Consider the following 115,343-nt stretch of genomic DNA (forward strand, 5'->3'; position numbering starts at 1 on the left):
CTCTATGTCCCCGACGATTGAAATACATGGACAAAGGGAAAACGAATGCTTGAAAAAGAAGATGGGAGGTATTTATGAAGCGACCGGAATTATCAAGAGCCTTAACACCGGAACAGTTTCAGGAAAACTATTATCTAAAGGAGGAGCTGCAGGCGTTTTTAAAGGCATGCGGTGTATCTGCATCCGGCAGCAAGGCTGATTTAAACGAACGTATCCTTCAGATATTACATGGAAATGCGATATGTTCTGCCGTAAAGCAAAGAAAAGTAAAAAACAACCGCACAGACACGCTGTGTCCCGATTCCATCATTGAGAAAGATCTTGTTTGTTCACAGAAGCACAGAGCATTTTTCAAATCTGTGATTGGCAGTAAGTTTTCCTTCCATGTGGAATTTCAGGACTGGCTGAAAACTCACGCAGGACAGACATATCAGGATGCCGTGGATGCATGGTATGCCATACAGGAACAGAAGAAGCATAAAAAAACTGTTATCAGTCCGCAGTTTGAATACAACACATATATTCGAGCCTTCTTTGCGGATAATCCGGGGCGTTCTTTAAAGGAATCTATCATGTGCTGGAATCATCGAAAAGCCATACCGGGACCGCACGTATATCAAAAAGAGGATCTTCTGGTTTTAAATGAGCAGGAAGATGAAAGATAGCCTAGTTTCATATAAATGCATTTCTGCAATTGCAGTTATGCGTTTTTTCTTTGATGCAGTTATGTTCGACATAAGGCTTACACCCTTTTATTAAATAAGCACATTATTCTCAAAAACTGAAAAATACAGTATATGATACTTATCATAAAAGCATGTAAATTTGATACCAACCTTCTTTATCTCAAAAGACTTTGTATGTAGAATCATGTATATATTAAATTTTCCAAATAAAAAGGATACCTTACGATACCCTATATATACTGATTTTCCTTATGCTACATAGCCGCTATCAGCACCAGCTTATCGATTGATATCCGTAATTTTCACAACACGCGTACCAACACGCTGGGCAAAGCCTTCATCATGTGTAATGATGAGAATCGCCATTTCTTTGCTTAAGTCTTTGATAATGGAGGTCACGGAAGCAATGGATTCCACATCCAGCGCACTGGTTGGTTCATCAAAGCACAGAACAGAGGGCTGCAGCATGCAGGCACGGGCTATCGCCACCCGCTGTTTCTGTCCACCGCTCAGAGTAGAGGGATAGGCATGCAGCTTATCACTGATCTGCAGCCGTTCCAGTAATTTCTCTGCCTTTTGAACCGCATCCTCTTTACTCATCAGCTTATGATAAACGGGTGCCTCAATCAGATTCTGAAGTACATTGCGATGCGGAAACAGCTGGTAGTTCTGAAACACCATGCCGACCTCCTTGCGCAGCGCCTTTTTTGTTTCCTTATCCGCGTAGACACTCCTTCCGTTTTCCTCTTTCAGAAGGTAGCTGTCATTGATGAGAATTTCTCCGCTGTCAGCGGTTTCCAGATCACAGAGACAGCGTAGCAGTGTTGTCTTTCCACTTCCACTCAATCCCATTAAAACAACGATTTCCCTTTCCTTCACATCCAGATCGACATTGCGAAGCACCTGATTATCGTGAAAGGATTTGCATAGATTTTGAATTTGTATACTCATACGGCCACCTCTACTTATAATAGTTCAGCCGTTTTTCCAGATAATTCAATCCGCGGGAAATCGGCATATTCAAGACCAGATAAATCATACCAACATAAATGAAAGGAAGTCCTGTCGCATAGGTACCGGCTGCGATTTTGGCATAACGCAGCAGCTCGTCGATTCCCAGAATGGAAACCAGACAGGTATCCTTCAACAGCGTCAGGCTCTCATTGATAAAGGAAGGAATACAGTTGCGCAGCGCCTGTGGAAGCAGGATATGCAGAAACGTATAGGAGTTGGAATAGCCGAGAAGCTTGGCTGCCTCCTTTTGTCCCTCATCAATGGATTGTATGCCACCACGCAGAATTTCTGTGAAATATGCGGTATAGTTCAGAAGAAATGCCAGTATAGCTGCTGTTGTCCGATCCAGACGGATGCCCAGATAAGGAAGACCGAAATAGACGAACATCAGCTGCAGAAGCAGCGGTGTACCTCTCATGATATAAATATAGAAACGAACGATGGTAGAGACAACCGCATTCCTTGACAGTCTGACATAGACCATGGGAAGTGCCAGAACAAAGGAGCCGACCAGCGTTACCACCCAGAAGAACAGGGTGATCTTCAGCCCTTCTACAAAGGCCGGAAGCAGCTGTATAAAGAAGTCCATAGCTTATTTAAACCAGGTATCCTTGATGTTATCGAAGGTTCCATCGTCCTTTAATTCCTGCATTGCCTTGTTGATATGTTTGCACAGCTCTGTATCATCCTTGCGCATTCCGATTGCATATTCCTCTGTACCGAAGTTTTCATCCAGTACCACATAGTTCACTCCGTTATCCTGCTGCTTCATATAGTAACGCGCCAGAGTCTCATCTACAACGATGGCATCGCTTCTTCCGGATTCCAAATCCATGAAACAGTCATTGTTGGTATCAAACTGGGTCGGCTTGCCATCCTTTAAGCCTGCGACAAAGTCCTTATCCTTCATGACCGCATCATACGCACTGGAATTTTTCTGAACCGACAAGGTTTTATCCTTAATGTCCGCCTTTGTCTTGATTCCCGTCTTATCCGTTGTGATAATTATCTGACGGTTTTCCATATATGGATCAGAGAACAGCACCTGCTTTTTACGCTCCTCCGTGATGGAATATCCGTTCCAGATCAAATCGATATTCCCGGACTCCAGCTCTGTTTCCTTTAAATCCCAGTCAATGTTTTGAAACTCAACCTTCTTACCGATTTTCTTTGAAACGGCTTCTGCCAGCTCCACATCAAAGCCGACCAGCTTCCCATCCTTTTTAAATCCCATTGGCGCAAAGGTATCATCTATACCAATGGTCAGTACCTCCTTGTCATCCCCCTTTGCTGTATCTGATCCACAGGCAGTTAAAGTGAGTGTGCACAGCAGTGCGAGCATTGTTAAAGCTATCCTTTTCATACATTTTTCCTCCTCAATTTCAAGCGTCTGATGAAAAAAAGCTTCCATCCTCCGGATTTTGTCCAGAGGACGAAAGCTGTTGCTTACGTGGTTCCACCTCAATTTATCAGCTCCTTGCGGAAACTGACCTCAGTAAGTGATGATCATGCTCATCGTCATGGAAGCATCACTTTGATCGGTAACGGAATCAACCGGCAGACACTACTGTTGTTTCGCATCTGCAGCTCCAAGACGTGTTCCACAGCCAACTCATGATTCCCTTCTCAGCAAACGGGAACTCTCTTTCATGCCTGGACATGTGTACTATTTCTTTTCATCGCTTGTACTGTAGTTACAGTATACGGGATGAAAAATGAAATGTCAATGCATTTTGTAAGAAAATGTAAGAATGCGGTATCTCAATGAAATACATCAGAAAGTATTGAAAGAAAATGTAAAATTATATATTCTGCGATTCCTGCACCTGCCGCTTATAAATACAGGTCCCCTCCTTCCAGGTTTCCAGCACCTGAATATTTCGTATCTCCTCCACCGGAATTTCCAGCGGATTTTGATCAAGGACGGCAAAGTCCGCCAGCTTACCTGCTTCCAGCGTTCCCTTTTGATCCTCCTCATGGTACTGCCAAGCCGCATACTGCGTGATCGCACGCAGGGCCTCATAAACATCAATACGTTCCTTTTCCCCGAGAAGCACTCCGTTTTTTGTACGGCGAACAGCGGCACACCATACGGATTCCATCAGATTCGGTGCGATAACGGGAGTATCGGTATGCAGGGTGAACACAAGTCCAAGCTGCAACGCATCCCGCAATGGAGAAATCAGCGAAGCCCGCTGTACTCCGAAGTTTTCAATATGCACATCTCCCCAGTGCCATACATGTGCCGCAAAGAAGGAAGGAATCATTTGCAGCGGCTTCATCCGTTCCAGCTGTTCCTTTTGCACTAGCTGTGCGTGAATCATGACAGGACGTAAGGTATCCTTAGCATCCAGCTCTCTTACAACCTTTTCAAACTGTGTCAGATACTGCTCAGCTGCTGCATCACCATTGCAGTGTGCGAGAAGCTGCTGATGCTCCAGCAGACTTTTGCGAATACAGGCAGCCACTTCCTCATCACTCATCGTTCCATATCCGTAATAGTTGGCATCCCCCTGATAAGGTGTTTGCATCCATGCAGTTCGTCCCTGTGGAGAGCCGTCAAGAAACATCTTATATCCACCGATGCGAAAATGCTTATGATACTGCACTCCCTTTGGCTTGCTTTCCTTTCGCAGTGCCTCACTGTCCCGGATTCCCACATAGCCGACCACATCCTGTTTCAATATATTACGAGCTGCGGCCTCTTTCAATATGGCATATACCGCCGCATTCATCATCCCGTCCTGTATGGTGGTAATTCCATAGCTGGCATATAGCTGCAAAGCATCCTCCAGCAGCCGCATCATCTCCTCCATGGATGGCATCGGCACATGATGCAGAAATGATGTAAAGGCATTTTCCTCCATATAGCCGTTCAGCATACCATCCGTATTTCGTCCATATCTGCCGCCATCCGGATCGGGTGCATCAGGGGGGATATTGGCCAGCTGCATTGCTGTATATGATGCAACACCCATATGGGAGGATGCATGAGTAATCACGATTGGCCGCCTGCCGACAGCCTTTAGGACATCGGCATCCGGATGCCGGCGCTCCTTAAGCAGCGTATGATCATAGCCGACACCACTCACCCAGTCCTGCTCCTTCAAATGATGCTGCTGTATGAAATCAGTAAGTATGTGCTGAATATCCGCAAAGCTTCTTGCACTGCTTACATCCGCCTGACGGAATGTATTCGCACAGGATACCAGATGGCTGTGAGCATCTATGATTCCCGGGATGATGACTCTGCCGCCCATATCCACACAATCTGCGGCTTTATATTCTTCCGGTATGTGATCACCGATGTAAACAATGCTCCCCTGTTCGATGCACATACAGGATGCTGTTTGTCTGTCCTTCATAGTGAGTATACGTGCATTTAAGATCTGTATCATAAAAACACCTCCTGCTTATAGTGTACCACACGGTATGGATTTCATGAAATCCGGTTTGCCGGCGTAATTGATTCCCCTATGCAATTTATCCTTGGTTCACAGCACTGCCTGCTTTTTCTTAGTCTGCCCTGCCTAACCAGGAACACCACCAAGTCCTTTTCATGCAACACCAACCACAGAAAGCTTTCTCTGTTAACAGGTCTTTATGCGTCCCCTCCCTTTCCTATCCGTATTGTTTCCATATACCCTACAAATGCAGATAACCTCCACGATATGGAAACAGTCTGAAAGCATATGAACTTTATATTTATCGTTCATCTTCCTGTTTATCAAATTATCTTTCTCAATTCCTATGCCGAGTACACTAGAAAATGGATTGATGCCTATCAGATGAGAAATGAGGAAGGCGAGATGGAAAGTAAGCGAAGCCTGATGAGGAGGATTTACATTTATCTCCTGGAGATAAATGAAATTGTTAAGCGCAAGGGATTCGGGAAGCTGAATGACTTTGAACAATTATGCTAGGTTCTACCCTTCGGGTACCTGTTTAAAAACAATGATGAAGATGGTATATTAAAAACAGAGGAAAGGCTGGTGAAGAAGGTTATACCCAAAAGACACCAAGTGGAAACGTACAGAAAATTTCATGATGCAGAAGATCTCCGGTCGATAGGGATGGCAACGCAGATACAGGAGCAGCGCGAAAAAAATGCTATTTTGGATAGTTTTGAAGATGGTGTTGAACAGGGAATTAAACAAGGCGTTGAACAGAGAAAAAAGAGGTGAAAGATTGCTGTTAAATCGACTAATGAAAAGTAAATATCATCAAGACTGCTCAACATGGCTATGCTCTTTATCAATGGAACAGCTCGATCTTGTATCCAATTTATTATACACCTGTGATACCTTACAGAAACTGAAAAATCAGCTTGCTGTTCACAAATAATACATATAAAGTACACAATAAAACTGTTTCAAATTCAGGTTCCTTCTTACTTCAGGGTGTATGCAACAAGAGACTTCCACTATTGTATTTATCAATAGAAGTTAAAGTCTCCCTGTTTTGAGTTTACCCACATTCGAGAAAGAACCCAAATTCATAAAAACAGTTTTTCGACAGTTGCATATAGAAAATAATTGGTGTCTGCTATTTTTATCAAGGTATAAAGCCTGCATAAATAGAACAGATGTTCGCGGCACTTAATATTCATTTGTTACATGTTCTTTATCAGCATTATTTTCATTTATATTGAAAGAAAATGAAAATAGTTTTGAAAATCTATTGACAAATCATGTAAATCAGCTTTATAATCAAGACTATACATTCGATTGATTCAGGAAGAGTAACAGAACCCTCGGATCCAAAGAGAGCTGATGACGGTGGAAATTCAGCGTGAAGAGATCTTGTGAATGGCCCTGAAGAGAAGCATCGGCGAAAAGTGATGAGTAGCTGATGACGCAATTCCCGCGTTATCTGAGGAAGCAGACATGTTGGTGTTTGTATAAGAGTGTTTTGCATTTGTCTTTTCGCAAAACGTATAGGTGGCTAAACGAAGATCCTTCGTCCTATGATACAGGGCGGAGGTTTTTATTTTTATTCTCACTCTTATACAGTAGCAGGAAAGGAAAATAGAATGGAAAATACAGAAGCAATTCTCTACTGTCACAGCAGACGATGGCGCAGCTTTTAACAGCCGCCTATGCAGAGGACAGGAGGAACCCTATGATCTATCCCGATTTACAAACTGTGCGTATTTACGCAGACACATATACACGAATTCCCGTTTACACAGCACTGGATTATGAAGCAGACGATATGCTTGATCTGTATGCAGCGCTGCGGGGACCCTATTCATTTTTTCTGGAAAGCGGTGTTCTGAACTCGTATGGCCGCTATTCCATCATCGCTTTACCCTGTAGGAAACGCCTGGTAAGCAGAGGTGGAACTACAGCTCTCATTCAATACGATGAAACAATACAGCTGGATGGAAATCCACTGGACATCCTAAAGAAAGAAATGCAGGAATGTGCTCCCATCTATCCGGAGCTGCCGGTATTTACAGGAGGAGCAATCGGTCATTTCAATTATGATATGATTCGCTTATTTGAAGCCATTCAGGATAACCGGCTTCCCTCTCTAAAGCTTCCCCTGATGCAGTTTGCATTTGTGGAAGAGCTGCTGGTGCTTGATCATGAACAGCACCGACTGTATGTCATTGTGAATATGCAGACACAAAACGGATGTCTGGACAACGCCTATGACAAAGCGGTTCAACGTATTTACGAGCTGCGGGCTTTCCTGTCACACAGAAAGCCGTATAGTGGAAAGCCACTTGCAAGGCGAACCGTCACAAGCTCCATGAATAAGCAGCAATTCATGGCTAACGTGGAACAGGCGCAGAAGCACATACAGGAAGGCGATATCTTTCAGGTTGTACTGAGTCAGCGTATGGAGGCTTCGTATACAGAGGATCCATTGGATGCGTATGTTCAGCTTCGTTCACTGGGGAAAAGCCCCTATATGTATTATCTTGATTTTGATGAATATGTCATTGCCGGTGTTTCACCGGAGCTGCTGTTAAAGGGTCGCGGACGTTCCATTATGACGATGCCGATTGCCGGCACCCGTCCCAGAGGAGCTGATGAACAGGAGGATCTGAAAGCAGCACAATCCCTGCTGGAGGATCCCAAGGAGAATGCAGAGCACAGCATGCTCATTGATTTAGGACGGAACGATATCGGCAGGGTATCGGATATCGGCAGTGTTCAGGTTCGGCATATGAAGCAGGTGCAGCGTTATTCCCATGTCATGCATATGACGAGCGAGGTACACGGGCGGCTGAAGGAAAGTTGTGATATCTATGACGCACTCGCCAGTGTCCTACCGGCAGGAACTCTGTCCGGTGCGCCGAAAATCAGTGCAATGAATATCATTGAACAGCTGGAGCCGGTAAAACGGGAAATTTACGGTGGGGCTATCGGCTTCTTAGGCTACAATAAACAATTTGATGCCTGTATCACCATCCGTACCTTTGTCTTTCATAAACATAAGGTCTATTTACAGGCAGGAGCCGGAATCGTAAAGGATTCCGTACCGGAAAAGGAATATGAGGAAACGCTGCATAAAGCTAAAGCCATGCTTCGTGCAGTACACGGTGAGGTGACGGTATGATTGTAATCATCGATAACTATGATTCCTTTACCTACAATCTCTATCAGGCAGTTGCCGTATATGCGCAAGATGTCATCGTATTGCGAAATGATGCTGTTGATGCCTCTATGCTGCAAAAGCTGAAGCCGACTGCTCTCGTGTTTTCACCGGGGGCAGGTCATCCCCATGCTGCCGGAAATATGGAATCTATCATTCAGCAGTGTTACAGGGATATTCCCATGCTGGGAATCTGTCTGGGGCATCAGGCCATAGCTGAGGTATTTTCTTCCAGAATCACCTATGCAAGGGTGATTCGGCACGGTGAGTGCGATGCAATCACGCAAACAGCACCCTGCGCGCTGTTCGATGGTCTTTCCACCACATTTTTGGCAGCCCGCTATCATTCTCTGGTTGTTGAACAGCCGGGTGAGGAGCTCATCGTAACTGCTGAAAGCAGCACAAAGGAAATCATGGCGATTCAGCATCACCGCTATCCTGTATACGGCATTCAGTTTCATCCGGAATCGATTCTGACACCGGACGGTATGCGAATTATTGAGAATTTTATAACGAAAGCGAGGAGCTATGTATGTTAAAGGAATATATTAAAAAGGTCAGTGAACACCATGATCTGACAACAGAGGAAATGAAAACTGCCATGAATATCATTATGGATGGCAGAGCAAGCAGTGAACAGGTCAGCGCATTTCTGATCGCAATGAAGATGAAAAAGGAAAGTCCTGCGGAAATCGCAGCAGCGTCCAGGGTCATGGTAAGCAAGGCGACACCGCTTCCAACCGATGTGAAAGGTATTGTCGATATCGTAGGCACCGGTGGTGACTGTCTGAATACCTTTAATATTTCCACCACCTCCTCCTTTGTATTGTGCGGTGCAGGACTGGCAGTTGCCAAGCATGGAAACCGCGGCGTATCGAGTAAAAGCGGAAGTGCGGATACCCTGGAGGCACTGCATGTCAACATCACCCTTCCGCCAAAGGAAGCAGCCTATCTGCTGGAGAAGGTCGGCATCACCTTTCTGTTTGCCCAGACCTATCATGAAAGCATGCGGCATGTCGGCCCGATCCGCAGACAGCTTGGATTAAAGACAATGTTTAATATTCTCGGACCCCTGACGAATCCGGCACATCCCGATACCTATGTCATCGGTGCCTACAATGAGGAAATGGCAGATGTCATGATTCATGTCTATCAGGAAATGGGTGTTAAACAGGCAGTGGTTGTGCATGGGAACTGCGGTATGGATGAGGTTTCCATGACCGGAGATACCCTTGTACATGAGTTAAAGGACAATCAGATTTGTACGTATACGATTTCTCCGGAGCAATTCGGCAGAAAGCGCTGTCAGCTGCAGGAGCTTGTCGGCGGAGACAGTGTGGAAAACGCCAAAATTCTCATGGATATTTTACAGGGAGAGCACAGTGCCAAACGGGATGCCGTTTTACTGAACAGCGGCCTTGCCCTGTATATCAGTGGACGTGCTGACACCATGGAAGACGGAATCAGGCTGGCTGAGCAGAGTATCGACAGCGGACAGGCGCTGGCGAAATTCAGGATGTTTCAACAGCTGTCACAGGAGGTAGGTGCATGATACTGGATACGATCATAGAAAAGAAAAAAACTACACTGGAGGAGGAGCTGATGCGGATGCTTCCAAGAGAACAGGGTAAGATCGCCAAGCAGATGAAGCTGTATGATTCATTATTCGTTATCGGAGAAATAAAAAAAGCAAGTCCCAGCAAGGGTGTCATTGTAGAGGATTTCAGCGCTGCGCGCTTTGCGAATGCGTATGATGAGGCAGGTATCAATGCCATCTCCATACTGACAGAACGCAATTTCTTTCAGGGCGGCTTGGAAAATATAGAAATTGCCCGTTCCGTGAGCGATCTTCCTATTCTGCGCAAGGATTTCATTATGGATGCCCGCGAGGTTGTGCAGACAAAGCGTATTGGCGCAAACATGATGCTGCTGATTGTGGCTATGCTGGAGGATGCAACCCTGCGTGAATTCTATCAGCTGGCACGCTTTCTCGATCTGGAGTGTATCGTGGAGGTACACAATGAAAAGGAGCTGGAGCGGGCATTGCAGCTGCAGCCGGAAATCATCGGTATCAATAACCGCGACCTGCATACCTTTGCAGTATCTCTGGAAACAACAAAGCGTCTAGCTTCCAGAATTCCTGCGGATATCAGCATCGTTTCCGAAAGTGGAATTTTCACCCATGAGGATATGGAGTATGTAAGAAAAGCAGGTGCAGATGCTGTTTTAATCGGAGAGAGCTTCATGCGCTGTCCGGATATCCGTACCCACCTGCAGGAGCTGAAGTATGGCAGTTGTAAAGCTGTGCGGTATTAAAAGCGAAGAGGATGCGGCACTGATGAATGAGGTGAAGCCGGACTATGTCGGCTTTGTATTCGCTCCCGGAAAGCACCAGATATCCGCAGCCTCCGCCTGCAGGCTTTCAAATATCATCCGATACAGCAGGCTTGTCGGTGTTTTTGTGAATGAACAGCCTGCCGTCATAGCTAAAATTGCCAAGCAGACAGGTCTGGATGTTATTCAGCTGCACGGAGATGAAAGCGATGCGGATATCCGGCAGCTGAAAAAAAGCTGCAATTGTGAAATATGGAAGGCTCTGCGTATCGGTCAAATCAAGGATATGGATGCTGCAGCGTTTCCGCATGCGGATCGTCTGCTTGTGGACAGCTATGTACAGGGCCTGCGCGGAGGAAGCGGAAAGCGGATCGCTATGGAATTGTTACAGAAGCTGGACGTGTCCAGACTCATCATTGCCGGTGGAATCTGCAGGGATAACGTAAAGGAAATTCTGGCATTGCAGCCTTACGGCATTGATGTCTCCAGTGCACTGGAGACCAATGGCAAAAAGGATAAGGAAAAAGTGCGCACGTTTATGAAGCAGCTGAAGGGTTGAACAGAAGCAGACCAAGCACTGTAAAGGAATACTGCAATGGCGTGCATTTTACAAGATAGATGCCCGTAAAAAGCGGGAGATGGGAGGCAGTATGACAAAAGGAATGTATGGAGCGTTTGGCGGACAATATGCGCCGGAAACACTCATGATTGCTCTGGAGGAGCTGGAGAATGCCTATGAGCAGGTAAAGGATGATGCGGATTTCCAGCAGGAGCTTCAGTTTTATTTAAGGGAATATGCGAACCGTCCTTCTCTGCTGTATTATGCAAGGAAGATGAGCGAGGAACTGGGCGGTGCAAAGATATATTTGAAGCGGGAGGATCTGAATCATACCGGTGCGCACAAGATCAATAATGTGCTGGGGCAGGCATTGCTGGCAAAACGAATGGGAAAAACGAAAATCATTGCGGAGACGGGTGCCGGGCAGCATGGGGTTGCCTCCGCAACAGCGGCGGCTCTTTTCGGTATGGAATGTGAGGTGTTCATGGGGGTTGAGGACATGCGCAGACAGTCGCTGAATGTATTCAAGATGGAGCTGCTGGGGGCAACGGTTACCGGGGTATCCAGCGGCACTGGCACCTTGAAGGATGCCTGCAATGAGGCCATGCGTGCATGGGCTTCCCGCTGTGATGATACCTTTTATGTTCTGGGCTCCGCTGTCGGACCTCATCCGTATCCGATGATTGTCCGTGATTTTCAGAAAATCATTTCAGAGGAAATGAAGGAACAGTGTCTGGAAAAGGAAGGTCGTCTGCCGGATGCGGTCATCGCCTGTGTGGGCGGCGGCAGCAATGCTATCGGTACCTTTTATGATTTTCTGAAGGATGAGGATGTTGCCCTGATCGGATGTGAGGCGGCGGGAAAAGGGATCCATACCGAACAGCATGCCGCAACCATTGCACGCGGCAGTGTCGGTGTCCTGCATGGCATGAAATCACTGTTTCTACAGGATGATGACGGTCAGATCATGCCGGTGTATTCCATTTCCGCAGGACTGGATTATCCCGGAATCGGACCGGAGCATGCCGACCTTGCCCAAAGCGGGCGTGTGCAATATGTGCCAGTCACAGATGATGAAGCGGTTGCGGCTTTTCTGTATCTGACAAAAACAGAGGGCATCATACCGGCAATTGAAAGCAGTCATGCGCTGGCCTATGCCATGAAGCTTGCCCCGACCATGTCAAAGGACAGCATACTCGCAGTCACCCTGTCCGGACGTGGTGACAAGGATGTAAAAAGTATTGCGGAATATCTGGAGGTGGACATTCATGAATAGAATCGATGCAGTATTCAAGAGATTGAAGCAGGAACAAAAAACGGCCTTCATCGGCTTTCTGACAGCAGGTGATCCGGATATTCCCACATGTATGGAATGTGTGAAGCAGCTGGAACAAAACGGCTGTGATATCATTGAAATCGGAATCCCCTTTTCCGATCCGATTGCGGAGGGACCTGTCATTCAGGAGGCAAGTCTTCGCGCCTTACAGAATGATATCACAACAGAGACTGTTATGCGTATGGTGTCGAACATTCGCGAGTTCTCCCAGATTCCTCTTGTTTTCCTCCTGTATTACAACCAAATCTTCAAATATGGGGCAAACCGGTTTCTCAGAGAAAGCGAAGCTGCCGGTATTGATGCGCTGATCATTCCCGATCTTCCCATGGAGCACCGTGAGGAATTAAAGCCGCTTGCGGATGCACATCATATACAGCTGATTTCCCTGGTAACACCTGTTTCCAGTGTCCGTAAGAAAAGCATTGCGGAACAAAGTGAAGGCTTTCTGTATTGCGTGACATCCCTTGGTGTAACCGGCGAGCGAACGGAATTTCAGGCGGATTTGAAGGCATTTCTAAACGAGCTTTCCGCTTACAGCGATACGCCAAAGGCACTTGGCTTCGGTATTTCCACTCCACAGCAGATTACCGAGATGAAGTCCTATGCGGACGGTGTGATTGTCGGCAGTGCCATTGTGCGGCAGATCGGGCGACTGGCGAAGCAGGAAATCACGCTGGAAGAGATCGGCAGCTTTGTGAAAACACTTGCGGATGCGGCACATGCCTAGAAAGGGACAATGCGTCCTTTTTTTGTACCGATTGCAACGAACGCTTCACCACTTCTACAGATGTACCTCCTATACCAGCCACCTTCTTCAGCTCACGTAAACCGGCGGCTTCTCTGCCCTGTCGTAATGATTTTTCAGCTAAGCACTAACAGAATACATGCAGAAGCAAAAATGCATCGTTTATTTTCGCTTTATGGCAGTATTCTCTGTGCCTTGGGATAAAAAAAAACCCTTATTTCAAACAATAGATTTGTTTCATCCGACTGCCTGTGAATAAGGGATTTTTTACAGTATGAATTTCATAGTTCCTTTCTCGATTATGGATAAACTCAAAACAGGAGATTCAACATTATTGTATTTGTCAATAGTAGTTGAAATCTCCCTTTTGCATACACCCTAATGTTAGAAAGAACCTTTACATCATGTTATTTGCTTTTTCTTTCATCTTTAAAAACCGTTTTTTCTGCCTGTTCCTTGATAGTTTCCAGATTTGTTTTATACTGCTTGAATTTCTCAAGTGCCATCGCATCCGTCTTTTCATCCTCATAAAGGTAAATTGAATCAACATTTATCATATCAGATTCCTCAGACAGATCCGTTTCCTTTGCAGAGCTGATACCGGTGATCTTCACATCGTAATAATCTGTATTCTTTTCTGTGGAATACTTACTATCCTCTGTAACCTTTGTGCGATAAACATAATGTGCTGTACCGGTATGATCATAGGAACGATATTCATAATACACACCGATCAGCGCGACATGTTCAACAGTTACCTTGGTTGAAGAGAAAAAAGATGTGCTTCTGTCTTTTATATAGGCTTCCAATGCTGCTTTTGCCGCTGCCTCGAATTTATCAGAGCTTGCCTTTGGAATCTCTGCGAAGGTTTTATATACGATTTCCAATCCCTCTACCTTTACCTTCTTCTCTGGATTTTCCACCTTTACTTTACAGCTGTCTGCGGTAGCCTGACTGTATTCAGCTTTCAAAACTGCATCATCGCCGTTTTTCAGTTCGCCATCCTTTTCCACCTTATAGGTAACATCGCTCATAAACATACGGATATCCTCGTTTGTATGATCATAATCCGGATTACAATTGATATCCGCCGTTCCTTCACCGGATACGCCTTCAAAGGTAACGGTACAAGCAGAGGTCAAATCAATCGGTGTCTTCTTTACACTCTGATAAATACTGAATCCAGCAATACAAACGATAACGACTGCCGCCGCAATACCGCCTATGATTGTATTCCGTCTGCCTTTTTCCGTCTTGTAATATGCCTTGCATTTCTCAGAAAGCTTAAGAGCATGATCCTGGGCTGCTGCAGATGCCTTTGATACAGCCTCTCCGGCAGCTTTTGCGCCCTCACTTAAATCCTTCATTGCCTCCTCGGCTTCTACCTGCTCATTCCTTTTCACAAACAGGATATAGATACTGATTCCTGCTGCTGCAATTTGTGCAAGCACCATGATGACGAGCATGATTCCCTTGTTATCCATACTGCCGGAATACGCCATCGCGGCTGTGAAATCACCACTTGCCAAAGCATGTACAGCCCGTATTGCCGAAAAGCAGAAAAGCCCCATCAGCAATGCAGCACCATTGCAGCCAAGCAAAAGCTTTCCCATAAATGAAGCATCCTTCAGATAACCGATTCGAAACGCATATCCTCCAACCAGTATTACAAGGATGACAAAATCGATGTAATACAGCACACACAGACTGCGTAAGGAAGACAATGCACTTGATAATCCGGATAAGCTGTCCAGTCCCTGTCCCGCTGTGAGGTAAATAATCAGCATAATTACTGCCAGAATACCTCCCGCAATACTACCATACATCAGATATTTTCTTGTTGCATACTTTTTTAACAATTCCATTTCATTCCCCTTTCAAACAGCAAAAAAGCTATTCATGTAAATTATTATATCACACAATATCACATTGTTTAAAAAAACATATACATTTTATGAATAACCGCCGCTTATTTTTCAAGATTCAAATCGCTTGACATCTGTATCGGAGAAGTTCATAATGAACGGTGTTCAAGTTGGAGGTGGTTTATGAACAAGGTTGTTACCTCAAAAGAGGAGCTTCTGGATACTGCCAGACAGATTGTATTTCAAGAAGGCATTGATCAGCTCAGTATCCGGGTACTTGCTAAAAAACTGAATATTTCCGTTGGTGCTGTTTACAACTACTTCCCGTCAAAGTCCGACCTGCTGCTTGCCATTGTGGAAAGCTTCTGGAAAGGAATTTTTCACAAGGATATCTGCATTCTCAGTGAAACACTACCCTTTGCGGATTTCTATGAGGTTGTATATCATCGGCTTGCAGAGCATATGGAGGATTTCTTTTCCGTACTGCTGGGTCAGCTGGATATATTACGCAATACTGAAAAAGAGCGTGGAAAGCTGATGGAGGAACGTTATCAGCAGCATATCCGCGAGGGTTTCCTTTATGCCCTGCAGCAGGATTGCGATATCCCTGAGCATATCTGGAATGCTACCTTCACAAAGGCTGCCTTCATCGATTTTCTGATGGAGCATATGATGAATGATTTATCGCACCAAAGAAGGAGCTGTACCTTTACAAAGGAGCTTATCTGCCGGCTGCTTCAGGTAACGCACGGAACAACTACTCACGGCACAAAATAAACCATGTTCATATAATAAGGAGGAAGACACATGCAGGCTGTTATGGAAACTGCTTTTGATATTTTATATTTATGCACCGTATGTATACTGGGAATCACCATGATACGAAAGGCAAGAGGAAACCGTATGCTTTTCTTATTTGGCATCATGGCGGTAACCCTCGGGCTGGGAGACGCCTTTCATCTTATCCCCAGAGCCTATGCATTATGCACTGACGGACTTGCGGCTCACACGGCAGCATTGGGAATCGGAAAATTTATCACATCCATTACAATGACCATTTTCTACCTGCTGCTGTTTCGCATATGGGAGCTGCGTTATAACAGACACCGTCCCCTGCTTCGCACAGGCATGTATCTGCTTGCCTTGCTCCGCATGGCACTCTGCTTCTTTCCGCAGAATGCATGGACAAGTCCGAATGCACCGCTTAGCTGGGGTATCCTTAGAAATGTGCCGTTTGCATTGATGGGACTTTGGATCATCGTGCTGTTTTATCAGCAGGCAAAGCAGAAGGAGGATTTCGTTTTCAAATACATGTGGCTTGCCATCACACTGAGTTTTCTGTTTTACATTCCGGTCGTCTTATGGGCTGATACCCTGCCAATGATTGGAATGCTGATGATTCCCAAGACACTCGCCTATGTATGGGTTGTATGGATGGGATATCAACTGATGAAAAAGGAGCTGAATTATTTATGAAAAAAACAATCAATCTTGCATTTTTATATGCGATTCTCGCCATGATTGGCGGAGTCTTTTATCGAGAATTTACAAAGCTGAGCGGCTTTGATGGACGCACGGCATTATCCTTTGTGCACACCCATTTGTTTCTGCTGGGAATGGTTATGTTTCTGATTGTCACCTTTTGTATCAAGCTGTTTGCCATTCAGGAATCAAAGAAGTACAGGGCGTTTATCATCGTATATAATATCGGTGTTCTTCTGACCTCCCTGATGCTGGCGGTCCGTGGTGTTCTTCAGGTAAATGGCAGCACACTGACTTCTGCGGCAAACGGTATGATTTCCGGCTTTGCAGGTATTGGACACATTCTGGTTGGTATCGGTATGATTCTCCTCTTCCTGATGCTGAAGGAGAAGGTGAAGGAATAATGCACGTAGCGAAGAAATATCTGCTTCTGACAGCAGGCATTGTATGGGCAGCCGCAGGCTTCAATATTGTCAGGATCGGATGGCTGAGTACCAGCTATATGAGCATAGCAACTGCTGCTACCGCGGTTATCACCTTCCTGATTTTCTACCATATGATTTTTAAAAAGCTGATTCATAAGCATACAGAGCGCATTCTTGCCAATACAGAAGATCGTATGCATATCCTGCGCTTCTTTGATGCAAAATCCTATATTATCATGATCTGTATGATGAGCTTTGGTATTGCCCTGCGTGCATCGCATCTTTGGCCGGATGTATGTATCAAGTCCTTCTATACCGGTCTTGGCTGCGCACTGCTTGCGGCCGGAATCGGCTTCATACGACAGTATGTAAAAACCAGTACCTTCCGATTGCATGCGAATTAGTCAAAACGATACAGCCTGTTTTGCACAGCACTACAAAAAAGAAGAGAATTCAAATTTTACGTAAGGTATCTTTGAATTCTCTTTTTCATTTGTAATTTCTTTTTCTGGACAACCAGTTGTTTTATGCTTAACGGCTTTCTATTCCATCTTTTTTATTACACAGGTTTTCTTGTAGAAGGCGATGCCGTACCCGAGAATGTCGGTATAGCCCTTTCTGTGCAGACCCTCGATATACTGCTTTTCTTTTATCTGCTGTATTGCCAGCTCTGCACTCTTTTCCACATCCTCTTCACGCTTTGCCACCTTTAATTCAAACAGCAGTCCTCTGTTCTTGTTATACGCCGGTAGAACTGCAAGGTCGCACCTTCCAAATCCCGATTCCTGATTGGAAACAATGCGATAGCTGCCCTTCCCCTGCAGCATGCCGTTTAGAAATCCATGATAATACACTCATCATAGTCAAAATAGCTCATAGATTGAAATAATACGGTATTCAGAATTTCATTCGCTTCTTCCACATGCTCCTGCAGAAGTGCTTCCAGAAACGATGCCTGGTAGCTTCTGATCTGCTGCTTAAACCATTCTTCAAAAATGGTTGTGTAGATGTACTGTATTTCTTTATTGGGAATCATAAGCTGATAGGTGTTTGTGTCCGTTTTGCTTATAGCCTTCAGATAACCGGTAAACAACAGAAAGCTGTATAGATTGTCTGTATCATCCAGTTCCCGATACGTCAGCTCCGGTTTGATTATTTTTTTAATCATGCCGCCGCTGGACAAGATGTCAAAATCCTGTTTCATTTCCGCATTCCCCTGCTGCATGAAACGATACATCACATCATTACCACTCGTATTTGCCCAGAAGGATTCAGGTTCATCATCCTTCTGAATGATTTTTTTACATACATCAATACACTCCAGGGATTAGGCTCTGCCCACTAGTAGTGTAAATATCCTGATTACCACATCGATAACCATCGCGCCACGGGCGGGCAGCGCCTACCATTCCTTCACAGTACGTTCAAACTTTCTAAGCTCATAGTCATTCAGTAGACACATCACTTCTTCAGGTGTAAAGCCAAAATCTGAACTGGACTGTTTGTCAAAAACAGAATAGACATTAAAATTATTAAGACCTGTAAAAATCGATTCTTTTGCAATCCTCAGACAGCCTGTTAATACCCCTTTTTCCAGGGCATCGTTTGTTTTTAATGCAGCACTGAAAACATTTCTTAAAAATTCCACCATTTGATCATAGTAGCCATGCAGATAGGCACTTTGCAAGGGTACATCGCGCCATGGGCGGGCAGCGCCTACTCATATTCAGTGTCTAACCAAACCGGCGCGGTCTTGTATATAGGACCACCTTTTCCTCCAGAACATTTTTAATAAACATTGTTTTATCCACATAGTAATACTCTTTTTCTATCAGTTCTTTAAAGTCCTCGATTCCTATCGGCAAGCGCTTCATGATCATCAGCTCCTTGTTTTTATTATACCACGTCCCCTGTTTTACACAAAAAGATTTCGCCATGATGCCAGCTAAGGAATGTTTGCGCCTTATTAAGATAGAAGAGTATGAACAAGGGTGCTTATCATACAGCTACTTTTGTCTGGTATGTCCTACTTTATTTACGATATACAAATACATAACAGTTCCAACAAATATAATCCAGCCATACCCCATACTATAGTCATATACAGCATGGAGTAAGATAGGAATCCATAACGTTTTAGATTCCTCAAATACATAGATAAAGCCATATCCGATAAACAAACCAAATCCTATATTCGATATGCAATCTGTCAGAAATACAGACAGATCACCACCAACCACTACCGTTGGATATACGGCATGTGTGATTCCCCAGAATAAACTGCTCAATACAATTGCCAAAGCTGTATTCTCTTTTTTCATTATGGAATACATCACACCCCGATACAAATACTCCTCTGAAAACCCGATGATGATTAAATCCTGTATAAACAGATAGAAGCCAGGCATGTTAAATTGCTGATGTACAACAAAAAAAACACAATACATAATGCATAATAACAATAACAGATACGTATGTCTGATTCTGAAAAGCGAACCTGTATCCTTTCGAAATACAAGTAAGCAGATAATCGGGAGCAGCATCACCGCTATCATTTGTGTAATTACTGATATATGGATAAAACACGCAGATCAACACCTGCCACTTTTGCAATATACAAAACAACATATAGGATCCCTATTTCCAAGCAGCCAATTATAAACGCCGTTCATATGTTTTTCATTATTCACCTCATAACAGTAATTCCTGCTGGTGTTCTCACCTAATGCAGGCTATCATTCTAAAATAATCAAGCAAGCGGGAAAATCGTATGAATGGCCAGCCGATGCGCTTCCTTTTGCGCAAACACGGTACCCTGCATTCCCTCGCACAGCTCCTTTACAATAGCAAGCCCAAGACCTGTATCTCTGCCGCTACCACCATTGTCCTTTGTATAAAAGCGTTCAAAAATCGCCTTTGCATCTACATCATCCACAAGGTCATTCTCAAACACAAGCTCGCATGTGTTGTCTGTTCGTTTTGCAGAGATAACAAAGGTCCCAAAGCCGTGACGCAGTACATTGACACACAGATTATGCAGCATTCGCTTCAGATATACCGGATCACCTGTCAGCATTGTCATAGGATCGACCTCCAGTTGAACCTGCAGCTCCTGCTGTTTGAAATCCTTATAATAATGCAGCAGTACTTCACTCAGCATATCATAGATACGAATCGGCTCCGGATGAAACTCAATGCTGGCACTGCTCAGACGGGTATACAAAAACAGCTCCTCCAGTAAATCCTGCAGATATGTCATACGTGCCCGGATCACCTGAAAGCAATGCTGCCGTTCCTCTTCGCCCTCTGCCGTTTCCAGCATTTGCAGATACCCGCTGATGCTTGTCAGTGGAGTGCGGATATCATGTGATATATTGGTTATCAGATGTTTAAAATTATGGTCCATCCGCATCGCCTTCACACTTTCCTGCATATAATATTCCCGCAGCTTCTGCATTTCCTCGCATAGTGCCTTCATCTGCGGATCCATGGATGCTGAATAAAACCGGAAGGTGCTATGCTCCCGGTTGGTGTAGGTCAGCTGTTCTCTGATACAGCGGACATTTTTATGCTGAAGGAAGAGAAGCAGTAAAAGGAACAGACACAGCAATCCCAATACAAGCACGATAATTTCCAGCATATTGTTCCCTCTCTTCCTTATTTCAAATCTTTTTTCCGCAGCAGTACATAACTGCCTATATTATACAGGATTGCACTGGTAATTGCCACCATAGCAGCCCGGCTGTAGAATACAGCGTCCCAGGAATACGGCAGCTGACCGGATATCGCATACAGAATATAATCCGTATACTCCACCTTCAGTAATGACATAATCCCGGCATGCAGCATAAATACCGTCATACTGCCATAGCCTACAGACACCAGAATAGCAAGCACTTTGCTTCCGGTCGCATGAATGAGCAGATTCAGAAAGGATGCAATTACAGTCAGTATCAGCATCTGCATCAGGGAATAGCATATAAACTGCAGGATGGAGAAGGAGGCAAAGGAATCCTGCTGCCACAGATTTTCCACTACAACCATGACAATGATCACAGCCCAGTATATAAACGCGGTGATAAATGAAAACACAAAGCGTTCCAGCAACAGCAGCTCCTTACGGTGCATCATCGGATAGATATTCTTCACGAAGCCGCTGGCATATTCCTCACAGAAAAACAGAGACAGAAAAATCAGTACCGCTATCTGATAAAAAGAGCTTTTAGGAAAGTAATAAAGAAAATCAACAAGTGTATCCTTCCCCTGATGAAAGGTCGCAAACGGTGTATTGTTCTGCAACCCCACAGCAGTTGTCAGCCATAAATACAACAGCAGCATAACGGTCATCGAAATATAAAAGGACTTCTGCCGCACCATACGATATAAATCCATTTTCAGATTATTCCACATGTTCTTCTCCCTCCTTCAGGAAATAGGCTTCCAAATCCTGATGATGATCCTCCATGCCATAAAGTGCCACATCATGCAGTACCAGCTGTCGTGCGATATGGGAGGGGTCCTCATAATGATCATACAGACGCAGAATCCCCTTTGGCAGCACCTCATAGGTTTGAACAAAGCATGTTTCCTCCAGGATAACACTTGCCTTTTTCACATCATCCACCCGCAGCTGAAAGCAGTCCCTGCAGCGGTCCAGCAATTCCTCTTTTGTGAACTGCTCAATAATTTTACCAGAACGAATCACAACGAAATCCGTAGCAACCTTATCCAGCTCCGCCAGCATATGGGAGCTGATCAGGATACTCATGCCGCGTTCCTCCTGCAGACGCTTCAGCAGATCACGCATATCGCAGATTCCCTGCGGATCGAGGCCGTTTGTCGGCTCATCCAGAATCAGCAGCTCGGGATCCCCCAGCAATGCCATCGCAATTCCCAGACGCTGCTTCATTCCCATTGAGAAATCGCCTGCCTTTTTCTTTCCTGTAGTCGAGAGTGAGCAAAGCTTTAAAAGCTCTGTTATCAGCTCATGGCTGCAGCACCCAAGCATAAGTGCCTTCATTTTCAGATTATCATACGCATTCAACGCCGGATACAGTCCCGCATGTTCTATCAGCGTCCCTACACGCCGGAATACAAACGGATCCTCACCGGGATGCTTGCCAAACAGCTTCAATTCCCCCTGTGTTTCATGCAGCAAACCGCTCATCAGCTTCATAAGCGTGGACTTTCCTGCACCGTTTGGTCCGATCAGACCGGTAATCGATCCTTTTTTCATATGAAAAGATACCTGATCTACTGCTGTGAAATTATGAAATTTCTTTGTCAGGGCCTTCGTTTCTACGATCCATTCCTTCATATTATCATTCCTTCCTTGTACATGAAGATTATAGCAAATGAAGTTTCAGAAACTGTCTGGAAAAGGTTAAGAAAGAATAAAGAAAAGGACCTTAGTCCTTCCATTTGAATCCGATGCCCCATATCGTTTCAATATATTCCTGTTTCGAAACTGCATGCAGCTTGCTTCGGATATTACTGATGTGAACATTGATGGTCTTGTCATCTCCCAGATAATCATCTTCCCATGCATATTCATAGATTTCCTTTTTCGTACGTGCCCGTTTTACATCCCGCATCAGCAGCTCCAGAATCCTGTATTCATGTCTTGTCAGACGAATTTTCATCCCCTGAATTTCCAGATGACAGAAATCCGGCAGAAGAACAACACCGTCTACAGCAATGGCATGCTCCTGCTTCGGCATTCGTTTGCGCAGCTGAACCTGAATTCTGGCCTTCAGCTCCTTTAAATCAAACGGCTTGCACAAATAATCATCGGCACCCTCATTCAGCAGAGCCACGCGGTCGTCGATTCCATCCTTTGCGGATAGCACGATAACCGGAAGCTGCTTTTGCTTCAGCTCTCTGAGAAGCTGTTCTCCACTGACTCCCGGCAGCATCAAATCAAGCAGTACAAGCGATACTTCGGTGTGCTGCAAAATCAGACGTGCCTCTGTTCCGGAATATGCGTCCACACAGATATAGTCCTTTTCCAAATATTCATCGATCATATTGTGGATGGTTTCGTCATCCTCCACAATCAATATATGTTCTTCACTCACAGCTTTGTAAAGTCCTTTAAGGGCAGTGTGTCGGTTATCTTCATGCCAAGGCCCGAAAGCAGCGCAATGCCTTCCTCACGATATGTATCTGTCTCCAGTGCAGCCGGCTCATGGGCATCAACTCCGATGATCGCCGTATTGCCAACCTCTGCCGCAGTCTTCCAGAAATCAATATGCGGATACTGCATGGTATGCATGATGTCATTATAGGCAGCACCTGCCAGATTGTATTCCAGTGGTATATGTAATTCCTTTGCAGCCTGACACAGACGTATCGATTCGCGCTTTGCGACTTCATCAAACACACGACGGCCCCGCATGAACAGATCCGGATGACACAGGTAGGAATATAGATTGGTCTTCATCCCGGCGATGGCTTCATCCACATAGGCGATCAGCCATGCCTCCTCCTCACATGCGGTCCCAAAGTACACGCGTTCCTCATCCGTCTTAAAATAATGATTTCCGAAAATGATATAGTCAAGCTTTTTGTCGATCAGAAACTGCTTCAGCCAATCGATATATTTGGGGAAATATTCGCATTCCAAACCGATTTTAATGGATATGCGATCCTTATATTTCTCTTTTAAAGATGAAACGGAGGCATAGTAGTCATCGAACTTCGACAACGGCATCCGCATATTCGCCACAAAATCGCTGTCATATTTCCATGGGGAATGATCGGAAAATCCAATTTCCTCATAACCGTTTTTTATGGCACTTATTACATATTCCTCATCCCTGCCTGAGGCATGCATACAGCGCCGGGTATGCATGTGATAATTTGTTTTACGCATAGCTGCTCCCTTCTTTTCTCAACAGGTATACTATACCACAAGTTAAGAGGGAATAACAAAAAACCGACTGTATTTTATGCTTTTACATGCAATACATATAGCCGGCTTGCAAGTTTTGAAGTAGGCTGCCGTACAAACAACAGCCTGATTTCTACATTTTTCCTTTGCCCTGTAAAGTGCCTGTTCACTTCGTTCATACACATCATGAAAGCAGACCTGTGCATGTTCAACAAGACAGCAGTCTATGCTTATGGTCAGCGTTTTCTGCAGCTGTGGCAGGCGGATGGTGCGAATACGCTCGAGCAGGGTATCTATAACATGCTGCAGCTGTGCCTCATCCTGTATCCCGTTCAGATATATGCTGAACTCCTCCCCACCGATTCGTCCGGCAATATCACCCGGGCGCAGCACATTTTATATTTCATGCCTAAACTCAAAGCTTGCTGCAGATACCTTTTCCGTGAAGGTATCGTAAAAGCAGTTTCTATTCCGTAAAGATATAGAAAAAAAGGTCAAGCCTATCATTTTTTAAACACGATACCCTCGACCTTTTCATTACACTGTTTTGCTTATATGACCACAGGTAAGACAATTTCCGATAACCACTTAATTAAAGTAAACGAGTTCGTCATCCAGCGGCAGCACCTCGGTCAGCTGTTTTACATATAGAACCGGGACATTTCCCTGATATTCCTCATCAAATTCGACCGCAATCTGCGCCGTAATGCTGACCCAGTCCTTCGGTATCAGATTACTTGCATGCTCATAATGACACAGCAGCCCGATTAGTGAGGTATCATCTGCGCAACAGACCATGGCATAGCGTCCAAAGACAAATGCATTCGGTATTCCATCCACATGCGTTGCGATGACCTTTCCTTTCAGCTCTACGCTTTTTCCCTCATATTTACGGGGATGCTCGAGAGCGTCCATATACCACAGACCGTAATCGCCGTCCGCTATGCGTATTACATCCGCATGTAGATTAAACGGCATTTCGTCATCGCCAAGCTCCACGATCTGCCCATCTCTTGTCTCATAAATCAGCTGCGCACCCTTATTGATTGCTTTTATATTGTTTCTCAGATACAGCTTTTTCGTTGTTTCATCACAACGATTAAAGATAATCGTTTCCGAATGCAGCAGCTGATCGTAAATCAGGGAGCGCATATTATTCAGATAAACTTCAAACGTGGAGGCATCCACAGTAGAAAGAATTTGAACCAGCAGCCAGTCAAAGGGATATTCTACATCCATAAAGCTATTTAAATTCCAGGTTCCGTTAAATTCAATCATCACTCGGTCAGGTTCAATCAGACTGTCACATTTCTTTAAAAACTCATAGCTCATCGCCGCTTCATTATCCACAGTAACCAGTGCGGTATTTGTTTTTGTCAGAAAATCATCATCGTAGTCTTCCATACCTTCTTCACAGGCGAGCAGCAGTGTGCGCTCTCCAGTATTGAATCCTGTATCAAGCAGTGTTTCCTTAATCAGTGTTGTTTTACCGCTTTCCAGAAATCCGGTAAACAGATATACAGGTACTGTCATAGCCTTCTCCTATTCCGCATGAAACAGCTCTTTCAGCTTATCTTCTTCAAGCTTGGAGCCGATGACACAAAATCTTCCGGTATAGGTTGGCTGCCCTTTTCGAATTTCATATTCTTCCGGAACCAGATCAAAATACAGCCATTCCTTACTTTCAGTTTTCAGCATTCCCTTAGCACGCAGGACGATACCGTATTCCTCACTATTGGAGAGTTTCTCCAGAATTTGGCGAAGCTCCTCTTCCCCATAGGTGCGTACGGTTTCCATTCCCCAGCTGGTAAACACCTCATCCGCATGATGATGGTGATGATCATGATGATGCCCACAACTGCAGCTTTCCCCATGCTCGTGATGATGGCCATGGTCGTGACTGCATTCCTCACCATGCTCATGATGGTGGTCATGGTGCTGATGGCATGTCGGACAGATGTCCGCTTCCTCCAGCAACTCCTTTTCCAGTGATTTCTTTTGCTCCATTGCCTCCAGAATCTGTTCTCCGTTCAGCTCATTCCATGGTGTCGTTATCATGGTCGCATGTGCATTATGCCCTCTTATATCATGGGTTACACTTTGCAGCTTTTCCTCACTCAGATTCTGCGTACGGCTTAAAATAATCGTATTGGCATATTCAATTTGATTGTTGAAAAACTCACCGAAGTTTTTCATATACATGCGACATTTCTGTGCATCCGCAACCGTCGTAAAGCTGTTCATACAAATTTCGGCTTCTTCCGCCACTCCCTGTACCGCTTTTATTACATCCGACAGCTTGCCGACACCGCTAGGCTCTATGATGATCCTTTCCGGATGATATTCCGCAAGCACCTTCTTCAATGCCTCGGAAAAATCACCAACCAGAGAACAGCAGATACAACCGGAATTCATTTCCCGGATTTCTATTCCTGCATCCTCCAGAAAACCACCGTCAATACCGATTTCACCAAATTCATTTTCAATCAGAACAATCTTTTCCTTATGTAATACATCCTTGATCAGCTTCTTGATCAGCGTTGTTTTTCCAGCTCCCAGAAAGCCGGAGATAATATCGATTTTCGTCATTCCAATAACCTTCTTTCCTGTTCCTTTGCAGTATTCCCAACGTCTGTTAGTATAACACCAGGATGCGAAACTTTCAAATACAAAACCATCCTCCTCGTAATGCTGAAAGGAAATGCTAACTCCATCTTTGCCCTTCCTTATCATAAAGACCATATTCCATGACAATTGGAACTATACTCTTTATCAGCTGATTCTTATCGGTACAAAAGGCATCCGCGTTCCCAGTCAAAATATTTAATGATGGCTCTGTCATTTTTACTATCCTATTATTTGAAGCAGCATCTTATAGAATTAGCATCACGACCTTTCCTATATATTAAAACCCCTGCATTTGCATACGCAGAAGCAGGGTGTTTCCATGATTTTCTTATGTAAGGAACCTCCAGCTATAAATACCCTCAGGATTCTTTATATTCCTCGTCGATGCCCTCCCAGCATTCCGCATGCCGGATTCCCAGCTTTTGCGGTTCAAACAACGGGTCCTTCCCCTGCTTTTTCTGCTTCGTGTAATCCTTCAAAGCAAGGAAAGCAACATTGCCCAGCAGAAGAATCACCAGGATGTTTTCTATCGCCATAAAGCCCATCAAAACATCGGCCAAATCCCATATGGTGGAAAAATCCGCCTGTGCCCCGAAAAAGATTACGGCAACCGTAAGCAATCGGAATACAAGAAGTGCCTTCTTATCGTTGATGATAAATTTCAAATTGCTTTCCGCATAGCAGTAATTGCCAATCAGGGAGGAAAAGGCAAACAGGATAATGGAAATCGTTATGAAATGAATACCCCAGGTTCCTACCTCTGCGGAAACCGCTGTCTGCACATACGGCATTCCCGTCAGTCCGTCCCGAATACCGAAATTCAGCAGCATGAACGCTGTTGTCGAGCAGATGAGGATCGTATCTATAAAAACGGATATTGTCTGTACAAGCCCCTGTTTAACCGGATGGGACACATCTGCTGTTGCTCCGGCATTTGGTGCAGACCCCATACCCGCTTCATTGGAAAACAGTCCGCGCTTGATGCCATACATAACACAGGAGCCTGCAAAGCCTCCGAAGATAGCCTGCAGATCAAAGGCTTCCTGAAATATCTGTGCAAATATTGCCGGCAGTCCGCTGATATTGGCTATCGTTATGTAAAGTCCCAGCAGAATATACAACACTGCCATGATGGGAACAATCGTAGAGCTGATGATACCGATGCGATGAACACCTCCGAAGATGACCGCTGCGGTAGCACCCGCAAGAACAAGACCTACCAGCATAGAGGCAGTCTGTGTATCCGTTACATAATACTCCAGAGCACTGCTTACATTATATGCCTGCAATCCGTTAAAACCGAAGATGAAGCAGGCAATCAGCAATACCGCAAACAGAATACCGAGCCATCTCTTATGCAATGCCTTCTCTATATAATATGCAGGACCTCCGCGAAACTGATCACCATCACGCTCCTTGTAGATCTGTGCCAGCGTGGATTCCACAAAGGCACTGGCACCTCCAATGAGTGCAATCACCCACATCCAGAAGATAGAGCCTGCTCCTCCTGCAGCTAGAGCGGTTGCGACACCGGCGATATTACCGGTTCCTACACGGGAGGCCGTTGATATCATAAGTGCCTGAAAAGAGGATACACCGTCATGGTGATGTGCCTTCTCCCCAAGCAGACGAAGTGCCTCCCCCAGCATGCGAAACTGTACAAAGCCTGTCCGTATACTGAAATACAGTCCTGCTGCGACCAGCAGAATGATCAATATATTACTGTATAAAAATGTGTTTAGATTTCCTAATAGTTCCTGAATGAAATTCACGCATTCACTTCCTTTCTTCTTATCGTACCCCGCATCCATCGCCTCATTCGCTGAAAAGCCCAAATAAAAACACGTTATCGGCGTGTTTAGAATGGAAATACCCGTACAAGTATACCATACTTATATAAAAATTGAAATCCTAGAATTTTAGTGATATATGATTGTATGTCGCAAAACCTTTTCCATCGTGTTATACTTATACATATAAAATAACATTGTAAAAAAGGAGACACACATGAAATATCCGGTATTGCGAACCAGGTTTTTACCTAATTTATATAAGCATTGTAAAAAAGTACAGGTGCTTCATGTCAGCTATGAGGACCGGGGCTTTCTTTCACAGGATGAACAGCGCGGTATCTGGCTGCAGGATACCAGAGAAAAGCTCTACGAACAGATTGAAGGCAACTTTACGACCTGTCAGGCCACAAGAATATTCTCCCTCCATAAGGAAACCTTTATCATTTTCAAGGATAATCTGACAAAGAAGCTCTTAATAGAATTTCTGGAAAATCTACTCACCGAAATCAGCTATTATTGTGAAGATCAGGTGCAGTTCAGTTATCAGCTTCTCACTGCCGTGTTGTTTCAGGATGGCTGTGAGCCGAGAATGACAATGGCAAACAAGCTTGGCAGGGATATCGAAGACAGCGATGAATTCAAACAAAGCACTGTCCTTCATAAATCTGGCAAGCCGCCAAAAGGCAAGTATTTCAAAAGCTGGAAGGATTATGAAAAGCAGATTGATGAGCGGAAGGCTGTGCACAGTCCTATCGAAAAGACGCAGCCCCAAAAGGAAGCACCCGTCGATACAGGTGATTATATGTATTACATTTAGAAGTCATTCAGTATATGGTGTCCAGAAAAGCGATGAAAGCATCGCTTTTTTACCATTTGATAAACTATCACTTCTGTCACCTTTTCTTATTTATTCTTTCATCGTGCTATAATAGAACAGGAGGTATGTTCTCATGTCTGTATATCTGATTCCCCTGCAGTCAGCACTGCTGCTGTTTCCATTTCTTGCAGCGATTATCACGCTGCCTTATATCATTATCCAATATAGGAAATACGGATCAATACTGCCGATTCGTGTTCTGATTGTGTATTCCTTTATATTTTATTTGCTATGTGCATATTTTCTTGTTGTGCTTCCCCTTCCGCCGATAGAGGAGGTGGCCGGTTATACAAAGCCGATTATGCAGCTGATTCCATTTGCCTCTTTAAAAGAGTTCACCATGAACAGCTCCCTAATCTGGAATGATCCCGCCACCTATCTGACAGCATTGAATGAGCCGAGTCTGTATCTGATCATCTTCAACATTCTGCTTACCGTTCCCTTCGGTGTTTATCTTCGCTACTATTTTCAATGCAGCTGGAAAAAGACTCTGCTGTTTACCTTTCTTCTGACCTTATCCTTCGAATGTCTGCAGCTGAGTGCACTGTTCGGTTACTATCCACGCCCTTACCGTCTGTTTGATGTTGACGATCTGATTACCAATACACTGGGCGGCATGCTGGGATATGCAATCACACCGGTATTTGCTCATTTTCTCGTTTCACGAAGCCGTATGGATGAAAAAGCATATGACCGCGGTAGAAGCGTATCCCCACTGCGCAGAGCACTGGCATTTTTCTTTGATAACCTCATCATCCTGTTGACAACAGCCATCATCACTGCACTGATTCTGTTATTACGTGATGAATTCCTGCTGACAAGCCCTGCCATACGCATCTGTCTTTTATATCTGGCAGTCGTATTTCTGTATCTGTTCATTCTTCCGATACTTATGCATGGCAGAACGCTGGGTAAGGCAGCTGTGAAAATCAAGCTTGTGACCCTGGATGGGCACCCACCGCACTGGTATCAGTATCTGCTTCATTTTATGATTCTTTACGGTCTCATCCTGCCTGCACCGTTTTATATTTTTCATTGTGTGCTGGCCTTTCTAACGCAAAGCGCTGCAGCGTACTGGATGTACGGAGGAGCTGTACTCATTCTGGCTGTCTTATATATGGTGACCATGTATCAGTGTATCCTGTCTTTGTTCGATAAGGATGCCATTCCCTGGTATGACCGATTCCTGCCGATAAAAAATCAATCTGGCATACAAGGGCTTAAAAAGGAGGTGACAGGTTCAGATACTGCCTCAAACACAGAGGATGATACCAGCACAGCAACCAGCTGACTTGCTTCCTTGAGAATTGACCATAGGATCTAGAGGGAGGAATTCGCATTGGCACATATCAGAATGAATTCGTACGGAATTTGTGCACTTTCGCCAATATACAGGGAGATTACCTTAGAATGCATACAAAAAATCCTGCATAGAGACCATACAGATTCTGGTAAAAACATAACACGTAAAAGCAAACAGCGCTGTTTTGACAGATGCTGTTTTTTTCACTGGCTGCCATATGTCTTCGACTTTGCGGCATCCCTATTCTCATGAACAAATTGAAAAATGTCCTCAGCTGTGCATAGGCATTGCAGGATTCTTTGCTTCCATATAAAAACAGGCAGACTACATCCGCTATGCTTCCTTTCATCATAAAAGCACAGCAGCCTTCTACACAACTGTCTGCTTTTGCGCCTCGCGAACAGTTTGTCAGCTTACCGTTGAAAAGATGCAGTCTGCTTCATACATCGACTGCATCCATATAGTGTGTCAGCTTCTGAATAAAGGAATCATAATCCTGACAGGTTACCAGCTCATTGAGAAAGGAGGGCTCACTTAAAATCTCAATCAGATGATCGAATATCTGCGCAAACAGCTTTCTGGAATCATCATGTACCCCCAGCAGTGTGACAATATGAACCTCATGCGTTCCCCATTCCATACCCTGCGGACACAAAACCACACTGATAAAGCTTTTCTTTGCATTGCTTGCCAGTGAATGCGGTACGGCGGCATCCTCAAAAGCTGTCGAAGACATATGCTCACGCGCAAAGACATCCGTTGTAAAAGAAGCATCGGCATAGTCTAGACGGATGGCATCATTGCACAGCGTCTGAATCAGCTGGGTGCGATCCATGTTCATATTTGTATAAAACAGTCTGGGATCAAACAGATTAAATAAAAACTCCTTCAGCTTATTCTTATTTTTTTCAGCCAGCATTTTGGTAATTGTGTTTTCAAGCTGATTCATGTCCTTTTCAATTAAAAAGGGATGAATGATGATGGATGGCTGAGGGAATGGTGTTTCTACAGTCGATATAATCAAATCCGCATGCAGAAGACTTGGCTGATATGAATGGATGGACATCGCATACTTGATCGTCACCTTGTCCTCAAAGCGGCGACTGATCTTTTCCAGCGTGTTTTGATGAAGACTATAGTAATCCGCATAGAGAAACAATACGGTCAGCTTATTTTTTGATTGTACATTATTTTCAAAATAGCTGCCGATATGGAAGGAGATAAAAGCAATTTCATCCTCATTCAAAATGATGTCATACATATCCTTAAACTGCTGTGCGATATAAACGGCAATATCATAGATCAGGGGATAGGTCGATTTTATCTTTGCCGTCAGCGGATTTTTAGCATAGTAATTATGCTCTACGCGATTAAACAGATTCTTGACATGAATCGTAAACTTTGCGATAAATTCCTCATCAAAGGGGTCCAGAAGATAGCATTCCTCCACATTGTGTATAACGGTATGGGCGATATCTATATACCTCTGTTCAATGAAGGAGGAAATGTTGGAGCCGTTAATGAAGGAATAATCGATCATCGTGGTGTTATTCATAATAATCAGGGTAAGATTATATAATTCCGCATCATTGATCTGTATCGCATATGCCTCTTCAATATATTCCCGGATTTCTCTTGCCACCGTATACTGCGGCGTTTCGAAAAACGGTGTGAGGTCCACCTGCTCATGCAGGATACAGCTGCTGCGGATGCGATCGATCATCACAATCAAATGCAGGGCTGTATTGTTCAGCGTATAGTCATTCGCAAACAGATTGTTGCGTGAAAAAATATCGGAAAGATTCTTCCGGAAATCCCAGAAGTGATAATGATAGGTCAGCAGCCGCACTTCATCCTTTAAAACAAAATTATCATAGGAATCACTGGTAATCAGCCGGCTCATCAGCTGGCGCTTTTCTTTTTCACTGCCATCGATAAATAGCATATCCTTTTCCTTGCGAATACCGATCTGATAGGCGGATATCATTTTGCGAATACTGCGGATATCGTTATCCACTGTAGATTCACTGACATAAAGCTCCTGTGCCAGATCAAAGATATCAATGCCGTTCTTGGAGGAAATCAGCTTCTGTATTATCAGATTCTGCCGTGTCTGCGGGGTTTCCAGATTATGCTTTCCGCTCTCCCGATAACGCAGATACTGCTCCGTGCTGCTTAGCTTATAGCCCTTGTTTGTGGAAATGACCAGTGGTTCTTCGACATGCTCTTCATTCAGGATACTGATGTATTTGCGAATCTGGCGGGTGGAAACGTGAAGCAGTTGGGAAAGCTCAGCTGCGGAAATCCAGCTTTCATAGTGATGCCATAAATAATCCAGCAATGTCGATATATTATCTTTCATGTTCAATCACTCTCCTGCCTTATCCCCCTGTAAACAATGATAGTATTACATGATAAGTATACGTGAATTCGAAAATCCGCTCAACTTAAAAAAGTTCCGTGCGCTAGGAACTTTTAAAATTTGTCTGTTTCGGCTGCATTCGTTATACTGAGGGTGTCGATAAGAAAGGAGGGCAGTCACACTGATTGGTATAAGAAAAAGAGACATATCACACGCTGAATCGCTTCAGCCAAGTACGGGAATACTTTGATACATCTCTTCTATATTCTAACACCAATCCAGAAAAATTTCATTCATTATTAAAAAAAGTCCGTAGAATGTTAAGAAGCTTACGGACACAAAGGAGATCATTATGAAAAACATTTTATTAGTTTGCGGTACAGGAGCCAGTAGCGGCTTTATGGCGAAGAACATCCGACAGGCCGCAAAAGCACGCAACATCGAAATCGGAGTAAAGGCACGAAGTGATTCTGTTGTAGAGGACTACATCGAGGATATCGACCTGCTGCTGGTAGGTCCGCATCTGAGCTATATGCTGCAGGATCTGGAGGACATCGCAGAGCCCCATGGCGTAGCTGTACAAATCATACCGAAGGATGCCTACGGCGAGTTAGACGGGGATGCCGTTCTTGATTTCGCATTACCCTTCCTTGAAGACTAATGCATCAAAAGCTTTCGCTTTTAAAGTAACTTAAACAAAATGAAAAAATGAGGAGAAACATATGAAAAAATTCATGGATTGGATGACGAACAAATTTACTCCGAAAATGAACAAGCTTGCGCGTAATCCCTGGATTGCGTCTGTACAGGAAGCGATCCTGACTGCAATGCCAATGATCTTTATCGGATCATTTACAACAATACTAACAGCCTTTGGAGGTCTGATTGACGGGTTCCCGGATTTCAGTCCATTGTCAACCTTCTCTTTGGGTCTGCTGTCCCTGTACCTTGCCTATCTGGTGCCTTACCTGCTTATGGAAAAGAAACGGCACAATAAGACAAAGAAGGAAGCAGGTCTGGCAGGTATCGGTTTTTTCCTGATGCTGGTAGGTCCCACCTTTGATGAAGCGGGTAACATTCTGTTTCAAAGCTCCACGCTTGGTAACGGCGGTATGATTGCGGCCTTAATGGCAGGCTTGTTTGTAGGCTTTGTGATGAACGCATTCTCTACACATTCCTTCTTTAAAGAAGACAGCGCTATTCCGGATTTCATCACAGTCTGGTTTGATACACTGATTCCGATTCTCATTATCCTGTTCGTCGGATGGCTGTTTATCTTCCAGCTGCACATCAATATCTTTGACTGTATCTATACCTTATTCTCTCCGATCTTGAGTGCGGGTGACAGCTTTCTCGGCTTTGTGGTACTGTATTTCTTCGGCTATACGTTTCTGTACACCTTCGGTATTTCCACATGGGTCATCTATCCAATTGAATCAGCTTTGATTTTACAGGGGATTGCCGCAAATCAGGCGGCTGTCGCTGCCGGAAACGCAGCATCTGTCATAAATGCAGACGGAGTTTCCTATTATTTCACCCTCGGCGGAGGCGGCTGTACCTTGGCGCTTGGACTCATGATGCTGTTTATGGCAAAATCAAAGAAATGCAAGGTCATTGGCAAGGCTTCCCTGGTACCGAATTTATGCAATATCAATGAACCCCTTGTATTTGGTGCACCAATCGCATTTAATCCGATTCTAATGGTTCCTATGTGGATAGTCGGATTGCTTGCCCCTGCATTGACCTGGCTTGCCTTATACTTTGATATCCTGCCGAAAATAACGACCTTATTCTCCTTCTGGTATCTGCCTGGACCAATCTGCTCCTATGCAGTTGGCGGCATGATCGGTCTGTTGTTTACCTTCTTCATATTCGTCTTATCCTGGATTATTTATTATCCGTTCTTCAAGGTATATGACAGACAGTGTATGCAAAAGGAAGAAGAGGATGAAAAGAAAAAGGATCAGCTGGCAAAGCGCAAAGCAATGCGTGAGCGTACAGAAGAAGCATAGAAAGGAAGGGTGTTATGAAAAAAACTACGATCGAACAGCTTAACAGTGCCGCTATGCAAATCATCTTACATGCAGGTGATTGTCGCAATCTGTTGAATGAGGCAGTCAATGCCCTCCTGGAAGATAAAAGTGAGGAGGATATAAAGGCTAAAATAACCGCTGCAAAAAAAGAAATAACGAAGGCTCATGTGATTCAGACCGAAATGATACAAAGCTCCATCAATGAGGATGAACTGCAAACAACATTGCTTTTCACACATGCACAGGATACACTGATGACCATCAACAGCGAGGTCAACTTAACACAGAATATGATACGTCTGTATAGAAAGCTGAAGAAATAATATGTGGAAAACAGCAACCGGATTTCCGAAGGGCTTTTTATGGGGTGGTGCTATTGCCGCAAATCAGGCGGAGGGCGCATGGAATATCGATGGAAAAGGGCCGTCCATGGCTGATATTGAAATTCTTCCGGAACACTATGACCGCAAGCATGTCGTTGGATTTACACATACCGCTCAGCAAATCGAAGAAGCACTGCAGGATAAGGATGGCTATTATCCAAGAAGGCACGGCATTGATTTCTATCATACCTATAAGGAAGATCTTGCACTGATGAAGGAAATGGGATTCAGCTGCTTTCGTACATCCTTCAACTGGACCCGCATTTTCCCAAACGGGGATGAGGATCTGCCGAATGAAGAAGGACTGAGATATTACGATGCACTCCTTGATGAAATGTTGAAAAACGGGATTGAGCCTGTCATGACCGTTTCTCATTATGAAATGCCGGTTCATCTTATTACAAAATACAAGGGCTGGTATGCGCCTGAAATGATTGATTTCTTTGTCCGCTTCTGTGAGATACTGTTTAAACGGTATCATAAAAAAGTAAAATACTGGATACTATTGAATCAGATCAATTCCCTTGGCGGCTGGGGAGAATTCGCCAGTCTGGGTATGGTGGAAGACGGATATGAGGATTGGGAGAGCGCAAAATATCAGGCTACGCATCATCAGTTTGTCGCATGTGCAAAAGCCACAAAGCTGGCGCATGAAATCGATGCGGGAATGCAGATTGGTATGATGCTGGGAGATGATGCATTATATCCTGCCACCTGTCGCCCGGAGGATGTTTTTGCTAATACGCAGCGGATGCAGATGAGCATCTATTTCTACAGTGATGTTTTACTGCGCGGGGAATATCCCGGTTATGCTCTTCGTTATTTCAAGGATCATCAGATACAGATCCATGCAAAGGAGGAAGAACTGAAGCTGTTAAAGGAACACCCTGCAGATTTTCTCTCCTTCTCTTATTACTTCACCCGAATCGTAGATGCGTCGCAGCCTCAGCCTAAAGAAAATCCGTATTTGGAAACCTCTATCTGGGGCTGGGCTACCGATCCTCTCGGATTCCGAAACTCTTTGAATCAGTACTGGGACCGTTATCATGTTCCTATCTTCATTGCGGAGAACGGACTTGGTGCGATTGATACGGTCATTGACGGACACATTCATGATGAGTACCGTATTGCTTATCTGCGTGAGCATATCAAGGCCATGAGGGAAGCCATCCTCGACGGGGTTCAGGTATTTGGGTATGCATCCTGGGGACCAATCGATATCGTCAGCTGCTCACAGGGAGAAATGAGCAAGCGCTATGGCTATATTTACGTGGATCGTGATGATCGCGGTAACGGCAGCAATGCACGAATTCGAAAGGATTCCTTTACCTGGTATCAGCATGTAATTCAAACAAACGGTGAAGAACTGTAAAGCAAAAAGGGATGCCGTATGCATCCCTTTATTATAAATGGAAAGGAGAAATTCTGCAAGAAACGCAGAATCAGACAGATATATGAAGCAATTAAAAAAAGGATTTCCAGCAGATTTTTTATGGGGAGGTGCCATTGCAGCGAATCAGGCAGAGGGTGCTTTTCTGGAAGGCGGAAGAGGATGGAGTGTTGCGGATATTCTCAAGGTGCAGGATAAGGGTGATCTTAAAAAGAAATCAAACAAGGAGACATCCATGAAGGATATCGAAGCTGCTCTGCAGGATACAAAAGGTTATTATCCTAAGCGCTATGGACTTGATTTTTATCACACCTACAAGGAAGATCTAAAGCTGCTGGCAGGCATCGGAATGAACTCCTTCCGCACCTCGATCAGCTGGTCAAGAATCTTTCCTAACGGAGATGAGACTATTCCAAACGAAGAAGGTCTACGCTTTTATGATAATCTGATCGATGAAATTATTAAAAACGGCATGGAGCCATTGATTACCTTATCACATTATGAAATGCCGCTGCATCTGGCAACTGCTTATAATGGATGGAATCATCGCAAAACCATCGATTTCTTTGTAAAATATGCTGATACGGTTATGCGAAGATATAAAGATAAGGTAAAGTACTGGATTGTCGTCAATCAGATCAACCTGATTCATCACGAATCCTTCAATCATCTGGGAATCCCCAGTGATCGCGTTTCTAACCTTATGGAAGCGAAATATCAGGGAATACACAATGAATGCACAGCAAGTGCTATCGTAACAAAAATAGGACATGAAATAAATCCGGATTTTCAGATTGGGATGATGGTATACGATGGTCTAAGCGAACCGCTGACATGTAAACCGGAGGATGTATTTGCGAATATGCAGCGTAATCAGCGTGAATATTTCTTCTCTGATCTTCTGCTGCGCGGAGAGTATCCGGGATATATGCTTCGCTATTTTCAGGAGCACGATATACGGCTGGATATCCGGGAGGAGGATGAGCGCATGTTAAAGGAAAACCCTGCAGATTTTCTGGCGATTTCCTATTATTACACGTGTGCATCTTCCAGCGAAAGCAATTCCTGTGCTGATGTAAATGATGATGGGGCGGTATCCAATCCTTATATAGAGGCTAGTGAATGGGGCTGGGGAATCGATCCGCTTGGTCTGCGAACGGTGTTGAATTATTATTATGATCGTTATCAAAAGCCGATTATCATTGCAGAAAATGGATTTGGGACCTTTGATGAAATCAGTTCGGACGGATGCATTCATGATGAGCGTAGAATTGCTTACCTTCGGGAACATATCCGAAACATGAAGGAAGCAATCATGGATGGAGTAGAGGTCATCGGCTATTATCCATGGGGTCCCATAGATATCATCAGCTGTTCCTCCTCCGAGATGAGTAAGCGTTACGGATTCATTTATGTCGATCAGGATGATTATGGAAACGGAACAAAGCGTCGGCTAAAAAAAGACAGCTACGACTGGTATCGAAGTGTGATTGATTCAAATGGTGAAAATCTGTGATAGGTGAAGAAGCATTCGTTCAATACGAGCAGCTGAGCTTAAAATATCGTCCGTTTTTACATGTATAAGGCGTTACGTTCATAGCTTCAGTGTATAAAAGAGACCTCCTGGTATAATATAAGCAAAAAAGAGAATTTAAACTACGAATAACGCGTAGGATTTCATTCTCTTTTCTTATTTTTCTTGCCAAACTCGGCTTAATTGAGGTTATTTAAAATCCGGAAATATCCATGTTAGGATATCTATGATTTTACCTATAACCCTACCTTGCTCATCACATTTCTTCTTTTCATTGGCCACATATGCAATTTGTTCTCGGGTAAAGCCTTCCTTCAGCAGATCTTCTACCTCTTTATCAGTCATCATTTCTTTAATAAGATTCTCCAGCTCTTCTTTCTCAACTAATGGCTTATTTCTATCAGGCACTTGTTTTTTGATTTTATTTCTCACTTACAAGTTAAGCGGAATACATACAATTAAAGTATTTACCACTTGGGGCTAAAACACATTGGTTGCCATTAGAAAGTTTTACAGACTGTAAATTCTGCTGTTCATCTGCATAAGCATCAGTCATGTTGCTGTATTTGTTCCATGCAAACTTAACTTTATTTATTAACTCTGCTTTTATTATTTTGTTTGTAGCCTGTTTTACCACACCACCTGCTGCCATCCATCCTATTAAAATTGGAATACCTTTAGATAAAATCCAAATTTTAATGGTCCAAATGATTCTTCCATTTACATATAATTCACCTTTAATTACTTCAACTTTTTGACCCTCAAAAGGAGTGTCTTTCAATTCCTTCTCTGAGAATACATAATTTGCGTTTTCAAGCTGCTCTTTTTGATTTTGGCTGTATGAGCCTGTTTCTACAATGTACTTTTCCGGTATTTCTTTTGAACTAACAGTATACTTTACATCTCCTAACACTCCAACACAAAGACATAATGATACGATGATAGCTGCTATTTTTTTCATATGATTCGCCTCCTTTAAATAGTACTTCTTTCACCTATATCATATCAAAATAATTTTTAAAATATAGAATTACATCATTCAACTTTTTATGGTATACTATTCTTAATAGCTACAGTATCTAACGGAATAAAGCTAAAATCGGTACTTATTTAAAGAAAGTCTAACCATTCACCTCTTTGATGTCAAATTGTTTGAAAAAAAGCAGGGATAATTTCCTACGAAAAGGGTAACTCATTATCTGTATATGCATAAACCGGCAGCTGTACTGACATATGTGACAGCTCATCATCTTCCTCATTTTCATACCCGTTTTTATAATCTACCTGAACTCTGGATATCCTTGTCTCCCATTCAAACACATGGATATCCAAATCATTTACGCAGTCGCCCAGTTCCCTTCATCCGGTATAAATACAGGCGTGATCTTTTTCCAATGCAATCGTGTTACAGTGTCCCGGATCACTCTGAAAATATACACTTAGTGAAATGCTAATTCTGCGCCAAGGCCCGCTGTCAACGGTCTATAGAATTCCTTGCCATTATTGTTGATAGGGGTATATAAATTACTTTGTACAGGAAACCACTCAAGGGGAAACCCTCGCTCCTACTGCATTCGCCTTTCCTCTTTCCCGACAGACCTGGATAATCCAAACGGCAATGCTCTTCTGTGGTTTCTGATGTATCATAACATCTTTCAAATTTTTGATGAATGTGTCATATTCCATCTCGCAGTGATTCAGTCTTCTCGTCCTGCATAATGATACTTTATATCTGCTTCCTTATTGCGTATTAAGCTGCATCCAAGAGAATCATGATGAAAAGCTTCATTGTATTAACGTACGCTCCTGTAGAAATACATGTGAATTTCTATGGAACACCTCGTGGCTTAGTCGCGAGGTGTTTCCTTTGGTTCCATCACCCTCTGCTATGCACACCGCCTTTCATCAACAGCTCCTCAATGTCACGATCATTTTCCAGATCATAGTCGCCAATCAACTGCCCTGTATGATGATACCGTATCCCCGCCTCTTCATTGCGTTTTAAACAACGCATGATTTCTGCCGGTCCGCTTTTTTGCAGGCATTGATTAAAAACACGCACTCTTCTTTTCTTCAGCATATCCTCATCGCAGGGAAACTCGTCACACACATAACAGCCGTCCATTCCTTTTCTCAGGCAGCAGGCCAAAATACCGCACATATCCTTATGCTCACAGCCCCTCGCATGACAGCCTGGGCAATCTGATTCCGAGCACACACAGCAGGCAAGACCGCAGTATGCCATTCCTCTATCCTCTCTCATAAAGCACCTCATTTCCTGCTTTATCATACCAAAAAAACTACGACAGCACTATGTCATAGTTTCCTGTTTATTTCTCATACTGCTTCAGCATTGCCCTGCAGTCTGCTTTTATGCGTTCCACCAGCTCCTCCGGCTCCAGCACCCGTACAGTATTTCCCATGCCGAGTAAGCTTGCATACCAGAAATGCTCCTGCTTTGGTACCTGCATGCAATACAGAAAGGATGTGTCCGCATATACCTCCATGATTGTTCCCTGAAAATATTCCAGCACTCTGCCTCTGGCCTCCGGTTGACAGTGCAGCTTGATCGTCCAGATAACCTGCGTATCCGTCTCATCCAGCTGCTTCAGAATTTCACGCAGACAGGGATGCTTACGATTTGTATGTTCAGCTTCCTGTAGCTGTTCCATCCGTACCAGCTTATACATCCGATAGGCCTGCTTATCCACATCCCAGCCGACCAGATACCAGGCATACCAGCGAAAAATCAGTGCCACCGCCTCGCAGAAGCGTTTTGTCTGCTTCCCCTGAGCGTCCGTATATTGAAAAGTAACGCTGTGCCTTGCGGCAATCACAGACTGTAATAGCCTGCGCTGTTCGATAGCCGTTTCATTCGCAACGGAAAAATCAAGCTGCACCCCCAAGGTGTCTTCCTCATGCTTTGGAAAAAGCAGCTTCGCGGTTTGTACCTCCTTATGCAGACCGGCACTCTCCATACTGTCCAGGGATGCCGCAATGATAGCGTGATCCTGTTCCTTTACCAGAGCCACAGGCAGCTTGTATCCCTCCTGCAGCTCATAGCCTCCATTCACGCCGCTATACGCAATGATGGGGACACCTGCCATGGACAGGGTATCCATATCCCGCTGAATACAGCGCAGGGACACCTCAAAGGTATCCGCAAGACAGCGTCCGCTTGCCCGTTTGTGATTCAAGAGATACAGGGTTATCGCGTACAGACGATCTGCCTTCATCCTAAGCTATCCTGCACACATCCACCCACGCTGCCTGCGGAAGCAGTGTCTCCAGCTCCGCAATGGTCAGCCTGATTGCGGAATTCGGTGTACCGCAGGCAGGATATACAAAATCAAACCGCTTTAACGAAACATCCAGATATATGCGGGTATCCGCAGGTACACCAAACGGGCATACACCGCCGATGGCATGATTCGTATAGGCTTCCACCTCATCCCCCTTCAGCATTTTCGCCTTACAGCCGAAGGTTTCCTTATATGCATGATTGTCCACCCTGCAATCACCGGCAGCAACCACGATAACGGCATGCTCCCTCACCATAAAGGAAAGCGATTTTGCAATGCGCTCCGGCTGTGTTCCAAGGGCCTGTGCCGCCTGTTCCACGGTCGCACTGGATGCGTTCAGCACCAGGATTTCCTGTTCCTTATGATACTGCTTCAGGTATGCTCTTGCCTGTTCCATTGCCATTTTCTTATCCTCCTGATTTTCTAATACTCCACACCCTTGCGTGCAGCTATGCCTTTTTGATAAGGATGCCTGTGTTCCACCATCTCCGTATGGTAGTCACATATATCCAGCAGCTCCTGCGAGGGATTGCGGCCGGTGAGGATGATTTCCAAATCCCGGTGCTCCTGTAAAAAATGCAGGAGTTCTTCCTCCTTCAGCAGCCCCAGCTGTACAGCATCCAGAACCTCATCAAGAAAGATGCATGTGCATTCCTTTGCCCTGTCCTTTACCCATGCGAACAGCTCCTGTATCCCCTGTCTGGTTTCCAGCTGCTCCTGCTCCTGCATTTGAAAATAAAACCCATGCGGCATTCGTGTCGCACGCACCTTTACGCAGGATAAAGCCTGCAAAGCACGCAGCTCTCCGCTTGTGCCATCCTTTAAAAACTGCGCTACCGCAACACGCCTTTCATATCCCGTCTGACGCAGAACCAGGCCGAAGCCGGCAGTCGTCTTTCCCTTTCCGTTTCCACTGTATATGTGCAGCATACCGTACATCCTCCTTATGCCATCTCATCCGCTATTATACCATAGCTGTGCATATTGTGTAACGGTTTCAGCTATAAATGCAAATTTGTGAAACTTCATGGTAAAAATGTGAAAGTTTTTCATGAAAATATTGATTTTATGTACAAAACAAGGTATCATCATAATATCATATAGAAAAGAGAGGTTAGTCTTATGAAGAAAAAATTATTGGGAGGACTTGCACTGGCACTGCTTCTTGCAGGATGTGGAAACAGTGGCGACAGCGACAAAGAAAAAACGGATGATGGAAAGAAGACATATAAAATCGGCATCATCCAGCAGATGGAGCATCCTGCGCTCGACAGTGCCAGAGAGGGACTGGAGAAATATCTGAAGGGTAAGAGCGATGCGAAGTTTGAGATTACGGTAAAAAATGCACAGGGGGACAACGGAACGGCAGATACGATTGCCAAGCAGTTTGTTTCCGATGATGTGGATCTGATTTATTCCATTGCGACCAACGCATCACAGGCTGCCGTAAATGCGACCGGTGGAACAGATATTCCGGTTGTATTCAATGCAGTAACGGATGGTGTGGAAGCAAAGCTGGTCACCAGCAATGAGAAGCCGGGCGGCAATGTTACCGGCGTCAGCGATGCCGCACCGCTGGAAAAGCAGCTGGAGATGATTCGTGAATTCCTGCCCGAAGCAAAGAAGATCGGTATGATCTACAATATCGGAGAAGTAAACGGTAAGCTTCAGGTGAAACAGGTGGAAAAGCTGGCTTCAAAATATAACTTTAAAATCGTCAAGAAAGGCGTCAGTGCTACTACAGAAATCGCAACCGCTGCAGGACAGCTGGCAGGCGATGTTGATTGTATTTATAATATTACCGACAATATGGTCGTTTCCGCTACTGCCTCCATTACAGATAAGGCAAATGCAAAGAATATTCCGGTATTTGCGGCTGAGGACGGGCAGATGAAGGCCGGGCTGCTGGCAAGTGATTCCATCAGCTATGAAAAGCTTGGAGAGCAGGCAGGCAGTGTTGCCTACGATATTCTTGTCAATGGTAAAAAAGCAGGCGATATCCCTGTGGAAACCGCAAAGGATACCACTCTGTATATCAACAAAAAGGTCGCAGAGCAGCTAGGTATTAAAATCCCGGATTCACTGGCAGAACGTGCAACGTTTGTAGAAGAATAAAGTAAGGTGTGAATACGTATGGATTTTATATTAGACGTTACGGCGCAGGGTCTGGCTTACAGTATCCTCGCCATCGGAGTCCTGCTGACCTATCAGGTTCTGGACTATGCAGATCTGACCGTTGAGGGCAGCTTTCCTCTCGGTGCTGCTGCGGGTGCCATGTGTGTAATGCATGGCATCAATCCGTTTCTTTCACTAATTGTGGCATTTATTGCAGGACTTGCGGCCGGTTATGCGACCGGCTTCCTGCATGTTAAATTCGGTATCTCCAGCCTTTTAAGCGGTATTCTCGTCATGACAGGGCTGTATTCAATCAATCTGATTGTAGCGGGAGATATGAGCAACATTCCATTGTTTACCTATGACACGATTTTCTCCTACGGGGCGCTGCTTGGCAATTCCGCAGGAGGATCACTGGGCACCTGGATCGTGAAGCTGTGGCCGATTTTCATCCTGCTGGTTCTCGTTTTATTCCTGAAGCTGCTGATGGACTGGTTTCTGGATACGAAATACGGCTTTCTTATGCGTATTGCAGGAGACAATCCGCAGTTGATTGCGACACTGGGAAAGGATATCGGACATATCAAAATGAACGGTCTTGCCATCTCCAACGGCTATGCCGCTGTGTCCGGTGCAGTGGTTTCTCAGTTTCTGAAATATTTTGATATCACGCTGGGTACCGGAATGATCGTTATGGGACTGGCTTCTGTCATCATGGGGCTGACGCTGTTCAAACGCTTTACATTCATCGGCTTCACAACAAGTGTAATTCTCGGTGCCATCACCTATCGGCTGACGATTGCGGCTGCCTTAAAGGTGGGTCTGCCGCCAAGCTATCTGAAGCTGATCATGGCTGTCATCTTTATCGCGGTGCTTGTTCTCGGCAATGGTGTGATGGGGAAATTCTTCCATCGCAAGGTTCAGGAATCGTGAGGTGAGAGTATGCTGAAACTAGAACATGTAAAAAAGACCTTCAACAAGGGCAGTGCCAATGAGGTCATCCTGTACAGGGATTTGAATGTGGAAATCCACGACGGTGAATTTGTCACGATTATCGGTTCCAACGGCAGTGGAAAATCAACGTTTTTCAATGTTATCAGCGGAAATATCCGACAGGATGCAGGAAGTGTCTCCTTTAACGGAAAGGATGTTTCCCGTCTTCCTGAGCATAAACGCTCCCAGTTTATAGGACGTGTATTTCAGGACCCGCAGAAGGGAACCTCCCCTTCTCTGACAATATTGCAGAATATGGCAATGGCCTATCATAAGGGAAAAAGCTTTGGTCTTACTAAGGGAGTGGATAAGGCTTTGATTCCACTGTTTGAAAGAGAGCTTGCAGATATGCAGCTGGGGCTGGAAAACAAGCTGCATGTCAGTGTCGGTTCCCTGTCCGGCGGACAAAGGCAGGCATTATCGTTATTGATGGCAACCCTGATTACACCGCAGCTTCTGCTGCTGGATGAGCATACGGCTGCCCTTGATCCGAAAACAAGCGATCTGATTATCCAGCTGACCAAGAAAATTGTGGAAGAAAAGAAAATGACTACCATCATGATCACCCACAACCTGAAGCATGCCATCACCTACGGGGATCGTCTGCTGATGTTTCACAAGGGGGAAATTATTATGGATATACCAAAAGAGGAAAAGAAACAGCTGACAGTGGAAAAGCTGATTGAGAAGTTTAATTCCCTGAATATGCTGGATGCTCTCGATGATGAGCTGGCATTCAGTGCACAATAGAATACGATAGCGATAGACTTTTGCGGGAACGTATCCTGTGGAAGTCTTTTTCCTGTCCGAAGGGGAGAATACCGGCTACAAATGTCACACATAGCCGTGGAATGTGCACATGTTTCACTGCTTGCGCCAAGAAAAGAAAACGTGCAGCCCTATTGACCTCACGTTTTCCCTGCAGTATTCAGCCGTTCTGTATGGAATCAGTTTCCACCTCGTATATCCGCTTTTCGCTCCGGCTTCAGTGATACCTTTTCAAAGATAAAATCTCCGCCGTCTCCCAGCGGGCTCTGCGCCACCAGACCGACCTTTAATTCTTCTTCCATTTCCATGCGTAATATGCGATGCATCCTCCAGTGCAACCCATCCAGAGAATAATGAATCGCAAATATATGATCTTTGCGGCATAGCTGCAGCCATATGGAATCGCTGTCTGTTTCCACTCCATTGCAGTCATCTGAGGTTGTATCCGTTATAACAGATACAACAGCTCTGGTATGCAGATCAGTATACTCAAAGCAGGCCTTCACCCAGCGTGTTTCAGACTCCATTGCCATAAGAGCCGGTGCATCATAGGTGGAAAGAAAGCGCTGGGACACCTTTGCCTGCAGGACAAAATCCCCTTTCACCCGCTGAAACAGAAAGGCTGCACTGGCATGAGCCTTTCCAGTAATCGGACCCACTACAAAGTCGCTTTTCGCGCTGGCATGCAGGATAATCGCTCCATCCTCCTGCCTATAGGATGCATCATTCATTGTTTCAAATGTCATGTTTCCTCTCCTTTATTCGTTTCCATACGCTTCATCCCAGATTCCTCCTTCGCCTTCAGCCGGCATACATGATAGGCACGGTCTCTATGCTCGATATTTTTCTCATAATTCTTCTGGTAGATAACGGAATAAACAAGATCAAGCAGATATTGTGCAGATACATGAGAGGAAAAGGTTGTTATTTTCTGATAGGAGGATTCAAAGCCGCAAAGATACAGACGGCAGGTGGCAAAATAATGCAGTGTCTTATCGTGTCTGCTGGATAACAGCAGGACGGTTACCTTATTCTCATACAGCTGCTTTACACATTCCTGCACATGATCGGAGATTCCCGCGTAGGAAAGGATGATTGCCACATCCCCCTGCTTGGCGGAGGCACAGTACAGACGCTGCTGCAGCAATTCCCCCGCGACATGGATATGCATGCCGATTTCCTCCATCTTGCGTGCAAAATTCTCCGCTGCCTGCAGATTGGTATTCGTCGTAAGAATATAGGTGAAGCGTGCCTGATAAATATGCTCTGCGAACGTTTCCAGCTGTGTGATATCAAGCAGCCGTATGGTTTCATCAATCGAGGTTTTATACAGACTGCCCAGTGTCTGAATCAGCTGTGCGGTGGATTCCTTTTCCGTAAAGGGGTAATCGTAATTCACCTCACTGGGACTGCTCAGCTTCTCGTTCAGCTCACTTGCCAGCTGAATGCGAAAGGCGGAAAAGCCCTCAAAGCCGAGCTTATGGCAGAAGCGATAGACACAGGAGGTACTGACTGCAGCTGCCTGTGCCAGCTGTGTGCCGTTCATACGTATGACCTCTATGCTGTTTTTTAGAATATAATCACACAGGGCCTGCTCGTTCGCACTCCAGCTGCGGGTATTCTGTAAGGTTTCCCGTATATGCATACACATCCGTCCTTTCCTCTTCATTATAGCGGTATGACAAAACTTTGTCATTCCTCTTTCGTGCTTTGACAATTTTTTTTCATATTTTCCGTTTTCCACAGCGAAACCGTGTCAACCTTTTTTCAACCGTTCCCTTGTCTGTTTACAGGATAGGAGTTTCTGCGTTACACTGCATATGTCAAAAGGAGGACAATCTTATGTATAAACTGATCGTCTGCAGTGTCGATGATACACTGCTAACCAACAATCACACACTGAGCGAGGATACAAAGGAAGCACTGCTGCAGGCCCAGCAGGCCGGTGCACGTCTGGCTCTGATCTCACGCCGTTCTCCGCAAAATCTGAAAAAGATCGCAGAAAAGCTGCAGATGAATACGTATAAGGGTTATATCGCCGCCTGTCACGGAGCCTTTCTGCAGGAAATGGGCAGTGAACGCGTACTGCGGAAGAAAGAGGTTTCGCTGAAGCTGGTGGATAGAATCAAGGCACTTGCCGAAGGACAGGATGTCACACTGTCGATTGTGGAAAACGGCTGTCTGTATGCGAGTGGCATTGACCCTTATGTACAGCTGGAGGCTTTACTGAACGATATGCGGCTGTGTCCCTGAGAGGCATTTGAGGACATCAGTGATACGGTATTGAAGCTCTATGTTACCGGAGAAAGCAGCGCCTTAAACGGCTTTATCAGCTGGATGCCGAAAACCCTGGAGGAAGAAATCAAGCTGATTCGCAGCGGCAGAAATATGTGCAGCATTGTCCATGCCGATGTGGATAAGGGAACCGCATTACAGTGTATTATGCAGGATATGGACATTCAGAAGGAGGATGTGCTGTTGATTGCGGACAGTACCAATGACAAGGCGATGGCACCGTATGCAGGCTGTGTAAGCGTTATGGCGAATGCAGAGGATGAGGTGAGAAAGGATGCCGCCTTCCTTACGCACAGCAATGAAGGTGATGGTATCGTACGGACACTGGAGGTACTGACACAGGATGTGGAGGTCATATAACAGCGGCAGTATGTAACAGCAATTGATAACACCAGACATAGAAACGGGAATTCTTTCAAAAGCAGTTGGAAAAGTTCCCGTTTTGTTTTATACTGAAGGAGATGTAACCGTTAACAAGTTATGGAGGAATGCTATGAGCAGATTAACGATTATGACCGCTACCAATGCGCAGCGGGTCATAGAAGATCTCTACAAGGATCTGGAACGAAGAATCATCGCCAGTCCGCCGGGCCTTTGTCCGGTTGATATGGCAAGTGCTTTTCTGAAGCTGTGTCATGCACAGACATGCGGGAAATGCGTACCCTGCCGTGTCGGTCTGGCACAGCTGCAGATGCTGCTGGAGGATGTACTGGAGGGAAGAGCGGAGCTTTCCACTATCGATCTGATTGAAAAGACTGCACAGAATATCTCATGGAGTGCGGACTGTGCAATCGGACAGGAGGCTGCCGACATGGTGCTGAAGGGTGTGCAGGGATTTCGGGATGATTATGAGGAGCATATCCTGCACGGACGCTGTACGGCCAGTCTCAATCAGCCGGTTCCCTGTGTTTCCATGTGTCCGGCCGGTGTGGATATTCCCGGCTATATCGCATTGGTGAAGGAAGGAAGAAATGCCGATGCTGTCCGACTGATACGGAAGGATAATCCCTTCCCTGCCGTCTGTGCCTATATCTGTGAGCATCCGTGTGAAGCGCGATGCAGGAGAAACATGCTGGATGATTCCATCAATATCCGCGGTATCAAGCGCTATGCTGTCGATCATGCCGGCTATGTGCCGCCAGAGCCCTGTGCAAAATCCACCGGAAAGCGGATCGCCATTGTCGGTGGAGGACCCGGTGGTTTAAGCGCTGCATATTATCTGCAGCGAATGGGGCATCAGACAGTAGTTTATGAAAAACGAAAATCCCTGGGAGGCATGCTCCGCTATGGAATCCCCAACTACCGGCTGCCCAGAGCACGCCTGGATGAGGAAATCGAAGTAATAAAAGCCGCAGGTGTGGAAATTCATACCGGTGTGGATATCGGTAAGGATATCGCCATGTGTGATCTGGATAAGGAATTTGATGCTGTTTATCTCGCCATCGGTGCACAGACAGATAAAAAAGTGGGTATTCCGGGAGAGGATGGAGAAAATGTCATTTCAGCGGTTACGATGCTGCGGAAAATCGGTGATGACATCATGCCGGACTTCAAGGGAAAACGCGTGCTCGTCATCGGTGGCGGAAATGTTGCCATGGATGTTGCCAGAAGCAGTAAGCGGCTTGGTGCAGCCTATGTGGGAATCGCCTATCGCAGACGACAGGAGGATATGACTGCCCTGCCGCAGGAGGTTGAGGGTGCACTCGCGGAGGGCTGTGAGCTATTGCCTTTACAGGCACCAACGCGCATTGAACTGGATGAGGAACAGAAGGTCGCGGCTTTATGGGTACAGCCGCAGATGATTTCTTCCTATCGCAAAGGACGTCCTTCACCGAAGCAGGCGGATACAGAGGAAAAACGGATACCCTGTGATATCGTCGTTGTGGCCATCGGTCAGGGTATAGAATCTCAGCATTTTGCGGAAGAGGGTGTCCCGATCCGCCATGGTGCTATCGACGCGCTGGATCATTCCGGTGTGGAAAACATGGAAGGCATATTTGCCGGGGGAGACTGTGTAACCGGTCCGGCTACCGTGATCCGTGCCATTGCGGCAGGTAAGGTCGCGGCTGCCAATATTGATGAGTATCTCGGTTATCATCATGCGATTGAATGCGATGTGATCATTCCTGCGGCGAATTATGCAGATCGTCCAAAATGCGGCCGTATACAGCTGAAGGAGCGACAGACCACCATACGAAATGCTGATTTTGAGCCGATTGAATATGGTATGAGCAGTGAGGAGGCACAGCAGGAATGCGGACGATGCCTGCGCTGCGACCATTACGGCTTCGGTGTATTCAAAGGAGGAAGAACGACAAAATGGTAACGATAACGATTGATCATCAGCAGATTGCCGTCGATGAGCAGCTGACAATTCTAGAAGCCGCAAAAGAGGCACATATCGAAATTCCTCATCTTTGTTATCTCAGGGATATCAATGAAATTGGCGCATGCCGTGTCTGCGTAGTAGAGCTTCAGGGTAAGGATAAGCTGGTCACCGCATGCAACACCGTAGTCCAGGAGGGGATGGTCATTTATACCAATTCCCCAAAGGTACGCTATGCACGCAGATGTAATGTGGAGCTTCTGCTTTCTCAGCATGACTGCGAATGCGCCTACTGTTCACGAAGCGGAAATTGTTCACTGCAGAAGATAAGCAACGACCTGGGTATCACTTCCCTTCCGTATGAAAAAAAGGTGATGTATACCCCATGGAATCAAAGCTTTCCTTTGATTCGGGAAAGCAACAAATGCATCAAGTGCATGCGCTGTATTCAGATATGCGACAAGGTACAGAACCTGCAGGTATGGGATGTGCAGAATACCGGCTCCCGTACAACAGTGAATGTATCCCTGAACCGCAGTATTGAAGAGGCGGAATGCAGCTTATGCGGACAGTGTATCACACATTGTCCGGTGAATGCCCTGCATGTGCGCGAAGACAGCGAGCGTGCCTTTGCGGCATTTAACGATCCGGATAAAATTACCATTGTGCAGATTGCTCCGGCTGTCCGTGCCGCGTGGGGGGAATCGCTCGGGCTGCGTCGGGAAGAGGCAACGATTGAAAAGCTGGGAGATGCCTTTCGCAGAATGGGTGCTGATTATGTTTTCGATACGGATTTTGCAGCGGATCTTACCATCATGGAGGAGGCCAGTGAATTTCTGGAACGACTGCACCATAATAAGGAGCAGGAAATGCCGATGTTCACCTCCTGCTGTCCGGGCTGGGTACGTTTTCTGAAATCGCAGTATCCGGATATGGTTTCCCATTTATCCACATCAAAATCACCGCATCAGATGTTTGGTGCTGTTACGAAAACATGGTTTGCGGAAAAGCTTGGTGTTGATCCATCGAGCATTTATAATATTTCTGTCATGCCATGTGTTGCAAAGAAGCATGAAATTGATATTCCGGTCATGAATGATTCCGGTTACCGTGATGTGGATGTCGTTTTGACAATCCGTGAGGTAGTCCGTATGATCCATGCCGAGCATATCGATGTCGGCTATCTGCAGGATCATCCACTGGATGACCCGCTTGGAACGGCCAGTGGAGCCGGTGTGATTTTCGGAGCTACCGGCGGTGTCATGGAAGCTGCCCTGCGTAGTGCCTATTATTTTGTGACCGGTGAAAATGCAGATGCGGATGCATTTGCGAATGTCCGCGGTATGGATGGCTGGAAGGAATCCACATTTGAAATACAGGGAATCCCGGTACGATGTGCTATCGTCAGCGGACTCGGAAATACCCGCAGACTCATCGAGGCCATGCGCAGGAAGGAAGTAGCCTATGATTTCATCGAGGTTATGGCTTGTCCGGGCGGCTGCAGCGGCGGAGGCGGACAGCCGATCCATGACGGGGAGGAGCTTGCGGCTGAGCGTGCCGATACGCTGTATCATCTGGATCGCAACGCCAAGCTTCGCTATTCGCATGAAAATCCCTCCATTCATGCTTTGTATGATGAATATCTAGGAAAGCCGCTTTCAGAGCTTGCGGAGAAGCTGCTGCATACCGATCATGAAGCCTGGAAGATGCCGCATACAGAACGTTAAATAACAGCTGTCCAAGCAGAAAGAGAAAACAGCCTCTCATTGTGAAGTTCTCTTATAACAGCAGACAAAGCAACGTATAAAGGCATGGAATCCAGTGGATGATTCTGTGCCTTTCCATTTCATACACGTACCTTCGTACAGAGAAAGCTGCCCTGCCAGTAGGTCAATTGCAGGTGGTCATAGAGGAAGCATCATTGAAGTAATCCATCATCCTATGCAAAACCACGCATACTTCTTTCATTTTCCCCAAACCTTACGTATAATAAAGGTAACAAAACGGAGATGATACCATGACAGAAGTTCTTCAAAAGCAAGCAGCAACGCTCTATAAGCTTCCTCGCTTTCGCACTGCATTTCATAATGTTATTCTATACTCACTGCGCAGCAACGGATATTATGACTACCGCTATATCAGCAGAAGCATCACCCGCGCAGATGTTCTGGTTGCGGACACCCCTGCTTCACAGCTGCAATATCTTACCGAGATATCCGATCAGACACTGCTGCACTACACCTTAAAGCACGCGGCGGTGATGGAGAAACGCCATCTGCTGCTGCTGGAGCTGTTGAGACAGGCAGGGTATGAAAAAGACATAGCGGTTAAGGATGCTATTCTATATGAGAAGGATGCTGTGCAGCTAGTAGAAATCACCTCCCTTCCGCAATATATGGAAATCATCCTACTGTATCGTAGGGCGCATGTTTCCTTCTATTTCCGCGGACATCAGAATATGAATTATAAGATGACTCCCTCCCTGTTTCGCAGTCCTGACATGGCGGTGCGGGAGGATGCCATCTATAAGCAGACGCTGATTGAATATCCGATGGATTTTTATAACAGCAGAAGCCATTTTGAAAAGCTGGTGAAAATGCAGCACTATCAGGTGTGCACCCGTTTGCTCGACCTGACAACCAATCCTCTTGTGGCACTGTTTTTCGCCTGTGAGGATGCCACAAGGGATACCGGACAGGTTCTCGTATTTGAGAGCAGGGAAGCCCCGTTGTTTCCGGACAGTGATAAGGTCTGTATGCTTTCCAGTCTGGGCTTTTTGAAAGAGGATGTCCGAAAAGCATTACGTGAGGAAGACGCAGAAGCATTTTCCGGAAGCGTGAGTGCCGCAATGCTCCTGCATGAAATTCAGCGGGAATTACCGGCCTTTCAGCCCTATATAAAGCAGCGTGACCTACGACAGGTTTTGCTTGTGCAGGCAGCCATGGATAACATTCGCATACAGCGCCAAAACGGCTTGTTCTTCCTGTGTGGAAACTATGCCAGTGATGATGAGGAGCTGCAAAGCGTCCTGCGGAATAAGCTGCTGCACCATGAGGGGAAACAGATGGTCTTTTACATCAAAAAGAAGGAACAGCTGCTGGAGGAGCTGAAGCTGGTACGTATGTCACATAAAGACCTGTATGGAAATCTGCAGGAAGCTGCATGGGATATCATGCACAGCGCTCGGTAGAATTGGAGAAATTATGGAAACCTATAAAATTTCACAGATAGCAAAATTGCTTGGATTGAGCAGTGACACGATTCGCTTTTATGAAAAAAAGGGTCTGGTACACCCTTCAGTGAATCCGGACAACCAATATCGGGAATATGATCTGGATAATATTCTGGAGCTGCTGGATATCATATATTACCGGCATCTGGATATATCCTTACAGGATATTCAGTCCATCTGCACCAGCAGAAGCAGGGAAAATATGTATGAGCTGCTGTTGAAAAAGAAACAGGAAACGGAAGAAAAAATACGGTATGAGCAGCAGCTTCTGAAAAAGCTCACCTGCATATCCGAGACGTATCAAAGAGTGGAATCCAATCAGAACATCTGCAGTATCAAAGCCTTTCCGACATCTGTCATTCTATTTGAAAGTGAAAAAACAAGTGATTTTTTCACACAGCAGATTGCCCATCTGACACAGGATCAGTTTGTCTTCTGCTCCCTGTTTAAAACCTATCATATCGATAACTGTGACATACAGCCGAGAAAAACCATCATTGCACTGGAACAGGATATCATGGAGGAGTTGCACATGGACTACCCGCCGGCACAGCTGATAAAAGCGCATAAGCAGCCATGTGTGTTCCTTGTGATCCACATGCTCCACAGTCAGATTCACCCTGAGGATATTGCACCGCTGCTCACCTATGCCGCAAAGCAGAAGCTAACCCTGCAGAATACCCTGTATCTGCGGGAGATACCCCTTACCAGCTATCAGGATGATCAGAATTATTATGCAGAGCTGTATATTCCCATATGTGAGGACTAAATCCTCATTTTTTTATGATTTTTCCTTGACCTTGGAGCTGCTTCAGGGTTTATACTTACATCCGCACGGAGGTGAAGTCAAAATGAAAAAAGATTATATACACAAGCAGTTCTGGAACTATGTGCTTCCTTCCATGTTCACAATGCTGTTAAGCGGCTTCTATGCGATTGTGGATGGGTTGTTTGTAGGGAATGCAGTGGGGGATACTGCTCTGGGGGCTATCAACCTCGCTTATCCGATACAGGTAATATTAAATGCTACAGCAATCGGACTGGGGATTGGAGGATCTGTTGTCATGTCCCGCAGCCGTGGTGATGGAAAAGAGGACAAGGCACGCCATGCCATGGGATCGACACTGGCACTGCTGCTTGTCTGTGGAATCATTTTGTCTGTAGGACTGCTTGCACTGCACCCGATGCTGCTGCGTATGCTGGGAGCGAAGGGAGCCATGTATGCACAGGCCCGCTCCTATATCATAGTTGTACTTATGGGGGGACTGCTCCCTGTTCTTGGCAACGGATTGAATCCACTGCTGCGCAATTACGGGAAAACCTTTCTGGCAACGGCAATCATGAGCAGCGGACTGATGACGAATATCATCCTCGATTATTTATTTGTCTTCCGTTTTCATATGGGACTGGCAGGTGCGGCTTGGGCAACCATCACTGCACAGGGTGTCGTCGCTGTCCTTACGCTGCTCTATATGTATGCCAGAGAACTTAAAAGCTATTCCCGAAAGGATATTGTGCCGGACATACCGCTTGTGCAATCCATCGTCCGCATCGGACTTTCCCCCTTTGGACAGACAATGGCACCTTCTCTTGTTATCGTATTAACCAACTGGATGTGTCTGCGTTATGGCGGTGATGCAGCGGTTACCATTTATTCGGTGGTTTCCTATGTACTGTGCAGTGCACAGCTGCTGCTTCAGGGAATCGGCGACGGTGTACAGCCTTTGATCAGCTTTTATTACGGTGCCAAAAAGGAGGATAAGATTCATATTCTGTATCGAAAAGCCTTTTTTGTAACGATTGCGGTTTCTCTGATTCTCTGCATAGCGGTAGTCCTCTTCCTGAATCCGCTGACCGCTCTGTTTGGAATCAGCGATGCCATCTTTGAAGGAGCGAAGACTGCTATTTTGATCACTACGCTGTCTTTTCCCTTTCTCGGTATTACCAGAGTTACATCAGCCATTTTTTATGCGACAGAAAAAACACGAAATTCCACTTTTCTGGTCTACATGGAGCCCTGCTTACTATTACCCTTAAGTTTGTTTGCTTTATCCTTCCTGTTTCAGCTGAACGGAATCTGGATGGCCTACCCTGCAGCACAGCTGATTCTTTGCGGAATCGCCCTGTTTATGAAAAATCCCCTGCACGCACCTGCCGCACTGCCGCAGACACAGGAACAGACGCTGTGTTAACGCGAACGACCCCAGAATTACAGACGACGGAATGCTATATTTGCGTGCTTTCTGTAATACAATTATTAAGATGCAGCACAATGTAATAAAGCACGGTATGACGCTGTTGTATCTAACTCGTATTACGACATGCAATACACAAATAAAATAGAAGAAGTAAATTCCAATGCGGTTCTTACTCATGGGGAAAATCAAAAAAGGAGAATTCAGCGCTATTATCTTTCATAGATAAGTTTGAATTCTCTTTTTGCAAACGCCCTGAAAATAACATGATGCTGAAGCTTTATTACTTTCCTCATTTTTTCAGGTTTTCCCTTATTTCTTTACTCGATTTTCTCAGGTTTAGCAGCTTCCCTTATTAGGGAAGAATTCAGCTGTGTATATCGGCTTTTTCTTTTATAAAATAATTGTCTCCATATTACGATTAACGCTTGATCGCAGCTATGAGCAGCATCATCGGTCTGCGCATTTCATCCCGCATGCCTTCAATATCCAGCATATGCTCCGGAGGCTGCGGCTCTATGATGTGCTGAAGCTCAAAGCCATTGCACAGCAGTGTATCGAGATAGGTGGTTAGCGTACGATGGTATTTAACCACTCTTTCCCCCAGAAAGTTCGCCTCCCGCTTTCCTTCGTAATAATAATTATCCACAGGAAAATGCAGGATTTCCCCATTCTCAGCATAATACCAGTCCTGCGTACCATAGGCTGTGAAAACCGGATGCTCAACCGAGAAGACAAAGCTTCCTTTCGGTGTCAGCCATGTGGAAATAGCGGCTGCAAGCTGTTTAAAATCCTTTACATAATGAAATGCCAGAGAGCTGATAACCACATCAAAGGATGCCTTGGGGAATTGCAGATCCTCCATTGCGCTGCATTGATAGGTGATAGCGTAATCTCTGCTTTTTTCTTCTGCAACTGCCAGCATTTTTTTTGAAATATCCACACCATGCACGGATGCAGCTTTCTGCTGTGCAGCATATATACAGTGCCAGCCATAGCCGCATCCAAGATCAAGAACGCGTTTTCCTTCAAAATCCGGAAGCAGTTGTTTCAGCTGTGACCATTCACCGGCTCCCTCCAGTCCCTGAACAGAACGGTTCATTTCCTTATATTTATTGAAAAATACATCGTCGTCATATTTATTTTCTTTCATATTCATGTCCTCCCATGCGAATTATGCATTGCTTATCTGATTGGAATTCACATGGGTCTATGCAATCTTCTGTCCAAGGATGCCTTTTCTCACAGGACAACACTCCTTCCTGAAACCATATATTTCTGTATTAAGTATAGCATACGGCATCAAATCCTGCCATCCTGTAAACGCTGTATTTCCATAAGAGAAAAGACAAAAGGGCCGCAGGCACCAGCCAAATTCTCATAAATCAGAAGCATTACACTGCTCATAGCACAGCATCTATTTGCAGCTTTATCAATGAATCACAGCGCAAAAAGAAAAAGCCTTCTGCAGACTGCAGAAAGCCGTATTCTTTCCTATCTCTCGTTGTTCAGACTGGAGAAGAAGGAAAGCTGATAAATACCACAGATACCTACCAGAATATAAACAGCTCTGGAAAGAATCGATCCGGTACCAAACAGCATATCTACCAGGTTGAAATCAAAGAGTCCAATCAGACCCCAGTTGACACAGCCGATAATACTGATAATCAAAACGATATAATTTATGACTTTCATATACATCCTCCTTGCTATTTAGTCTGGACATTTTCCTGTGGTTTATACCGTGATCTTTTCGACGAAAGACAGAAGAGATGTTATAATAAAAAGAGAGGAGTGTTATTTATGAATATCCCGCTATGTGTAAAGGACAGCTCCGTTCGAATATTGTTTACAGAGGGCAGAGACAGACGAATGATGGAGGCAGCGATACGGCTTTATAACGAACAGATTCTCACTCCGCTGTTGTATGGAGATACCCGGCAGCTATATGAGCAGGCAGAGGCATATGGTCTTTCTCTCACCGGAATTCAGATTGTAGATCCAAAGCGGTTTACACAGCGTGAGGACATGATTCGCCGCATGCTGGAGCTGCGTAAGGGAAAAACAGATGAACAAACATGCCGGGAATGGCTGAAAAAGGATACGTATTTCTGTACGATGTATGTTGAGCTGGGATATGCCGACGGACTGCTCGGTGGTTCTGCCAATTCTACTGCCGATACCCTACGTCCGATTATGCAGCTGATTAAAACACGCATGCCGCATACCATCGTCTCCAGCTGTTTTCTTATGAGCAGAAGGGATGAGCATTATATTTTCGCAGATTGCTCTTTAAACCGAAATCCCAACACGGATGAGCTGGTGGAAATCGCATTGCAGGCAGCGGAGAGTGCAAAGACCTTTCAGCTGGAGCCAAAGGTAGCCCTGCTTTCCTATTCCACACATGGAAGCGGGAGCGGAACAGATGTTGATACTGTACGTGAAGCCGCACAGCGATTACAGCGCATGCCGCTGGATTATGATGTGGATGGCGAGCTGCAGGTGGATTGTGCATTGTCCAGACGGGTAGCTGAGCTGAAGGCGATGGATTCCACAGTCGGAGGTAATGCCAATGTTTTGATCTTTCCGGACTTGAATGCAGGCAACATCGGATATAAGCTGGTCGCCAATCTGGGTGGATTTGAAGCACTTGGTCCGATTCTGCAGGGTGTACGGCTGCCGATGAATGATCTTTCACGCAGCGCAACAACAGAAGAGATTTATAAAATGGCAATCATTACCGCCATGCAGAAGGAAGCAGGAATCAAGATGAGGAGGCATGGAAATGCAGACAGCATCGATTTGGGAATTTAAGGGGTATACCATGCGCTCATCGCGGATTGAGGATAAAGACGCATATTATTTAGCCGGATTCACAGAATGTGACAGCGAGGTTGCACGTATGACCGGCAGTAAAATGCACTACAGCAAAGAGGAAGTGGATGCATATTTTGTGAATTGTCTCAACGATTCCACACGATATGATTTTCTGATATTTGATCCGCAGGGCAGCCTGATCGGTGAGAGCGTAATCAATGAAATTGATGAGCAGGCACGTTCTGCAAATTTCAGAATCTGTATTTTTAAAAGCAAAAACTGCGGAAAGGGAATCGGCAGCTGGGCGATTCAAACAACAAGAGATTTCGCCTTTTGCGAGCGAAAGCTGCACAGACTTTCACTGGATGTGTTCTCATTCAATATACGGGCCAAAAAAGCCTATGAGAAAGCAGGGTTCCGCGTGGAGGGCATTCTGCGGGATGCCATTTGGGATAACGGTGTATATGCCGATGATATCCTGATGTCCATATTGGAGGAGGAATGGAAACAAATCGCGTAAACAATCACTGGAATTGATAAAAGGTATCCGCAATATGCAGTGGAACTGTTTCCATCCACTGTTCTAATGCGAATACCTTCTTTTCTATGCCTTTATCAAATCATGTAAAATTTATGCGATAGCTGAAGGAATCCCTATGAATTCCCATTCCTCATCAGGCTGTAACGCTTTACCTCAATGCTTATGCATGTAATACTGAGCTACAAAGCTGCTGAATGATTGATAAACACCTTTTGCACAGGACGCTTTTCTTGAATTCCGGCTTATCCGTGCTTTCGCTGTAAAGCTCTGTGTATCCATTTTTCAATTTCCACGATTGGAATGATGGAGACAGACATGAGCAGCGCAACAGCAAATTCCGCAACGGAAATATGTTCAAACGCAAACAGCTCGGATAAAACAGGAATATAGATGACCGCAATCGTCAGGAAAAGTGCACACACGACAGAACCGATGAGATACAGGTTCTGTTTTTTCATATGCACAACGGACTGCTTCAGGGAACGCATATTGAATGCGTGAAACATTTCTGTCATCGACATGGTCAGAAATGCCATGGTCATACCGTCTGCACTCTGTGTGATTTCCCAGACACCGGCTTCCATAAAATGACCGACAATATAGGAAAAAAGGGTAATCAGTGTAATAGCACAGCCCTGAAATATGATTTGCATGTGCAGGCCGTTGGCAAACAGCCCTTCACTGCTAGGACGCGGAGGCCGCCGCATCAGATCCTCATCCCCCTCCTCCATGCCCAGCGCGAGAGCAGGAAAGGTATCCGTCAGCAGATTGACCCATAGAATATGCACAGGCTTTAATATTGTAAATCCCATCATCGTGGCAAGGAATATGGAAAGCACCTCACTAATATTGCTGGATAGCAGAAACTGAATGGCCTTACGGATATTATCATAAATCCTACGCCCTTCCTGAACTGCCGACACGATCGTCGCAAAATTATCATCCGCAAGCACCATATCTGCCACATTCTTTGTAACATCAGTTCCTGTGATTCCCATACCGACACCGATATTTGCACGCTTGATGGCGGGAGCATCGTTAACACCATCTCCGCTCATCGCAACAACATATCCCCTGGATTTCCATGCATCCACAATACGTACCTTATGCTCCGGCTTTACACGGGCATATACAAATGTCTGATCAATGCGGGCAGTCAGCTCCTCCTGTGACAGCGTATCCAGTGTACTGCCACTCATCGCCTGTGAGGTATCCGTTATGATAGTAAGCGATTTCGCAATTGCCACCGCAGTATCAATGTGATCACCGGTAATCATGACCGGACGGATGCCAGCCTTACGGCACTGGGCGATCGCCGGCTTTACCTCCTCACGTACCGGATCCATCATGCCGCACAGACCGAGAAATACCAGATTGGACTCTGCTGTTTCCATATCTGTTTCGATATGCTCATTCCATTTGCAGGCAGCACATAGTACACGCAAAGCACGATCTGCCATGCGTTTATTCATCCGGTTCAGCTCTTCGCGATCCTCTTCCCGCATCGGTTCTATTTTCTGATTGCGCCAAATGCCCGTACAGCGCTGTAAAACAACATCCGTCGCTCCTTTGGTGAATTGCAGAACAACACCGTCAGACTGCCTGTGCATCGTGGTCATCATCTTGCGCTGGGAATCAAACGGAAATTCATGAATACGCGGATACTTCTGCATTTCCTCATTGATATGAAACAGCGTTTCCCCATATGCGCTCAGCGCAACCTCTGTAGGCTCTCCCTGCATGGTTCCATCCGCATGTACCTGCGTATCATTGCACAGGCTCATTGCCAGTGCAAGCAGACGCTCATCATCACCGAAATGCTCCACCACCTGCATACGGTTCTGTGTCAGGGTACCGGTTTTATCCGAACAGATCACCTGTGTACAGCCCAGTGTTTCCACAGCGGTCAGCTGTCGTATGACTGCATTGCGCTTTGCCATGCGCGTCACACCGATTGCAAGCTGCACCGTTACTACCGCGGCAAGGCCCTCCGGAATAGCCGCAACAGCAAGGGAAACAGCCAGCATGAAGGTATCCAATAAAGATTCCGCACGCAAATCACCATTACGTAACAGCTCAAACAGAAACATAAAAGCACAGATTGCCAAAACCAGAAGACTCAGCAGTTTGGAAAGCCGGTTCAGCTTCTGCTGCAGAGGTGTTGCTTCCTCTCTGCTTACCAGAATCGCATCTGCAATCTTTCCCATTTCTGTATGCATACCGGTTGCAGTGATCACTGCACGTCCTCTGCCATATACCACACTGCTTCCCATATAGACCATATTTCTGCGATCACCCAGCGGTGGATTGTCTTCCTGCAAAGCCTCTGTTTGCTTTTCCACCGGAAGGGATTCACCACTCAGGGCAGACTCCTCCACCTTCAGGTTGGCACATTCCAGAATCCTGCCATCTGCCGGTACAGCATCTCCAGCCTCCAGTACGATTACATCCCCGGGAACAAGGTCTTCACTTGCAGTAACCCGTATCTCACCATTTCGCACGACCTTGCAGGCAGGCGCATTCATGTGCTTTAAAGCTTCTATCGCCGCCTCCGCTTTTCCCTCCTGATACAAGCCGAGCATCGCATTTACCATGACGACAAACAGGATGATAAAGGTATCCGCATAGGATTCATGTGCATATGCGGAGGTGATTCCGGAAATGAGCGCAGCCCCAAGCAGTACGATGATCATCGGATCGGAAAGCTGCCTGACCAGCCGTTTCAAAAGGGATGCTTTTTTTTCCTGTAATTTATTCAGACCAAATACGCTGCTTCGTTCCTGTGCCTGTGCTTCACTCAATCCATGCATGCTGCTGTGCTGTTCCTGTAATGCTTCTTCCACTGTTCTCTGATAAGCTTCCATAGTACCGCCTCCATTGAAAAAAACTCCTATACAGCTGTGCTGTATAGGAATTGTACGTTTATTCAGCCAGCCTGTGACTTCATACGATGCAGACATCCGTAAATCGCGATTCCTTTCTGCATTTATTTTTCATGGTTATCTCTACCTGTATTGTAAAGCATACAGACCCTTCTGTAAACAGCCCCTTTTTGCAATTCGGACAAAGTCATGAAATTGTCTAGCGAAACAGCGTCCCCTCCTCGAAGATTCCCCACACAGCCTGTGGATCTGTCTGTGTTTTCTGTATGGAAAATACCACCTGTGCATCCTGAAAGGTAAAGCTTCCATTTCCCTGTGTTCCGTATCCGTCATCCGAAAAGCTGAATGATGCTGTATCACCGTTTCGCTGCGCAGTGCCGGAAATAGTGGCAACCTGCTGCGCATTCTCCGGATTCAGACTCGTCAGAGTATAGGAAAAGGTGGTATCTGTTACATCGGATATAACAAGTGTACTGTGATTTCCACTATACGTTCCAGCGATGTCCTCCTGCTTCTGCGGCTTTTCTTCCTGTTGCGGAGTCTGCACGTTGGCACCGCCACGGGTAAAGATGTCCTTATTATACGGACCACAGTTAATCGTTTGTCCCTCATACTTCAGCTGATTGCTGCTTCGAATTGCAAAGGTATAGGTCCCCTGTGTACTGGTTGCTTTGATGCTGTGATCCGAAATGCTCCACGTTCCACTCACATCCTGCATTCCCTCACAGCTGTTTTGTGTGAAAACAAAGGAACCATCGCTCCTGAGTACAATTGCAGATGCAGCACCGTTATGAGCATTTTCGTCCGTAAAGGTACCGGCCATATCCTCCATACGGTATTCCTGCTTCTGTGAAAAGAGCTCATCTCCGTATTTCCAGTAAAGGAATCCGCCTCCAGCCGCCAGACCAGCCACAAGCAGCAACAGGACCAGAGCCAGCGGCCATGTCCTTCGTTTTTTGACAACGGTTTGCTTCTTTGTTTTATGATCGGTTCTATGCTTTGTTTTCCGCTTGGTCTTTTTTCTGGTTTTGCCTTTTTTCGCCTTCTGTTTCTTATTCTTTTGATCAGAAGGCTTTGACTCCCTCTGCTTTTTCATGACTGATCGCTCCTTCGCATCAATCAGCTCGCTGCTGTCAACCTGAAAAAGCTGGGCAAGTCGCTCCAGCTGTTCCTCATCCGGAACACGGATGCCTGCCTCCCAATCGAGTAACTCCTCCTGCTCTATACGCATATATGCAGCAAGCCGCTGCACGCTGATTTCATATTCCATGCGCAGCTTTTTAATATTTTTACCAGACATATGGTTTCACTTCCTATCTTATGCTAGTATTATCCCCGACACGGAAGAAGAAAGTCAAGAAAACCGACAGAATCGTAAGAATCTGATAATAGAAAAAAAGACTCCTTCTATTGATAAATATAAGGAATCATGAGCATTTCAACAAGATTCGCATCCTTATGGTCTTCAAAGGTTCGATATACAAGCCGCTGGAAGACAGGACCTTTCTGAATGAGGTGTTCTCTTTGAAAAAAGGTGCGGATGCGCTCACGGGTTAAAGCTGAACGCTTGTCATTATGCTCAAACGCATAGATTACCACAGCACACCCCGGTAGATATGAGAAGCCGAATTCCTCACTCACTCCAATTTCAGCAGCGCAATCTTCATAAATGCCAAATCCGCTGATCCCTTTACGGTCATCGTCTTCTTCCTTTGAGATAAGGGCACATTGGAAAAACAAATCCGCATTTTTCTGAAACAGATTAAATTGGATGGAATCCTGCGCATCCTCCTTGATGTTCAAACAGTCCTCCTGTGAAATAAAGAAGATACCCGGTCTTTGGATATAAATACAGTTGTACAGACAATAGGCCGTCATTTTCAATACGCTGATATAGTGGTCCAGGTTCATCAGCTTCTGCTGCAGCCGCTGTATCTCCTGCACATAATCATTGCGCTTCTGCTGTACCATTTCACGATGCGTCTGTACATTGCCGCGAAGAATATTTTCACGTATATTGGATAGCGAAATTCCCATATGAGAAAACCGCTGAATATATAGCAGCTGATCAATCTGTTCACTTGTATAATAGCGATAATTCGTTTCCGGATCTTTGAAGGGTACAATCAGCCCCAGTCGTTCATAGTGCCGGATCGCCTCCGGTGTCACCCCCATGATTTTTGCAATCTTTCCGATTTTATATTGCATATCATCACCCCGCCCTTTGTATTATACTATACAAAAGGAATTTGTAAACAGGGATTTTAAGAATACGAGAATGTCTGTCTCAATTTAGCCATACCACTTTTATAGAATCCGATTTTTCCTGTCTTTGGCTGCTTTAACGGCTGTTGATGAAATCGCATATATGAATTCAGATGATGCGTGAATGCCAAAGGTACCATGTGGATGTAACCATATATTCAGCACAGTTTTAACCGGGTTCTATGATAGATAAATCTGCTATTCCGGATGGCCATGTATCTGACAGCTGTTTTATATTGCATTGGATACGTACACATTCCTTGGAAGGAGGGCAAAAATCTTTGTAAAATATAAGCAAAGGATATGCAAAGCAGAGGCTGTTCATCAGAATGAATAGAAATCAAAAGACCATATATACGCACGCCGTCATAAGGACGCTGTTATAATTTCCATATATTTCTATATTTTGATTACGATAAGTTATCCTGCAAGATTTATTTTGTATATTTCATGTTTTATATATAATATGAATACGAAACATGTTATAATCAAAGTGCAGAGATCATAAAGAAAAACAGCATAGAGCATGTGTACAGCAGAAGGCAGGAAATCGATTGCCTGTAGCAGTTAGGATAAAGCATGTATGCCAATCAGAAAGATGTTCTGTCGTACAGCATGTCATCATACAATGCTAAATAGAGCGATTGCATAAGCGGATCATGCAAAATGAGAAATACTAGGAGGAAAAAACTATGGCAGAGGAATTTAGAAGAATATGGTCATTCATTGAAAAAGCGGAGCCGGCACAGGAGATGCTGTCTGTTCTGGTACCTGGCGAAGAGATTCTGCAGTGCTATAAGACAAATCGAGATATGTCAGCACTGACGAACAAAAGAATCATTATTTTTGACAGACAGGGTCTTACCGGAAAGAAAATCGAGATTTATTCCATTCCTTATCGTTCTATTGACATGTGGTCTACAGAGAATGCAGGGAAATTGTTTGATATCGATGCCGAGCTGGAGCTGTGGACAAAAGCCGGACATTTCAAAATCAATGTGGATAAAAAGTGTAACATCCGTGAATTTGATACCATATTGGGAAACGCGATACTGGATTAGTTCTTACTTATATCTTATGTTAGCATGAAAATATACCAAAGCTTTGATATCGTTTATATGACGATATCTTTTTTATCATGCTGTGTTCCTATGTTTAAAGAAATCGGGCAGGTAAAGGCTTTATCGTATGTAACGGATGGAAGACCATCCGCTGGTATCAGTCAAAGGCAGGGTTGCACTGATAATAGTTTTCCGCATCCAGCTGACTCTGAACATAGGCAAGTGCTTCTCCAAACCTCTGGAAGTGTACGATTTCACGTTCTCTTAAAAAACGCAGAGGGGCAATGACATCGGGGTCACTGGCAGCCCGTATCAGATTTTCATAGGTTGTCCGTGCTTTCTGTTCCGCAGCCATGTCCTCAAACAAATCAGTAAGCGGATCGCCTTTGGATTGGTAATATGCGGCAGTAAATGGTGCTCCGCTGGCTGCCTGTGTCCATATGCCGGTTGTATGGTCAACATAATATGCATCAAATCCACCTGCTTTTATTTCCTCGACGCTGAGATTTCTGGTCAGCTGATACAGGATTGCGGATACCATTTCCAGATGAGCAAGCTCGTGAGTACCTAAAAGTTATCCGTCTGTAGAAACAGCTGCTTATTGGTGTCCGAATACCGTAGATACAAGAGTATCTATTGTGTAGTGCGATATAACTATAAAGACCAATATGCATAATTAAATTTATTATTTTCATAGTAATAAATAAAAATACCTATATAGATAACAGGTTACTATATATTTTTTAATGACACATCGCAATCGCCTTTGCATAGTTTATATCGGAGGTGAGTGAAATGACAGGCACATTAACAATTGAAACTATGGAAGCAAACGGTGCTCCTGTTAATCAGGCAGCTATAAGAGTGTATGAGAGAACAGACAGTGCTTCTAACTTTATAATGGGATGTTATACCGATGAAAAGGGACTAAGTGAACCTATTACTCTCCCTACCCCAGACAGCACACATTCCTTGCATAGCATTCCACAGGCATGTCCTTATGCACAATATGATGTACAAGTCATAAAAGATGATTTTGACAAAGAAATAATCAACGGTGTACAGATATTTCCTAACACAAATTCTACTTTGACCGTTATTATGCAATGCTGTAATGGCAGGACACCAAAGACAAACACAATTGATATAGAGCATCACGAATTATATGATAAATGAATTGATACAAACAATGCTACTCTCTAATGTGGAGAGTAGCAAATTGGCTATTCATATACAGACTCTTAAATTACATTTTTACTGATGCAATCACAAATACACAGTTTAAAGCTAAATGAGAGTGAACAAATATACATTAAGTTTTAGCGCAAGTTACCAATTAGATCCGCACCGGGCATTTCTCATGCAGCGTACAAATTGACGTGCGCAGCGATTTTCTCTACAGTGTTGACGCATTGTGTTGCAAGCTACTCGTTCTGATTCATTCAATGCGTTTGTACCATAATCATCGCATCTACAATTTCTATCACTATCGAATCTGTCAAAACCATAATCGTTAAAGTCATAAGCATTACATTCACATCTGTTACACATATATATTTCCTCCTTACGTGTTATTGAGATACATCTGCGTATCTCAATATATGATATGGAGGAATTAGATGCCTAATTAGGCTTATTATAATACTTATTGATAAAAGATTAAACGTCTGATTATCATTAATTAAAAGACCACCATAAAGGTGGTCAAGTGCCGCAAAATACTGCCTAGGTATCTCTTTCTTTTTAATGGGCGGCAACGTAATCATTATATAGCTTATATGAACATTTGTAAATACGTTATGAATATTTTAGCGTTATTAAGCAAGATAATAAAAAAGTTCGGATAAATCCGAACTTCGCCAATGATAGTGGCCGCCTTTGTTCAATACCTAGGCAATATTCAACAGGCGAAAATATTCTATCATATATATTTTTAATTTCAAGTATTTTGTTTTTTTCTGCACTTTTTTTGTGTTTTAACATATATTATAATGAGTGATAGCTAGCTAAAACTCACACCTCAATTTCTTAATTCATGAAAAGAGCTGCTATGAACGGCTCTTTTCCTTATGCCATACCTACATTTAATCAACATTTCATTTGCTTGCAGATTTAAAAAGCCGGAATACACCGGCCTGACTCTCTGTGGGAAAATATTGGGGTATTTCCGAAAGGGGTAGAGAGCCAATAAAAGTATATTACATATTCACATGTATGTAAACTCTAATTATTTAATTTTTCTTAATTCTAATTCGATAATAAAAAGCCAGCTTATAGCCGGCTTTTGTCCCATTGTCACTGCATAAACTGTATGAAAGAGTGACTACGAAATTATATAGCATTTCTTCAAAAATTGCAAATCATTATCTTAGTAAAATATTGTAAGTTCGATGTTTAACAAAAAAAGGCTACTCTCTGGTGTGGAGAGTAGTTAAATCTGAAGGTATATAATATCTTAATTCTAATAAAAAATCAACAAAGATTATGTGATTTTGCAAAAATTTATTGATTTTTTTTGATTTTATCTTATAATATATATGTGGATATAATCCATTTATGCTCATCTACCGTGATGTAGAAGGAGTTTCTGATTACGTCATTTAATTTATTAAATGGCGTTTTTTGTTTTTATATATCGCTATATTCTGCCTTATTATCTTCATATTTTTTAATATAATAGCTCTTTTTTATGCTAAAAAAGCCGACATAAAGCCGGCTTATCGTCCTCATGAACAAATAATGGGGGGAAAAAGGGCGATACAATCATTAAGTGATTGCTTATATACTATACTACTTATATGTTGAATTGTAAACAAAAAAAGCTACTATCTGGTGTGGAGAGTAGCTATAATTTTACGCTGTTACCATTATTTCATGAATCCGTTCTCTCACGTCATATTTATCTAGAGAAATATTTTTTGTCGATATCATATATGTCAATAACCCTGTATCACTGATAATAGGATCGCCATTGTCATCAGTATATAATTCAAACCCTACTTTTTCATAAAACGCTCTCAACTTTGGTCTATTTTCACACTCTAGATATATAATTCTCCCGCCTATAAGTTTATGTACTTGTAAAACTTTATGCATAGTTAAATCAAAAAGATCTTTTCCTGTAATAAGTAAATTATAACAATTCTTATAATTTTTTCCAAATTGTCCAATTAAAATTGCTGACAACTGACTGTTTGCTTCAAACCCTGTCCTAAGGATAGCTTTTTTTCGTTTATTGCTAATACTATTATCAAAAACTATTGGTAATGACGTTAAGCTAAAATAAGCTACAAGAATCATTTTGGCATCATCTATACCAAACACTAAATAAGTTCTACTCTTATCCATATTCTCAAAGAGAATTGCTTTATGCTTTAAAAAAAATTCGACATCTTCATTCAATGGACACAAAAAATCGGCAAGAATATCTCTGACAGATTCCTCGCCGAATTCATTCAACAAGTCACATAATTGTATAATCTGCAATTCCAAAATTATCACTTCCCAAAAATTTTCCGTAATGATTTCACGTCAGCATCTTTAGCTACTGGAATTTTGCTTATCGTCGTTCTTTTTTTACTATTAAGGATTGTATCAAACGACTTCGCAGACTTCTTATTGACTTTTATAGAACCATCGAAACTTTGCGTAGCCATCGAAATCCCTCCTTTACTTTATAAGGGGCCATTTCCCCTCTACATCATTATAGTATAATAATAAAATAGCAATGTCAATCATAATGTCATTTTTTTGTCAAGTATTGAAAAGAATGTAAGTGAAGAAAATAACTTACAAAAAAAGCCACTCACTCCCAAAGGAATGAGTGGTTATTTCATATATTAGACTTCACGCAGCGGTCCGGCATACAACCATATTTTACGACCTCCGACATTTGCCTGCACTGAATTTGTAGGTTTATCCACCGCAAGCACCTTAAATTTCTTGTCACACTTCCAGTAATCGCCTACGCTGAACACTTGTGACTTCGTTTTCTTACCGCTCTTATCGCACTTGGTAAGTGGTCCCGCCTGAATGGAGTTACCGCCGTTCCCGGTCATCTCCTCGCACCAGATGCTATCCATGTTGGCCAATACCTGGTCTACGCTATGTATTCCTGGAATGACGAAGTATTCTCCTTTATGCAAAATCTGATCAGGCTGTCCCGGTTTCGCAGGCTTGGAAGGTTTCTTATGTTCTGCAGGTTTGTTCCCTGGTTTCTGCTCTGTACTGTTTGCTTTCAGCTGGAAGCCTTCTGCAATGCCGTCTACAATGCCCTGTGCCACGGATTCTTTGTGTGCCTGGTATTCGGCCATGTCCGCCTTATTGTCAATGAAGCACGTCTCTAACAAGGCGGAGCTGATGCCTAAACACTTGCATGTATAAATCACCAGCCAGTTTGTCACCTTGACACCGGAACCACCACGCTTCACGAAGTGCTTTCCCAACTTGTTCATGATTGCCTGTTCTACATCGGTATACTGCTCACTGTCTGTTACAAATATTTCTGTTCCGTGTCCGGATCCATTGAATGCGTTAAAATGTACTTCCAGCACATAATCATACTTACTGATTTTGAATGTACCGTTCTGCACGTCGTAGAATGCGCTGCGGTTTTCGTTGTACACATCCACAGTTGCATATTTTCTCAGTTTCGGAGCAATCAGATTGACTAACTCTCTGGTAAGGTTAGCTTCTTTGTATCCGCATCCGGAAGCTCCTGGATCGCCTGCGCCATGTCCTGCAATAAGCAAAATTTTCATTTTTCTTCGTCCTCGCTTTCTTTGTTAATAAGTTTGTCGGCAACAGCTAAGCCGTTGCTCAAAACTTTTGGTACGTTGAATCCCGCTTCAACGAAATTTTCACAGATGGAGCGTGCTTCATTCACAATCAAGCTTGCCAGTACGAACCATCCAAGCAGTGTTGTAATCTGCAAGTCTACACCGATTATCTCACCGATTTCGATCAAGCCCGCTGCAACCATAAATGCAAACGTGATCATGATCCAGTATCCAATCTTTTTAAGTACTCCTTGCCAACCCTTTACTGAATTTTCTTTTTTCATGATTCTTGACTTCATCCAGCCTGTTACCCAGTCTGCAATATTGAGTAATAGAAATAATGCGAATAAATACCAATGCTCTCCAAATACCATACTCAGTACGGCGATTACAGCGCCGACAAAGGCATTGTAGTTGTCTGTTAAAGTCTGTGTCATATGTTTCATAACCTCATCTCTTTCCGCCATTCTTGGCAATATGTAGGGCGTTTTACACTCTTATACTACTTCGTTAATTCTTCGTGACCTATCTCAACCAGAATTTTTTTCACTCCGGCTTCTAGCGCTTTGGGGACATCAGCAAAATCAAGCTTCCCATCTAAGATACGATATACCAGAAAATTTGCCATTATGCTTCACCTCCTGCCGCCATCAGTATCAAATCTTGAACTGCCTGTGCAGTCACCTCTTGCTTAAGTTTCAATTCTTTTAATTGGCTTTCTGCAGTTTCTTTATATAAAGACAAGAAAGCAACTTCTCCATAATCAGCTGCTTTTACAACTTCACCATCACCGCCATATTCAACTGGTGATACCTCATAATGCAAATCTAATGATACGTAGCTGTCTAAAACCACATATCCATCACAGACAGTTAGTGTTTCACCTGTTGCGGTTTCTACACATAATGTCTCAACATTTTCCTTTTTTGAGAATTCAGAATGAATCTTTTTTAGTGATCTATCAGCAATGAAAGCAAGTTTCACATGATTATCTCCGACATTGAATCCGTCTGTGATCAGCTGATATCTACTGCCATTTTTCAGTTTAATAAATTCCATATCTTAATGCTCCTTTCGTTAGATAGTAGATTTTCCTGTTATATATGTAAGGTGTATATTGACGCCAACATCCTTTACTATTTTTTCAAGAGGGGAAAACAAAATAGTTCCATCCTGTTTAATATTTATCTTTGCGATAATTTTTGTACTACCTACGACTTCGTAAAAATTTAGATCTACTGTCGGGCGAAAAGCTTCCGGAATCATCGACGGCGTAGCTATCGTAGTCTCTCCGTTCGCTGCCAATTCCTTTTGCATATAACCAGCACATTTTAAATAAACAACTTGCCCACTTCTATACATATTGGCCATAGGAAGATATACCGAATTAGTTAATTGAACAGTATTTCTGTTTAATTCGGTTTTTATATCATCGAATTTCTTTTTACAATATCCGGCACTAGGTACTTTTGCATTGGATGTTGAATCCGTCGTAACGATATCGCTAGGTGTTAATGCGTCAGGTATTGCATAAGGTAAACTATTCCAAGGTGTTACTCCATCCCCCATTTTCATTTTAACGATTCCCTTTCCAACACCTGCATTCGGTATTTCATAACCGATTTCGCGTTCTTTCAAAACCATATTTGATTGTTCCCATTGTGCCTTTGTTCCAGCACGTGGTCTTATTGTATAAAATGGCATTTCTCATTCTCCTCTCTTTAAATCGGATACCCACCGTTTACATCAATGTCTTCTTCGCTCGCTTGTGTGAACGGGTCACCGCCGTCCATATCGAATGTTTCAAGTTGCAGTGCTGATATAGCATCATAACATTGTGCCACTGCATTTTTTACATCCTTTTGAGATTCGTTAGTTTGGTCTATCAAATCATCTAATTTCTCTTTGCTTTTTTCAAAATAAGGATCAACAGTACTCGTATACCATGATTTCATAGCACTTAATACTTCTCTTTGCCAATATTCTTCCGGTGGAGAAACTGCAGCTTTGATTTTGTTGGATACATCTACTTGTAGAGCTAATCTGTTAGATGTGATAACGATTTTATTTTCGTCAATCGCTGCCAAAGACAAATATACATCGCCTTCGTTTTCAAATACCCCATCAGGCAACAAAATGTATGTCCCATCATCTTTTTCCTGTAGAGGGCATACGATCGGCATATCTGATTTCCAACTAGTACAGTAACCAGATAACACCATTCCCTTAAATGGATTTGTTTCCGATGTGTCTTTAATAAGCTTAATAAAAAGATTGGCTGAGTGCTGATAACCTACAAGACTGTTTCCGTCAAGCATTATCTCTCTACCAATCTGTTTGATTTGTGTTACTACTATATCCATTTAATCGCCTCCTAACGTTAGATATCATAATTCATATCAATAACCTTACCTTTCGTTTTCATCGTCACTCCTAAAATCGAACTTATACGGATATGGTTGTCTTCATTAAGGTTTAAAAATATATCGTCCTTGGTTATCGATATAAACGGTCTTGATAACAAATCCTGATTATTGTTCAAGATCCCTATTCTGATTTGATCGTCACTCATCGTGATTGCTGTATCTCCATTTTCTCCGAGCGTTATTTGACTGAACATCCCTACTTCATGGCTTAAATGTAAATTGTGACCGATATAAGCATCATAATTTGTTGTAAGATTTCCTTTAAATGTTCCCGATTCCACCGTTACGTTGCGCATTGTCGCATCTGCGCACTTCATGGTGCCATCTTCCATAACTGAGAAGTTATCGCCTATCATGATCCGGATACCTCTTAATGTTCCGGCTGTTATGAAATCAGCATTGAACTTCCCATCGATCGTCCAAGCTGAATTATACGGTCCCTGCCATCCATTCTGACTGAATGCTATACCTCCAAGATTCATCCTAATGCAATACTTCGCATTCTCTTTCGGTAATGCATCCAAAATATAGATCTCATTCTGTGTCTGGTAGATGTATCCTTTCTCTGCCCATGCATTTATCAGCTTCGTTGCCATCTCCTGCGCCTGCTGCAACACTGATCCTTTCAGTTTTTCACCATCGTTGCCAAGAATGGATATTGCATCATTCACCTTTCCTGTTATGGTTTGCGGTTCTGAGGATAACGTGATCTTGTTCTTCTCCGGAGAATCGTGATGCCTCTGCAGCTTGATCACCTTTTCAATTATCTCAGTATGCTCGTCAATAATTACGTGTGCAATGTCATACAGCCCCATCTTCAGGAAGCTGTACCTATCATCTGTTTCCGCAAGGTCATTGACCGTGACCTCAAAGGATAATACCGGATATGCCTGTTCCTTCAACTTCTTTTTCGCATCAGCAAGTAGGTTCTCCGGAATCGTATATCGTTCATCCTTCCATACAATCCAGATCGGATGCACCTTGCCTGCATATTTATTATCCTCAACGTATGTCTTACCTCCATTTATGGATGCAAAATTGACATAGCTGCCATCCTCATTCTGCTTTCCATATGCTGTGATCCTGGTGGCGAAATCTTTTGAATTGCCTTTCATCTTAACACTTTCCAGATTCAACTGTGGGGTGATATAGATTCCTTTATCTATGACCTGTTCAGGATCCTTTACAACGATCTGTTTATCAAGTGTTCGGACCTCATATGTAACACTGAATATCTCCTGACATTTGAATAACACTTCATAATCAGACGCATCTTCCATCTCTAGGGTCCTTCGATAATCCCGTATACCTGCGTTTAAGATAGACCAGCCAGACGGTTTGATCGCTTCCAGAATCTCTGATAGGCTCTTTGTCTGAAACTTTGCTATATCCTTCGTGTTGAGATAAGGCTCGTTTTGATGCCAGTCATCCATATCCAGGCTGCAGGTTATCGTGCATGCTGTCTTTCTCTTGTTGATATCTTTAATCAGATAGCGGTTCTCTTCATTTCTGACAGATGTTTCATTGGCGATATACCGGTACATTTCATCACTGGGCGAAATGTCAAAGCATAAAGTCTGGGTACCGTCATATTCATATGATGTATAGTAATTCTGCCGATTGGTAATCGGTAACCAACCTTCCTTTGTGTAAATTTCAAGCATCTTGTTCCTCCTATACGAAAATTGGTGTATATTTCAATACGACTTTTACAGACGTACTGCTCATACTGATTTTTTGACTTCCCGGATCCAATGTAGGAAAGCTGTTCTGTTTCAGCGTACAATCCGGATATTTATTCGGCTCTGTATCTGTATAAACTTTTTTCAATTCACCATCGAAATAGACCGTTCTGTTTGCATACAGCTTCCGGATGGTATGCCCGTCAATAGTGAAGGAATCCATAGCTGCCATTGGCGTTATTTCATACACACATTCTGTTTGCCAATTACCTGCGACAACGATATGGTTTTCCGCCTTACTAAGTAACAACTGGCGTCTGCTTCCTTCCTGTATGACGGACAACGGGATCGTCACCCTGTACCAGCCCTGCCAGTATTCGTCTACGGGTTGGCTCAGTTTGGATAGATAGCACCGATATTTGAATCCATCTTCGATGTCGATCATGTTCTCTTCATGGTTCAATAGCTCTGCCAGAAAATCAGATATATCCTTCTTGCTGCGAAACTCAGCTATCAGTTGCATACTCTTCGGCGTCAGCACTCTTTTGCCAAGAACAGGACGCAGGGAGCGTTCAGGCTGAAAGACCTCACGCTCTACTGCATAGGGCTGATATGTGAAGGAATTTACTCTCATATGGAATCGTTCCATCCGCTTGTTGTTTATTCGCATGTCACATCCTCCTATCTAAGTTCTGCAAGCTCAACACCCATTTCAGGTGCAAGCCAATGCGCGATTTCTGCGCCGTTATCCAATACGAATCTAAACTCATTAACACCATTACGTACTAGCTGCATAGTCTTTGGGAACGCGTTCACGACACTCTGCTGCTGCGTGATCCTGGCATTCGTTTCCAAAGGTACACCGATGTCATTCACGCTGGCATTCACTTGTTTCTGCAATTCCGCATTCATACCGTCAACCTCATTAAGGATATCCTTCGTTGACTTCGGCATGGCCATTTCAAATCCCACGGCAATACCTGGAGGCAGCATCTTACCTACAAGATCACGCAGCAGTCTGGAAGGGGAATGGATGCCGAAGAAATCCAACATACCATCGACGATTCCATCGCAAAACCCACTGATCTTATCCAGGATCCAATCCTTTACACTTCCGATACCTTCCCACAGCCCCTTGATAAGGTTTATACCGATATCTACCATCTTGCCAGGCAATTCCTTTGCTTTCTGGACAACAGAATCCACGAGCTGCTTTGCGGCGTTGATACCAGTGTTCCATAAATTAGAACCCCAGTCCCTTACTTTAGACACTGCATTTGTGAGCCATGTCCAAATCTTTCCTGGCAGAGACCTAAACCAATCGACAACGCTATCAATTGTTTTTGATACCCAATCTCTTGCACTGGTATATATATTGCTTCCCCAGGTCTTGACTTTCTCCCATGCGCTCTTCAACCATTCCCATATCTTTCCTGGTAATGACTTGAACCATTCTACTACCGAGTTTATGAATGCCGGAATATCTTCTGTAACGAAGTTCTTCAGATCGATGCCCCACTGGATGAAATGACCAATGATCTGTCCGACCATATAACCAATGTTATACGGTAATTGATTGAACCAGTCGATCACACTCTGGATCCACGCCGGAATCGTTTCTGTGAAGAAAGCTATGACGCTGTTCCATGCATCTTGAAACCATTGAACGATGCTGTCACACAGCTCCTGCAGGCTTGTCTTGAAATCTTCCCATCCCTGTGGTATCGTCACGGTAAAAAACTCGACAATACTGTCCACTGCACCTGAACACCATTCAACGATGCCGTTCCACAGGTCTATCCAGAACTGCCGGAATTCCTCAGAGGTATTCCAGAAATATACGAAGGCAGCCACTACTGCAGCTATAGCTGCAACGATCAATGTGACAGGCCCACCGGCAGCAGCCACCAAAGCGCTGCCCAGCCCCTTGATACCGCCTTTTGCGCCTATAGCACCTGCAGCAAGTTTAGAGAACGATCCACCACCTGCATCTAATTTCAACAGTAATGCGTTCACGATACCAGTACCACCACTCGCCAGTGACAAAAAATCCGATATAGACTTACTCGCTTTGCTCACTGTATTTGTGATCTTCCAAGCAGCGAACGCACTCCCCACGCTGATTACGACCGGTAGCAGCTTCTTGATCAATGAGATCAACTCTGGAAGATGCTCTGCAGCATAATTCAATCCCTTTTCCATGACCTTCCCAACATCGGAGATCATTTCCTTCAAGGTTGGCAGACCATTACTCTGCAGCACTTCGTCGATCGACTCTATGATAGCTACCATCCCTCGTGTGATAGCAGCCTTCATATTATCGAAAGTCCCCTTCCAGGAAGCGCCTGCCTCTTTGGCAGCACCATCAATGGCCGCAAACTTGTTAGTTCCTTTTTCCATCGCATCCTGCAGGACATTCAAAAACTCTTCTGATGAGATGCTGCCATCTGATAGTGCTTCACGAACATCAGAGAAACTCTGGCCAGTCGCATCCGCAAACAGCTGCACTGCAGGGATACCGGCATCCGTCAACCGGTCCAACTGATCTCCCTGGACCTTCCCCTGTGCGACCATCTTTGCGATCGCATCTGTTACATTGGCGTATGTCTCATTCGTACCATCCCCATAGAATGCAACCGCATCTGCCCAGGTCTTCACCTGTCCTGTTGCCTTGTCCATTGACATACCGGACGTCACGAACTTCTGACAGCTCTGCGCTGCTACATCAAGTCCATATGCAGTCCCTGTCACGGTATCCTTGATTTTGACCAGTGCCTGTTCTGCAATCTTGGAAGAGCCTGTCATCGTCGTCATGGTACGTGTGAACTGATCCATCGTATCGATGCGGTCCATCGCACTTCCTATGGATGATTTCATGGCGTTGAAGCCTGCAGAGACAGCCTTGGTGATTCCGACTGCACTCAGAAGGCTTTTCAGCTGCGTACCGAAAGATTTCGTTTTCCCCTCCATCGACTTCAGGCGTGATTCATAGTCTTTATCATTAAGATCTACCTCAATGATGATGGAGCCATCACTGTTCCCTAACAATCCGCATCACCGCCCTTCAGTCCTGACAAGATCTCTGCCTCTAGTTCCTCCTGCGACCTATCCTGCGCTTTTTCCTTAGGGAGCGCATAAAACTTTTTCAATTCCGTATAACGCTGTTTCTGTTCCTTATCCAGTTTTGAGATATCCGCAGTACGATAACCTACCACCTGGATGAACTTCGTCTGATCTGTAAGTCCCTCAAATAGACTTTTGAATTCCCACCAGTGCAGCTCTGCGGCAAGCAGATCGATGCCATACTGCTGGCGGAATGCAGCTACGATGAGGCCCATATCATAGTCAAAACGATATCCGATTTCACCTTGCTTGCCAGAGGTTTTCCGTATCGGTTTATCGAGCCTGTAGAAAGAAAAAAGAGCCTGGATCAACTCTTCTGAAATATCATCAGGCATGTTCATGACTCCCCGTATCATGAAATACAATTTGTAATCCATTTCGATCCCTGCATCGACCATGATAATCTCAAATTTCATCCAAGTACGGAAATCTGTATCTATCGTATAGTCTCTGTTATCTGCTCTTACGGTTCTTGGCAGGTCGTCTCTTGTTAGCCACATTCTTCATACCGTACTTTCCATCCGCATATTCCATCTGCTTTGTGAACCGCTCCATACTATTGACGATCCCCTGTACTGCCTGAAGCTCCTTTTCTGCGGACTGCTGACGCTTTTTCATCTGCTCTGTCGTAGCAGCTTCCTCCAGACGTTCTTTTAGTGCTTCTGCAAGCTGCAGGATAACATAATAAGGCTTTAAATCATCCTTATGGAAGATCTTACGATATACACCAGCGCCCAACAGTCCGTCAATAGTATTCCGGCAGTCATCGATAAAGGTTTCCGTTACAAGTCGATTCCCGCGATACTTTTCCATGAAATCGCTGATCGTCTGATGCAATGTGATATCATCCGCATCCATTTCGAAGTGTAGTCCTGCAATATCTAGTGGGATGATGTTTTCCTGTAATGTGATTTTCATCTGCTATGCCCCCACTCCATCTGCTTTGAAGGTACCGGTCTTGTAATCATACACGCCCTCTGTGAATGTTCCATCTGCGACATTGTATTTACCATGCAAGCTGTCACCCTTTTGTGCGAAGGTTCCTTCCAGTGCGATTTTACCGCCACCCTCACCGGATCCTGGATTGGATGGTTGGATCTCATACTCAGACTTATGTGCTGCAAATTCCCCTGCAGACCCTTCGATCGGCGCCCATGTTTCTACTTCATAGGCCGTAAACATCTCTCCGATCAGCTTTTTCTTACCTACCTCATACACATGCATGACAAAGGCGTTATCCGGAATCAATTCTCCCGAATACGATACTGACGGTGCATATCCTGTCATATTGGAATGCTGGTTCTTTTCATTGATATACTGTCCGTCATCTGTATTCGGTGATGCGTCCTCTGTCCAGTCCGTGATACCAGTACCGGCAAGGACCGGCTTCTCGATACCATCCCATATAGCATAGTTCAGATTCTCATGTCGATTGACGACAGTACTTTTTGGTGTAAATGCCATTACTCAAACGCTCCTTTCTTTTCATATACTAATTTGTAGGCTGCCACGAAGGTAGCCGTCTTTTCTTTTTCTCCAGTATCATCTACCGGTGTTGATGTCATTTCCAAACTAATCGGCTTCGCATCCGTAAGAGTAAGATTCGGAAACCCTTCTCTTGTCTCTCGTGCAAATGTCGCAGCCAGGTCATTCAACGGCTTCGTGATGTCAAGATTATGTCTGGTATCCTTAACAGATGCCTGCATGCTTACCGTGAATGAAAACTCAGCCTTATATCCACCAGTGATATACTGCTGAAGGATCGGAACATCATTCATTCGTTTGAAACAGATCGCCGTTTCTTTGGAGTTTGGAAAATACTCCAGATACCATCCCTTTGTGTTTGGAATCTGGATCTTACTGATGTATCCCATGAACAGCTCTTCGACGATCTGCCTGACATCCTCCAGTGCTACATTAGCCATGCTTGAACCATCCTTTCGTCAATTTCACCCATTTCCCTTTGTTTTTGCTTTTGGAACGGATATACCATTCAGGGCCGGCAAGCGGATGCGTCTTACCATACTTCAATGCCTTGCTCGTAGTCTCTTTGACTTCTCCAAGTCTTGCCCATGCTCTACGTGAACGTATACCGACCATCACTTTCCCGTGATACAAGAAGCGTGCATACGGTCCTGTCCAGACAATTTTATCCTTATAGCGATTTTGATTAACTAACGCAGACATATACAAAATACCATCCTGCATTGGCACATACGGTGTCGTGTCCTTGATAACCTGGCTTATGAGCTTCTTTTTACATTTTGTTAGCTTCATCCGGTCTTTTAACATGCGGGCATCCCCGTCAAACTGGACCTTTACCTTAACACTCATTTCCCTGTTATCTCCACTCTGATCGGCTTCGTACCATCGAGAAATATCTCATTTACTCCTGTGATGGTGTATTCATCATCACGGAATTTTAGCGTATCATTGGTACTGATAATAAAATCTGTTCCATACTGCAGTACACGGTCATTTTCATCATAGGCAGTGTAATCACCAAGTTCTATATACACGATGATCTTGTCATCAGTTGTAATCCCGCGCTTTGACTGCTGCATTCCGTAACTTGGGTCTGCTTTCACATGCAGTATCGTGATGACCTGCTCAGCTGTCGCTCCGTTATCATCCTCATGTAGCTGCTTGATCAGCTGTACTGTATGAGGTCGGAATCTTCTTGGCAGCACTCTCACCAGTTCCACCCCAGTTTGAGCAGACCGTTGCGGCGTAGCTCTGTCATTATTACAGACTTAGCGAGTGGCGAAAACGGGATCCCTTTATAGGACTGTCCGCCATTTCCCATCTGAAATGTATAGCCGCTTGACTGTACCTGCTTCAGATCGAGGTCAGATGCACCGTTCACCGCTGCTGTACCGCCATTTTGATCGATATAATCGACTTCAAAGCACAACGCCTTATCGAAGTTCCCATAGCCATCTAATGTGTCCTGCAGTTGATCAGTCCTTACGCGGTCATCTATATACATCTTTAAGACTGCTTCAGCTTTTGGAAGCAATACATTGAACTCCGCTTCCCTAACCGTCCCCTTGTAATCATCTCTATAATACCGATAATCCATTTCAGCACCTCCTTAAAGGTAAGGAGAGGATTCCCTCTCCTACTGGTTCTTGATCAATACGACATCCTTCGTTACTGCAGTCTTTGCTACGACTACAGTATCGTTGACCGTGATGTGGTCTTTCTTCGTGATCTTCACAGGATAAGTCCCTTCACGTAAATTAAATTCCACAGTACCATCAGCACCTGTCATCAGTTTAGCGCCGTTCACATCGACGCGTGCTTTCTCTACCAGATTAGCATCTTCACCGCTGCCATCCTTGACAGTGAAAGTCACCTTTTGTGCCGTATACGGCGTTGCAGGCTCCAGGTAAGCGAATGCGCAGCCGGTACGATTCTCATCAAGACGGGTTGCTGCGTTCGGCAATGCCCAGCCCATACGGAATACGACACGAAGCGCAATCATGTCCTGCTGTGCAAGGTTATATACGATCTCCTTGGTGACCGGATCCTGAATAACGCCCTGGTCGAGGATCTTTACTGTGATATCCTGACGGATCGCATATACCGCCTGCTTGAAGTCACCGGCTACCAGCTGTGCGATGTTTTTGTCATAGCTGCCATTCGTAGGGAAATACATCGGTGCTCCATCAAGTGCATACTGCGTAGAACCCTGCATATCGCTCTTGAAGATCAATGCCCCATCAGTTGCACGAAGTCCACGCAGCTTAGCACGCATGCCTAGCGCAGACAGACAGCCGCTTACCATGTAGCCGTCCTCTTCTACCTTGGAGAATACACCGCCTTCACCCAGCAGCTTGTCATACAGATCCTTGTCACCTGTATCAGCGACATTGTTCCCTGCCTGGCGAGCCAGTGTGATGATATCAGACTGCCATTCAGCCGGACGGTTATATCCGAAGATGGTAGCGGAATCGACACACTGTCCGATTGCCTCATTGACACGTGGTGTGATCTCACCCATGATATCAAATTCTGCATCATCAAGAACTGCTTCCGGAATCGGTACGATAACGGCCAGCTCACCCGCTGTCAGATACACGTTGTCCCAAGCCTGGCGGGTTGTCTGTTTCATACCGGTATCACCATTCACCCAGTATGCGGTCGGTAAAAAGTCCAGAACACGGATGCGTGTCTGTTTGCTCGTCATGTTTGGCAGCTTACGTGCCATCCCCATGAATACGGACTGCTTCGGTGCGTCCTGAAAAATTGTCGATACGACCTGCTCTCTGATAAGAGCTTCCGCATCCTGTCGATTTGTAATATTTACTGGCATAACTTACTCCTTTCCAAACAGCGATCTAAACGCTGCGTTTGCCTGATCTTTCTGATCAGCTGTATTCTGATTTGGCCCCTCTGTCCTCGAAACAACATACGGTGTCTTGGAGTCCTGAAATAGATAGGCGTTGTCTTTTTTGACTGCTTCTAAGGCTGTGGTGATATCTGCCTGACGATTCTTGCTTTTCTTAAGATTAGCTACATCCAGCAAAGCAATAACAGCCTTGTCATTGCGGGCCCCTGCTCCTTTAACAGCATCTTTCAACAGACCGGAAAATTCCAATTCATCAAGTTTTCCCTGCCATTCTGTATCCTTATTCGCAAGTTGAGTGTTCAGCGTGGATATCTTTGTCTGCAGTTCATTGACATCAACACCTTCAAAACCTTTCAAAGCAGTTTGTGCAGTTTCATACTGGTTTTTGAAATTATCACGTTCTGTTGTCAGTTTCGTTACATCTTTTCCATGCTCGTCCATGATCTTATCGATCGTTTCTTTTTCGAGCTTGAGATCTTCTAAAAACTTTCTTTTCATTTTTTTACCTTTCCGTCTACGCTTTATTCACATGGGTTGCATCCACTTGACTGCACGCCTTTTTACGCCTTGCGCCGTGGCTATTGAAATGTGGTCCAAAATAGGGCAACTTTCGTTTCGGTGGATCATTCATATAGCTGAGACGTTCTTCTGTCTTGCGTCCACAAAAAATGCAGGTATCATATTCCCGTATGACCCTGCATCCTTTATCATAATAGATTCGCTGCTTCGTGATATATGCATGTTTACACATTATCTCACCCTCTTCCAGGTATTAAAAAAGCACCCGCTATGAGTGCTTATCTGCTGCTTCTCTGATTTTCTTTTTGTATTCTTCTAATAGTTTTCTTTTCGGTAACACTTTTCTTGTACTAAGCTGCTGACCTTTCAAAGGAGGAAAAGATGCTTCTAACTCCTGGTCTTTCTTGACCCACTCTTCAAAAAGTGCTTTTTGTTTATCATTTAGCTTTTGATTTGACATATTTGATATATCCCTCCTTATCCAGCTGCTTAAAGATCAATTCATGGATATCTCCTTCAATCTCCCCATACATCAATACTGTTCCAATGTCACCATACATATAGCTGTCATAATCAATTGATGAGATATCTTTCAAGACCTTTACTTCATAACGCAGATTTCCATATGTTGCTCTTAATTTATCGATGACAAGACCATAATTTTGTAAGAACCAGAAATCATCATTTTCAAAAGAATTTGTTTCAACATCTTCTAAAATAGGGTGGTTATGTAGGATAATCGCATCTTTCAGATTGGCTTCATCAAATCTGACTGACTTCTTATCTCCTGTATAATGAAACACTTTACCATCAGCCTGTAAAACATAGGAATGCTCAACCGGTAGATCCTTAATTTCATTTTCATATTTATGGATGTAATTGTCAACATGTTTCATGTCGATTTTCTCAATCAGTATCCCTGCAGCATCATTTGCTTTACCGCCAGCACTGCTCCCTAGCATAACTTTTCTATTCGATATGCTTTCCCTAGCGTAATTACGTTTCATATCTGGATACTTTTTCAGGAAGTCTGCCTGGCGTTTCTGCCATTCTCTAACTTTCTTCGCTTCTCTGGTGTTGTCCACGCCACCAGCCTTATTTACAGCCTGCCTGCGCTTCCATTCACGGATCTTCCTCTCGTTATAACGCTGTTCCTGATCTAGCTCGTACTGCTTTGCGTTGGCTTCCTCATCATAGTGTTCGAAGGATAATTCACCATCGAAATTTGGAAAGAAGTTATGCCGACAATTCCACCCGCATAGTCCGGCACCGGTTCCGTATCCGGTAGCTTCATAGAAGTTCTGCAGTCCATTGACCGGTGTTTTCCGCCAGAACAGCATACCCTGCCATTTCGCATGTTCCGGTCTTGCCCCCATATGGGATGTCGTTTCCACCAGATTGCAATCCATCTCATCCAGATTCTGCTCCTGACATCTGGCCGCGGTCTGATTGACACCTGTCCGCAATGCATTGCGTATGGCACTATCAGCTCTTCTATGTGCACCGGTTGGATAATCTATCCATCGGATCCCGTTCTTTCCTAAATCGTTGACTGCTGTTTTCACTGCATCTGCGAAAGAAAACGCTCCGGATGATACAGAAAGATATGCCTGATCCAAAGCGTGCTCAAATGCCATGTTTGCTGCAGATGCCATCGAATTGCAGATGTTACGTATTTCTGTATTCGTAGAGCGGATACCATTCAGAATAGCTTGTGTCAGATCTGGATGCGGAGGTTCTATCCCTGCTGCTTTAGCCATATCATTATCTTTCTGCACAGATCGATAAGAGGAATCGCGTATGATCTCTTTCACTTTCGTATCAGTGATGTTTAGAACTTCCGATATCGCCTGTTCTATCTCCAGCATTGAGACGCCCAGCTCCTCCAGTTTATGCATCTGATATTCAGCTGTACTGGTCATCATGTAATCATTCTGCGATATCCTTCTGGCGATGTCTTTCAGGATACGTGTTTCTAGTTCGTCGAAGTACTCAGCGATTCCCTCCGGTACATCCCTCAGATATTTAGGATCGAGCATTAGCTAGTCCCCTCTAAGATTGCTTTTGCTTTTTCCTTAGATACACCTATCGCTGTGGACAGCACATTTACTGCTTGACCTATTGTCAAAGTACCTGCAGCATATTGTTGAATAATAGCAATCAAGGATTGTGTTTGCGCACCGTTTAAAGCCTTGCCAGCTATTTCTTCATCTTCATCCCCTGTGCTATCAAGCCCCAACTGAGGATTTTCTTGCTCATCTCCTGGAAACGAGATGCCAGATCCTACTTCTTGCAATAGTTCAGCTTTCGCCTGCTTTTCCGTCAGCCCCTGCCACTTCACCTTGTATTTCCATTTCGGCATCAGCCCCTCACGTACCTCCTGCATGTCCTGAAGACGTTCCTTTTCAGCATCTACCACGATACTGTCATCCCAGTCGAATGATACATCAAAGTTGCCATAAGGACACAGGTTATAGATACTGCAGTAGAAATCTATCGCATCGATCAGGTCCGTCAAGGCATCCTGTAGCGCCATCTGCGTATCAGATACGAGGGTATAGGACCTCTGCTTACTGCTTTTGATCTCTTCTGCAGTCTTATCCACATTCTGCGGATCACTGATTGTACCATAAGCAAGGCTGCAGTTAAACTCTATGAGCTTCAGCTGCGCATTGAAGCCTTGGAACAGTGGATCAGAGCGTATGTCCGGACTGAAGGTATCCATCAACGGTTTATCTCTTGCCCCGGTATCGAATGTCAATGGGCGATAAAGTCTGTCTTTCCCATGTGGATACAGTTTCTTACTCTTATCGTTCGGGTCATCCTGCAGCATGCTTTCACCGATATGGACAGCGACCTCCTTTGCTTCATACTCCCAGCTGATCTGACTGTAGCGTACATCTGCTTCACGGATCAGGTCGACTGCACGGGAATATACAGAGCATCCAAGCGGACTGTCCGTATCATCAGCGTTGGCCAACGGTACCTTGAAATAACCGAAGGGTACTTTCGCAACACCGGAGAATATCACTTCATATTCCAGCCGCGACCATTCCTGAACACTTTGAACCGGTATCTCCGTCCCAAGCGTTGCATCAGTCGTACTACGGTATGCGTGATTCGTGATACGCAGCTTGTCACCTTTCAATTCATGATCTTCCAGCCTAGTGAAGATCGACTGGCCTTTCCGCATCTGTTCTGCGAACACGCACCTTGTGATATTTCCCGAGTCGTCAAACGATACAGGAAAGAATGCGTCAGCCTGGATGAATTGGATACTGATCCCCTGTTCTGTCACATACGGTTTGAATACCAGTCCGCCCTTTGCACATCCGTATTCAACGTACCTTCGGATGTCCTTCAGCATCTTTGCATAGGGCTTCTGTAGATACTCCGCTCTAGGACTTCCGGATATCTCTGATTTCAATTCCAGAGTGACCAGCCTTGCAATCTCGGAAGCGATGGCTGCGGGCAGGTTGCAGCTCTTCACATTTCTATTCAACCAGAAGGCTTTGTTTTGGAACATCTTAGACCAAAGCTCTATCTGTGTAGCCATCTTCATAGTTAGAGCCATATCTACCTGCGTTTCTGAAGTCTTGTTCAGTTCTTTTGCAATAAGGCTCATCATCCTTGTGAAATTCATTCCATCACCTCCTACTCATACCGGATGAACTTCTTGATATACCGTTCGATCGTATATTCAAATGCATCCAGGGTATCTATATCGCTGGTCCCATCATCCAGCCGCTCATCCACTGTGATCTCCTTAGGATTCCAGATAGCGGTGCATAATGCAGATACCAGTGTGTCACACATCTCTGGCATATAAGAAAAGCGCATCTGCGCCATCATCCTATTGGTGAGGCGGATACGCTCCGTTATTACTTCTTTCAATGCGTCGTCGATACGCAGCCAGCCGAGTCCGTTCTTTCTAGCTGCACTTTTCAGTCCATTGATCAATGTCTGTTCTGCGCTGTCACAATAGACATGTGTGATATTACCATACATGTTCAGTACCTTCAGGCAGAAGTCAATGAATAGCTGCCCCAGCTTGTCCGGATCGATATCTTTCTTGCTGCAATCATGCCATTCCGAAGCCAGAGTAATGATTTCCTGATATCCTCTGGTGATACCGGTCGCAACAAACGCATGACCGGAACCGTTGCCTCCGAAGTCCACGCCGATGATGATCTCCATGAGGTTCTTCGGTTTTTCCTTACGCTTGAACCGATTCTCACCTGTTTCAGCTTCAGATTGTACGGCATCAGCGAATGCACGGTAGATAAGCCCCTCCGCAATCATACGCTTTCCAAGGATATCACGTTGGTACCAGATGCTGTTCTTATCATACTGTGCCATGATCTCCTGAAAACGTTCTTCTGTTACAGTTACGTTGTCGAATATCGTGAAGTGCTGATAGTTGTAGCCACCGATCAGTGCCCCTTCTTCATCCTGTTTCGCATATTTGTCGATGTAGTCTCTGTAGATCTTAGCCTTTGGGTTGTCTGGATTGAGGTCCCAGAAAATCTTACGCTTATCAGCTGCCAGCTGCCGGTTGAATGCCTCACGGATCGTATTCTCATGATGCAGGTTGATTTCAGTTGCGATCCACATGCCATATGAGTTTCCACGTATCTTCTTGAAGCTGTCTGCCTTGGCCGCACCTGCAAAGATGACGATACGCTGTTTATATCCTGTTGCGGGTCCTTTGATATACAGACAGTCATTGTCCTTGTATTTCCCCCAGTGCGATTGTCCACGGAAGATGTATTCCAAGCCGAAACCATTGGCGTCACCGATATTAAGCTTCGCATTCGCCACTGTAGAACCGGTGGCCAGATGGATGCGGTCTTTCGTGAAGCGAAGCTCATGAGCGAACGCATACACGTTATCGACGGTCTTACCGGCACGTACAGCGCCTTCGGCTACATTGATTGTACACTGAACACACTTCCGGATGTAGTCGATATGTTTCTGTCCGAATCTATACTGTATCGTTTTCTTCTTTGTTATCTTCGCCATAGATCATATCGTCCGTTTCTTCCAGGTCTTCAACCTCAGCATTATTACCCGTAAGCTTATCCGTCTGCGCCCTTAACTGCTCCAGCTGCGCTTTCTGTAAGTCTGTAGCTTCGCTATAATGCTTATCCAGCCATTTTAGCGCAAACTCTTTGCTGACAAGTTTTATAGAGCAGCCGTCTTTGCCCTGTTTTACTTCCTGAATAAGTGTGCCATCAACATCACATGATTCTTTCAGGTTTATGACGTTCATCATGAATGTGTTTCCGTTTTTATCATGCACCTCTTCCTGCCCGAATGACAGATAATCGGTTACATCCGAATAGGCAATGTCAATCATCTTCTGGAAGTAATCTTCTGTAGAATACATGGTCTGTTTGATCTTTGCATCTTTGATTCTTTGTATCTCTTCTTTTATTCTAGCATTCCCTAGCAATCGTGGACCGTTAGCAGCTGCCGTGAAGTAGTCACAGCTATATGCTTTTTGATATGCCTTAGTCGCATTGAACCATCTTACATAATACAAACAAAAAAGGCGCTGTTTCTCGGTCAGCTCCTCATTGTTCAGTGTTTCTATTTCTTCTGGCAGTAGCTCTGTTTTAGGAGGCTTCTCTATACCATTGTTCTGTTTAGTAACGTTATCTTTCGGAATAGTAACGTTACCTTTCAATTCCTCGTCCCAGTGATCTAATGATTTCCACCTGCGAATCTGTGTATCTTGCTTACCTACAGCTTTAGCAATATCCTTTAGCAGCATCTTACCTTTGCTATCAAGATACATCCGCTTAGCTTCGTCTCTGCTGGGACTTCTTTGTCTTGGCATAGATTAACCTCCTTTCTTTCTTACGTTGCTGGCATAAGTACAGCTCCTGTCCAGTCAATTACTGTATCAGCATCTGCGTACTTTAACCTCTGCCGTGGTGCAGCACGTACATACAGCTTATTAAATGTCTCTTTACGTACGACAAAAACCTTAGAGCCGCATTGTACAATCCAATCTCCTGCCTCCATGTTAATGATAGCGCCCTCTTTGCTCTCTAATTTGACACTGGCGTATCTGGCAATGATGTTTTGCTGTGAAAATTGTTCTGCTCTGACTTTCTCTCCGGTTTTTTTATTTATGTATATCACGTTATCATCCCTTTCTCAGCTCCTTGCACCATCGCTGTTTATTGCACGTAGGTGCTTGTGTGTTTCTCGGCCGGCTTTTACATGACCAACTGTGACCCTTTACATCAGCCTCCTTGTGCCATCCCGATGCTTTAAGGCTTGATCCTGATTCACTTTCCAGAATATAAGTGATTATCCGCTCGTATCCCATTTCCTTTGCGATTCTGGCCAATCGAGTATATAAAAAGCTGCAGACGTTATATGTCCCGTCAGTGCAGCATCTTACCACCTCTATTGTCTTACCGTCGTCTAGGTGTCTGGATACAGGTCTTGCAGCCTGCGCCACACCACATATGCGGCCATCTAAAACACATGCAACTCTAAATATATCTCCCCGTACTGGAGGGTGATGCCTGTGCAGCTGCGCTACATACTCGTTTGCTTTTTTTTGCGTGATAGGTATAGCCTGCATGTTATCATCCTTTCTGGGTAAAAGAAAAGCACCTCATTGGGTGCTAATCATTCTGTATTTCAAATACCTTGATAATATTTCTACTGATTATCTCAGAAGATTCACCACTTTCAAAGCTTCTGATTTTATATCTCACTACCATTTTCACATATAATTTTGTATTACTCAAAAAGGGGATTTCGTCATCATGTACCTTATCAAGGAACTCCTGATCACTAATGATACAAGATATCCTCTTGCCATTTAGAGTCAGCCCCCATTGCGACTTACCGTTTAAATCTGGTTTATTCACTTTAACCCATGTTATAACTTCATTTTCCTCTATCCCTTTATTAAATTTATCAACATCTTGAGGTATTGATAAATAAGATAGATTTTCTCTATTTAAATCCAAACAATCTTTCTTTCCTTTTTCATCAACAAATTCATAAGAAAGGCCCGTTCTATCATTATCGTTTAAAACTGTTTTTGCTGTAGTAGCCATTCCTTTTTCAATATCGTTATTGTAAATATTTACGGTCATTGTATTAGCATAATAAATATCGCCGTATTTATTTTCTATTTTAGTTACATCATCACTCTTGACGATTTCTTTAGGAGGATTGCCTTTTAGAAACTTTCTTATCTCTAACACTTCTTTAAACGCTTTTATGACAGTCGGCACCATAGGCATAATTGTTGGAGCAATTTCCATTATTTGTTCAATGTCTATTACAAAGCTCCCTTTTTGTATATTCAAAACTTTAAACTTGCAAAAATCATTCTCGCTTATGAGATTGTTAGATAAATTCTTCAATGTATCAACTGTGGCGTTTAACGATACAGACAATGTTTCTAAATCAATATCATTCTCCCCACCAAACCGCATAACAAGTTTTTCAGATATCATGATAAAATCCCCTTTAAATTTGCTTTTTCTTAAGTACATTTTATCACACATCCTTTCACTTTTGAATTATAAACTATATTATTACATTATCTATGTAACAAAACTAAATTAAAAGCGCCCTTTTCAGACGCTTTACGCTGGCAAGTCCGCTTAGGATTCCTTACCGCTTTTTCTTTTGGTTATTCTGCCGCCAGGGCAACCAATATATCTAACAGGTTTTCTCATTAGTATGAGGTCCTTCCCTGCTTTGATATCAATTACAGCGCCTTTTTTATGTCTACCTCCATGAGTGCGCTATCTCATCATTGACCAACTCGTTTCCTGCTGGTTTGCCAAGCTCATTTCGTCAGCCCAGGCCCTTAAAACGCTTGCTTCGTAATTTCGCGTTTAGGGTGTTTTTGAAGCAAGGAAGCATTTTACCCTAATCTACAGACGATACATGGATGGGGGGAATCGTCTGTAGATTACGGCAGGCATCCGAAGATGCCGCGTAAGTAAACCGTAAGGGAGAAATTGAGTTGCAGTGTATACCTGTTCCTCGATTACGATTATACACCTAAAACAGCGGGTATAAGTACCCAATCAATCTATTTTCAGCATTTTTTCTAACGCTTTTTCTATTGTTCTTATTACTGTGTTCTTTCCGCATGGTATAACACTTGCAATCCATTCATATGTGGCTTTTGTAGACATCATATATCTGTACTTGATAATCTTATATTCTGTTGGAGTAAGACAGCTCAATCGCTCTTCAATCCATCTTCTTCTCGGGTTCCATACAGATAACCCATGAAGTGCTTTTTTTACTTCTGCATCTAAATCTGCATAATTGCATTTGTATGGATCACCTGCATTTTCGTATATCACCTCTTTAAAGTGTGGTGATGATACGCCGTATCTTGCTATTTCTGCATCCGTTAGCGCTTGTATGTATTTATCACACATGTCTACTATCTTTCGGTAACTCCTGAGTTCGCCCTCCAGGTATTCTTTCTCATCTTTATAAAGCATTGCATCACCCCTTGCCTTCGTGCTCGTTGATTATACATATCATCATAAAGGTAAAATACAGCATTACTGCCAGTGCTATATCAATCATGAGTAAACCTCTTCCAGATACTGCTGCAGCTCTCCGATTGTATAAAACAATAATTGTAGATTTTCTTCATGCAGCACATATGCGCTTTTTCCTGCAATTCTGATTTCATCAATTTTAACATTATATACTTTTTCTAAGGTCGTTCTCCGCATTTTTCAACCTCCTCACTGCCATCCGGAAAGCAAACCACAACCTGCTGTTTGTATGTATACGGCCGTCTATGCTATTGTATTTTTTCATCGGTTACCTCCCCGCGATAGAAACGGTTTTCTTTAAATTCTATAAAATCTAAACTTGTTTCACATGAATCTGCATATGACTTAAAACTACCTTTAGGGTGTTCTTGGCTGGGTTCAAAAAGAATAACTATTTTCCTATACCATTTTTCCTTATCATCCCACACCCACATACCTTCATGCAAATTTTCAAATTTTAGAGGCGGATTGTTTGTGCGGCTCTTATACTTTGTATACACGCCGTTTTTAAAGCATTGTTGTACTCCTATATAGCACATTTTATCTTGCTGTATGCCAATGGCACATAAATCACATACGCATCTTACTTCACTCATCACCATTACCCCATAGCTCTTTCATTTTATTAAATTTTGCAGGAACGCTTTTCATACATTCCACGAAGTCGTCAGACGGTATCTGGTCTATGCACCCCATAAGAGAAGCCTGTACAAAGAGAATTTCTTTCTCTGTCAGGAAGCATGCAGCCATTTTAGCAAATGTGAGAATAACTTCTTCAAGTGTTGCGAATGGTTCAAACACAACAGCTTGACCATTTTTCTTATATAGCTTAATTTCAATATCACCTATTATTGAAGCTTCTTTCAAATCTTTTACACTTCTTAATGATTCGCTGCCTTTGTATGCTAATTCTGTAAGTTTATTCATATTCATACTCCTTAAAATGGTAGATCATCACTGGCGATATCCAGTGTACTGCTTGTAAAGTCATTAGAGTAGGACTGGCTGTTGTCACTCTGGTAGCCATGATTGCTTCCCTGGTCATAATCAGGTACATAGGCATTGCTGTTCGCATTGCTTGCAGCTGCGCTTTTGCTTTCCAGAAATTGTACACTGTCTGCGACAACTTCAGTTACATAAACGCGTTTACCGTCCTTATCATCATAGCTGCGTGTCTGGATTCTTCCTTCCACACCGACCAGTGATCCTTTATGTGTATACTGTGATACGCTGTCCGCAGTCTTGTTCCAGACGACAGTGTTGATGAAATCAGCATCCGGCTGTCCCTCCTGCTTGTATCGGCGGGTACAGGCCAATGTAAAGCTTGTGACGCTGGCTCCGTTTGCAGTCTTACGCAGCACCGGGTCTTTTGTAAGCCTGCCGACTAATACCACTCTGTTGATCATAAGCTCACAACCTCCAGCAATTCGTCATTTTCATAAATATTTCCAACGACTTCAACGCTTTTCTCGTATTTTCCAATGTTCACTTCTAATAATTCTTTGATATCATATTCGTATTCTCTCAACATTTCACTGTCAATTAAATATCGAGCACTAATGCCAACGTCACCCCAAGTAATTACAAACAGATTACATCCGTTAACGGTTTGATGTATGTCTATGATATCTCCATCATAGATTTCTTTACCATTCTTATCTTTTAATCCTGTACATTGCATGACGTAAAATGCGCGTTGCTCTGGTGTGCCCGGAAAAATCTCCCATGCAGGAAGATTCATGATGTCGCCCCATTGCAGCATTCTTTTTTCTATTAAATCCCATACTCTAAATTTTAATACTTTCATTCTTTTTCACTCTCCTTCATGAATACAAACCAATAAGTCTTATTCCCTCTACCTTTATCTCCAAATATCGGTATAGTATCTAATACTTCAAACAATTCTTTTTGCTTTATATCTGTTTCATTCCATTTGAATACCAATGTTCCATATGGTTTAAGCACCCTCATACATTCATCAAATCCCTGTTTCAAGTATGGTTTCCATTCTGGCGGTAATTTTCCATATTTCTTTGCCAACCATGAATTATCTCCAACCTTTACTAAATGCGGCGGATCAAACACAACCATGTCATAGGTGTTGTCCGGTACAGGTAGGTGTCTGAAATCCCACTGAGTATCCGGATCTATCTTAAGCATTCTTCCATCGCAAAGAGGTTCCTCTAACTTTCTGATGTCATTGAAATGCACAAGAGGATTATTTTTATTAAAATAAAACATTTTACTTCCGCAACAAACATCTAAAATCCGTTTCATCATTTTTCTTCTCCTTCATATAACTCTCTTATCGCTTTCTTTACTTCATCTAGTGCCACATAATCTTTATCATTAACAGTGACAAGGACATTTTCCAAACCACACTTTTTGAGTATATCCTCAATTTTTACTATAGCGTGACCTGCTATTACTGACTGTTTCATCGCTAAATCTCCAGCGCTAGATTAACATCTGAGAGCATCAACTTTTTTGACTTATTGTAAAACTCTTTTTTTATCTCAAACCCATAACAACTGCGGTTTAATTCTGCGCACGCTCTTAACGTTGACCCGCTGCCTGCTACCGGATCAATCACCACATCACCGATATCAGTGTAAATCTGGATGAGTTGTTTTAATAAAGTGACAGGTTTTTGTGTTGGATGTATTTTAGGATAATTACCTCCTCTATCCCACTCAAACCAATCCAGTATCATCCTTCCATTGTTGTTAAACTTTGGCAGCTTATCACGGTAGAGCACAATCGCTGTCTCTGTCGCTCCGCACACACGCATGTTGGCCTTTAGCACCTGAGATGATGTTTTTTTTATGAAAAATAACGGTTGTGCGTGTTTAAATCCAAATCCCTTCGCGTACTCCCTTATCTCATTAAGCTGCTGCCAAGAACAGAAAATAATCATGCAAGGTGCCTTCCCGGTTTCTTTAGGTTCTTTTTTCAATAATCGTACACAGAACTGGAAGAAATTATAAATCTTGAAATCATCATCCGTATCAAAGAAAGTCTTTCCGGCCTTGTTGCTCTCTCCGTTTTTGTTATCTCCATCAATGTACCAGTCTGAACGCGATCCGTATGCGTTTGTCCCAATGTTATATGGGATATCGGCTATAATAAGCTGCGCTCTTGGAATCTGGTATCGTTTGGCATTTTCAAAATGGTCGTTATATAATTCAATTTTCAATTCTTACACCTCTCTCTAAAAAAGCTGTAACTGTGTTTTATTCATTTTGATTCGATCTTTTGCTGTATTGAAAATACTTTCTTCTGATTCTATTCCTATGTATTTACGATTTGTGTTCTGCGCTGCGATGCAAGTAGATCCAGATCCCATACAATTATCAAGCACAATATCGTAATCATTTGTATAGGTCCGGATAAGGTATTCGAGTAAAGCTATAGGCTTCTGTGTAGGTTGTAATGAGCATTTCTGCGTATCTGCCGAGAATACCTGTATACTGCGTGGGTAGCGTGCAGCGGAATCATAGATATAATCTTCATCTGCTTGTCCATACACATCGGTTTGCAACCCTTTACGCCTATAAGATACTTTCCGCTGTCCTGATGTCATCTGTGGATTATATGTACATTGACTTTTATAAAACACACATATCACTTCATGATTTCTTAATGGTTGTTTCTTTGCGTTTAAAAATCCGGTGCCTTTGACTTTATCCCATATCCAGTCATATTTATACATCTGTACATTACTCAACCTCAGGCGGCTTGAGAACGGCTCTGCGCCAAACAAAACAATAGCTGCATTATCTTTTGCTACTCTGCAGTATTGCTCCCACAACTTATCAAACGGAATAACAACATCCCATTTACATTGTGTCGTACCATAAGGGAGATCGCACAGTATCATGTCAATACTTTTGTCTGGAATATCTTTCATTACTTCAAGACAATCCCCATGTTTGATATAGCTTTCCATTTTCCCTCCCTTAAAATAAACTTAATTGCTCATGTAGTGCTCTATTTTTGCAAGTTTACGGTTACTGATGCCCAACTCACCTTGACGTCTTATGATGAAATCCAGGATGTTATCATAGGTTGTCATATTTTTATTAACCACTTATCTCTCTCCTCCCTCGTACTGCTCGGCTGTCAGCCCTCTCTTTTTCCAATCTAATAAGATACGATCAACATAATCAACACTGTTTTTATCCTGTACCAACATTTCCCTGAATGCATAACGTAATAGCTTATCGTCATACTCCTCTTTCCATTGGCAGATTATTTGCAGCTCCCTTTGTGATAATAAGCGGTTAAAGCGTTCTTCATACAGTTCTATGATTGGTGTACCATATAACTTTTGTTGTTCCTGCTCTTTTTCTTCAAGCTGTTTTTCAACATCCGGGAAAGGAGAAACAGGAAGGCTGTTTATATTACTTAAAAGATTATTTTCTTTATTGTATTTATTATCTTTATTATATTGTGGTTGATTGATGGTTATTTGTTGGTTATTTGTTGGTTGCTCATTGGTTGCTTGTTGGTTATCCTGCTGGTTGATTGACTGGTCTTTACTTAGCCTGTTAGGCTGATATTTGTCGTAGTTTACTACACTTATGACCGTTTCCTTGTTGGTTGTTTTTCTGGTTATTTCTTTAGTGTCTACTAGTTTGCCCAATGCTGTTCTAACCTGTTGTTCTGTCAACCCTGTTTCTAAAGATAAATTTTTTCGGGATGTCACGAAACTTCCTCGTTCTATAGTCCTCCCTTTATATTTCTGAGCTCTGTAATTAGCTCTGATCAAACAATGTAGGAACAGTGTTTTCACAGGCACATCCTTGTACCATTCCCATTCAGTGAATTTTCGAAATAAATTCACATATGTTCCTAATTCTTCCAATCCTCACCACCTCAATCTGTTAGCTTTCTGTGACAAAAATCTCACATTTGCTGTAGTCTATCTCGATTCGTGTTTCGTCCGTGTTGGCGCCTGTACAGCTTATTTCGATGCACATATCGTACTCTTTAAGCAACTGTTCTGGCACGCATTTCTCTACGAGGATTTTCATATCTTCCCAATTCATTTTATGTCTCCTTTATCTCAATACCCTTTAATTCCGCCATTAGGCGCCGTTTAATCTTATAAACGTCTGTAGAGTGTCCCTTTGCATCTTCGACTACCAGAGCGCCTGTATCGTCGTTATAGACGAAGTCTGCAATATACTTCAAGGCTCTTCCATGCTCATTTTTTGGAAAGAGTATATAAGGCACCTGCAGGCGGAGGTTGGCTATCTCCCCTGCCTGCTCCAGTAGCCGTAATTCTTGATATCTGGATGCCTCGCGCTTACTATCGAACATTATCCCATCCACCTCTGTTTTAACCGCTCCGTATTTGCTCTTTTTAGGCTTTTCAGTAGGTGTTTGTGCAGAGGTATACTTACGTCCGTCTGGGTAGTTAATCATCATCAAACACCTTTAATTCGCCTTTTTTGATAAAATATTCCATTTTCTTATCAATGATAAAAGGTGATAAGTGATTCTCTTGTATGAATATCTCATTACCTATCGTGTGACATTTTATATGGCATCCCTTGCACAATGGCAAGGCACGTTTTCCAACATGCGATATCTTTTGACGGTTATTTCCGGCACCTATCGCATCAACATGATGTATCTCAGCGTGTTTCCCACATATTACACATCTTCTTTTTAAAGCCAACGCATATGATTGCTTTTCGTCGAATGTATAATCGTAGTCCGCAATAATCTTCTTTGCGAACGGTATCTCGTTATATATGCAATAGTCAATAATAGCCCGTATTAAGCCGTTTGCGTAGGTCATGCTGCAGGAAGACAGACTTTCCACTTCTATTTCCATTACTGATGCATACTGTTGTTGTAATTCCATTCTCACCCATTCTGAATCATAGCCCGTATATCGTGCTATCTCTCCGCATAAAGCGAAGATAAAGCGCCTTTGTTTATCTGTTATATGCCGTCTATCAATGAGCTTTATATCGACTTCCAGCGTATCTCCACAATCAAGAAACATTTCATCCGTTTGTTTTAATGCAACGGCATCTATGCAATAGACACCGTTGCGCTTATACAACTTGCTCATTGCTTAGAAAGGAAGATCATCATCCCTTATATCCAGATGGCTGGCATATGCCTGCTGTGGTGTAAATCCACCAGAAGGTACGCTTGTCTTTTTCAGCAGCTTGTCTTCTGGAATTGTTACGTTGTCGATTTCAGAAACAGCTCTCACATACATACACTTAGTAGAAAATTTTGATTCTCCTTTATCATTCAGATATTCTTCCCTACCGAATACGCCACAGAATTTCTTTCCTTTCAAGCTTCCTTCATCCCAAGACCATATGTATCCAGGATTAGATTCCAGTATCCGGTTGATGAAAGCTTTGAAATATGGATTTGACTGTTCTGTTCCATACCCCTGATAATATGTACCTCTCCACTTTGCATTCGGGTCTTTCTTTCTATCCGCTGCAAGCATTGCACCATAATAACCTGGTTGTTTATCTTCTGGTGCGAAGTCATATGCTATAACGAGCATCTTGTTTCCACTTTTAGATACTTCTGTGCGCGCGCCAACGATTGCACATATGTGTCCGCCTAACTCAATTTTTTCAAAACTTCCAGCTTCTTCTAATTCATTCCATCCGTTGATTGGTTCCATTTTATCCTCCTACTTAACTGTTAATGACGTTTTCTCTACTAAACTACAGCCAGGCACGTCAATTCCTTGTTTCAGTGCTGCACCGATTTCTTTCTTCATCGGCGATGTTTCTGTTTTCACTTTTAAATATTCTTTAGGTATGAGAATTTCTGCATCAATAGAAACTGACTTTGTGTTTCTCGTACTTATGGTGTTTCTGGCGGTAGCAAGTTTCTTTTTACCACGCATCATCAACGCATTTAACAAGTATTTTTCCAAATGATCGACTCGCTTCTGGTCTGAATCATTTTTCATTTTAAGAGCATCGATTTCTTCTTTTCTTGCCTTGATCAGTGCCTTCACCTCTTTAATCAAACAGCCGATATTATCAGCTTTTACTTCAAATTCTTCTTTGATTGCATCCAATTCCTCATCTGTAAACAGAATCTCTCCTGTTTCTGGATCAACTCTTTCAAACAGCTGCAAGTATGCTGCATTGATTTCATATAAACTTCTCGTCATGTCAATACTCCTCCAATACTTTGATAACTTCCATAATGTCATTATCAATTTCATCCTCTTCAAATGCTCCCATAGGCGTTTTTGCTGTACTGTTCTTGGCATGTGTCTCAAATACATAGCGTCCGCCTGCAGCTTTTGCATTCAGGATGGTTGTGAATTTGCTTTCAAGACAGATTTTGTCAATCTTTTTTCCGCTCGTTTTGATGCGAGTAAACATATAACCGCTGTCATCGCGCTCTGTCTGCGTATGTGCTGTAAATATGATATTGAGATCATCGCGCAGCGTAGGAGCGGTGTCCACCATATTCCATATACACTGTGCAAGATCCATCCACTTGTCGTAGCCTTTTTCTTTGCATCTGCGCATTTCATCGCCCACCATGATGCCATTGATTGTATCAATGACTACATATTTGATTTCTGGACGCTTGTCGCTGATTTTGACAAGCATACGCATAATTTTGTCTGCATCATCGCTGACCATGTAGTTCTTATTGTCTGCATTGTATTCATTGCGCCAGCCTTTCCAGCTGAGACCTTTTTTATCACAGTCAATATATACTGTTTCTTCCGGTGGAAGATTGCGCATTGCGGTCGTTTTACCACTTCCGCTCTCTCCCATAACACATATTACTTTGCTCATACATTTTCCTCCTAAATTTCTTCCAGAAGGCCTTTCATTTCCTCCTGATAATCGTCTGTTTCAATGTATGTCTTATACTGGTTGATTTCTTTTAAGACATTTTCAATCTCGTTCTCTTCCAGCTTATCCATGACTGTTTGATACTTTGCATCGTCACCTATTGATTCTGCAAACACGAGATAAAAGTCAGTCAGTAAATGATATTCGTATGCGCTACGTAGCCTCTGAATGTATTTATCGTTTTGCTTGTTATCATCTACATACTTGTCAATATACGCCTCTCTAATTTCCTCGTTTGTAACGCCTTCGTCGTCCAAAAATTCGGATGCTAAGACAGTTAATTTCTCTATTTCGATATCACCCTGCTGTTTAGCATCTATATATACGGGTAAATCTTCAAGCACATGGTTCCTTTCGTGATAACTGATCATTCTGAATATAGCTCCGTTTATGTTTTTAATAAGAAATTTGATACTGCTGCCTTTGAGGGAATATGATACATCCTCTTGATCTCCCCATGTATTCGGTCTACTGTTGTCCCGCAGGTTCAGGCGAAACACAATTCTCATATTTTCCGTTTCAATTTTTGTCAATTTGATAGTGATGACAAAATCCTTATACTCAAACAGCGTCCATGTTTTCTGCCATAATGCAGGGTTAAGATAATTCTTGATGATAAAACTGTAGTCCATTTTCCAGACTTTTATTGCTGGTAACATATCTCTTCCTCCTTAAAATATTTCTTGTGTTGATTTTGTGCTACGCTCAGTAGCTGTCATAAGTGTGTAATCTTTGCCATCCTCGTAGATCGGGAAAACTTCATCACTTGGGGTTCTTCTCCAAGGTCCTTCACTTTCCCACACGTCATAGATACATTTACGACACATTTCTTTTCCGTCTCTCCAGTGCAGCATACCGTAATATTCCTGTTTCCCACACTTGGGACATACAATGACCTTTTTCATGATGTCATTCATATTCTGTAATCCTTTCTTCTTTCTTAGCTTCTGCATCTTCCGCCTGCAGGTCTGCCAGCTCGTCTGCTGACAGCTGCCACTCATCATCGTAGTGGTCTGGATCCATGCGGTTATAGATGGTTTTCATAATGATTCTCCAGCAAAACAATCGGGTCGCATATAACCCCCATACGCAGGGTGTTGTACATGTTGATAACTAGGTATATTGTTAATACTGCATGACCGATTACTATGTATTCCCACATCATTATTCCACTTCTTCCAATTCCGAAATCTTTTGTAATGTCACGCTTGACGGGTCCCATCCCTCGATAAACTGACAGACCTTTTCAAAATCTTTTCTTGCAATAGAACCTCTAAATCTAACACCCATATATCGCAAAATATCACCATTAAGCCCGTGCCGTAGCTCTCCTGCTTGTTTAGGATTCAAATGCCAATCACGTACCTCTTTTACTTCTTTTAGACGATTACTCACCTTACCAGATATATAGTCATACTGCCTTTTACTCAATTCCTGTTCTTCTTCATGGAAGGTCATACGCTTATCCAGTGTTTCAACCTGATACTTCGTTTCTCTTTGATCCTCGATTATGGACTTCTGAGCATCGAACATAAGTTGTAATGCTTTCATTGGATTCTGAGGTACTCTGTATCCACCTGTATGATTGATTTGTGGCAATACTTCATCAAATACCCATGATTCAAACTTCTCTGCCTGTGGCAGCTTACTTCGTGCTGTCAATCGGTATACATCACCTTCTGGGATAAATGACATTTCTAATTCTTTTGTTGGATTCTGTGGATGAGGTATACTGTGTTTTACCGTATACCTGCAATGTTGGTTTATAGCATCATTAGGTCTTGCATAACCCAACGCTCTGGCAACGTCGTTGCCGCAATAATAAATCTTTCCTTCGATTTCGGCTGTTCTCAATTCACCGAATTGCGTGCTATTAAATGTTTGTAATTCCATTTTTATTCTCCTTTGAAAAAACCTCCAGTATTATTTCTGATTCATGCTTTATGTTTTCTAATAGTTCATCATATCGGTGCTGTGGCACTTTCGATGCTGACCGATAACCCATCTTTAACGCTACCGATGTTCTGATAGCAGTCCACGAAGTGTTCCAATTCAAGTCTATCTTTTTATTGTATATTTCTTCTCTAAAATGCGTTTCCAGAGCTTTCATTCGTTCGTCTCTCACTGGTTTAGCATTTTCTAGTGCTGCATGCACTTTTTCGTCTATCATGTTGTTTAATTCTTCAACAGATAATGTGATAGTATTATCCATAAATTTTAAACTCCTTTCTGGCAATTATGTGATATGATTATGTGTAAAGAAAGGGTGGTTTTGTGAATGATATTACAATTTGGCTATCAGAAAATTGGATAGCACTTACTGCTATGGGTATTTCTCTTGTTTCCGCCTATATATCATGGGAAGGATATATGAAATCAATTGTTAAACTTGAAATCACTGCAGATGATGAGAATAACTTTTCTTTCGGATACATACTTTATACAGAAAAACGTGTGTTAATGGTTTCATCCAAAATATTGAATTTATCCACAAGCGATACAACTATTTCAAGCGCTAAAATAAAATACATGGGCAAAATTTATGAAGCGCAGGTATTTCCCTCTAATTGGACAAACACCTTCGATAAGTCAAGTTTTTTAATTCATTTTAAAAATTATTCTTCCAAAGCTGTTGTATACGCCTTAAACAAGGATAACTTGATAGGAGCCAGAATCGATTATCATGGTTCAAAAGAAGGATATTTCACTTTTTTAGATTTCCCTCTATTACACAAAGAAACTATCCTAAAAATGACTGTATTTACACCAACCAAAAGTTTTGCTTGTACTTTTATCGCTAAGCCGCTTCCTGATAAATATAAAATCAAAAATCAAATCATTCCAAAATAAGAGACAAAACGCTAAGAATAATTCCAATAATTGATAGTATAAAAGCTAATAACCATTTTCTTTCATTCACTGCAATTCACTCCCTTGCTTTTCCACTTTGTATCCCTTATAATAAAGATGAATCTTTTTATAAGGGTTTGAGTTTGGATGCTGCACTTTCGACGGATGAAGCATCCTTTTCTTTTTGTCTACGCAGACATGATCTTGTGATGATATCTCTGACACGTTCATAGATGAGCTCCTGCTCCTCTTCTGGTTCTATCGCATCATCCAATATAACTATACGGGTATTCCCTCGCATATAATCTGCAATTACATTTCCTGTCACATCCATTACATCCCTCCTTTATAAGGTATGCGTATTCTTTTGAATTGACCTTTCCTAATCTGAATCACTGATTTCAAAAATATCTTTACCTCCTGTATGATATAATGTCTGTGAGGGGAGGTGAAACCGTGAGTAAGAATTTTAATGATTTTCGAAAGTTGATAAATGATGAAGAAATAGTAGCTAAAGTTATTGATAAATCTCCACTATCTAAAGGTGTTTCGATTAGTTTTGAACCAACGCCTGAAGGTTTAGAGAAATATCAAAACGAAGTAGCAAAAGCTATTGTCGGTACAGCTATGACTGCAACTATCGACTTTCTCCAGATTTATCATCAATGGGCAAATGGCGACCTAGATAAGGACAAATAGTTTTGGCTATCTCTTTGCCATCAATCAATAATGAAATTGGCTTTTTCAAATTGGCAGATTTGGATGAAGCCTTTTTCTTTTTCCTTTTGTTCATTTTCTCACTTCCTTTCCTATTCTGTTTTGAATAATTCATCGATTGTCCCATTAAAATTTAAAAGTTCACGAATTTCCTTACATTCCTTAATGGTGAACTCCGAATGGTCATTCAATTTGCAAGAGACAGTGCTAATAGAAATACCTAATTTATCCGAAATATTCTTGCGTGTTAAACCTTTCTTTTTTAACTCTCGTTCTAAAATATAATACAAATCATCCTCACACCCTTTCTATGGTATAATTTAGGTGATTTAGAGCCTCTGTACAAAGGAGGTGATATAATGAGAAAAAAGAAATTTTGTACCTCAAAGCCATCTGTTGTAAAGAGTGCAATAGCAAGAGGCTATAAAATCATTTCAATGGCTTACTGGATTGGCAGTCCAGCTCGTACATTCTTTTTAGAAAAGTAAATTATACAGCCCAAATGTAATAATCGGCTCTAAATCATTATGCTTATTCAAGCACGATGATGAACTTAATTCCGTTCACCACATTCATATGATAAACTTAATTAAGTTTTATGTCAACTGTTTTTCGAATATTTTTACTTAATTTCGTTCATACGTATTGAATTTCGTATGCTTTTAATGTATTATTGAGACATGGAGGTATAGATATGTCTTTAGAAGATGAACTAAGAGAACTAATCATAAACAAATATAGAAGTATAAGACAATTTTCTATAGAAGCGAATATCCCTGCGACTACGATTCAATCCATGTTGAATAGTGGTATTCAAAATGCGGGTGTAAAAAAAGTTATGAGAATATGCGATATTCTAGGTTTGGAAACAGATGCTCTAGCTGATGGATATATAAAGGAAAAAGTTGTCAATTCAAATAGTATTACTGTTAATGAACTAAACTTAATAAAAAAATACCGCGCTCTTGATGAACACGGAAAAGATATGGTAGATACAGTTTTACAAAAAGAATATGAACGGCGGACAGAGCATGCAAAGGAATTCATAATGCTGCAGCCACCTATATTAGTACCCTATTATGGCCATGTAGCATCTGCCGGAACCGGGCAATATGTATTCGATGACATTCCACCAGAAATGATAGAAATAGAAAATGAGATGGATAACATGCATGTAGATTTCGCTATCGGTGTAAATGGGGACAGCATGGAACCTACGTATCACGATGGCGATACGCTACTGATAAAGAAGCAATCTGAAATACATATTGGTGAAATAGGTATCTTCATGATCAATGGTGAAGCGTTTGTAAAAGAACTTGGTGACAGTGTTTTGATTAGTCACAATAAAAAGTATGAGGATATTCATATAAATGATTCAGTAATATGCTTGGGGAAAGTTATTAGTAAACACATCAGCTGATGTTTACATAAAAAGCAATGGAGGGAAAAAATGAAAACTTGGAAATTAGTATCTGGAATCTTATCTATCGTACTTTGCTTGTTTGTGCTGTTGCAGTCTTGTGCTGCTGGAACAGTAAATGCTTTAGAAGCATCTGGGGAGGTAAGTGGTAGTGCAGGATTGATTGTATCCATTATGATGCTTGCTGGCGGTATCGTGTCAATCGTTACCAGAAAAGGTACAAAGGGCGGTAACATCGCTATCATAATACTTTATGGCATTGCGGCATTATGTGGATTCACAATGGCGGGGAACTTTAAGGATTTGAATATCTGGGCATTCTGGTGCTTGATTTGTGCAGTACTTGCAGCTGTATCGTTGATAAAATCAAAAGATGCAAAGCAAGAAATACGTGAGCATTCAGCAAATAGTAAAAAAAAACTAAAACTTAGCACACTTAATATAATACTTATTATTATTGCTACCGTTTTCATAGCAGGAGTTAGCTATCTCGGGTACTGTGTATACGCAGAAAAGGATATTCCTCTTTTGAACGCTTTATTTGATATCAAGACAAATAAGGACTACACTGCCGAGGAAATTGCAAATGCTCTAAAAAAAGATAGCAAAAACATTGATAAAATCATTGTATATACAGCCGATACCGATCCTAATAAGCTAATGGGTAAAACCGGTGCCTATACTGGAAAAGCAGCATTTTCAGACAAAAGATACAAACAGGATAAAAAAGATCCAATAGGTGGATCCATAGAGGTGTTTGATACACAAGATGATGCTGAAGCAAGATATGATTATATTAAATCAATAACACAAAAGATGCAATTTCTACAAGAGTATATGTATCGAAATGGAAAGTATCTCCTTAGAATCAACGGAGATTTAAAAGCATCACAAGCTGAAGAATATCAGAAAATTTTTAATGACATTATAAGCAAATAAAAAAACACTCCCTGCGCCAACAGAGAGTGTCCGATATCAGCGCCAACTGATATCAAGCATAGAAAAATGACCTCGCCAGTCATATCTTTTTCTATGCCTCTATTTTACCACATCGGAACATAAAATGTAAATGGAGGTATCAACATGCAATATTTAATTTATCTGAGGAAGTCCCGTGCTGACCAAGAAGCGGAGCTGCGTGGTGAAGGAGAAACACTTGCCCGTCATGAGAAAGCGCTCCTGGAGCTTGCCAGACGTCAGCACCTGCCGATTGCTGACATTTATCGTGAAGTCGTATCCGGAGAAACCATTGCGTCCAGACCGATGATGCAGCAGCTTCTGTCTGAAGTGGAACAGGGTGTATGGGATGGCGTACTGGTCATGGAGGTAGAACGTCTTGCAAGAGGTGATACGATCGACCAGGGCATCGTAGCCCAGGCCTTCAAGCTGTCCGATACGAAGATCATCACACCGATTAAAACATACGATCCAAACAACGAGTTCGATGAAGAGTATTTTGAGTTTGGACTTTTCATGTCCCGCCGTGAATATAAGACGATCAAACGCAGACTGAACAACGGCAGACAGGCATCCGTTAAGGAAGGCAAATATGTGGGCAACCGGCCTCCATACGGCTATGAACGCATCAAGATAGAGAACGACAAGGGCTTCACATTAAAACCGCTGGAGAAGGAAGCGCAGGTCGTAAGGATGATGTTTCGCTGGTATGCATATGGAGCACATGGCATCTCCACCATTGCTGATCAGCTAAACGAAATGGCGATCCCATCCAAGACCGGTAAACAATGGGTGTACCCTACTGTCAGAGATATCCTACAGAACCCGGTCTATGTTGGGAAGATCCGCTGGGGGTGGAGAGGACAGCGTAAAAGAGTAAAGAACGGCTCCGTATCTGTAAGCCGTCCCCGCAGTGATGACTACCTGCTGGCTGACGGTATTCATCCGCCTATCATTGATCAGCAGCTCTTCGACCAGGTCCAGAAGAAATTCTCCATGCATAAACCACTGCCGACCTCCGCTAGAGAAATGAAAAATCCACTGGCAGGGCTTGTGATCTGTGCGAAGTGCGGTGCCAAGATGCAAAGACGTCCGTATCAAAGAGAAAACATTCGAACCGGGCTGATCTGCCCCAACAATAAATGCAGGAATGTCAGTGCACCTTTTGATGATGTTGAACAGAAGCTCATCGAAGTTCTGGCAGAATATATCAAGGAAGAAAAACTAAGAATCAGCAATGGCCACACACAGATCGACGACAGTATTCTTCAGATATTGCAGAACCAGCTGGCTGATCTGCGGGAAGAGACAGTGGATTTGAACAAGCAGAATGATAACATTCACGACTTTCTGGAAAAAGGCATCTATGACGTGGACACCTTCCTGCAACGTTCTCAGAAGATATCCTCCAGAATAACAGAAATCGAAGAGAAGCAGAAGACACTGCAGCAGGAAATAATAGAAGAGAACAAACGCATTGAAAGTGCCACCAGCATCATCCCGATGACAGAGCAGCTTCTCTTGCAGTACGAGAATATGAGTGCCCTTGAAAAGAACTCCATGCTGAAGGAGGTCCTGCGCTGTGTAAAGTATGAAAGAGAGTGCTCGATACGTGATGGAGGCACTGCAGATAATTTCACGCTTTACCTATACCCGAAAATCTCCCATAAATAAAGGCTTTTTTTGACGGATAACTTTTATGTACGCATTCTTCCGTTCCGATATCCGTTAACATCGCACGTACACTGTCATACGGCATGGCATAGCGCTGATTCAGATAACGCATAGAGGCAGCCAGTTCCCCATCCGGACCGCCAATCTGCGAAATTACGATTTTTGCGAAAGCAGGATCCGGTTTTCTGATATTCACCGGAAACTGCAGCTTCTTTTCATATGTCCACATACATCAATCCTCCCTTTCCCATGGCCAGGGCCCTTTGCTATACTCCCAGCTATCCGAGTGATTCTGCCGATTTGTCAATGGTCCGCAAAGATGTTCATACTCCTTTGCAGTCTTCTCGCGTTCCTTCACGGCAGACTGATAATACTGCATTGCCTGTCTGTCATCAGGGTGTGAGTTTAAAAACAGTGCTGTTTCCTGAATCGCAAAATCCAGCATTTGAAGCTTTCTCAGCAGTTGCTTTCTATTCATCATCAGCACGCCCCCTCATCACCGAGAAAGGGTTTATCAAGAGCATGAAAAATCGTTCCTCTTTGAAACCCAATCTCTCTTTCATACGGTTTTTTCCATACCTGCATCGGTACATAGGCCATACCAGGCATCTGTGCCTGCTGCCGTTGATGTTTAGGCTGCTGCTCCATAAAGTCCACATCATCATAGCAGTATTCATTATCAGCTACGCGCTCCCTGGGAATCCATGGACAGCACGCACCATTCGCATACTTCATATAAGTTCCTCCTAACCTGAGGCTTTCACCTCACTGCATAATATGAAAATACTGATAACAGGCATAGGACAAGCATATAGAAGATGAAAAATTCATTTCTCTATGCATGGAAGCAGATGAAAAAAGACCTATCGGCCGCAAAGTAATCAGAACGTTTGCATCGCTTCGATAAGTCCTTTTCAGATTGCTTATAATATGTTCAAAGTATGCTGGTTTACATAAGCACTAATGAAACTGCGCCAGCAATGTCTTTTCAAAATGCTCTTCACTGACACTTGTTTTCCAGCGATAAAACAGAATGGAAAGAACAGAGAAGACTACAAGCATACCTGCAAAGACAAGAATATCCGGTGTAATGGATCCGCCGATTGCCAACGTATTGCGGAATGCATGCACACTGTAGCTGAATGGCATAAACGGATGAATCGCATTATAAAATCCGGAGGATGTTTCAATCGGATAGCTACCTGCCGCTCCCCCCAGCTGCAATACCATGAATATCAGAACAATAAAGCTTCCGATTTTTCCACAGGTGATGTTAAAGAAAACGATCATGGACATGAAGCCTGCGGAAACCAGTGCCGCCATGGCAAAGGTAAGCAGCGTCTGATAGGGAGATAGGCCGTTAACCAGCATCAGCACACTGATCATAATGACTGCCATCAATGTGGAGACCGTATACATAACAGAAGCCTTGCAAGCCCACATACGCAAACCGGACGTCGTTTTACCTGTGTTTTTCAACAGCGGATACATAAGAGTAAAGGCCATGCAGGCAACATACAGCCCGACAGACATCATATAGGGCGCCATCGCTGTACCATTGTTTTCCACATTGCTCAATTCCTGATGAGTTGTGACCACCGGCTGTGCCAGCATTTCCTTTGTATTCTGTGTTGCTGATACCGAGCTTTCTTCAGCTCCCTTATGCAGCGAGCTTGTCAGCGTATGGGAACCGTCCTTCAGCTGTAACAGTCCGCCTCCCAGTGTATTGGAGCCCTGCGCAAGCTGCTGAGCACCACTGCTGATTTGAGAAGCGCCGCCCTGCAGCTGAGCAGAGCCGTTTAATAATGTCGGACTGCTGCTGTTTAATGCTGAGGCTCCCTGATATAGAGAATCACTACCCGTTAGCAGATGTGTGATTCCGCCCTGTAAAGCAGGAATTGCAGAGTTCAGCTGTGTCGTACCTGTTTGTAATTGAGCTGCACCGGCTGTTAAAGCCGTAGATTTCTGTGATAAGGTGGAAAGACCGTTTCTAATCGTATCTACGCCCTTTGTATAAGCATGAATCCCCGAAGCCAGTCCCTGTTCACCAGATAAGGCTTTATCAGCATCTGCAAGGCCGCTTTGAAGCTGCTGCATACCCTGTATCAGACCCATGGCTTCCGCGGTGGAGCCCTGTGCATCCAGTGAACGCTGTACAGTGGAAAGACCCTGCTGCAGCTGCGTCAATGCCTGATCGTTTCCGCTGAGAAGAGCTGTCATCTCCTCACTTCCTTTGGAAAGCTTAGAGAGCCCTGTCTTGAGCACAGCATATTGCTGATTTAAATCATTCATATCCGCTGCCGCTTCTGTTAGCTGATTCACAGTATCCTCATAAGCATGCAAATCCTTCAATTTCTGTGCGGCTGCATTCAATCTCTGACTCGCATCTGTATTCTTGTTTATGATTGTCTGCAGCTGAGCCTCCAATGCCGCCGCCCCTTGTGTAACCTGCTTCAGACTATCTGCACTGCCGGTATTTTTTTCGTGCAAATAAGCAAGTAGATCAGCATGACTGTCGGTACTTGATTTTATTGCAGTGGATAGCTCCTGCATACCAGACAGAACACGAGAGCTGCCCTTATGCAAATCGGAGGTTCCCTGCGCCAGAGCATTCACCCCCTGATTTAAAACTGCAGAGCTTTGCATTAACTGCTCACTTCCCTGTTGCAGGGCAGCTACACCGGTTGTATACGCCTCTACCCCCTGCTGCAGCTCACCGCTTCCTGTGTGCAGCGAGGATGCGCCGTTAACAAGCTGTACGCTTTTTCCATTCATCGTGCGGATACCGCTTCGCAGCTGCCTGCTTCCCTGTTGCAGCTGTGCCACTCCATCGGTATAAGCCTGCAGTCCCTGCTTCAGTGTTTCACTTCCGTCTTGAAAGGTCAGTGTACTGGAGGCAAGAGTGTTCAGATTATCCGTGATGGTCTGATTCCCCGCAATACTGTCGGATAATCCGTTCTGAATTTTCTGACTGCCCTTTCCCGCTGTTTTCAAGCCGCTGCTCAACACCTGAACGTTGGAGAATAATGTATCGGCATAGGTTTTTGTCACAGTAGCGGAAATCTGTTCCCGTATTTTTGCAATCGCTGTCTCGTCCATTTTCGAGGCGATATAATTGGTACCGGGATTCGTTGTATACCTGAGCTCCATTTTTTTCGGATGTTTATCCATGAGCGTTGTTGCATTTGATGAAAAATTTTCAGGTATCGTTATAATCATATAATAAGAGCCATCCTTTAAGCCCTGGCTGGCTTTTTCGGCATCGACAAAGCAGAAATCCATTTCCTTTGCCTTTTTCAGATTCGCAACCAGATCCTCCCCGATATGAAGGCTGGAACCGTTATAGGTAACCTTATTGTCTTCATTTACTACTGCAACCGGTATTTTATCCGCATTTCCGTAAGGATCCCACATAGAACCCAGAAAAATACCTGAATACAGCATGGGAATCACAATAATCGCTGCCAGCACAACCTTGATCCATGTACTGCCTGCTATATTTTTCCATTCTTCCTTCATAATATCCTCTTCTTTCTTTTCTATCCATAGATATACTATATCCACGGAATACTGGAATTATAGTACATTATATGCTTGTGTCAACGCTCTTTACAGAAAGTTTAGAATTGTTATGAAAAATTCACACGAAAAAGACGGCTTGATTTAAGGAAAAGGCTTGCAAAGACAAAGAAAAAACAGCTATACTATACATGATAGAAGGTGAGAGTATGAGAATACGCGGCAGTCTGGAGCAGGCAATCTGTATCGTGCTGCTGATAAGTACAAGCAGCCGGCCGGTAAAAAGCAGCGAGCTCAGTAAAAAGCTGAACGTATCAGATTCCTATTTAAAAAAAATCATGCGGCAGCTGGTCAAAGCGAAGATCGTTTCTTCAATCGCCAGTAAAAACGGCGGCTTTGTATTATTGAAAACCCCCTCCCGCATCACCTTTCTGGACCTGTTTAATGCCATCGAGGGGCAGGAGCAATTTGCTGTGAGTACAAGCCTTGTCGATCGGGTGTTTGATTCCAGAAAGCAGGTAAAGGAAAAGGAAGAAAAAATCATGCATTATCTGCATGGTGCGGAATTGGAATATCGAAAGAAATTAAAAGAAATCACCATCCAGCAAATTTTATCCGATGTCTGATAATAACAGCCACAAGACATGTTCATGCTGCTGTATATCATATCAGAAATGATAATATTTCTTACATAAACTATTTTATAAGCTTGCTTTAAAAAGAAAATAAAAAAAAGCTACAGCCGGGGCTTTAACACTGGCAGAGTCATTTGCACTTTACTCACCATGTAACAGCCATAGGTAATCCAGGCAGCTTTCTTTGATTGTTAAGCTGCTTTTCTTTTTTCCTTTACACGATGTCCTAACGTGATAAGAAAAAGACTGAATCTTCAGGTATAGAAGGCTCAGTCTTTCCTTTTTCTCAATTTCCGCCGGGACCGTCCTGACGATCTCTTTCATCCGGATAATACTTCAGGTTATTGTTCGTCCATTGATTGTTGCCGGCTGTTTTCTTTGCTTCCTCACCATGCAGCAGCTCTTCGCTGTCACAGCAGGATTTTTTCTTCTGTTCCATGTTCATCACACTCCATTCTTAGTATGTGTCCGGAAGGGATTGACTATACCGATTCTTTGCCTGAAGCATACGGCCCGGTTATTTCCAAGACATTTCCTTCGGGGTCTGTGATATTGAAATACCAGTAAGGCATCGAGATTGAAACATAATATAAGGGAGAGAGCGGACTGATTTGCAGATTTTTCAAACGCGTATATTCTGACTGCAAATCCTCACAAACATAATTCTGAACCATTATATCATTCCCTTGGTTCACCGTCTGTATGCAGTCTTCGACATATGCATTATTATAGTGTTCGTCCACATCCTGTTCTTTTTGTACGCATTGCGCATCATATTCCGCATGCAGCACGGCAAGCGTATGCCCGCAGGAAAACTCCACCCATCGCTGTGCAGTAACTTCCTTCCCTTTTTGCTGAAGCAGCTGCTCGTAGAAGCTTACCGTATCACGAAAATGCAGTGCATTGATATATATACAAGCCAGCTTCATCGTGGTTCCTCCTTCATCCAAATATCCTGTTCCTTCTCATGCTTTTTCATCCAGGCAAGTGCATAGGGACTAAATGCCATACATTTCCAGCACTTCTTCCTTATCACAGCTGCCGCCTCCTTCATCAGTGCGCCTCTTATCCCCTGTCCGCGCAGGGATACATCGGCAAATGTATGATTGATATCCACGACCTGCTTGTCCACAAAGGGGAATGTAAACTCTGCAGGCAGCTGTCCCTGTTCCTCTATAAATATACGGTGATCCTCTCTGCTTATCTCCATAACAGTCTCCTCCCCATGCCATACGCACGACGATTACAGCTTCATTGTACCATAAATCATTTCTGCATTACTGAAATTAAATACCATTTTTAACTACCGTTTTATACCCGTGTCTTAATACAGGAAGCAGATTTTATAAAACAGAGCTTTATCCGCTGTTATCAGTTATAAACAAAGGAATCAGACTCATCGCACGAAGCTGATAAGCCTGATTCCCAATCTCTCAAAGTGTTCTGGTCTCGCTGCTTCCAAGTAAGAAGCAGAGCGCCCATAGCCTGCTCCTTAAGTGATGAACAGCTGTCACTGTTGTTGTTATTACAAACTAAGCGCATTTAACTCGCCTTGTTTTTATGCAAACAGCGGTACAATCTCCTTCTTTAAAACGTCAATCAGTCCGAGATCGGACATTTTCGCCTCCGGGATAACCGGTAAAGCAAGGGTTACGATTCTCAGCAGCGGGTTTTCCATATCCACAAGACCGAGCGCACGATTCGCATCCTTCATCAGTGCATTGTCAACTGCCAGCTCCTCTGCAGGCTTCAGCGAAATCAGTCCTGCCAGCGGAAGCTGCAAGGTATGAAGCACAGCTCCGTCCTTTACCGCACACATGCCGCCTCCACAGGCAATCAGCTCATTTGCGGCAAGCAACGCGTTCTCTGCAGTATCGTATACAATCGTCAGATTGTGTGAATCATGAGAAACCGTTGAAGCAAGAGCTCCGGTTGTCGTACCAAAGCCGCGCACAACACCAAGTGCAACTGTATCGTGCCCCTCATGACGGTTTACGACAGCTACAAACTTCAAATCATCATCATTCAGCTTCAGATAACCGTTTTCCACAGGAAGCTCCTCACAGCTTACCAGTGTGCTGGACAACAGCAGATCCTTATACTCCATCAGATTCACCTTAACCGTCCCGTTTTCCACAGGAGCCTGGATACGGAAATCCTCAACGCTTAACTTCTTCACATGCATGGAATTGCGATGCTCAATAGCATAGCTTTCATCCTTAATGTCTGCCAGCAGCTTTCCATTTTCCGCTACCAGCTCACCATTGTAAAATACATGACTCGGCTTCAATTCCTCCAGGCTTTCCACCAGCAGCATATCTGCAACAAAGCCAGGTGCAATCGCTCCCAGGTTTTCGATTTTGATTTCACGTGCCGTATTATAGGTAGCACTCTTAATAGCTGTTACCGGATCCATACCGCATCGAATGGCATTGCGGACTACATCATTCATATGTCCGTTGTTCAGAATATCATCCGCTTCGCGATCATCCGTACAGAAGCACAGGTGATCGAAGAATTTCACCTGCTTAACACCCTCCCAGATATCCTTTACATTCTTTGTGATGGAGCTGTCTCTGGCATCCACATACATTGCACTGCGCAGCTTTTCCAAGCCCTCATCCGATGCCCGTGTTTCATGACAGGTATTCGGACCACCGCACAGATAGGCAGACAGCATCCGCCCGCTGACATACGGTGCATGTCCCTGCATATACAGTCCGCGATCCTCCGCAACCTTCAGAATATCCATCATACGGTCCTCACCATGGATAACGGCAAGGAAATCCATAACCTCCGCAAGTCCGATGACACGCTTTAAGCCGCAAAGCTCTTCAATCTGTTCTGCCAGAAAATCCGCTCCCGCATTCTCCAGACCGGGTACGGCAGGCACACAGCTTGGAATATCGATCAGCTGACGCATGGGGAGATCTTCTCCGCTGTCATGCATATAACGCACGCCCTCCATGCCCCATACATTGGCAATTTCATGCGGGTCGGTAATCACGGTCGTTGTCCCGTGAGGAAGAACTGCCTTTGCGAAATTACGCGGCGTCATCATGGAGCTTTCGATATGCTCATGCGCATCCAGAAAGCCGGGAATCAGATAGTGTCCCTGTCCATCCACAACGGTCGCTGCCTTGTCCAGATCCGCATCCAGATTCTTATATTCCACATGTGCAATCATACCATCATAAACAAATACATTGGCCGGATAGATTTCTCCGGTAATCACGTTGACCAGCTGAACATGTTTGATCAGCAAATCGCTTGGAATTTCACCAAGAGCCGCCTTGAGCAGCTGTTTTTTATCCTTTGGCTGCAGCTTCATATACAACACTTCCTTTCTCAAAAAGATGCACTCTCATGCATCTTTTGCTTTACCCGTATATAAAATAACAAATCAGTGGTATCGCCATAACATACATGATCGGATGTACTTCTCTGAATTTACCGGTTGCTGTTTTGATGAGTACGAATGCCAGAATACCGGCAGAGATACCGCTGGCGATAGAGCCTGTAAACACAGTGAACATAATCATGACAAACGGCCCGAAGGATTCTGAGAAATCTGCGAAATCAATATCCTTAAAGCCGCTGATCATCAAAAAGCCAACGAAAATCAGAGCCGGTCCGGTTGCCGCATTGGGAATCATCAGCACCAGCGGGGAGAGAAATACCATAATCATAAAGATAACGGATACCACAACACTTGTAAATCCCGTACGTCCGCCTGCTTCCACACCAGCACTGGATTCCACAAAGGTGGTGATGACCGTATTACCGGTAAGCGCACCGACACAGGTACCGATGGCATCTACCAGAAACGGCTGCTGGATATTCGGTAAATCCCCGTTTTCATCCAGCATGCCGGCTTTTGCACTGACACCGAGAATTGTCCCCAGCGTAGAAAAGAAATCTCCGCAGAACGCCGTAAAGATCAGAATGACGGATGAGAAACTGAATACGGATTTAAAATCCAGATTAAACATGACATTGCCCAGCCCTGTGAAATCAGGAACCTTGGCAAAGGTAGACGGCACTGTGGTAACCCCTGCCGGTATTCCCAGAAGCGTAACGATAACGATACCGATCAGAATAGCACCGTTCACCTTATACGCTGTCAGAATAGCGATGATAACAAGTCCCAGAACGGCCAGCATAACAGCAGGATCAGTGAAATTCCCCATGCCCATTCCGCTTTCCGTAAAGGCTGCAATCCCTGTATTTTTGAATCCCAGATAGGCGATAAAGAAGCCGATTGCGGTACCAATCGATATTTTAATGTTTTTTGGTATCGCCTTAACAATCAAATCACGGATACCGAAGATTGTCAGCAACAGAAAAATAACACCTGAAATCAGAGTCATTGCCATAGCACCGCCAAAGGACAACTGCTGGCTCTGAATCAGTGCCCCGAACATGAAGTTGCTTCCCATACCGGTTGCCAGTGCAAACGGGAGGTTTGCATACAATGCCATCAGCAGCGTAATCAGCCCACTGATAATGGCACAGGTGACAACAATCGCCTCCTTCGTAATCATGACGCCGTTGGCATCGATGATAAATGCGGCATCCCCATAGCCGACGATTGCCCCGGGCTGTACAACCAGAACATATGCCATTGTCATAAACGTGGTGATACCGGCGATAAGCTCTTTTTTATAGCTGGTATTGCGTTCCCTAAATTTGAAAAAATCTGCGATTTTGCTCATATTTTCCTCCTTAACCATGTCCTCACCATATTCCATGATATCCATGAAAGAAGAAGCACCATAGTATCTCATTTACGGTGAGATGTAGAGACTGTCGGCCATATCCCGACATTATATGGTGAGCACAACAGTGTTCATTATACCAAAGAGGAAGCAAAACTGTAAACGTCTATGCATAGGTAATTGTTTCCTGAATGCTTACAAATACTTCCGGAATGCCTCCAGCAAAAGCTGACACCCGTCTGCACAGTCCTTTTGTGTACTGTATTCCTCTTTACAGTGGGAGGCTCCTTCATGCTGAGAGCGTACAAAGATCATCGCTGTGGGACAAATGCCCTGAAAGTTCATACAGTCATGACCGGCGCCGCTGGCAAGTCGCAGAATCGGCAGCTGCAGTGTTTTACAGCAGACCTCCAGCTCCTGCTTCAGGCCTTCATCACATATCGCCGCCGGCAGCTGCTGTTCCAGGCGGCGTTCAATCCGTACTCCCTGTTCCT

At 43.7% G+C, this 115,343-nt stretch carries 130 protein-coding genes, 6 pseudogenes, 1 riboswitch and 1 other annotated feature (1 of these 138 cut by a window edge); of the genes and pseudogenes, 40 read left to right on the plus strand and 96 right to left on the minus strand.

All coding sequences use genetic code 11. The features are described 5' to 3' along the window. The first annotated feature begins 74 nt into the window (after positions 1–74). Positions 75–665: an SAP domain-containing protein gene (locus G4D54_19180; protein QJA04396.1), complete on the plus strand. Its 591-nt coding sequence runs from the start codon at positions 75–77 to the stop codon at positions 663–665. Between the two features lie 300 nt (positions 666–965). On the opposite strand, the gene G4D54_19185 is transcribed toward G4D54_19180, so the two are convergent. The 4 genes from G4D54_19185 to G4D54_19200 form a co-directional block, all read right to left on the minus strand. Next, the gene (locus G4D54_19185) at positions 966–1,637 is read right to left on the minus strand and encodes an amino acid ABC transporter ATP-binding protein (GenBank protein QJA04397.1); all 672 of its coding nucleotides are present in this window, start codon (positions 1,635–1,637) and stop codon (positions 966–968) included. A gap of 10 nt (positions 1,638–1,647) precedes the next feature. Further along, entirely contained in the window at positions 1,648–2,289 is a 642-nt protein-coding gene (locus G4D54_19190; protein ID QJA04398.1) for an amino acid ABC transporter permease, read from the minus strand. A 3-nt stretch (positions 2,290–2,292) separates the two neighbouring features. Further along, the gene (locus G4D54_19195; protein QJA04399.1) at positions 2,293–3,063 is read right to left on the minus strand and encodes an amino acid ABC transporter substrate-binding protein; all 771 of its coding nucleotides are present in this window, start codon (positions 3,061–3,063) and stop codon (positions 2,293–2,295) included. Positions 3,064–3,125: 62 nt separating this feature from the next. Beyond that, positions 3,126–3,389, minus strand: a binding site (T-box leader). 113 nt (positions 3,390–3,502) lie between these two features. After that, positions 3,503–5,098, minus strand: a complete 1,596-nt coding sequence (locus tag G4D54_19200) for an amidohydrolase (GenBank protein QJA04400.1) — start codon at positions 5,096–5,098, stop codon at positions 3,503–3,505. 294 nt (positions 5,099–5,392) lie between these two features. On the opposite strand from G4D54_19200, the gene G4D54_19205 reads away from it, so the two are divergent. The 9 genes from G4D54_19205 to G4D54_19245 all read left to right on the plus strand — a co-directional run bounded on the left by G4D54_19205 (position 5,393) and on the right by G4D54_19245 (position 13,262). Beyond that, complete coding sequence (locus G4D54_19205) at positions 5,393–5,623, plus strand: hypothetical protein (GenBank protein QJA04401.1); 231 nt, start codon at positions 5,393–5,395, stop codon at positions 5,621–5,623. A gap of 69 nt (positions 5,624–5,692) precedes the next feature. Next, a complete protein-coding gene (locus tag G4D54_19210; protein ID QJA04402.1) occupies positions 5,693–5,884 on the plus strand; it encodes a hypothetical protein in 192 nt (63 codons plus the stop codon). A gap of 937 nt (positions 5,885–6,821) precedes the next feature. Next, positions 6,822–8,270 carry an anthranilate synthase component I gene (locus G4D54_19215; protein ID QJA04403.1) on the plus strand — a complete coding sequence of 483 codons (1,449 nt, stop codon included), beginning with the start codon at positions 6,822–6,824 and terminating at the stop codon, positions 8,268–8,270. Further along, entirely contained in the window at positions 8,267–8,845 is a 579-nt protein-coding gene (locus G4D54_19220) for an aminodeoxychorismate/anthranilate synthase component II (protein ID QJA04404.1), read from the plus strand. The genes G4D54_19215 and G4D54_19220 overlap by 4 nt, the downstream gene beginning before the upstream one ends. Next, positions 8,839–9,858: an anthranilate phosphoribosyltransferase gene (trpD, locus tag G4D54_19225; GenBank protein ID QJA04405.1), complete on the plus strand. Its 1,020-nt coding sequence runs from the start codon at positions 8,839–8,841 to the stop codon at positions 9,856–9,858. The genes G4D54_19220 and trpD overlap by 7 nt, the downstream gene beginning before the upstream one ends. Next, positions 9,855–10,622, plus strand: coding sequence for an indole-3-glycerol phosphate synthase TrpC (gene trpC, locus G4D54_19230; GenBank protein ID QJA04406.1), 768 nt, complete (start codon positions 9,855–9,857; stop codon positions 10,620–10,622). Before trpD ends, trpC begins: the two co-directional genes overlap by 4 nt. Further along, entirely contained in the window at positions 10,594–11,199 is a 606-nt protein-coding gene (locus G4D54_19235; protein QJA04407.1) for a phosphoribosylanthranilate isomerase, read from the plus strand. The genes trpC and G4D54_19235 overlap by 29 nt, the downstream gene beginning before the upstream one ends. Before the next feature lie 91 nt (positions 11,200–11,290). Next, positions 11,291–12,475 (plus strand): tryptophan synthase subunit beta, encoded by a 1,185-nt coding sequence (gene trpB, locus G4D54_19240; protein QJA04408.1) that lies wholly within the window; start codon positions 11,291–11,293, stop codon positions 12,473–12,475. Further along, positions 12,468–13,262, plus strand: a complete 795-nt coding sequence (locus G4D54_19245; GenBank protein QJA04409.1) for a tryptophan synthase subunit alpha — start codon at positions 12,468–12,470, stop codon at positions 13,260–13,262. Before trpB ends, G4D54_19245 begins: the two co-directional genes overlap by 8 nt. Before the next feature lie 425 nt (positions 13,263–13,687). Here the strand turns inward: G4D54_19245 and G4D54_19250 are convergent, their stop codons facing one another. Continuing rightward, entirely contained in the window at positions 13,688–15,145 is a 1,458-nt protein-coding gene (locus G4D54_19250) for a hypothetical protein (GenBank protein ID QJA04410.1), read from the minus strand. Positions 15,146–15,328: 183 nt separating this feature from the next. Here G4D54_19250 and G4D54_19255 point away from each other — a divergent pair, with 183 nt between their 5' ends. Genes G4D54_19255 through G4D54_19270 form a run of 4 tightly spaced genes read left to right on the plus strand, consistent with a single transcriptional unit; the run spans position 15,329 to position 17,456 of the window. Further along, positions 15,329–15,922 (plus strand): TetR/AcrR family transcriptional regulator, encoded by a 594-nt coding sequence (locus G4D54_19255; protein QJA04411.1) that lies wholly within the window; start codon positions 15,329–15,331, stop codon positions 15,920–15,922. 30 nt (positions 15,923–15,952) lie between these two features. Beyond that, on the plus strand, positions 15,953–16,621 hold the full coding sequence (locus G4D54_19260) for a hypothetical protein (GenBank protein QJA04412.1): 669 nt from the start codon (positions 15,953–15,955) through the stop codon (positions 16,619–16,621). Continuing rightward, positions 16,618–17,031, plus strand: a complete 414-nt coding sequence (locus G4D54_19265) for a DUF2871 domain-containing protein (GenBank protein ID QJA04413.1) — start codon at positions 16,618–16,620, stop codon at positions 17,029–17,031. The genes G4D54_19260 and G4D54_19265 overlap by 4 nt, the downstream gene beginning before the upstream one ends. Then, entirely contained in the window at positions 17,031–17,456 is a 426-nt protein-coding gene (locus G4D54_19270; protein QJA04414.1) for a hypothetical protein, read from the plus strand. Before G4D54_19265 ends, G4D54_19270 begins: the two co-directional genes overlap by 1 nt. Positions 17,457–17,594: 138 nt before the next feature. Here G4D54_19270 and G4D54_19275 read toward each other — a convergent pair whose 3' ends face one another. The 13 genes and pseudogenes from G4D54_19275 to G4D54_19335 form a co-directional block, all read right to left on the minus strand. Then, on the minus strand, positions 17,595–17,879 hold the full coding sequence (locus G4D54_19275) for a hypothetical protein (GenBank protein ID QJA04415.1): 285 nt from the start codon (positions 17,877–17,879) through the stop codon (positions 17,595–17,597). 5 nt (positions 17,880–17,884) lie between these two features. Then, positions 17,885–18,256 (minus strand): hypothetical protein, encoded by a 372-nt coding sequence (locus tag G4D54_19280; protein ID QJA04416.1) that lies wholly within the window; start codon positions 18,254–18,256, stop codon positions 17,885–17,887. A 198-nt stretch (positions 18,257–18,454) separates the two neighbouring features. Continuing rightward, a pseudogene (locus tag G4D54_19285) lies at positions 18,455–18,926 on the minus strand (AAA family ATPase). Positions 18,927–19,058: 132 nt separating this feature from the next. Beyond that, the gene (locus G4D54_19290) at positions 19,059–19,607 is read right to left on the minus strand and encodes a CPBP family intramembrane metalloprotease (protein QJA04417.1); all 549 of its coding nucleotides are present in this window, start codon (positions 19,605–19,607) and stop codon (positions 19,059–19,061) included. Between the two features lie 194 nt (positions 19,608–19,801). Continuing rightward, entirely contained in the window at positions 19,802–20,692 is an 891-nt protein-coding gene (locus G4D54_19295) for a HAMP domain-containing histidine kinase (GenBank protein QJA04418.1), read from the minus strand. 17 nt (positions 20,693–20,709) lie between these two features. Beyond that, entirely contained in the window at positions 20,710–21,462 is a 753-nt protein-coding gene (locus G4D54_19300) for an ABC transporter permease (GenBank protein QJA04419.1), read from the minus strand. Further along, positions 21,452–22,369, minus strand: coding sequence for an ATP-binding cassette domain-containing protein (locus tag G4D54_19305; protein QJA04420.1), 918 nt, complete (start codon positions 22,367–22,369; stop codon positions 21,452–21,454). The genes G4D54_19300 and G4D54_19305 overlap by 11 nt, the downstream gene beginning before the upstream one ends. Positions 22,370–22,460: 91 nt before the next feature. Next, the gene (locus G4D54_19310) at positions 22,461–23,129 is read right to left on the minus strand and encodes a response regulator transcription factor (protein QJA04421.1); all 669 of its coding nucleotides are present in this window, start codon (positions 23,127–23,129) and stop codon (positions 22,461–22,463) included. Further along, complete coding sequence (locus G4D54_19315) at positions 23,126–23,926, minus strand: histidinol-phosphatase (GenBank protein QJA04422.1); 801 nt, start codon at positions 23,924–23,926, stop codon at positions 23,126–23,128. Before G4D54_19315 ends, G4D54_19310 begins: the two co-directional genes overlap by 4 nt. 42 nt (positions 23,927–23,968) lie before the next feature. Continuing rightward, complete coding sequence (locus tag G4D54_19320) at positions 23,969–24,337, minus strand: diguanylate cyclase (GenBank protein ID QJA04423.1); 369 nt, start codon at positions 24,335–24,337, stop codon at positions 23,969–23,971. 195 nt (positions 24,338–24,532) lie between these two features. Next, on the minus strand, positions 24,533–25,477 hold the full coding sequence (locus tag G4D54_19325) for a hypothetical protein (GenBank protein ID QJA04424.1): 945 nt from the start codon (positions 25,475–25,477) through the stop codon (positions 24,533–24,535). Positions 25,478–25,486: 9 nt separating this feature from the next. Further along, positions 25,487–26,533 carry a cobalamin biosynthesis protein CobW gene (locus G4D54_19330; GenBank protein QJA04425.1) on the minus strand — a complete coding sequence of 349 codons (1,047 nt, stop codon included), beginning with the start codon at positions 26,531–26,533 and terminating at the stop codon, positions 25,487–25,489. A gap of 398 nt (positions 26,534–26,931) precedes the next feature. After that, complete coding sequence (locus G4D54_19335) at positions 26,932–28,383, minus strand: alanine:cation symporter family protein (protein QJA05242.1); 1,452 nt, start codon at positions 28,381–28,383, stop codon at positions 26,932–26,934. 196 nt (positions 28,384–28,579) lie between these two features. Between G4D54_19335 and G4D54_19340 the strand changes: the two genes are divergently transcribed. Continuing rightward, positions 28,580–29,182: a hypothetical protein gene (locus G4D54_19340; protein ID QJA04426.1), complete on the plus strand. Its 603-nt coding sequence runs from the start codon at positions 28,580–28,582 to the stop codon at positions 29,180–29,182. A gap of 133 nt (positions 29,183–29,315) precedes the next feature. Further along, positions 29,316–30,533, plus strand: coding sequence for a hypothetical protein (locus G4D54_19345; protein QJA04427.1), 1,218 nt, complete (start codon positions 29,316–29,318; stop codon positions 30,531–30,533). Between the two features lie 451 nt (positions 30,534–30,984). On the opposite strand, the gene G4D54_19350 is transcribed toward G4D54_19345, so the two are convergent. Next, positions 30,985–32,907 (minus strand): transcription antiterminator, encoded by a 1,923-nt coding sequence (locus G4D54_19350; protein QJA04428.1) that lies wholly within the window; start codon positions 32,905–32,907, stop codon positions 30,985–30,987. 352 nt (positions 32,908–33,259) lie between these two features. Here G4D54_19350 and G4D54_19355 point away from each other — a divergent pair, with 352 nt between their 5' ends. From G4D54_19355 to G4D54_19375, 5 genes are all read left to right on the plus strand, one after another. Next, a complete protein-coding gene (locus G4D54_19355) occupies positions 33,260–33,568 on the plus strand; it encodes a PTS sugar transporter subunit IIB (GenBank protein ID QJA04429.1) in 309 nt (102 codons plus the stop codon). A 61-nt stretch (positions 33,569–33,629) separates the two neighbouring features. Further along, entirely contained in the window at positions 33,630–34,919 is a 1,290-nt protein-coding gene (locus G4D54_19360; protein ID QJA04430.1) for a PTS sugar transporter subunit IIC, read from the plus strand. 14 nt (positions 34,920–34,933) lie between these two features. Beyond that, positions 34,934–35,263 (plus strand): PTS lactose/cellobiose transporter subunit IIA, encoded by a 330-nt coding sequence (locus G4D54_19365; GenBank protein ID QJA04431.1) that lies wholly within the window; start codon positions 34,934–34,936, stop codon positions 35,261–35,263. A 1-nt stretch (position 35,264) separates the two neighbouring features. After that, positions 35,265–36,695, plus strand: coding sequence for a family 1 glycosylhydrolase (locus tag G4D54_19370; GenBank protein ID QJA04432.1), 1,431 nt, complete (start codon positions 35,265–35,267; stop codon positions 36,693–36,695). 82 nt (positions 36,696–36,777) lie between these two features. Then, positions 36,778–38,229, plus strand: coding sequence for a family 1 glycosylhydrolase (locus G4D54_19375; GenBank protein QJA04433.1), 1,452 nt, complete (start codon positions 36,778–36,780; stop codon positions 38,227–38,229). A gap of 207 nt (positions 38,230–38,436) precedes the next feature. On the opposite strand, the gene G4D54_19380 is transcribed toward G4D54_19375, so the two are convergent. From G4D54_19380 to G4D54_19410, 7 genes are all read right to left on the minus strand, one after another. Continuing rightward, entirely contained in the window at positions 38,437–38,679 is a 243-nt protein-coding gene (locus G4D54_19380; protein QJA04434.1) for a hypothetical protein, read from the minus strand. Positions 38,680–38,686: 7 nt separating this feature from the next. Next, the gene (locus G4D54_19385) at positions 38,687–39,208 is read right to left on the minus strand and encodes a hypothetical protein (GenBank protein QJA04435.1); all 522 of its coding nucleotides are present in this window, start codon (positions 39,206–39,208) and stop codon (positions 38,687–38,689) included. 215 nt (positions 39,209–39,423) lie between these two features. Further along, the gene (locus tag G4D54_19390) at positions 39,424–39,567 is read right to left on the minus strand and encodes a hypothetical protein (protein ID QJA04436.1); all 144 of its coding nucleotides are present in this window, start codon (positions 39,565–39,567) and stop codon (positions 39,424–39,426) included. A 556-nt stretch (positions 39,568–40,123) separates the two neighbouring features. After that, positions 40,124–40,510, minus strand: coding sequence for a DUF3795 domain-containing protein (locus tag G4D54_19395; GenBank protein ID QJA04437.1), 387 nt, complete (start codon positions 40,508–40,510; stop codon positions 40,124–40,126). Between the two features lie 67 nt (positions 40,511–40,577). Then, entirely contained in the window at positions 40,578–41,483 is a 906-nt protein-coding gene (locus G4D54_19400) for a YafY family transcriptional regulator (protein ID QJA04438.1), read from the minus strand. 1 nt (position 41,484) lies between these two features. Then, on the minus strand, positions 41,485–41,952 hold the full coding sequence (locus tag G4D54_19405) for a YbaK/EbsC family protein (GenBank protein ID QJA04439.1): 468 nt from the start codon (positions 41,950–41,952) through the stop codon (positions 41,485–41,487). 20 nt (positions 41,953–41,972) lie between these two features. Then, entirely contained in the window at positions 41,973–42,479 is a 507-nt protein-coding gene (locus G4D54_19410; protein QJA04440.1) for a cob(I)yrinic acid a,c-diamide adenosyltransferase, read from the minus strand. Positions 42,480–42,671: 192 nt separating this feature from the next. Between G4D54_19410 and G4D54_19415 the strand changes: the two genes are divergently transcribed. The 3 genes from G4D54_19415 to G4D54_19425 are packed head-to-tail and all read left to right on the plus strand — an operon-like array spanning position 42,672 to position 45,407. Beyond that, positions 42,672–43,664, plus strand: coding sequence for an ABC transporter substrate-binding protein (locus G4D54_19415; GenBank protein ID QJA04441.1), 993 nt, complete (start codon positions 42,672–42,674; stop codon positions 43,662–43,664). An 18-nt stretch (positions 43,665–43,682) separates the two neighbouring features. After that, entirely contained in the window at positions 43,683–44,597 is a 915-nt protein-coding gene (locus G4D54_19420; GenBank protein ID QJA04442.1) for an ABC transporter permease, read from the plus strand. Between the two features lie 9 nt (positions 44,598–44,606). Beyond that, complete coding sequence (locus G4D54_19425) at positions 44,607–45,407, plus strand: ATP-binding cassette domain-containing protein (GenBank protein ID QJA04443.1); 801 nt, start codon at positions 44,607–44,609, stop codon at positions 45,405–45,407. Positions 45,408–45,604: 197 nt separating this feature from the next. Here the strand turns inward: G4D54_19425 and G4D54_19430 are convergent, their stop codons facing one another. Next, complete coding sequence (locus tag G4D54_19430; GenBank protein ID QJA04444.1) at positions 45,605–46,171, minus strand: DUF1349 domain-containing protein; 567 nt, start codon at positions 46,169–46,171, stop codon at positions 45,605–45,607. Then, positions 46,168–47,076, minus strand: a complete 909-nt coding sequence (locus tag G4D54_19435) for a MurR/RpiR family transcriptional regulator (protein ID QJA04445.1) — start codon at positions 47,074–47,076, stop codon at positions 46,168–46,170. Before G4D54_19435 ends, G4D54_19430 begins: the two co-directional genes overlap by 4 nt. Positions 47,077–47,267: 191 nt before the next feature. On the opposite strand from G4D54_19435, the pseudogene G4D54_19440 reads away from it, so the two are divergent. The 6 genes and pseudogenes from G4D54_19440 (at position 47,268) to G4D54_19465 (ending at position 55,470) form a co-directional block, all read left to right on the plus strand. Next, positions 47,268–48,080 (plus strand): annotated as a pseudogene (locus G4D54_19440) (HAD hydrolase family protein). A 133-nt stretch (positions 48,081–48,213) separates the two neighbouring features. Continuing rightward, positions 48,214–50,046: an FAD-dependent oxidoreductase gene (locus tag G4D54_19445; GenBank protein QJA04446.1), complete on the plus strand. Its 1,833-nt coding sequence runs from the start codon at positions 48,214–48,216 to the stop codon at positions 50,044–50,046. Then, a complete protein-coding gene (locus G4D54_19450) occupies positions 50,040–51,773 on the plus strand; it encodes a 4Fe-4S binding protein (GenBank protein QJA04447.1) in 1,734 nt (577 codons plus the stop codon). Before G4D54_19445 ends, G4D54_19450 begins: the two co-directional genes overlap by 7 nt. A gap of 290 nt (positions 51,774–52,063) precedes the next feature. After that, on the plus strand, positions 52,064–53,236 hold the full coding sequence (locus G4D54_19455; GenBank protein ID QJA04448.1) for an FRG domain-containing protein: 1,173 nt from the start codon (positions 52,064–52,066) through the stop codon (positions 53,234–53,236). A 13-nt stretch (positions 53,237–53,249) separates the two neighbouring features. After that, positions 53,250–54,047: a MerR family transcriptional regulator gene (locus G4D54_19460; protein QJA04449.1), complete on the plus strand. Its 798-nt coding sequence runs from the start codon at positions 53,250–53,252 to the stop codon at positions 54,045–54,047. 82 nt (positions 54,048–54,129) lie between these two features. Continuing rightward, positions 54,130–55,470: an MATE family efflux transporter gene (locus tag G4D54_19465; protein ID QJA04450.1), complete on the plus strand. Its 1,341-nt coding sequence runs from the start codon at positions 54,130–54,132 to the stop codon at positions 55,468–55,470. 424 nt (positions 55,471–55,894) lie between these two features. Here the strand turns inward: G4D54_19465 and G4D54_19470 are convergent, their stop codons facing one another. Together G4D54_19470 and G4D54_19475 are read right to left on the minus strand one after the other, a co-directional pair. Then, positions 55,895–56,626: a class I SAM-dependent methyltransferase gene (locus G4D54_19470; protein QJA04451.1), complete on the minus strand. Its 732-nt coding sequence runs from the start codon at positions 56,624–56,626 to the stop codon at positions 55,895–55,897. A gap of 341 nt (positions 56,627–56,967) precedes the next feature. Further along, entirely contained in the window at positions 56,968–57,168 is a 201-nt protein-coding gene (locus G4D54_19475; GenBank protein QJA04452.1) for a DUF378 domain-containing protein, read from the minus strand. Positions 57,169–57,276: 108 nt separating this feature from the next. On the opposite strand from G4D54_19475, the gene pta reads away from it, so the two are divergent. Both pta and G4D54_19485 read left to right on the plus strand, forming a co-directional pair. Beyond that, entirely contained in the window at positions 57,277–58,287 is a 1,011-nt protein-coding gene (gene pta, locus G4D54_19480; protein ID QJA04453.1) for a phosphate acetyltransferase, read from the plus strand. Further along, complete coding sequence (locus tag G4D54_19485; protein ID QJA04454.1) at positions 58,259–58,810, plus strand: GNAT family N-acetyltransferase; 552 nt, start codon at positions 58,259–58,261, stop codon at positions 58,808–58,810. Before pta ends, G4D54_19485 begins: the two co-directional genes overlap by 29 nt. Before the next feature lie 263 nt (positions 58,811–59,073). Here the strand turns inward: G4D54_19485 and G4D54_19490 are convergent, their stop codons facing one another. From G4D54_19490 to G4D54_19500, 3 genes are all read right to left on the minus strand, one after another. Next, on the minus strand, positions 59,074–61,695 hold the full coding sequence (locus tag G4D54_19490) for a cation-translocating P-type ATPase (protein ID QJA04455.1): 2,622 nt from the start codon (positions 61,693–61,695) through the stop codon (positions 59,074–59,076). 217 nt (positions 61,696–61,912) lie between these two features. Beyond that, positions 61,913–63,013 (minus strand): helix-turn-helix transcriptional regulator, encoded by a 1,101-nt coding sequence (locus tag G4D54_19495; protein QJA04456.1) that lies wholly within the window; start codon positions 63,011–63,013, stop codon positions 61,913–61,915. Between the two features lie 107 nt (positions 63,014–63,120). After that, the gene (locus G4D54_19500) at positions 63,121–63,921 is read right to left on the minus strand and encodes a MerR family transcriptional regulator (GenBank protein QJA04457.1); all 801 of its coding nucleotides are present in this window, start codon (positions 63,919–63,921) and stop codon (positions 63,121–63,123) included. 749 nt (positions 63,922–64,670) lie between these two features. Here G4D54_19500 and G4D54_19505 point away from each other — a divergent pair. Continuing rightward, positions 64,671–65,039 (plus strand): PH domain-containing protein, encoded by a 369-nt coding sequence (locus G4D54_19505; protein QJA04458.1) that lies wholly within the window; start codon positions 64,671–64,673, stop codon positions 65,037–65,039. Between the two features lie 157 nt (positions 65,040–65,196). On the opposite strand, the pseudogene G4D54_19510 reads toward G4D54_19505, so the two are convergent. Next, positions 65,197–65,610, minus strand: a pseudogene (locus G4D54_19510) (manganese catalase family protein). A gap of 224 nt (positions 65,611–65,834) precedes the next feature. Between G4D54_19510 and G4D54_19515 the strand changes: the two are divergent. Then, the gene (locus G4D54_19515) at positions 65,835–66,215 is read left to right on the plus strand and encodes a hypothetical protein (GenBank protein ID QJA04459.1); all 381 of its coding nucleotides are present in this window, start codon (positions 65,835–65,837) and stop codon (positions 66,213–66,215) included. 153 nt (positions 66,216–66,368) lie between these two features. On the opposite strand, the gene G4D54_19520 is transcribed toward G4D54_19515, so the two are convergent. The 50 genes and pseudogenes from G4D54_19520 to G4D54_19765 all read right to left on the minus strand — a co-directional run bounded on the left by G4D54_19520 (position 66,369) and on the right by G4D54_19765 (position 100,568). Beyond that, positions 66,369–66,590: a hypothetical protein gene (locus G4D54_19520; protein QJA04460.1), complete on the minus strand. Its 222-nt coding sequence runs from the start codon at positions 66,588–66,590 to the stop codon at positions 66,369–66,371. Positions 66,591–67,892: 1,302 nt separating this feature from the next. Beyond that, positions 67,893–68,531 carry an N-acetyltransferase gene (locus G4D54_19525; GenBank protein QJA04461.1) on the minus strand — a complete coding sequence of 213 codons (639 nt, stop codon included), beginning with the start codon at positions 68,529–68,531 and terminating at the stop codon, positions 67,893–67,895. Between the two features lie 5 nt (positions 68,532–68,536). Beyond that, complete coding sequence (locus G4D54_19530; protein ID QJA04462.1) at positions 68,537–68,695, minus strand: hypothetical protein; 159 nt, start codon at positions 68,693–68,695, stop codon at positions 68,537–68,539. Positions 68,696–68,878: 183 nt separating this feature from the next. Then, complete coding sequence (locus tag G4D54_19535; protein ID QJA04463.1) at positions 68,879–69,799, minus strand: N-acetylmuramoyl-L-alanine amidase; 921 nt, start codon at positions 69,797–69,799, stop codon at positions 68,879–68,881. Further along, positions 69,796–70,254 carry a phage holin family protein gene (locus G4D54_19540; protein QJA05243.1) on the minus strand — a complete coding sequence of 153 codons (459 nt, stop codon included), beginning with the start codon at positions 70,252–70,254 and terminating at the stop codon, positions 69,796–69,798. Before G4D54_19540 ends, G4D54_19535 begins: the two co-directional genes overlap by 4 nt. 190 nt (positions 70,255–70,444) lie before the next feature. Continuing rightward, a complete protein-coding gene (locus G4D54_19545; GenBank protein ID QJA04464.1) occupies positions 70,445–70,876 on the minus strand; it encodes a hypothetical protein in 432 nt (143 codons plus the stop codon). An 18-nt stretch (positions 70,877–70,894) separates the two neighbouring features. Further along, positions 70,895–71,521, minus strand: a complete 627-nt coding sequence (locus G4D54_19550; GenBank protein ID QJA04465.1) for a hypothetical protein — start codon at positions 71,519–71,521, stop codon at positions 70,895–70,897. Positions 71,522–71,538: 17 nt separating this feature from the next. Further along, the gene (locus G4D54_19555; GenBank protein ID QJA04466.1) at positions 71,539–72,180 is read right to left on the minus strand and encodes a hypothetical protein; all 642 of its coding nucleotides are present in this window, start codon (positions 72,178–72,180) and stop codon (positions 71,539–71,541) included. A 17-nt stretch (positions 72,181–72,197) separates the two neighbouring features. Further along, positions 72,198–73,907, minus strand: a complete 1,710-nt coding sequence (locus tag G4D54_19560; GenBank protein ID QJA04467.1) for a hypothetical protein — start codon at positions 73,905–73,907, stop codon at positions 72,198–72,200. A gap of 10 nt (positions 73,908–73,917) precedes the next feature. Next, on the minus strand, positions 73,918–74,595 hold the full coding sequence (locus G4D54_19565; GenBank protein ID QJA04468.1) for a hypothetical protein: 678 nt from the start codon (positions 74,593–74,595) through the stop codon (positions 73,918–73,920). 11 nt (positions 74,596–74,606) lie between these two features. After that, positions 74,607–76,973, minus strand: a complete 2,367-nt coding sequence (locus G4D54_19570; protein QJA04469.1) for a tape measure protein — start codon at positions 76,971–76,973, stop codon at positions 74,607–74,609. Continuing rightward, complete coding sequence (locus G4D54_19575; GenBank protein ID QJA04470.1) at positions 76,967–77,548, minus strand: hypothetical protein; 582 nt, start codon at positions 77,546–77,548, stop codon at positions 76,967–76,969. Before G4D54_19575 ends, G4D54_19570 begins: the two co-directional genes overlap by 7 nt. Next, positions 77,502–77,966 (minus strand): hypothetical protein, encoded by a 465-nt coding sequence (locus tag G4D54_19580; protein QJA04471.1) that lies wholly within the window; start codon positions 77,964–77,966, stop codon positions 77,502–77,504. Before G4D54_19580 ends, G4D54_19575 begins: the two co-directional genes overlap by 47 nt. A gap of 3 nt (positions 77,967–77,969) precedes the next feature. Beyond that, a complete protein-coding gene (locus tag G4D54_19585) occupies positions 77,970–78,512 on the minus strand; it encodes a hypothetical protein (GenBank protein QJA04472.1) in 543 nt (180 codons plus the stop codon). Continuing rightward, complete coding sequence (locus G4D54_19590; GenBank protein ID QJA04473.1) at positions 78,512–78,973, minus strand: ABC transporter permease; 462 nt, start codon at positions 78,971–78,973, stop codon at positions 78,512–78,514. Before G4D54_19590 ends, G4D54_19585 begins: the two co-directional genes overlap by 1 nt. Further along, positions 78,966–79,382 carry a minor capsid protein gene (locus G4D54_19595; GenBank protein ID QJA04474.1) on the minus strand — a complete coding sequence of 139 codons (417 nt, stop codon included), beginning with the start codon at positions 79,380–79,382 and terminating at the stop codon, positions 78,966–78,968. Before G4D54_19595 ends, G4D54_19590 begins: the two co-directional genes overlap by 8 nt. Then, positions 79,379–79,744 carry a hypothetical protein gene (locus G4D54_19600; protein QJA04475.1) on the minus strand — a complete coding sequence of 122 codons (366 nt, stop codon included), beginning with the start codon at positions 79,742–79,744 and terminating at the stop codon, positions 79,379–79,381. Before G4D54_19600 ends, G4D54_19595 begins: the two co-directional genes overlap by 4 nt. Next, entirely contained in the window at positions 79,741–80,130 is a 390-nt protein-coding gene (locus tag G4D54_19605; protein QJA04476.1) for a hypothetical protein, read from the minus strand. Before G4D54_19605 ends, G4D54_19600 begins: the two co-directional genes overlap by 4 nt. A 39-nt stretch (positions 80,131–80,169) precedes the next feature. Continuing rightward, positions 80,170–81,366, minus strand: coding sequence for a phage major capsid protein (locus G4D54_19610; protein QJA04477.1), 1,197 nt, complete (start codon positions 81,364–81,366; stop codon positions 80,170–80,172). A gap of 3 nt (positions 81,367–81,369) precedes the next feature. Further along, positions 81,370–81,900, minus strand: a complete 531-nt coding sequence (locus G4D54_19615; GenBank protein ID QJA04478.1) for a hypothetical protein — start codon at positions 81,898–81,900, stop codon at positions 81,370–81,372. A 16-nt stretch (positions 81,901–81,916) separates the two neighbouring features. Beyond that, positions 81,917–82,153 carry a hypothetical protein gene (locus G4D54_19620; protein QJA00897.1) on the minus strand — a complete coding sequence of 79 codons (237 nt, stop codon included), beginning with the start codon at positions 82,151–82,153 and terminating at the stop codon, positions 81,917–81,919. 36 nt (positions 82,154–82,189) lie between these two features. After that, the gene (locus G4D54_19625) at positions 82,190–82,381 is read right to left on the minus strand and encodes a hypothetical protein (protein ID QJA04479.1); all 192 of its coding nucleotides are present in this window, start codon (positions 82,379–82,381) and stop codon (positions 82,190–82,192) included. Beyond that, positions 82,359–83,960, minus strand: a complete 1,602-nt coding sequence (locus tag G4D54_19630) for a minor capsid protein (GenBank protein ID QJA04480.1) — start codon at positions 83,958–83,960, stop codon at positions 82,359–82,361. Before G4D54_19630 ends, G4D54_19625 begins: the two co-directional genes overlap by 23 nt. A 239-nt stretch (positions 83,961–84,199) precedes the next feature. Further along, positions 84,200–85,564: pseudogene (locus G4D54_19635) on the minus strand (phage portal protein). Between the two features lie 11 nt (positions 85,565–85,575). Further along, positions 85,576–86,943: a PBSX family phage terminase large subunit gene (locus tag G4D54_19640; protein QJA04481.1), complete on the minus strand. Its 1,368-nt coding sequence runs from the start codon at positions 86,941–86,943 to the stop codon at positions 85,576–85,578. Continuing rightward, positions 86,906–87,763 (minus strand): hypothetical protein, encoded by an 858-nt coding sequence (locus G4D54_19645; protein ID QJA04482.1) that lies wholly within the window; start codon positions 87,761–87,763, stop codon positions 86,906–86,908. Before G4D54_19645 ends, G4D54_19640 begins: the two co-directional genes overlap by 38 nt. 20 nt (positions 87,764–87,783) lie before the next feature. Then, entirely contained in the window at positions 87,784–88,071 is a 288-nt protein-coding gene (locus G4D54_19650; protein QJA04483.1) for a hypothetical protein, read from the minus strand. A 4-nt stretch (positions 88,072–88,075) separates the two neighbouring features. Beyond that, positions 88,076–88,522 carry a hypothetical protein gene (locus G4D54_19655; GenBank protein ID QJA04484.1) on the minus strand — a complete coding sequence of 149 codons (447 nt, stop codon included), beginning with the start codon at positions 88,520–88,522 and terminating at the stop codon, positions 88,076–88,078. A gap of 43 nt (positions 88,523–88,565) precedes the next feature. Next, positions 88,566–89,462, minus strand: a complete 897-nt coding sequence (locus tag G4D54_19660) for a hypothetical protein (protein ID QJA04485.1) — start codon at positions 89,460–89,462, stop codon at positions 88,566–88,568. A 531-nt stretch (positions 89,463–89,993) separates the two neighbouring features. Beyond that, on the minus strand, positions 89,994–90,422 hold the full coding sequence (locus G4D54_19665) for a hypothetical protein (GenBank protein ID QJA04486.1): 429 nt from the start codon (positions 90,420–90,422) through the stop codon (positions 89,994–89,996). Between the two features lie 84 nt (positions 90,423–90,506). Beyond that, positions 90,507–90,662 (minus strand): hypothetical protein, encoded by a 156-nt coding sequence (locus tag G4D54_19670; GenBank protein ID QJA04487.1) that lies wholly within the window; start codon positions 90,660–90,662, stop codon positions 90,507–90,509. Positions 90,663–90,733: 71 nt separating this feature from the next. Continuing rightward, entirely contained in the window at positions 90,734–91,081 is a 348-nt protein-coding gene (locus G4D54_19675; GenBank protein QJA04488.1) for a hypothetical protein, read from the minus strand. Next, the gene (locus G4D54_19680; GenBank protein QJA04489.1) at positions 91,074–91,412 is read right to left on the minus strand and encodes a hypothetical protein; all 339 of its coding nucleotides are present in this window, start codon (positions 91,410–91,412) and stop codon (positions 91,074–91,076) included. The genes G4D54_19675 and G4D54_19680 overlap by 8 nt, the downstream gene beginning before the upstream one ends. A gap of 11 nt (positions 91,413–91,423) precedes the next feature. Continuing rightward, positions 91,424–91,891: a single-stranded DNA-binding protein gene (gene ssb / locus G4D54_19685; protein ID QJA04490.1), complete on the minus strand. Its 468-nt coding sequence runs from the start codon at positions 91,889–91,891 to the stop codon at positions 91,424–91,426. Then, the gene (locus G4D54_19690; GenBank protein QJA04491.1) at positions 91,888–92,292 is read right to left on the minus strand and encodes a hypothetical protein; all 405 of its coding nucleotides are present in this window, start codon (positions 92,290–92,292) and stop codon (positions 91,888–91,890) included. The genes ssb and G4D54_19690 overlap by 4 nt, the downstream gene beginning before the upstream one ends. Next, on the minus strand, positions 92,289–92,762 hold the full coding sequence (locus G4D54_19695; GenBank protein QJA05244.1) for a class I SAM-dependent methyltransferase: 474 nt from the start codon (positions 92,760–92,762) through the stop codon (positions 92,289–92,291). The genes G4D54_19690 and G4D54_19695 overlap by 4 nt, the downstream gene beginning before the upstream one ends. Next, the gene (locus G4D54_19700) at positions 92,762–92,926 is read right to left on the minus strand and encodes a hypothetical protein (protein QJA04492.1); all 165 of its coding nucleotides are present in this window, start codon (positions 92,924–92,926) and stop codon (positions 92,762–92,764) included. Before G4D54_19700 ends, G4D54_19695 begins: the two co-directional genes overlap by 1 nt. Positions 92,927–92,928: 2 nt before the next feature. Continuing rightward, on the minus strand, positions 92,929–93,681 hold the full coding sequence (locus tag G4D54_19705) for a site-specific DNA-methyltransferase (GenBank protein ID QJA04493.1): 753 nt from the start codon (positions 93,679–93,681) through the stop codon (positions 92,929–92,931). A gap of 15 nt (positions 93,682–93,696) precedes the next feature. Continuing rightward, positions 93,697–94,434 (minus strand): site-specific DNA-methyltransferase, encoded by a 738-nt coding sequence (locus G4D54_19710; protein QJA04494.1) that lies wholly within the window; start codon positions 94,432–94,434, stop codon positions 93,697–93,699. 141 nt (positions 94,435–94,575) lie between these two features. Continuing rightward, a complete protein-coding gene (locus G4D54_19715; protein ID QJA04495.1) occupies positions 94,576–95,352 on the minus strand; it encodes a DnaD domain protein in 777 nt (258 codons plus the stop codon). Between the two features lie 19 nt (positions 95,353–95,371). Beyond that, positions 95,372–95,536, minus strand: coding sequence for a hypothetical protein (locus G4D54_19720; protein ID QJA04496.1), 165 nt, complete (start codon positions 95,534–95,536; stop codon positions 95,372–95,374). A 1-nt stretch (position 95,537) separates the two neighbouring features. After that, positions 95,538–95,915, minus strand: a complete 378-nt coding sequence (locus tag G4D54_19725) for a DUF1064 domain-containing protein (protein QJA04497.1) — start codon at positions 95,913–95,915, stop codon at positions 95,538–95,540. Next, on the minus strand, positions 95,908–96,573 hold the full coding sequence (locus G4D54_19730) for a hypothetical protein (GenBank protein QJA04498.1): 666 nt from the start codon (positions 96,571–96,573) through the stop codon (positions 95,908–95,910). Before G4D54_19730 ends, G4D54_19725 begins: the two co-directional genes overlap by 8 nt. A gap of 3 nt (positions 96,574–96,576) precedes the next feature. After that, positions 96,577–97,152: a hypothetical protein gene (locus G4D54_19735; protein QJA04499.1), complete on the minus strand. Its 576-nt coding sequence runs from the start codon at positions 97,150–97,152 to the stop codon at positions 96,577–96,579. Positions 97,153–97,161: 9 nt separating this feature from the next. Then, positions 97,162–97,653 carry a siphovirus Gp157 family protein gene (locus tag G4D54_19740; GenBank protein ID QJA04500.1) on the minus strand — a complete coding sequence of 164 codons (492 nt, stop codon included), beginning with the start codon at positions 97,651–97,653 and terminating at the stop codon, positions 97,162–97,164. 1 nt (position 97,654) lies between these two features. Beyond that, a complete protein-coding gene (locus tag G4D54_19745) occupies positions 97,655–98,296 on the minus strand; it encodes an ATP-binding protein (GenBank protein QJA04501.1) in 642 nt (213 codons plus the stop codon). An 11-nt stretch (positions 98,297–98,307) separates the two neighbouring features. Next, positions 98,308–99,015 carry a hypothetical protein gene (locus G4D54_19750; GenBank protein QJA04502.1) on the minus strand — a complete coding sequence of 236 codons (708 nt, stop codon included), beginning with the start codon at positions 99,013–99,015 and terminating at the stop codon, positions 98,308–98,310. A 12-nt stretch (positions 99,016–99,027) separates the two neighbouring features. Beyond that, entirely contained in the window at positions 99,028–99,273 is a 246-nt protein-coding gene (locus G4D54_19755) for a hypothetical protein (protein QJA04503.1), read from the minus strand. Positions 99,274–99,520: 247 nt separating this feature from the next. Further along, the gene (locus tag G4D54_19760) at positions 99,521–100,249 is read right to left on the minus strand and encodes a BRO family protein (GenBank protein ID QJA04504.1); all 729 of its coding nucleotides are present in this window, start codon (positions 100,247–100,249) and stop codon (positions 99,521–99,523) included. Further along, on the minus strand, positions 100,230–100,568 hold the full coding sequence (locus G4D54_19765) for a hypothetical protein (protein QJA04505.1): 339 nt from the start codon (positions 100,566–100,568) through the stop codon (positions 100,230–100,232). Before G4D54_19765 ends, G4D54_19760 begins: the two co-directional genes overlap by 20 nt. Before the next feature lie 62 nt (positions 100,569–100,630). Here G4D54_19765 and G4D54_19770 point away from each other — a divergent pair, with 62 nt between their 5' ends. Beyond that, on the plus strand, positions 100,631–101,206 hold the full coding sequence (locus G4D54_19770) for a hypothetical protein (GenBank protein ID QJA04506.1): 576 nt from the start codon (positions 100,631–100,633) through the stop codon (positions 101,204–101,206). A gap of 127 nt (positions 101,207–101,333) precedes the next feature. Here G4D54_19770 and G4D54_19775 read toward each other — a convergent pair whose 3' ends face one another. Beyond that, positions 101,334–101,540 carry a hypothetical protein gene (locus tag G4D54_19775; GenBank protein ID QJA04507.1) on the minus strand — a complete coding sequence of 69 codons (207 nt, stop codon included), beginning with the start codon at positions 101,538–101,540 and terminating at the stop codon, positions 101,334–101,336. Positions 101,541–101,662: 122 nt separating this feature from the next. Between G4D54_19775 and G4D54_19780 the strand changes: the two genes are divergently transcribed. Next, positions 101,663–101,905 carry a hypothetical protein gene (locus tag G4D54_19780; protein ID QJA04508.1) on the plus strand — a complete coding sequence of 81 codons (243 nt, stop codon included), beginning with the start codon at positions 101,663–101,665 and terminating at the stop codon, positions 101,903–101,905. Positions 101,906–102,015: 110 nt separating this feature from the next. On the opposite strand, the gene G4D54_19785 is transcribed toward G4D54_19780, so the two are convergent. Further along, positions 102,016–102,213: a helix-turn-helix transcriptional regulator gene (locus G4D54_19785; GenBank protein QJA04509.1), complete on the minus strand. Its 198-nt coding sequence runs from the start codon at positions 102,211–102,213 to the stop codon at positions 102,016–102,018. Positions 102,214–102,617: 404 nt separating this feature from the next. Between G4D54_19785 and G4D54_19790 the strand changes: the two genes are divergently transcribed. The 3 genes and pseudogenes from G4D54_19790 to G4D54_19800 all read left to right on the plus strand — a co-directional run bounded on the left by G4D54_19790 (position 102,618) and on the right by G4D54_19800 (position 105,977). Beyond that, positions 102,618–103,346: a helix-turn-helix transcriptional regulator gene (locus G4D54_19790; GenBank protein ID QJA04510.1), complete on the plus strand. Its 729-nt coding sequence runs from the start codon at positions 102,618–102,620 to the stop codon at positions 103,344–103,346. A gap of 30 nt (positions 103,347–103,376) precedes the next feature. Beyond that, positions 103,377–103,718, plus strand: a pseudogene (locus tag G4D54_19795) (hypothetical protein). A 711-nt stretch (positions 103,719–104,429) separates the two neighbouring features. Next, positions 104,430–105,977, plus strand: a complete 1,548-nt coding sequence (locus G4D54_19800; protein QJA04511.1) for a recombinase family protein — start codon at positions 104,430–104,432, stop codon at positions 105,975–105,977. 22 nt (positions 105,978–105,999) lie between these two features. Here the strand turns inward: G4D54_19800 and G4D54_19805 are convergent. From G4D54_19805 to G4D54_19820, 4 genes and pseudogenes are all read right to left on the minus strand, one after another. Next, positions 106,000–106,206: pseudogene (locus G4D54_19805) on the minus strand (spore coat protein CotJC). Positions 106,207–106,209: 3 nt separating this feature from the next. After that, positions 106,210–106,458 (minus strand): spore coat protein CotJB, encoded by a 249-nt coding sequence (locus tag G4D54_19810; protein ID QJA04512.1) that lies wholly within the window; start codon positions 106,456–106,458, stop codon positions 106,210–106,212. Beyond that, positions 106,458–106,712, minus strand: coding sequence for a spore coat associated protein CotJA (locus G4D54_19815; GenBank protein QJA04513.1), 255 nt, complete (start codon positions 106,710–106,712; stop codon positions 106,458–106,460). Before G4D54_19815 ends, G4D54_19810 begins: the two co-directional genes overlap by 1 nt. A gap of 225 nt (positions 106,713–106,937) precedes the next feature. Then, positions 106,938–109,496 (minus strand): YhgE/Pip domain-containing protein, encoded by a 2,559-nt coding sequence (locus tag G4D54_19820; GenBank protein QJA04514.1) that lies wholly within the window; start codon positions 109,494–109,496, stop codon positions 106,938–106,940. Between the two features lie 209 nt (positions 109,497–109,705). Between G4D54_19820 and G4D54_19825 the strand changes: the two genes are divergently transcribed. After that, the gene (locus G4D54_19825; protein ID QJA04515.1) at positions 109,706–110,122 is read left to right on the plus strand and encodes an Rrf2 family transcriptional regulator; all 417 of its coding nucleotides are present in this window, start codon (positions 109,706–109,708) and stop codon (positions 110,120–110,122) included. A 295-nt stretch (positions 110,123–110,417) separates the two neighbouring features. On the opposite strand, the gene G4D54_19830 is transcribed toward G4D54_19825, so the two are convergent. The 6 genes from G4D54_19830 to G4D54_19855 form a co-directional block, all read right to left on the minus strand. After that, positions 110,418–110,570 carry a hypothetical protein gene (locus G4D54_19830; protein ID QJA04516.1) on the minus strand — a complete coding sequence of 51 codons (153 nt, stop codon included), beginning with the start codon at positions 110,568–110,570 and terminating at the stop codon, positions 110,418–110,420. 43 nt (positions 110,571–110,613) lie between these two features. Then, positions 110,614–111,060 carry a hypothetical protein gene (locus tag G4D54_19835; protein ID QJA04517.1) on the minus strand — a complete coding sequence of 149 codons (447 nt, stop codon included), beginning with the start codon at positions 111,058–111,060 and terminating at the stop codon, positions 110,614–110,616. Further along, entirely contained in the window at positions 111,057–111,341 is a 285-nt protein-coding gene (locus G4D54_19840; protein ID QJA04518.1) for an N-acetyltransferase, read from the minus strand. Before G4D54_19840 ends, G4D54_19835 begins: the two co-directional genes overlap by 4 nt. Positions 111,342–111,689: 348 nt before the next feature. After that, the gene (gene ade / locus G4D54_19845) at positions 111,690–113,462 is read right to left on the minus strand and encodes an adenine deaminase (GenBank protein ID QJA04519.1); all 1,773 of its coding nucleotides are present in this window, start codon (positions 113,460–113,462) and stop codon (positions 111,690–111,692) included. 49 nt (positions 113,463–113,511) lie between these two features. Further along, positions 113,512–114,846, minus strand: a complete 1,335-nt coding sequence (locus G4D54_19850) for an NCS2 family permease (GenBank protein QJA04520.1) — start codon at positions 114,844–114,846, stop codon at positions 113,512–113,514. Positions 114,847–114,887: 41 nt separating this feature from the next. Continuing rightward, positions 114,888–114,985: riboswitch (purine riboswitch) on the minus strand. 59 nt (positions 114,986–115,044) lie between these two features. Then, on the minus strand, positions 115,045–115,343 hold the 3' end of the coding sequence (locus G4D54_19855) for a Zn-dependent hydrolase (GenBank protein ID QJA04521.1). 922 nt of this gene lie beyond the right edge of the window; the window shows 299 of its 1,221 coding nt (coding positions 923–1,221); its start codon lies beyond the right edge, outside the window — the gene reads right to left on this strand; the stop codon is at positions 115,045–115,047.

This window comes from [Clostridium] innocuum (assembly GCA_012317185.1).
In the GTDB taxonomy this organism is placed as follows: Bacteria; Bacillota_I; Bacilli_A; order Erysipelotrichales; family Erysipelotrichaceae; genus Clostridium_AQ; species Clostridium_AQ innocuum.

Bases quoted from the DNA above. Each gene is read 5' to 3' on its own strand.
- G4D54_19180 (QJA04396.1), top strand. From the start codon at position 75: ATGAAGCGACCGGAATTATCAAGAGCCTTAACACCGGAACAGTTTCAG.
- G4D54_19185 (QJA04397.1), bottom strand. From the start codon at position 1,637: ATGAGTATACAAATTCAAAATCTATGCAAATCCTTTCACGATAATCAG.
- G4D54_19190 (QJA04398.1), bottom strand. From the start codon at position 2,289: ATGGACTTCTTTATACAGCTGCTTCCGGCCTTTGTAGAAGGGCTGAAG.
- G4D54_19195 (QJA04399.1), bottom strand. From the start codon at position 3,063: ATGAAAAGGATAGCTTTAACAATGCTCGCACTGCTGTGCACACTCACT.
- G4D54_19200 (QJA04400.1), bottom strand. From the start codon at position 5,098: ATGATACAGATCTTAAATGCACGTATACTCACTATGAAGGACAGACAA.
- G4D54_19205 (QJA04401.1), top strand. From the start codon at position 5,393: ATGAACTTTATATTTATCGTTCATCTTCCTGTTTATCAAATTATCTTT.
- G4D54_19215 (QJA04403.1), top strand. From the start codon at position 6,822: ATGATCTATCCCGATTTACAAACTGTGCGTATTTACGCAGACACATAT.
- G4D54_19220 (QJA04404.1), top strand. From the start codon at position 8,267: ATGATTGTAATCATCGATAACTATGATTCCTTTACCTACAATCTCTAT.
- trpD (QJA04405.1), top strand. From the start codon at position 8,839: ATGTTAAAGGAATATATTAAAAAGGTCAGTGAACACCATGATCTGACA.
- trpC (QJA04406.1), top strand. From the start codon at position 9,855: ATGATACTGGATACGATCATAGAAAAGAAAAAAACTACACTGGAGGAG.
- G4D54_19235 (QJA04407.1), top strand. From the start codon at position 10,594: ATGGCAGTTGTAAAGCTGTGCGGTATTAAAAGCGAAGAGGATGCGGCA.
- trpB (QJA04408.1), top strand. From the start codon at position 11,291: ATGACAAAAGGAATGTATGGAGCGTTTGGCGGACAATATGCGCCGGAA.
- G4D54_19245 (QJA04409.1), top strand. From the start codon at position 12,468: ATGAATAGAATCGATGCAGTATTCAAGAGATTGAAGCAGGAACAAAAA.
- G4D54_19250 (QJA04410.1), bottom strand. From the start codon at position 15,145: ATGGAATTGTTAAAAAAGTATGCAACAAGAAAATATCTGATGTATGGT.
- G4D54_19255 (QJA04411.1), top strand. From the start codon at position 15,329: ATGAACAAGGTTGTTACCTCAAAAGAGGAGCTTCTGGATACTGCCAGA.
- G4D54_19260 (QJA04412.1), top strand. From the start codon at position 15,953: ATGCAGGCTGTTATGGAAACTGCTTTTGATATTTTATATTTATGCACC.
- G4D54_19265 (QJA04413.1), top strand. From the start codon at position 16,618: ATGAAAAAAACAATCAATCTTGCATTTTTATATGCGATTCTCGCCATG.
- G4D54_19270 (QJA04414.1), top strand. From the start codon at position 17,031: ATGCACGTAGCGAAGAAATATCTGCTTCTGACAGCAGGCATTGTATGG.
- G4D54_19275 (QJA04415.1), bottom strand. From the start codon at position 17,879: ATGCTGCAGGGGAAGGGCAGCTATCGCATTGTTTCCAATCAGGAATCG.
- G4D54_19280 (QJA04416.1), bottom strand. From the start codon at position 18,256: ATGAAACAGGATTTTGACATCTTGTCCAGCGGCGGCATGATTAAAAAA.
- G4D54_19290 (QJA04417.1), bottom strand. From the start codon at position 19,607: ATGATAGCGGTGATGCTGCTCCCGATTATCTGCTTACTTGTATTTCGA.
- G4D54_19295 (QJA04418.1), bottom strand. From the start codon at position 20,692: ATGCTGGAAATTATCGTGCTTGTATTGGGATTGCTGTGTCTGTTCCTT.
- G4D54_19300 (QJA04419.1), bottom strand. From the start codon at position 21,462: ATGTGGAATAATCTGAAAATGGATTTATATCGTATGGTGCGGCAGAAG.
- G4D54_19305 (QJA04420.1), bottom strand. From the start codon at position 22,369: ATGAAGGAATGGATCGTAGAAACGAAGGCCCTGACAAAGAAATTTCAT.
- G4D54_19315 (QJA04422.1), bottom strand. From the start codon at position 23,926: ATGCGTAAAACAAATTATCACATGCATACCCGGCGCTGTATGCATGCC.
- G4D54_19325 (QJA04424.1), bottom strand. From the start codon at position 25,477: ATGACAGTACCTGTATATCTGTTTACCGGATTTCTGGAAAGCGGTAAA.
- G4D54_19330 (QJA04425.1), bottom strand. From the start codon at position 26,533: ATGACGAAAATCGATATTATCTCCGGCTTTCTGGGAGCTGGAAAAACA.
- G4D54_19335 (QJA05242.1), bottom strand. From the start codon at position 28,383: ATGGATGCGGGGTACGATAAGAAGAAAGGAAGTGAATGCGTGAATTTC.
- G4D54_19340 (QJA04426.1), top strand. From the start codon at position 28,580: ATGAAATATCCGGTATTGCGAACCAGGTTTTTACCTAATTTATATAAG.
- G4D54_19345 (QJA04427.1), top strand. From the start codon at position 29,316: ATGTCTGTATATCTGATTCCCCTGCAGTCAGCACTGCTGCTGTTTCCA.
- G4D54_19350 (QJA04428.1), bottom strand. From the start codon at position 32,907: ATGAAAGATAATATATCGACATTGCTGGATTATTTATGGCATCACTAT.
- G4D54_19355 (QJA04429.1), top strand. From the start codon at position 33,260: ATGAAAAACATTTTATTAGTTTGCGGTACAGGAGCCAGTAGCGGCTTT.
- G4D54_19360 (QJA04430.1), top strand. From the start codon at position 33,630: ATGAAAAAATTCATGGATTGGATGACGAACAAATTTACTCCGAAAATG.
- G4D54_19365 (QJA04431.1), top strand. From the start codon at position 34,934: ATGAAAAAAACTACGATCGAACAGCTTAACAGTGCCGCTATGCAAATC.
- G4D54_19370 (QJA04432.1), top strand. From the start codon at position 35,265: ATGTGGAAAACAGCAACCGGATTTCCGAAGGGCTTTTTATGGGGTGGT.
- G4D54_19375 (QJA04433.1), top strand. From the start codon at position 36,778: ATGAAGCAATTAAAAAAAGGATTTCCAGCAGATTTTTTATGGGGAGGT.
- G4D54_19385 (QJA04435.1), bottom strand. From the start codon at position 39,208: ATGAAAAAAATAGCAGCTATCATCGTATCATTATGTCTTTGTGTTGGA.
- G4D54_19395 (QJA04437.1), bottom strand. From the start codon at position 40,510: ATGAGAGAGGATAGAGGAATGGCATACTGCGGTCTTGCCTGCTGTGTG.
- G4D54_19400 (QJA04438.1), bottom strand. From the start codon at position 41,483: ATGAAGGCAGATCGTCTGTACGCGATAACCCTGTATCTCTTGAATCAC.
- G4D54_19405 (QJA04439.1), bottom strand. From the start codon at position 41,952: ATGGCAATGGAACAGGCAAGAGCATACCTGAAGCAGTATCATAAGGAA.
- G4D54_19410 (QJA04440.1), bottom strand. From the start codon at position 42,479: ATGCTGCACATATACAGTGGAAACGGAAAGGGAAAGACGACTGCCGGC.
- G4D54_19415 (QJA04441.1), top strand. From the start codon at position 42,672: ATGAAGAAAAAATTATTGGGAGGACTTGCACTGGCACTGCTTCTTGCA.
- G4D54_19420 (QJA04442.1), top strand. From the start codon at position 43,683: ATGGATTTTATATTAGACGTTACGGCGCAGGGTCTGGCTTACAGTATC.
- G4D54_19425 (QJA04443.1), top strand. From the start codon at position 44,607: ATGCTGAAACTAGAACATGTAAAAAAGACCTTCAACAAGGGCAGTGCC.
- G4D54_19430 (QJA04444.1), bottom strand. From the start codon at position 46,171: ATGACATTTGAAACAATGAATGATGCATCCTATAGGCAGGAGGATGGA.
- G4D54_19435 (QJA04445.1), bottom strand. From the start codon at position 47,076: ATGTGTATGCATATACGGGAAACCTTACAGAATACCCGCAGCTGGAGT.
- G4D54_19445 (QJA04446.1), top strand. From the start codon at position 48,214: ATGAGCAGATTAACGATTATGACCGCTACCAATGCGCAGCGGGTCATA.
- G4D54_19450 (QJA04447.1), top strand. From the start codon at position 50,040: ATGGTAACGATAACGATTGATCATCAGCAGATTGCCGTCGATGAGCAG.
- G4D54_19455 (QJA04448.1), top strand. From the start codon at position 52,064: ATGACAGAAGTTCTTCAAAAGCAAGCAGCAACGCTCTATAAGCTTCCT.
- G4D54_19460 (QJA04449.1), top strand. From the start codon at position 53,250: ATGGAAACCTATAAAATTTCACAGATAGCAAAATTGCTTGGATTGAGC.
- G4D54_19465 (QJA04450.1), top strand. From the start codon at position 54,130: ATGAAAAAAGATTATATACACAAGCAGTTCTGGAACTATGTGCTTCCT.
- G4D54_19470 (QJA04451.1), bottom strand. From the start codon at position 56,626: ATGAAAGAAAATAAATATGACGACGATGTATTTTTCAATAAATATAAG.
- G4D54_19475 (QJA04452.1), bottom strand. From the start codon at position 57,168: ATGAAAGTCATAAATTATATCGTTTTGATTATCAGTATTATCGGCTGT.
- pta (QJA04453.1), top strand. From the start codon at position 57,277: ATGAATATCCCGCTATGTGTAAAGGACAGCTCCGTTCGAATATTGTTT.
- G4D54_19485 (QJA04454.1), top strand. From the start codon at position 58,259: ATGCAGACAGCATCGATTTGGGAATTTAAGGGGTATACCATGCGCTCA.
- G4D54_19490 (QJA04455.1), bottom strand. From the start codon at position 61,695: ATGGAAGCTTATCAGAGAACAGTGGAAGAAGCATTACAGGAACAGCAC.
- G4D54_19495 (QJA04456.1), bottom strand. From the start codon at position 63,013: ATGTCTGGTAAAAATATTAAAAAGCTGCGCATGGAATATGAAATCAGC.
- G4D54_19500 (QJA04457.1), bottom strand. From the start codon at position 63,921: ATGCAATATAAAATCGGAAAGATTGCAAAAATCATGGGGGTGACACCG.
- G4D54_19505 (QJA04458.1), top strand. From the start codon at position 64,671: ATGGCAGAGGAATTTAGAAGAATATGGTCATTCATTGAAAAAGCGGAG.
- G4D54_19515 (QJA04459.1), top strand. From the start codon at position 65,835: ATGACAGGCACATTAACAATTGAAACTATGGAAGCAAACGGTGCTCCT.
- G4D54_19520 (QJA04460.1), bottom strand. From the start codon at position 66,590: ATGTGTAACAGATGTGAATGTAATGCTTATGACTTTAACGATTATGGT.
- G4D54_19530 (QJA04462.1), bottom strand. From the start codon at position 68,695: ATGGCTACGCAAAGTTTCGATGGTTCTATAAAAGTCAATAAGAAGTCT.
- G4D54_19535 (QJA04463.1), bottom strand. From the start codon at position 69,799: ATGAAAATTTTGCTTATTGCAGGACATGGCGCAGGCGATCCAGGAGCT.
- G4D54_19540 (QJA05243.1), bottom strand. From the start codon at position 70,254: ATGACACAGACTTTAACAGACAACTACAATGCCTTTGTCGGCGCTGTA.
- G4D54_19545 (QJA04464.1), bottom strand. From the start codon at position 70,876: ATGGAATTTATTAAACTGAAAAATGGCAGTAGATATCAGCTGATCACA.
- G4D54_19550 (QJA04465.1), bottom strand. From the start codon at position 71,521: ATGCCATTTTATACAATAAGACCACGTGCTGGAACAAAGGCACAATGG.
- G4D54_19555 (QJA04466.1), bottom strand. From the start codon at position 72,180: ATGGATATAGTAGTAACACAAATCAAACAGATTGGTAGAGAGATAATG.
- G4D54_19560 (QJA04467.1), bottom strand. From the start codon at position 73,907: ATGCTTGAAATTTACACAAAGGAAGGTTGGTTACCGATTACCAATCGG.
- G4D54_19565 (QJA04468.1), bottom strand. From the start codon at position 74,595: ATGCGAATAAACAACAAGCGGATGGAACGATTCCATATGAGAGTAAAT.
- G4D54_19575 (QJA04470.1), bottom strand. From the start codon at position 77,548: ATGTGGCTAACAAGAGACGACCTGCCAAGAACCGTAAGAGCAGATAAC.
- G4D54_19580 (QJA04471.1), bottom strand. From the start codon at position 77,966: ATGAAAATCACATTACAGGAAAACATCATCCCACTAGATATTGCAGGA.
- G4D54_19585 (QJA04472.1), bottom strand. From the start codon at position 78,512: ATGGCATTTACACCAAAAAGTACTGTCGTCAATCGACATGAGAATCTG.
- G4D54_19590 (QJA04473.1), bottom strand. From the start codon at position 78,973: ATGGCTAATGTAGCACTGGAGGATGTCAGGCAGATCGTCGAAGAGCTG.
- G4D54_19595 (QJA04474.1), bottom strand. From the start codon at position 79,382: ATGAGTGTTAAGGTAAAGGTCCAGTTTGACGGGGATGCCCGCATGTTA.
- G4D54_19605 (QJA04476.1), bottom strand. From the start codon at position 80,130: ATGGATTATCGGTATTATAGAGATGATTACAAGGGGACGGTTAGGGAA.
- G4D54_19610 (QJA04477.1), bottom strand. From the start codon at position 81,366: ATGCCAGTAAATATTACAAATCGACAGGATGCGGAAGCTCTTATCAGA.
- G4D54_19615 (QJA04478.1), bottom strand. From the start codon at position 81,900: ATGAAAAGAAAGTTTTTAGAAGATCTCAAGCTCGAAAAAGAAACGATC.
- G4D54_19620 (QJA00897.1), bottom strand. From the start codon at position 82,153: ATGTGTAAACATGCATATATCACGAAGCAGCGAATCTATTATGATAAA.
- G4D54_19625 (QJA04479.1), bottom strand. From the start codon at position 82,381: ATGTCAAATCAAAAGCTAAATGATAAACAAAAAGCACTTTTTGAAGAG.
- G4D54_19630 (QJA04480.1), bottom strand. From the start codon at position 83,960: ATGCTCGATCCTAAATATCTGAGGGATGTACCGGAGGGAATCGCTGAG.
- G4D54_19640 (QJA04481.1), bottom strand. From the start codon at position 86,943: ATGGCGAAGATAACAAAGAAGAAAACGATACAGTATAGATTCGGACAG.
- G4D54_19645 (QJA04482.1), bottom strand. From the start codon at position 87,763: ATGCCAAGACAAAGAAGTCCCAGCAGAGACGAAGCTAAGCGGATGTAT.
- G4D54_19655 (QJA04484.1), bottom strand. From the start codon at position 88,522: ATGCAGGCTATACCTATCACGCAAAAAAAAGCAAACGAGTATGTAGCG.
- G4D54_19660 (QJA04485.1), bottom strand. From the start codon at position 89,462: ATGTGTGATAAAATGTACTTAAGAAAAAGCAAATTTAAAGGGGATTTT.
- G4D54_19665 (QJA04486.1), bottom strand. From the start codon at position 90,422: ATGCTTTATAAAGATGAGAAAGAATACCTGGAGGGCGAACTCAGGAGT.
- G4D54_19670 (QJA04487.1), bottom strand. From the start codon at position 90,662: ATGCGGAGAACGACCTTAGAAAAAGTATATAATGTTAAAATTGATGAA.
- G4D54_19675 (QJA04488.1), bottom strand. From the start codon at position 91,081: ATGAGTGAAGTAAGATGCGTATGTGATTTATGTGCCATTGGCATACAG.
- G4D54_19680 (QJA04489.1), bottom strand. From the start codon at position 91,412: ATGAATAAACTTACAGAATTAGCATACAAAGGCAGCGAATCATTAAGA.
- ssb (QJA04490.1), bottom strand. From the start codon at position 91,891: ATGATCAACAGAGTGGTATTAGTCGGCAGGCTTACAAAAGACCCGGTG.
- G4D54_19690 (QJA04491.1), bottom strand. From the start codon at position 92,292: ATGAAAGTATTAAAATTTAGAGTATGGGATTTAATAGAAAAAAGAATG.
- G4D54_19695 (QJA05244.1), bottom strand. From the start codon at position 92,762: ATGAAACGGATTTTAGATGTTTGTTGCGGAAGTAAAATGTTTTATTTT.
- G4D54_19700 (QJA04492.1), bottom strand. From the start codon at position 92,926: ATGAAACAGTCAGTAATAGCAGGTCACGCTATAGTAAAAATTGAGGAT.
- G4D54_19710 (QJA04494.1), bottom strand. From the start codon at position 94,434: ATGGAAAGCTATATCAAACATGGGGATTGTCTTGAAGTAATGAAAGAT.
- G4D54_19720 (QJA04496.1), bottom strand. From the start codon at position 95,536: ATGAATTGGGAAGATATGAAAATCCTCGTAGAGAAATGCGTGCCAGAA.
- G4D54_19725 (QJA04497.1), bottom strand. From the start codon at position 95,915: ATGATTAACTACCCAGACGGACGTAAGTATACCTCTGCACAAACACCT.
- G4D54_19730 (QJA04498.1), bottom strand. From the start codon at position 96,573: ATGAGCAAGTTGTATAAGCGCAACGGTGTCTATTGCATAGATGCCGTT.
- G4D54_19735 (QJA04499.1), bottom strand. From the start codon at position 97,152: ATGGAACCAATCAACGGATGGAATGAATTAGAAGAAGCTGGAAGTTTT.
- G4D54_19740 (QJA04500.1), bottom strand. From the start codon at position 97,653: ATGACGAGAAGTTTATATGAAATCAATGCAGCATACTTGCAGCTGTTT.
- G4D54_19745 (QJA04501.1), bottom strand. From the start codon at position 98,296: ATGAGCAAAGTAATATGTGTTATGGGAGAGAGCGGAAGTGGTAAAACG.
- G4D54_19750 (QJA04502.1), bottom strand. From the start codon at position 99,015: ATGTTACCAGCAATAAAAGTCTGGAAAATGGACTACAGTTTTATCATC.
- G4D54_19755 (QJA04503.1), bottom strand. From the start codon at position 99,273: ATGAATGACATCATGAAAAAGGTCATTGTATGTCCCAAGTGTGGGAAA.
- G4D54_19760 (QJA04504.1), bottom strand. From the start codon at position 100,249: ATGGAATTACAAACATTTAATAGCACGCAATTCGGTGAATTGAGAACA.
- G4D54_19765 (QJA04505.1), bottom strand. From the start codon at position 100,568: ATGGATAATACTATCACATTATCTGTTGAAGAATTAAACAACATGATA.
- G4D54_19775 (QJA04507.1), bottom strand. From the start codon at position 101,540: ATGGATGTGACAGGAAATGTAATTGCAGATTATATGCGAGGGAATACC.
- G4D54_19790 (QJA04510.1), top strand. From the start codon at position 102,618: ATGTCTTTAGAAGATGAACTAAGAGAACTAATCATAAACAAATATAGA.
- G4D54_19800 (QJA04511.1), top strand. From the start codon at position 104,430: ATGCAATATTTAATTTATCTGAGGAAGTCCCGTGCTGACCAAGAAGCG.
- G4D54_19810 (QJA04512.1), bottom strand. From the start codon at position 106,458: ATGATGAATAGAAAGCAACTGCTGAGAAAGCTTCAAATGCTGGATTTT.
- G4D54_19815 (QJA04513.1), bottom strand. From the start codon at position 106,712: ATGAAGTATGCGAATGGTGCGTGCTGTCCATGGATTCCCAGGGAGCGC.
- G4D54_19820 (QJA04514.1), bottom strand. From the start codon at position 109,496: ATGAAGGAAGAATGGAAAAATATAGCAGGCAGTACATGGATCAAGGTT.
- G4D54_19825 (QJA04515.1), top strand. From the start codon at position 109,706: ATGAGAATACGCGGCAGTCTGGAGCAGGCAATCTGTATCGTGCTGCTG.
- G4D54_19830 (QJA04516.1), bottom strand. From the start codon at position 110,570: ATGGAACAGAAGAAAAAATCCTGCTGTGACAGCGAAGAGCTGCTGCAT.
- G4D54_19835 (QJA04517.1), bottom strand. From the start codon at position 111,060: ATGAAGCTGGCTTGTATATATATCAATGCACTGCATTTTCGTGATACG.
- G4D54_19840 (QJA04518.1), bottom strand. From the start codon at position 111,341: ATGGAGATAAGCAGAGAGGATCACCGTATATTTATAGAGGAACAGGGA.
- ade (QJA04519.1), bottom strand. From the start codon at position 113,462: ATGAAGCTGCAGCCAAAGGATAAAAAACAGCTGCTCAAGGCGGCTCTT.
- G4D54_19850 (QJA04520.1), bottom strand. From the start codon at position 114,846: ATGAGCAAAATCGCAGATTTTTTCAAATTTAGGGAACGCAATACCAGC.